The sequence below is a fragment of the Kitasatospora sp. Ki12 genome (assembly GCF_054601375.1).
This window is the reverse complement of the sequence record NZ_BAAIHT010000001.1, coordinates 862,582-977,308: the sequence shown is the minus strand read 5'-3', so window position 1 is coordinate 977,308 and position 114,727 is coordinate 862,582. Positions and strand designations below refer to the sequence as shown.

The 114,727-nt window shown below is 72.6% G+C and carries 97 protein-coding genes, 1 tRNA gene and 1 riboswitch (1 of these 99 cut by a window edge); of the genes, 61 read left to right on the top strand and 37 right to left on the bottom strand.

Going from position 1 to position 114,727, the window contains the following annotated elements:
• Positions 1-37: 37 nt before the first annotated feature.
• Positions 38-176: riboswitch (cobalamin riboswitch) on the bottom strand.
• A gap of 88 nt (positions 177-264) precedes the next feature.
• Positions 265-660: a superoxide dismutase, Ni gene (gene sodN / locus ACYP53_RS04115; RefSeq protein WP_189915683.1), complete on the bottom strand. Its 396-nt coding sequence runs from the start codon at positions 658-660 to the stop codon at positions 265-267.
• Between the two features lie 259 nt (positions 661-919).
• Between sodN and sodX the strand changes: the two genes are divergently transcribed.
• Positions 920-1,282, top strand: coding sequence for a nickel-type superoxide dismutase maturation protease (gene sodX, locus ACYP53_RS04110; protein WP_189915851.1), 363 nt, complete (start codon positions 920-922; stop codon positions 1,280-1,282).
• A gap of 60 nt (positions 1,283-1,342) precedes the next feature.
• Here sodX and ACYP53_RS04105 read toward each other — a convergent pair whose 3' ends face one another.
• The 5 genes from ACYP53_RS04105 to ACYP53_RS04085 all read right to left on the bottom strand — a co-directional run bounded on the left by ACYP53_RS04105 (position 1,343) and on the right by ACYP53_RS04085 (position 6,117).
• Positions 1,343-1,930 carry a CGNR zinc finger domain-containing protein gene (locus tag ACYP53_RS04105; RefSeq protein WP_189915684.1) on the bottom strand — a complete coding sequence of 196 codons (588 nt, stop codon included), beginning with the start codon at positions 1,928-1,930 and terminating at the stop codon, positions 1,343-1,345.
• A 112-nt stretch (positions 1,931-2,042) separates the two neighbouring features.
• Positions 2,043-2,846: an amino acid ABC transporter ATP-binding protein gene (locus tag ACYP53_RS04100; protein WP_308437555.1), complete on the bottom strand. Its 804-nt coding sequence runs from the start codon at positions 2,844-2,846 to the stop codon at positions 2,043-2,045.
• The gene (locus ACYP53_RS04095) at positions 2,843-3,817 is read right to left on the bottom strand and encodes an amino acid ABC transporter permease (protein ID WP_229928519.1); all 975 of its coding nucleotides are present in this window, start codon (positions 3,815-3,817) and stop codon (positions 2,843-2,845) included. Before ACYP53_RS04095 ends, ACYP53_RS04100 begins: the two co-directional genes overlap by 4 nt.
• 37 nt (positions 3,818-3,854) lie before the next feature.
• The gene (locus tag ACYP53_RS04090; RefSeq protein WP_459646658.1) at positions 3,855-4,781 is read right to left on the bottom strand and encodes an ABC transporter substrate-binding protein; all 927 of its coding nucleotides are present in this window, start codon (positions 4,779-4,781) and stop codon (positions 3,855-3,857) included.
• Between the two features lie 409 nt (positions 4,782-5,190).
• Positions 5,191-6,117, bottom strand: coding sequence for an ABC transporter substrate-binding protein (locus ACYP53_RS04085; RefSeq protein ID WP_459646657.1), 927 nt, complete (start codon positions 6,115-6,117; stop codon positions 5,191-5,193).
• Between the two features lie 586 nt (positions 6,118-6,703).
• Here ACYP53_RS04085 and ACYP53_RS04080 point away from each other — a divergent pair.
• Positions 6,704-7,897: an NAD(P)-dependent malic enzyme gene (locus ACYP53_RS04080; protein ID WP_459646656.1), complete on the top strand. Its 1,194-nt coding sequence runs from the start codon at positions 6,704-6,706 to the stop codon at positions 7,895-7,897.
• Positions 7,898-8,026: 129 nt separating this feature from the next.
• Entirely contained in the window at positions 8,027-8,989 is a 963-nt protein-coding gene (locus ACYP53_RS04075) for a zinc-binding dehydrogenase (protein WP_459646655.1), read from the top strand.
• Between the two features lie 124 nt (positions 8,990-9,113).
• On the opposite strand, the gene ACYP53_RS04070 is transcribed toward ACYP53_RS04075, so the two are convergent.
• The 7 genes from ACYP53_RS04070 to ACYP53_RS04040 form a co-directional block, all read right to left on the bottom strand.
• On the bottom strand, positions 9,114-10,169 hold the full coding sequence (locus ACYP53_RS04070; RefSeq protein WP_189915689.1) for a PadR family transcriptional regulator: 1,056 nt from the start codon (positions 10,167-10,169) through the stop codon (positions 9,114-9,116).
• A gap of 1 nt (position 10,170) precedes the next feature.
• Complete coding sequence (locus tag ACYP53_RS04065; RefSeq protein ID WP_459646654.1) at positions 10,171-11,070, bottom strand: DUF4097 family beta strand repeat-containing protein; 900 nt, start codon at positions 11,068-11,070, stop codon at positions 10,171-10,173.
• A 225-nt stretch (positions 11,071-11,295) separates the two neighbouring features.
• Entirely contained in the window at positions 11,296-11,475 is a 180-nt protein-coding gene (locus ACYP53_RS04060) for a DUF6104 family protein (protein ID WP_189915691.1), read from the bottom strand.
• Between the two features lie 46 nt (positions 11,476-11,521).
• A complete protein-coding gene (locus tag ACYP53_RS04055) occupies positions 11,522-13,498 on the bottom strand; it encodes a protein kinase domain-containing protein (protein WP_459646653.1) in 1,977 nt (658 codons plus the stop codon).
• Between the two features lie 264 nt (positions 13,499-13,762).
• A complete protein-coding gene (locus ACYP53_RS04050) occupies positions 13,763-17,512 on the bottom strand; it encodes a multifunctional oxoglutarate decarboxylase/oxoglutarate dehydrogenase thiamine pyrophosphate-binding subunit/dihydrolipoyllysine-residue succinyltransferase subunit (protein WP_459646652.1) in 3,750 nt (1,249 codons plus the stop codon).
• Between the two features lie 233 nt (positions 17,513-17,745).
• Entirely contained in the window at positions 17,746-18,933 is a 1,188-nt protein-coding gene (locus ACYP53_RS04045) for a sensor histidine kinase (RefSeq protein ID WP_189915694.1), read from the bottom strand.
• 95 nt (positions 18,934-19,028) lie between these two features.
• Positions 19,029-19,766: a response regulator transcription factor gene (locus tag ACYP53_RS04040; RefSeq protein WP_189915695.1), complete on the bottom strand. Its 738-nt coding sequence runs from the start codon at positions 19,764-19,766 to the stop codon at positions 19,029-19,031.
• 561 nt (positions 19,767-20,327) lie between these two features.
• On the opposite strand from ACYP53_RS04040, the gene ACYP53_RS04035 reads away from it, so the two are divergent.
• The 4 genes from ACYP53_RS04035 to ACYP53_RS04020 all read left to right on the top strand — a co-directional run bounded on the left by ACYP53_RS04035 (position 20,328) and on the right by ACYP53_RS04020 (position 25,606).
• The gene (locus tag ACYP53_RS04035) at positions 20,328-21,107 is read left to right on the top strand and encodes a rhomboid-like protein (RefSeq protein WP_189915696.1); all 780 of its coding nucleotides are present in this window, start codon (positions 20,328-20,330) and stop codon (positions 21,105-21,107) included.
• Between the two features lie 200 nt (positions 21,108-21,307).
• A complete protein-coding gene (gene lon, locus ACYP53_RS04030) occupies positions 21,308-23,716 on the top strand; it encodes an endopeptidase La (RefSeq protein ID WP_459646651.1) in 2,409 nt (802 codons plus the stop codon).
• 78 nt (positions 23,717-23,794) lie between these two features.
• Positions 23,795-24,361 carry a GtrA family protein gene (locus ACYP53_RS04025; RefSeq protein ID WP_189915698.1) on the top strand — a complete coding sequence of 189 codons (567 nt, stop codon included), beginning with the start codon at positions 23,795-23,797 and terminating at the stop codon, positions 24,359-24,361.
• Positions 24,362-24,391: 30 nt separating this feature from the next.
• Positions 24,392-25,606, top strand: a complete 1,215-nt coding sequence (locus ACYP53_RS04020; protein WP_189915699.1) for an ROK family protein — start codon at positions 24,392-24,394, stop codon at positions 25,604-25,606.
• Between the two features lie 99 nt (positions 25,607-25,705).
• Here ACYP53_RS04020 and ACYP53_RS04015 read toward each other — a convergent pair whose 3' ends face one another.
• Complete coding sequence (locus ACYP53_RS04015; protein WP_459646650.1) at positions 25,706-26,746, bottom strand: ABC transporter permease; 1,041 nt, start codon at positions 26,744-26,746, stop codon at positions 25,706-25,708.
• Between the two features lie 126 nt (positions 26,747-26,872).
• On the opposite strand from ACYP53_RS04015, the gene ACYP53_RS04010 reads away from it, so the two are divergent.
• Positions 26,873-27,322, top strand: a complete 450-nt coding sequence (locus tag ACYP53_RS04010; RefSeq protein WP_459646649.1) for a MarR family winged helix-turn-helix transcriptional regulator — start codon at positions 26,873-26,875, stop codon at positions 27,320-27,322.
• Between the two features lie 209 nt (positions 27,323-27,531).
• The gene (locus ACYP53_RS04005) at positions 27,532-29,028 is read left to right on the top strand and encodes an MDR family MFS transporter (RefSeq protein ID WP_189915855.1); all 1,497 of its coding nucleotides are present in this window, start codon (positions 27,532-27,534) and stop codon (positions 29,026-29,028) included.
• Between the two features lie 101 nt (positions 29,029-29,129).
• On the opposite strand, the gene ACYP53_RS04000 is transcribed toward ACYP53_RS04005, so the two are convergent.
• Entirely contained in the window at positions 29,130-29,381 is a 252-nt protein-coding gene (locus tag ACYP53_RS04000) for a hypothetical protein (protein WP_189915701.1), read from the bottom strand.
• Positions 29,382-29,407: 26 nt separating this feature from the next.
• Entirely contained in the window at positions 29,408-30,580 is a 1,173-nt protein-coding gene (locus ACYP53_RS03995) for an inorganic phosphate transporter (RefSeq protein WP_459646648.1), read from the bottom strand.
• A 333-nt stretch (positions 30,581-30,913) separates the two neighbouring features.
• On the opposite strand from ACYP53_RS03995, the gene ACYP53_RS03990 reads away from it, so the two are divergent.
• On the top strand, positions 30,914-32,467 hold the full coding sequence (locus tag ACYP53_RS03990; protein WP_229928523.1) for a C40 family peptidase: 1,554 nt from the start codon (positions 30,914-30,916) through the stop codon (positions 32,465-32,467).
• A gap of 64 nt (positions 32,468-32,531) precedes the next feature.
• Here ACYP53_RS03990 and ACYP53_RS03985 read toward each other — a convergent pair whose 3' ends face one another.
• On the bottom strand, positions 32,532-34,811 hold the full coding sequence (locus ACYP53_RS03985) for an FdhF/YdeP family oxidoreductase (protein WP_459646647.1): 2,280 nt from the start codon (positions 34,809-34,811) through the stop codon (positions 32,532-32,534).
• A 178-nt stretch (positions 34,812-34,989) separates the two neighbouring features.
• Here ACYP53_RS03985 and ACYP53_RS03980 point away from each other — a divergent pair, with 178 nt between their 5' ends.
• On the top strand, positions 34,990-36,882 hold the full coding sequence (locus ACYP53_RS03980; RefSeq protein ID WP_459646646.1) for a serine/threonine-protein kinase: 1,893 nt from the start codon (positions 34,990-34,992) through the stop codon (positions 36,880-36,882).
• 27 nt (positions 36,883-36,909) lie between these two features.
• Here the strand turns inward: ACYP53_RS03980 and ACYP53_RS03975 are convergent, their stop codons facing one another.
• Together ACYP53_RS03975 and ACYP53_RS03970 are read right to left on the bottom strand one after the other, a co-directional pair.
• Positions 36,910-38,838, bottom strand: coding sequence for an FAD/NAD(P)-binding protein (locus ACYP53_RS03975; RefSeq protein WP_189915704.1), 1,929 nt, complete (start codon positions 38,836-38,838; stop codon positions 36,910-36,912).
• On the bottom strand, positions 38,835-39,788 hold the full coding sequence (locus ACYP53_RS03970) for an amino acid ABC transporter permease (protein ID WP_459646645.1): 954 nt from the start codon (positions 39,786-39,788) through the stop codon (positions 38,835-38,837). The genes ACYP53_RS03975 and ACYP53_RS03970 overlap by 4 nt, the downstream gene beginning before the upstream one ends.
• A 651-nt stretch (positions 39,789-40,439) precedes the next feature.
• On the opposite strand from ACYP53_RS03970, the gene ACYP53_RS03965 reads away from it, so the two are divergent.
• The 8 genes from ACYP53_RS03965 (at position 40,440) to ACYP53_RS03930 (ending at position 48,513) form a co-directional block, all read left to right on the top strand.
• Complete coding sequence (locus ACYP53_RS03965) at positions 40,440-41,591, top strand: LLM class flavin-dependent oxidoreductase (protein ID WP_459646644.1); 1,152 nt, start codon at positions 40,440-40,442, stop codon at positions 41,589-41,591.
• Positions 41,588-42,085, top strand: coding sequence for a GNAT family N-acetyltransferase (locus tag ACYP53_RS03960; RefSeq protein WP_189915707.1), 498 nt, complete (start codon positions 41,588-41,590; stop codon positions 42,083-42,085). Before ACYP53_RS03965 ends, ACYP53_RS03960 begins: the two co-directional genes overlap by 4 nt.
• Positions 42,086-42,160: 75 nt before the next feature.
• The gene (locus tag ACYP53_RS03955) at positions 42,161-43,108 is read left to right on the top strand and encodes an ABC transporter substrate-binding protein (RefSeq protein WP_189915708.1); all 948 of its coding nucleotides are present in this window, start codon (positions 42,161-42,163) and stop codon (positions 43,106-43,108) included.
• A 40-nt stretch (positions 43,109-43,148) separates the two neighbouring features.
• Positions 43,149-44,168, top strand: coding sequence for an amino acid ABC transporter permease (locus tag ACYP53_RS03950; RefSeq protein WP_459646643.1), 1,020 nt, complete (start codon positions 43,149-43,151; stop codon positions 44,166-44,168).
• A 38-nt stretch (positions 44,169-44,206) separates the two neighbouring features.
• Positions 44,207-44,959: an amino acid ABC transporter ATP-binding protein gene (locus tag ACYP53_RS03945; RefSeq protein ID WP_189915856.1), complete on the top strand. Its 753-nt coding sequence runs from the start codon at positions 44,207-44,209 to the stop codon at positions 44,957-44,959.
• 80 nt (positions 44,960-45,039) lie between these two features.
• On the top strand, positions 45,040-46,029 hold the full coding sequence (locus ACYP53_RS03940; protein ID WP_189915710.1) for an ABC transporter substrate-binding protein: 990 nt from the start codon (positions 45,040-45,042) through the stop codon (positions 46,027-46,029).
• Between the two features lie 192 nt (positions 46,030-46,221).
• Entirely contained in the window at positions 46,222-47,418 is a 1,197-nt protein-coding gene (locus ACYP53_RS03935; protein WP_459646642.1) for a serine/threonine-protein kinase, read from the top strand.
• A gap of 243 nt (positions 47,419-47,661) precedes the next feature.
• Positions 47,662-48,513 (top strand): fumarylacetoacetate hydrolase family protein, encoded by an 852-nt coding sequence (locus tag ACYP53_RS03930; RefSeq protein WP_189915712.1) that lies wholly within the window; start codon positions 47,662-47,664, stop codon positions 48,511-48,513.
• A gap of 70 nt (positions 48,514-48,583) precedes the next feature.
• On the opposite strand, the gene ACYP53_RS03925 is transcribed toward ACYP53_RS03930, so the two are convergent.
• Positions 48,584-49,369, bottom strand: a complete 786-nt coding sequence (locus tag ACYP53_RS03925) for a TetR/AcrR family transcriptional regulator (RefSeq protein WP_189915713.1) — start codon at positions 49,367-49,369, stop codon at positions 48,584-48,586.
• A gap of 140 nt (positions 49,370-49,509) precedes the next feature.
• On the opposite strand from ACYP53_RS03925, the gene ACYP53_RS03920 reads away from it, so the two are divergent.
• From ACYP53_RS03920 to ACYP53_RS03905, 4 genes are all read left to right on the top strand, one after another.
• Positions 49,510-51,216: a DUF885 domain-containing protein gene (locus ACYP53_RS03920; RefSeq protein WP_459646641.1), complete on the top strand. Its 1,707-nt coding sequence runs from the start codon at positions 49,510-49,512 to the stop codon at positions 51,214-51,216.
• A gap of 184 nt (positions 51,217-51,400) precedes the next feature.
• Positions 51,401-53,059 (top strand): MFS transporter, encoded by a 1,659-nt coding sequence (locus tag ACYP53_RS03915; RefSeq protein WP_268256558.1) that lies wholly within the window; start codon positions 51,401-51,403, stop codon positions 53,057-53,059.
• An 82-nt stretch (positions 53,060-53,141) separates the two neighbouring features.
• Entirely contained in the window at positions 53,142-54,101 is a 960-nt protein-coding gene (locus ACYP53_RS03910) for a carbohydrate kinase family protein (RefSeq protein WP_229928524.1), read from the top strand.
• Positions 54,102-54,208: 107 nt separating this feature from the next.
• The gene (locus ACYP53_RS03905) at positions 54,209-55,165 is read left to right on the top strand and encodes a trypsin-like serine peptidase (RefSeq protein WP_459646640.1); all 957 of its coding nucleotides are present in this window, start codon (positions 54,209-54,211) and stop codon (positions 55,163-55,165) included.
• Positions 55,166-55,277: 112 nt separating this feature from the next.
• Here the strand turns inward: ACYP53_RS03905 and ACYP53_RS03900 are convergent.
• Positions 55,278-55,349: transfer RNA gene (locus tag ACYP53_RS03900), tRNA-Arg, on the bottom strand.
• A 205-nt stretch (positions 55,350-55,554) separates the two neighbouring features.
• On the opposite strand from ACYP53_RS03900, the gene ACYP53_RS03895 reads away from it, so the two are divergent.
• The 26 genes from ACYP53_RS03895 (at position 55,555) to ACYP53_RS03770 (ending at position 83,816) form a co-directional block, all read left to right on the top strand.
• Entirely contained in the window at positions 55,555-56,079 is a 525-nt protein-coding gene (locus ACYP53_RS03895; protein ID WP_459646639.1) for a response regulator, read from the top strand.
• Between the two features lie 94 nt (positions 56,080-56,173).
• Positions 56,174-57,835 carry an arginine--tRNA ligase gene (gene argS, locus ACYP53_RS03890; RefSeq protein WP_459646638.1) on the top strand — a complete coding sequence of 554 codons (1,662 nt, stop codon included), beginning with the start codon at positions 56,174-56,176 and terminating at the stop codon, positions 57,833-57,835.
• A 163-nt stretch (positions 57,836-57,998) separates the two neighbouring features.
• Positions 57,999-59,390 carry a diaminopimelate decarboxylase gene (lysA, locus tag ACYP53_RS03885; protein WP_459646637.1) on the top strand — a complete coding sequence of 464 codons (1,392 nt, stop codon included), beginning with the start codon at positions 57,999-58,001 and terminating at the stop codon, positions 59,388-59,390.
• Positions 59,391-59,527: 137 nt separating this feature from the next.
• Positions 59,528-60,820 (top strand): homoserine dehydrogenase, encoded by a 1,293-nt coding sequence (locus ACYP53_RS03880; protein WP_189915719.1) that lies wholly within the window; start codon positions 59,528-59,530, stop codon positions 60,818-60,820.
• Between the two features lie 9 nt (positions 60,821-60,829).
• Positions 60,830-61,930, top strand: a complete 1,101-nt coding sequence (gene thrC, locus ACYP53_RS03875) for a threonine synthase (protein WP_189915720.1) — start codon at positions 60,830-60,832, stop codon at positions 61,928-61,930.
• 364 nt (positions 61,931-62,294) lie between these two features.
• Complete coding sequence (thrB, locus tag ACYP53_RS03870) at positions 62,295-63,233, top strand: homoserine kinase (protein WP_189915721.1); 939 nt, start codon at positions 62,295-62,297, stop codon at positions 63,231-63,233.
• A 602-nt stretch (positions 63,234-63,835) separates the two neighbouring features.
• On the top strand, positions 63,836-65,941 hold the full coding sequence (rho, locus tag ACYP53_RS03865; protein ID WP_189915722.1) for a transcription termination factor Rho: 2,106 nt from the start codon (positions 63,836-63,838) through the stop codon (positions 65,939-65,941).
• 140 nt (positions 65,942-66,081) lie between these two features.
• Positions 66,082-67,206, top strand: coding sequence for an LCP family protein (locus ACYP53_RS03860; RefSeq protein WP_459646636.1), 1,125 nt, complete (start codon positions 66,082-66,084; stop codon positions 67,204-67,206).
• A gap of 136 nt (positions 67,207-67,342) precedes the next feature.
• Positions 67,343-67,564: a 50S ribosomal protein L31 gene (gene rpmE / locus ACYP53_RS03855; RefSeq protein WP_030057539.1), complete on the top strand. Its 222-nt coding sequence runs from the start codon at positions 67,343-67,345 to the stop codon at positions 67,562-67,564.
• Positions 67,565-67,725: 161 nt separating this feature from the next.
• On the top strand, positions 67,726-68,802 hold the full coding sequence (gene prfA, locus ACYP53_RS03850; RefSeq protein WP_189915724.1) for a peptide chain release factor 1: 1,077 nt from the start codon (positions 67,726-67,728) through the stop codon (positions 68,800-68,802).
• Between the two features lie 63 nt (positions 68,803-68,865).
• Positions 68,866-69,732 carry a peptide chain release factor N(5)-glutamine methyltransferase gene (gene prmC / locus ACYP53_RS03845; protein WP_189915725.1) on the top strand — a complete coding sequence of 289 codons (867 nt, stop codon included), beginning with the start codon at positions 68,866-68,868 and terminating at the stop codon, positions 69,730-69,732.
• Between the two features lie 97 nt (positions 69,733-69,829).
• Positions 69,830-70,477 carry an L-threonylcarbamoyladenylate synthase gene (locus tag ACYP53_RS03840; protein WP_189915726.1) on the top strand — a complete coding sequence of 216 codons (648 nt, stop codon included), beginning with the start codon at positions 69,830-69,832 and terminating at the stop codon, positions 70,475-70,477.
• Positions 70,474-71,151, top strand: a complete 678-nt coding sequence (locus ACYP53_RS03835; protein WP_373313702.1) for an arsenate reductase/protein-tyrosine-phosphatase family protein — start codon at positions 70,474-70,476, stop codon at positions 71,149-71,151. The genes ACYP53_RS03840 and ACYP53_RS03835 overlap by 4 nt, the downstream gene beginning before the upstream one ends.
• Before the next feature lie 304 nt (positions 71,152-71,455).
• Complete coding sequence (locus ACYP53_RS03830; protein ID WP_459646635.1) at positions 71,456-72,736, top strand: serine hydroxymethyltransferase; 1,281 nt, start codon at positions 71,456-71,458, stop codon at positions 72,734-72,736.
• Between the two features lie 173 nt (positions 72,737-72,909).
• The gene (locus ACYP53_RS03825; protein WP_189915728.1) at positions 72,910-74,187 is read left to right on the top strand and encodes an MraY family glycosyltransferase; all 1,278 of its coding nucleotides are present in this window, start codon (positions 72,910-72,912) and stop codon (positions 74,185-74,187) included.
• 312 nt (positions 74,188-74,499) lie between these two features.
• Positions 74,500-74,943: a hypothetical protein gene (locus ACYP53_RS03820; protein ID WP_189915729.1), complete on the top strand. Its 444-nt coding sequence runs from the start codon at positions 74,500-74,502 to the stop codon at positions 74,941-74,943.
• A 285-nt stretch (positions 74,944-75,228) separates the two neighbouring features.
• The gene (gene atpB, locus ACYP53_RS03815) at positions 75,229-76,044 is read left to right on the top strand and encodes a F0F1 ATP synthase subunit A (RefSeq protein ID WP_229928525.1); all 816 of its coding nucleotides are present in this window, start codon (positions 75,229-75,231) and stop codon (positions 76,042-76,044) included.
• Between the two features lie 91 nt (positions 76,045-76,135).
• Positions 76,136-76,372 (top strand): ATP synthase F0 subunit C, encoded by a 237-nt coding sequence (gene atpE / locus ACYP53_RS03810; protein ID WP_030235786.1) that lies wholly within the window; start codon positions 76,136-76,138, stop codon positions 76,370-76,372.
• A gap of 41 nt (positions 76,373-76,413) precedes the next feature.
• Positions 76,414-76,971: a F0F1 ATP synthase subunit B gene (locus tag ACYP53_RS03805; protein WP_189915731.1), complete on the top strand. Its 558-nt coding sequence runs from the start codon at positions 76,414-76,416 to the stop codon at positions 76,969-76,971.
• On the top strand, positions 76,968-77,783 hold the full coding sequence (locus tag ACYP53_RS03800) for a F0F1 ATP synthase subunit delta (RefSeq protein ID WP_459646634.1): 816 nt from the start codon (positions 76,968-76,970) through the stop codon (positions 77,781-77,783). The genes ACYP53_RS03805 and ACYP53_RS03800 overlap by 4 nt, the downstream gene beginning before the upstream one ends.
• 160 nt (positions 77,784-77,943) lie before the next feature.
• Entirely contained in the window at positions 77,944-79,518 is a 1,575-nt protein-coding gene (gene atpA, locus ACYP53_RS03795) for a F0F1 ATP synthase subunit alpha (RefSeq protein WP_189915733.1), read from the top strand.
• 32 nt (positions 79,519-79,550) lie between these two features.
• On the top strand, positions 79,551-80,465 hold the full coding sequence (locus ACYP53_RS03790; RefSeq protein WP_459646633.1) for a F0F1 ATP synthase subunit gamma: 915 nt from the start codon (positions 79,551-79,553) through the stop codon (positions 80,463-80,465).
• 2 nt (positions 80,466-80,467) lie between these two features.
• A complete protein-coding gene (gene atpD, locus ACYP53_RS03785) occupies positions 80,468-81,913 on the top strand; it encodes a F0F1 ATP synthase subunit beta (RefSeq protein ID WP_189915735.1) in 1,446 nt (481 codons plus the stop codon).
• Positions 81,914-82,096: 183 nt separating this feature from the next.
• Positions 82,097-82,480, top strand: a complete 384-nt coding sequence (locus tag ACYP53_RS03780; protein ID WP_030282045.1) for a F0F1 ATP synthase subunit epsilon — start codon at positions 82,097-82,099, stop codon at positions 82,478-82,480.
• A gap of 148 nt (positions 82,481-82,628) precedes the next feature.
• Entirely contained in the window at positions 82,629-83,129 is a 501-nt protein-coding gene (locus tag ACYP53_RS03775) for a DUF2550 domain-containing protein (protein WP_030057523.1), read from the top strand.
• A gap of 114 nt (positions 83,130-83,243) precedes the next feature.
• On the top strand, positions 83,244-83,816 hold the full coding sequence (locus ACYP53_RS03770) for a cob(I)yrinic acid a,c-diamide adenosyltransferase (protein WP_189915736.1): 573 nt from the start codon (positions 83,244-83,246) through the stop codon (positions 83,814-83,816).
• Between the two features lie 20 nt (positions 83,817-83,836).
• On the opposite strand, the gene ACYP53_RS03765 is transcribed toward ACYP53_RS03770, so the two are convergent.
• Positions 83,837-84,733 (bottom strand): IS982 family transposase, encoded by an 897-nt coding sequence (locus ACYP53_RS03765; protein WP_459646632.1) that lies wholly within the window; start codon positions 84,731-84,733, stop codon positions 83,837-83,839.
• Positions 84,734-84,843: 110 nt separating this feature from the next.
• Positions 84,844-85,440 (bottom strand): hypothetical protein, encoded by a 597-nt coding sequence (locus ACYP53_RS03760; RefSeq protein ID WP_459646631.1) that lies wholly within the window; start codon positions 85,438-85,440, stop codon positions 84,844-84,846.
• Positions 85,441-85,596: 156 nt separating this feature from the next.
• Here ACYP53_RS03760 and ACYP53_RS03755 point away from each other — a divergent pair, with 156 nt between their 5' ends.
• The 5 genes from ACYP53_RS03755 (at position 85,597) to ACYP53_RS03735 (ending at position 91,725) form a co-directional block, all read left to right on the top strand.
• On the top strand, positions 85,597-86,799 hold the full coding sequence (locus ACYP53_RS03755; protein ID WP_459646630.1) for a sensor histidine kinase: 1,203 nt from the start codon (positions 85,597-85,599) through the stop codon (positions 86,797-86,799).
• Positions 86,796-87,446, top strand: coding sequence for a response regulator (locus tag ACYP53_RS03750; protein WP_459646629.1), 651 nt, complete (start codon positions 86,796-86,798; stop codon positions 87,444-87,446). Before ACYP53_RS03755 ends, ACYP53_RS03750 begins: the two co-directional genes overlap by 4 nt.
• 247 nt (positions 87,447-87,693) lie before the next feature.
• Complete coding sequence (locus ACYP53_RS03745; protein ID WP_189915740.1) at positions 87,694-88,563, top strand: 3-hydroxyacyl-CoA dehydrogenase family protein; 870 nt, start codon at positions 87,694-87,696, stop codon at positions 88,561-88,563.
• Positions 88,564-88,918: 355 nt separating this feature from the next.
• Positions 88,919-89,236: an STAS domain-containing protein gene (locus ACYP53_RS03740; protein WP_189915741.1), complete on the top strand. Its 318-nt coding sequence runs from the start codon at positions 88,919-88,921 to the stop codon at positions 89,234-89,236.
• Positions 89,237-89,454: 218 nt separating this feature from the next.
• Positions 89,455-91,725 (top strand): ATP-binding protein, encoded by a 2,271-nt coding sequence (locus ACYP53_RS03735; RefSeq protein ID WP_189915742.1) that lies wholly within the window; start codon positions 89,455-89,457, stop codon positions 91,723-91,725.
• A gap of 1 nt (position 91,726) precedes the next feature.
• On the opposite strand, the gene nucS is transcribed toward ACYP53_RS03735, so the two are convergent.
• Positions 91,727-92,386: an endonuclease NucS gene (gene nucS / locus ACYP53_RS03730; protein ID WP_189915743.1), complete on the bottom strand. Its 660-nt coding sequence runs from the start codon at positions 92,384-92,386 to the stop codon at positions 91,727-91,729.
• A gap of 482 nt (positions 92,387-92,868) precedes the next feature.
• Here nucS and ACYP53_RS03725 point away from each other — a divergent pair, with 482 nt between their 5' ends.
• Entirely contained in the window at positions 92,869-93,261 is a 393-nt protein-coding gene (locus tag ACYP53_RS03725) for an SCO5389 family protein (protein ID WP_189915744.1), read from the top strand.
• A 105-nt stretch (positions 93,262-93,366) separates the two neighbouring features.
• Here the strand turns inward: ACYP53_RS03725 and ACYP53_RS03720 are convergent, their stop codons facing one another.
• Entirely contained in the window at positions 93,367-94,515 is a 1,149-nt protein-coding gene (locus tag ACYP53_RS03720; protein ID WP_189915860.1) for an LLM class flavin-dependent oxidoreductase, read from the bottom strand.
• Positions 94,516-94,906: 391 nt separating this feature from the next.
• Here ACYP53_RS03720 and ACYP53_RS03715 point away from each other — a divergent pair, with 391 nt between their 5' ends.
• Positions 94,907-95,233, top strand: a complete 327-nt coding sequence (locus ACYP53_RS03715) for an ATP/GTP-binding protein (protein WP_189915745.1) — start codon at positions 94,907-94,909, stop codon at positions 95,231-95,233.
• A gap of 44 nt (positions 95,234-95,277) precedes the next feature.
• Here ACYP53_RS03715 and ACYP53_RS03710 read toward each other — a convergent pair whose 3' ends face one another.
• The gene (locus ACYP53_RS03710) at positions 95,278-96,045 is read right to left on the bottom strand and encodes an ABC transporter permease subunit (RefSeq protein ID WP_459646628.1); all 768 of its coding nucleotides are present in this window, start codon (positions 96,043-96,045) and stop codon (positions 95,278-95,280) included.
• Between the two features lies 1 nt (position 96,046).
• On the bottom strand, positions 96,047-97,051 hold the full coding sequence (locus ACYP53_RS03705) for an ABC transporter ATP-binding protein (RefSeq protein WP_189915747.1): 1,005 nt from the start codon (positions 97,049-97,051) through the stop codon (positions 96,047-96,049).
• A gap of 92 nt (positions 97,052-97,143) precedes the next feature.
• On the opposite strand from ACYP53_RS03705, the gene ACYP53_RS03700 reads away from it, so the two are divergent.
• Positions 97,144-97,941 carry an alpha/beta fold hydrolase gene (locus tag ACYP53_RS03700; protein ID WP_189915748.1) on the top strand — a complete coding sequence of 266 codons (798 nt, stop codon included), beginning with the start codon at positions 97,144-97,146 and terminating at the stop codon, positions 97,939-97,941.
• Positions 97,938-98,249 carry a hypothetical protein gene (locus tag ACYP53_RS03695; protein WP_189915749.1) on the top strand — a complete coding sequence of 104 codons (312 nt, stop codon included), beginning with the start codon at positions 97,938-97,940 and terminating at the stop codon, positions 98,247-98,249. The genes ACYP53_RS03700 and ACYP53_RS03695 overlap by 4 nt, the downstream gene beginning before the upstream one ends.
• 101 nt (positions 98,250-98,350) lie before the next feature.
• Here the strand turns inward: ACYP53_RS03695 and ACYP53_RS03690 are convergent, their stop codons facing one another.
• The 3 genes from ACYP53_RS03690 to mce form a co-directional block, all read right to left on the bottom strand.
• The gene (locus tag ACYP53_RS03690; RefSeq protein WP_189915750.1) at positions 98,351-99,280 is read right to left on the bottom strand and encodes a coiled-coil domain-containing protein; all 930 of its coding nucleotides are present in this window, start codon (positions 99,278-99,280) and stop codon (positions 98,351-98,353) included.
• 107 nt (positions 99,281-99,387) lie between these two features.
• Positions 99,388-104,214: a hypothetical protein gene (locus ACYP53_RS03685; protein ID WP_459646627.1), complete on the bottom strand. Its 4,827-nt coding sequence runs from the start codon at positions 104,212-104,214 to the stop codon at positions 99,388-99,390.
• A gap of 510 nt (positions 104,215-104,724) precedes the next feature.
• Complete coding sequence (gene mce, locus ACYP53_RS03680; RefSeq protein WP_189915752.1) at positions 104,725-105,165, bottom strand: methylmalonyl-CoA epimerase; 441 nt, start codon at positions 105,163-105,165, stop codon at positions 104,725-104,727.
• A gap of 245 nt (positions 105,166-105,410) precedes the next feature.
• Between mce and ACYP53_RS03675 the strand changes: the two genes are divergently transcribed.
• Together ACYP53_RS03675 and meaB are read left to right on the top strand one after the other, a co-directional pair.
• A complete protein-coding gene (locus ACYP53_RS03675; protein WP_459646626.1) occupies positions 105,411-106,604 on the top strand; it encodes an acetyl-CoA C-acetyltransferase in 1,194 nt (397 codons plus the stop codon).
• Between the two features lie 81 nt (positions 106,605-106,685).
• Positions 106,686-107,642: a methylmalonyl Co-A mutase-associated GTPase MeaB gene (meaB, locus tag ACYP53_RS03670; RefSeq protein ID WP_189915754.1), complete on the top strand. Its 957-nt coding sequence runs from the start codon at positions 106,686-106,688 to the stop codon at positions 107,640-107,642.
• 112 nt (positions 107,643-107,754) lie between these two features.
• Here meaB and ACYP53_RS03665 read toward each other — a convergent pair whose 3' ends face one another.
• The 5 genes from ACYP53_RS03665 to ACYP53_RS03645 form a co-directional block, all read right to left on the bottom strand.
• On the bottom strand, positions 107,755-108,270 hold the full coding sequence (locus ACYP53_RS03665; RefSeq protein WP_189915755.1) for a MarR family winged helix-turn-helix transcriptional regulator: 516 nt from the start codon (positions 108,268-108,270) through the stop codon (positions 107,755-107,757).
• A gap of 40 nt (positions 108,271-108,310) precedes the next feature.
• Complete coding sequence (locus ACYP53_RS03660) at positions 108,311-109,120, bottom strand: AIM24 family protein (RefSeq protein ID WP_459647948.1); 810 nt, start codon at positions 109,118-109,120, stop codon at positions 108,311-108,313.
• 251 nt (positions 109,121-109,371) lie between these two features.
• Positions 109,372-110,022, bottom strand: a complete 651-nt coding sequence (locus ACYP53_RS03655; protein ID WP_189915757.1) for an AIM24 family protein — start codon at positions 110,020-110,022, stop codon at positions 109,372-109,374.
• Positions 110,022-110,660: an AIM24 family protein gene (locus tag ACYP53_RS03650; protein ID WP_189915758.1), complete on the bottom strand. Its 639-nt coding sequence runs from the start codon at positions 110,658-110,660 to the stop codon at positions 110,022-110,024. The genes ACYP53_RS03655 and ACYP53_RS03650 overlap by 1 nt, the downstream gene beginning before the upstream one ends.
• Positions 110,661-110,763: 103 nt before the next feature.
• Positions 110,764-111,561 (bottom strand): DUF2127 domain-containing protein, encoded by a 798-nt coding sequence (locus ACYP53_RS03645; protein ID WP_459646625.1) that lies wholly within the window; start codon positions 111,559-111,561, stop codon positions 110,764-110,766.
• A gap of 305 nt (positions 111,562-111,866) precedes the next feature.
• On the opposite strand from ACYP53_RS03645, the gene ACYP53_RS03640 reads away from it, so the two are divergent.
• Positions 111,867-112,178, top strand: coding sequence for a DUF3817 domain-containing protein (locus tag ACYP53_RS03640; RefSeq protein ID WP_229928526.1), 312 nt, complete (start codon positions 111,867-111,869; stop codon positions 112,176-112,178).
• A gap of 145 nt (positions 112,179-112,323) precedes the next feature.
• Here ACYP53_RS03640 and ACYP53_RS03635 read toward each other — a convergent pair whose 3' ends face one another.
• Both ACYP53_RS03635 and ACYP53_RS03630 read right to left on the bottom strand, forming a co-directional pair.
• Positions 112,324-113,949 (bottom strand): M4 family metallopeptidase, encoded by a 1,626-nt coding sequence (locus ACYP53_RS03635; protein ID WP_189915760.1) that lies wholly within the window; start codon positions 113,947-113,949, stop codon positions 112,324-112,326.
• Between the two features lie 439 nt (positions 113,950-114,388).
• On the bottom strand, positions 114,389-114,727 hold the final stretch of the coding sequence (locus ACYP53_RS03630) for a M4 family metallopeptidase (protein WP_229928527.1). It continues 1,281 nt past the right edge of the window; 339 of the gene's 1,620 nt are visible here — the last part of the coding sequence; its start codon lies beyond the right edge, outside the window; it ends in the stop codon at positions 114,389-114,391.

Genomic DNA, 114,727 nt, shown 5'->3' with positions numbered 1-114,727 from the left:
GCCGGGGCGCCGTTCCCCTCGCAGTCCGCGGCGAGTTGTCGGGAGGTCAGCGGCCGGGGGCGATCGGGCTGGCACGGTCTCTGGGACCGCGCTCACCGTTGCGGGTCAGCGCCGGATTCGCACCGGACTTCCCCCTCGGACGCCCTGGCAGCATAACAGCCGCTCAGCACCTGTGACCCTTACCAGCTTCGGGCCGGACGGGAACGCACGACCGCCCCCGTCCGGCGGTGCGGACGGGGGCGGTCGGGTGGCGACGCGTCAGGCTCAGGCCTGCTTGGTCTCCCAGAAGATCTTGTCGACCTCGGCGATCAGGTCCAGCAGGGCCTGGCCGGTGGCCGGGTCGGTCGACGCCTTGGCGGCCGAGGCGGCCTTCAGAGTGTCGTTGATCAGCTGGTGCAGCTGCGGGTACTTCTCGAAGTGCGGGGCCTTGAAGTAGTCGCTCCACAGCACCGAGATGTGGTGCTTGACGGCCTCGGCGCGCTGCTCCTTGATGATGACGGCGCGGGCGCGGAAGTGCGCGTCCTCGTTGGCCTGGTACTTCTCCTGGGTGGCCTTGACCGACTCGGCCTCGATCCGGGCCTGCGCCGGGTCGTACACGCCGCAGGGCAGGTCACAGTGGGCGTGGGCGGTGGCACGCGGTGCAAACAGACGAGAGAACATGGGAGTCCTTCCTTAGATCGTCTTCCCGCGCCCGAGATTACCCTTCCGCCCTCGTGGTTTCGCGATCGGGCGGTGGGCCTAGGGCAAAAGACGGACCCGGAACCAGGCCAATCCGGACATCGAACAGGTGACGGTCCGTACGGCAGACTGGGGCCGGACGGGGGCGGGAGGAGGAGTCGTGGCACGGAGCACGGAACCGGTGGGCCGGGAGCGGGGCGGTGCCCTGCCGTTCGGGCTGGTCGACGTGGCGGGCCCGTCGATGGTCCCGACCCTGCGCGAGGGCGACCAGCTGCTGGTCCGCTACGGCGCGCCGATCCGGCCGGGGGCCGTGGTGCTCTTCCGGCACCCCTTCCAGCAGGACCTGCTGGTGGTGAAGCGGGCCGCCGGGCGCCGGGCCGGGGGCTGGTGGCTGCTCTCCGACAACCGTCCGGTGGACAGCGACAGCCGCAGCTACGGTGCCGTCCCGGACGAGCTGGTGCTCGGCCGGGTGCTGCTGCGGCTGCGCCCCCACCCGGCCTGGCTGGCGCCGGGCCGCCGGCTGGAGCGGCTGCTGCTCGCCCCGCCGCTGGCCCGGGTGCCGGGCCTGGCCCGCCGCCTGGGCGTCTGGGCGGAAGACGTCTGAGGACGCCCGAGGAGGACGTCTGAGGACGGCGGAGGACGCCTGGGGACGGCGGAGGAAGCCCTACGGCTTGCCGCCCAGCGCGGCCTCCGCCTCCTGGCGCTTGCGGGCCCGGTAGGCGGCCACGTTGGCCCGGGTCGCGCAGCGGTCCGAGCAGTAGCGGCGGGACCGGTTGGTCGAGGTGTCCAGGTAGGCGTTGCGGCAGGGCGCGGCCTGGCAGATGCCCAGCCGGTCGGCGCCCAGCTCGGTCAGGTGGACGGCCAGGCCCATGCAGGCGACCGCGCTGAAGTGCGCGGTGGCGGTCGGCGAGTTGTCGGCCAGGTGCAGGTGCCAGCGCGGCCGTCCGGCGTCGTCCAGGTAGTCGTGCCCGGAGACCAGCGGGCTGACGGGGTACTCCATCAGCAGGCTGTTCAGCAGGTCGACGCCCCGGATCTCGTCCCCGTCGGCGGCGGCCTCGAAGACGCCGCGCAGCCGGGTCCGTACGGCCCGGAGCCGGGGCAGGTCGGACTCGTCGGCGAGCGCGGCGGCCCGCGAGGAGTCGGAGAAGAGGGCGCGGACCGCGTCCACGGAGGTCAGCGCGTCGGTGCCGCGCTCGGGCTCCTCGGTGTTCACCAGCCGAACGGCGAGATCGGCGTACGAGGCGAGCTCCACGGAGGTCCTTCCAGAAGATCGGTAACGGGCTGACTGCTTCCAGCCTATTACCAGGGCGAGGAAAACGTCGGCGCCCGGCAGGAGCTGCCTGCCGGGCGCCGACGGTACGGGCTCAGAGCACCTTGGAGAGGAAGGCCCTGGTGCGCTCGTGCTGCGGGTTGGTGAGGACCTCGCGGGGGTTGCCGGCCTCGACGACCACGCCGCCGTCCATGAACACCAGCGCGTCACCGACCTCGCGGGCGAAGCCCATCTCGTGGGTGACGACCACCATCGTCATGCCCTCCTCGGCGAGGCCGCGCATGACGTCGAGGACGTCGCCGACCAGCTCCGGGTCGAGCGCCGAGGTGGGCTCGTCGAAGAGCATCAGCTTGGGCTTCATGGCCAGCGCGCGGGCGATCGCGACGCGCTGCTGCTGGCCGCCGGAGAGCTGGGAGGGGTAGTTCTTCGCCTTGTCGGCGAGGCCGACCCGCTCCAGCAGGGCCATCCCGCGCTCGCGGGCGGCGGCCTTGTTCTCGCCCTTGACCTGGACCGGCGCCTCGATGACGTTCTCTATGGCCGTCATGTGCGGGAACAGGTTGAAGCGCTGGAAGACCATGCCGATGTCGCGCCGCTTGACGGCGACCTCGCGGTCCCTGAGCTCGTGGAGCTTGTCGCCCCGCTGCTGGTAGCCGACCAGCTCGCCGTCCACCCAGAGGCGGCCGCCGTTGATCTTCTCCAGGTGGTTGATGCACCGCAGGAAGGTCGACTTGCCGGAGCCGGACGGGCCGATCAGGCAGAACACCTCGCCCTGCTTGACCTCCAGGTCGATGCCCTTGAGCACCTCGACCGGGCCGTAGGACTTGTGCACGTTCTCGGCGCGGACCATGGGCTCGGCGGCCGCGACGGCGTCGGCGGGGGTCTTGGTCAGATCGGTCATACGTGACCACCTCCCTCGAGCCCCGGGACGACGTCGGCCGTCGTCTTCGGGGCGGGCTTCCCGGCGAACAGGCCCCGCAGCCGTTGCAGCGGGGTGGGCGGGAGGGTGCGGTTGGAGCCCCGGGCGTAGTGGCGCTCGATGTAGTACTGCCCGATGGTCAGCACGGAGGTGAAGAAGAGGTACCAGAGGCTGACGACGATCAGCAGCGGGATGTTCTGGTAGTTCCGAGAGTAGATCACCTGGCCGGCCCGGAAGATCTCCTCCAGGGAGATCACCGAGACCAGCGAGGTGGTCTTGAGCATCGAGATGGTCTCGTTGCCGGTCGGCGGGATGATCACCCGCATGGCCTGCGGCAGGATGATCCGCCGCATGGTCTGGAACTGGCTCATGCCGAGCGCGTGCGCGGCCTCGGTCTGCCCCTCGTCCACCGACTGGATGCCGCCGCGGACGATCTCCGCCATGTAGGCGGCCTCGTTCAGGCCGAGGCCCAGCAGGGCGGCGACGAAGGTCGGGATCAGGACGTTGGTCGACTCGGACCAGAACTCCGGTCCCCACGGCACGCCGATCGACAGCTTGGCCCAGATCAGGCCGAGGAAGTTCCACATCACCAGCTGCACCAGCACCGGGGTGCCGCGGAAGACCCAGATGTAGACCCAGGCGGTGCCGGAGAGCAGCGGGTTCGGGGACAGCCGCATCACCGCGAGGACGATGCCGCCGACCACCCCCATGAGCATGGAGAGCGCGGTCAGTTCCAGCGTCACGACCATGCCGTGCACGATGCTGTCGTGGAACAGGTACTTGCCGACGATGTCCCACTTGAAAGCGGGGTTGGTGAAGAGGGCGCTCAGCAGCATCGCCGCGAGCAGGGCGATGACGACGGCGCCCGCCCAGCGTCCGGGGTGGCGGACCGGGACGGCCTTGATGGTCTCAGGCCGTCCCTGTCCCGCCGTCCCCTTGTCCAAAGAGTTCACGGTGTGGCCTCGGGGGAGAGATGAAGCGTACGAGGGGTCAGCTGACGGCGCCGTTGACGGTCGACTTGTCGATGGCACCGGCCTCGACGCCCCACTTGGTGAGGATCTGCTTGTAGGTGCCGTCGTCGATCAGCGACTGGATGGCACCCTGGATGGCCGGGGTGAGCTTGGAGCCCTTGGCCAGGGCGACACCGTAGGGGGCCACGCCGTAGGTCTCGCCGACCTTCTCCAGCTGGCCGCCGGACTGCTTGATCGCGTAGTCGACGACCTGGGAGTCGGCCATCATCGCCTGGTCGCGGCCGGAGACCACGGCGTTGGTGACGTCCGTCTGGAGGTCGAACTTGTCGCCGTCGTTCTGGACGCCCGGCTTGCCCGCCTTGGCGCAGTCCGGGTTGCGGGTGTCCTTGATCTCGTCGGCCTGGGTGGTGCCGGTCTGGACGGCGACCTTCTTGCCGCAGAGGTCCTTGGGGTCGATCTTCTCCGGGTTGCCCTTCTTCACGGCGATGGCGCTGCCGGAGTTGAAGTAGGTGACCATGTCGACGATCTGCTCGCGCTCCTTGTTGTCCGTGAAGGACGACATGCCGAGCTGGAACTTGTTCGACTGGATGCCGGGGATGATCGCGGTGAAGCCGGAGTCCTGGACCTCGGCCTTCAGACCGAGCTTGGTGGCGATGGCGGTGGCCAGGTCGACGTCCATGCCGATGACCTTGCCGCTGTCGTCCTTGAACTCGTCCGGGGCGTACGAGGCGTCCGCGCCCACGACGAGCTTGCCGGCGGACTTGACGTCGTCCGGGACGAGCGCGGCCAGCTTGGGGTCGGCCTTGACCTCGTTGACGGTCGCGGAGGCGTTGGGAGCGCCGCTGCCCTCGCTCTTGCTGCTGCTGCAGCCGGTCAGTACGAGGGAGACGGAGGCGGCGACCACACCGGCCGCGTAGAGGCGGGTGCGCTTGGTACGGGCGGTCATGAGGGGGATCTCCTCCTGGGAGAGAAGGTCGGGCGGAGCGCGCCGCGGGAGCGGCGCACCGGGGGTGCGAGCCGTACGGCGTCGTACGGTGTGCGTCGTACGTCGTCGTACGTGCAAGGCCGGGTTCTGCAGTGCCTGGACGCTGGGACCGCCCAGGGTTCTACGAGTACTGCTTCCGCCACCCTCCGCCGAGGTGGACGTTGACCGAACCGCCTCGACCAGTGGCCGTCGATCCGAGATGGGGGGAATCCTGCCATCTGATGACGGTCAGGTGGCCCTGATCCAGATCAAAATCGGATAACGAGGGGTCACACCGTCCGCTATTCGGACCTATCCCGGGCCCCTGTCACCCTGCGCATAAGTATGCAGATCCCTCTGTGCTCAGCCCGGAGGCCCGCCGCCCGCCCGCTCAGATGCCCCCGTTGACCACGGCGTTCTGCGCCGCGCCGGCGCTGACGTTCCACTTGGCGAGGATCTTGTCGTACTCGCCGCCGCGGATCAGCTGGTCGACCGCCTTGGCCAGCGCGTCGCGCAGCTCGGTGTCGCTCTTGCGCACCGCGATCCCGTACGGGTTGGAGGTGGACTGCGCGCCGGTCACCTCGAAGCGGTTGCCGCTGTCGGTGGTCTTCGCCGCGTAGGCGGCCACCGGGAAGTCGTTCACCCCGGCCGCGGCCGCGCCGGAGGCGACCTCGGCCAGCGCCTTGGCGTCGCTGTCCAGCTTGTGCGTGGTCAGCTGGCGGCCGGTCCGGGCGCAGACCCCCACCTGGCGGGTGATGATCTCGTCCTGGGTGGTGCCCTGCTGGAGCGCGACGGTCTTGCCGCACAGGTCGTCCAGGGTCTTGATCCCCTTGGGGTTGCCCTTCGGGACGACGATCGAGGTGCCGGCGATGAAGTAGTCCACGAAGTCCACGGCGGCGGCGGTCGGCTTGCCGTTCTCGTCCAGGCCCTCGCGGCGCTGGCGGATGTCGCTGAGCGCGGACATCGCCACGTCGTACTGCTTGCCCTGGAGGTTCGGTATCAGCTTGTCGAACGTGGTGTCGACGAACTCGATCCGCACGTCGAGGATCTTGCCGAGGGCGGCGGCGAGCTCCGGGTCGAGGCCGGTCGGCTTGCCGTCCGGGCCGCGGAACTCCACCGGGGCGTAGTTGACGTCCATGCCGATGCGGAGCACCCCGGCCGAGCGCTGCGCCTTCGGCAGCTTGCTGCGGACATCCTTGACCGGGTCGTCCGCGGCGGCCTGCCCGCCGCCTCCGCAACCGGTCAGCAGGAGGGCACCGGCGGTGGCCAGGACGGCGCCGGCCAGGGCCGGACGGCGGAAGGGGAGGGGGTGAGGCATGAGGGAGGCTCCTGTGGGAGGGACGTGCGGTCGCCACGGTGTCGCGGTGGTGTACGCGAAATGGCGGACAAGCGATCCTGCCATCCCGCCCTGCCGGGCCCGGCGGCGGGTGTGTCAGAATGCCGTACCGGGTGACCCCCGGACGCTCGAACCAGACCGCCGAGTCCTGACAGGCCCGGGGTGCCCGGGAACGGAAGTCCTCACGTGACTCCGTATCCGGGGCACCGAATCCCCTCGCGTCTGCGTTCACTCCTGCGGGTGCGCGTGTGCTCACTGCCGTTGCCGCCGCCGGAGCCCGGCGCTTCCGACGCCGGGCCCCTGGGACGCGACAGCGCGGCGATGAACCGCACGTGACGAGGACGAAAAGGCATAGGTGCGATGCCTTCGTCCGACCTAGGCTCGGCCCCGGTAGCACTAACGCGGACAAACACAAGACCCCATAAAACCCTCACCCGAGGGCGCCTCCCGACACAGCGCCCCGACCCCGACCCCGGGTCCGCTTCGGCGTACCCGGTTTCCGGTTTCCGGACGGGTCGTCCCGCCGTCGGCCGTGTGCCCTCGCCAGATCAATGACGAAGAGGTCATCGTGGCAGCGGAGATCATCAGCAGCACCCAGGACACCGACGATCCGGTCGACGCGGTTTTCGCGCTGCACCGCGGCGGCAAGATGGAGATCCGGGCGACCGTCCCGGTGCGTGACGCGGACGACCTGTCCCTCGCCTACACCCCCGGTGTCGCCCGGGTCTGCACGGCCATCGCCGAGCAGCCCGAGCTGGTCAACGACTACACCTGGAAGTCCAACACCGTCGCCGTGGTCACCGACGGCACCGCCGTGCTGGGCCTCGGCGACATCGGCCCGGAGGCCTCGCTGCCCGTGATGGAGGGCAAGGCCATCCTGTTCAAGCAGTTCGGCGGCGTGGACGCGGTGCCGATCGCGCTCGCCTGCACCGGCGTCGACGAGATCGTCGAGACCGTGGTCCGGCTGGCGCCCTCCTTCGGCGGGGTCAACCTGGAGGACATCTCCGCCCCCCGCTGCTTCGAGATCGAGCGCCGCCTCCAGGACGCCCTGGACATCCCGGTCTTCCACGACGACCAGCACGGCACCGCGATCGTCACCACCGCCGCCCTCTGGAACGCGGCCGCGGTCACCGGCCGCGAGATCGGCTCGCTGCGGGCCGTCATCTCCGGCGCCGGCGCGGCCGGCATCGCCATCGCCAAGATGCTGGTGGCCGCCGGCATCGGCGACGTGGCCGTCTGCGACCGCAAGGGCGTGGTGTACGAGGGCCGCGGCGACCTCACCGACGTCAAGGCCGAGATCGCCGCGCGGACCAACCGCTCCGGCCTCAAGGGCTCGCTGGCCGACGCGATGGCCGGCGCCGACGTGTTCATCGGCGTCTCCGGCGGCACCGTGCCGGAGGAGGTCGTCGCGACGATGGCCGAGGGCGCGTTCGTCTTCGCGATGGCCAACCCCAACCCGGAGATCCACCCCGAGGTCGCGCACAAGTACGCGGCGGTCGTGGCCACCGGCCGCAGCGACTTCCCGAACCAGATCAACAACGTGCTGGCCTTCCCCGGCATCTTCGCCGGCGCCCTGCAGGTGCGGGCCAGCCGGATCACCGAAGGCATGAAGCTGGCCGCCGCCAAGGCGCTGGCCGGTGTCGTCGCCGACGAGCTCACGCCGCAGAAGGTCATCCCCTCGCCGTTCGACGAGCGGGTCGCCCCGGCGGTCACCAAGGCCGTCGCCGAGGCCGCCCGGGCCGAGGGCGTGGCCCGGATCTGAACCGGGACACGAACCGGGCCGACGGCCTGAGGAACGGCTGACGGACGGACCGCGGACGGCCGGGGCAGGGACACGCGTCACACTCACGCGTGGTTCCCGGCCCCGGCCGTCGCCGCTATCGTCCGGTTCATGTTTGCTGCCTACGCCGCACGTATCGATGCCGACGACCCGCTCAGCGGACTGGAGTTGGGCGAGCTCCCCGAGCCGCAGGCCCGGCCCGGGTGGAGCGTGGTCACGGTCAAGGCCGCCAGCCTCAACCACCACGACCTGTGGTCGCTGCGGGGCGTGGGCCTGCCCGCCGAGAAGCTGCCGATGATCCTCGGCTGCGACGCCGCCGGTGTCGACGAGGACGGCAACGAGGTGGTCATCCACTCGGTGATCGGGCAGAGCGGCCACGGGGTGGGCCCGGACGAACCGCGGTCCATCCTGACCGAGCGCTACCAGGGCACCTTCGCCCAGCGGGTCGCGGTGCCCACCTGGAACCTGCTGCCCAAGCCCGCGGAGCTCAGCTTCGAGGAGGCCGCCTGTCTGCCCACCGCGTGGCTGACGGCCTACCGGATGCTGTTCACCAACGCCGGGGTCAAGCCCGGTGACACCGTCCTGGTGCAGGGCGCCGGCGGCGGCGTGGCGACCGCGCTGGTCGTCCTCGGCAAGGCGGCCGGCCTGCGGGTCTGGGTCACCGGCCGGGACGAGGCCAAGCGCCGCCGGGCGGTGGAGCTGGGCGCCGACGCGGCCTTCGAGAGCGGCGCCCGGCTGCCCGCGCGGGTCGACGCGGTGATGGAGACGGTCGGCGCCGCGACCTGGTCGCACTCGGTGAAGTCGCTGCGTCCGGGCGGCACCATCGTCATCTCGGGTGCCACCTCTGGACCCAGCCCGCGCGCCGCCGAGCTGAACCGGATCTTCTTCCTGGAGCTCAAGGTGGTCGGCTCGACCATGGGCACCAAGGAGGAGCTGGCCGGGCTGCTCGCGCTGTGCGCCAACACCGGCGTCCGCCCGGTGATCGACTCGGTGCTGCCGCTGAGCGAGGCCCGGGAGGGCTTCGCCCGGCTGGCCAAGGGCGAGGTCTTCGGCAAGATCGTCCTCAACCCCTGACGCCAGGGCCCGTCGGGGCCCGGTGCTCCTCGGGGGAGCACCGGGCCCGGGGTCCTTCGGCCGGGCCGGCGGTCGGCCGGTCGCTCGGCAGTCGGCCGCTCAGCCGAGCAGCCGCCTCAGCCGCTCAGCCGAGCAGCCGCCTCAGCCGCTCGCCCGCGGCGCCCAGCACCGCGCGGGCCTCGGCCAGCTTGTCCGCGCTCACCCCGCCGTCCCGGGCCGCGTCGCGGACCTGGTCGCGGAAGCGGTCGAGCAGCCGCTCCAGCTCGCGGGACGGGTCCCCGGCCGGGTCGGTGTGCGTCCATCCGGGCAGGTCGGCGGGGGTGGCGGTCCCGTCCTTGTCCGGGCCGTCCTTGTCCAGGTCGATCCGGGTCACGTCGATCCGCTCGCCCTGCCCGGCGGGCTCGTCCACCGGGTTGCCCCAGCGGGCCGCGTCGGCCAGGCCGGACAGGCCCTTGGTCAGCTCGGCCAGGCCCTCGGCCAGCCCGGTCGGCCAGTCGCCCTTGGCCGCGTGCTCGCGCACCTGCTGCTCGACCCGGCGCTTGATCCGCAGGGCCTCCTGCTGCGCGGCGTTGCGCGAGGCCTTGGCCTGGGCGCGCAGCCGCCGGGCCTCGTCCTCGGCGGCCTTCGCCTTGGCCTTGGCGGCCTTCTCCTGCTCCCGGGCCCGCTTGGCCTGCTCCTTGGCCTGCCGCTTGAACTGCGCGAACTCCTCCTTGGTGCGCTGCCAGGCGTCGTTGTCGCCCCACGGGCCCGACCAGGCGTCGCCGGCGCCGTCGCCCGGGGCGCGGTCGGGTCGGGGGGTCTGCTTGGCGGCCTTCCACAGCTCCTCGCGCAGGTCCTTGGCGCTGTCCCGGACGTCCTCCCGGATCGCCCCGGCGAGCTGCGCCACGGAGTCCAGGATCTCCAGCTCCAGCTCGTCCAACTCGCCCTGCCGGGCTTCGAGTTCGGCGCGACCGGCGTCGGTCAGCCGGTAGACCTTGCGGCCGCCCTCGGTGCTGTGGGCGACCAGGCCCTCCTGCTCCAGCTTGGCCAGCCGCGGGTAGACCGTCCCGGCCGAGGGGGCGTACAGGCCCTGGAACCGCTCCTCCAGCAGGCGGATCACCTCGTAGCCGTGCCGCGGTGCCTCGTCGAGCAGCTTCAGCAGGTAGAGGCGGAGCCGGCCGTGGCCGAAGACGGGGGTCATCTCAGGCCTCCTTGGTGAAGTCGGGCTTGCCGGCGGCGGGGAGCTCCTTGGCCGGGCCCTCGTCCTCGGGCTCGGGACGGCTCAGCACGGTCACCGAGCCGGAGACGGTGGTGACGCCGAGGCTGCCGCGGCCCTCGCCGAGCTGGCCGGAGAGCTTCTTGGCGCCCCAGGTGCTGCTCAGCTTGAGCTGCTCGAAGCTGCTGGAGATGTCGCCGCTGGTGGAGCCGGCCTCGACCTTGGCGTCGGTGCGGGAGGGGATCCGGACCACGACCGGGCCGCTGACGGTGCTGACCTTGACGTCGGCCGCGCCGTCGACGTCGAGGTCCAGGGTGACGGCGCCGGTGACGGCGTTCGCCTGGACCCGGTCGGCGGTGCCGGCGACCACCGTGAGCTGCCCGGAGACGGTGTTGACCCGGAGCTGGCCGCCGATCGACTGGGCGTCCACGTCGCCGGTGACGGTGTTGGCGTCGGTGCGCCCGGTCAGTCCGACCAGGGTGGCGTCGCCGTTGGCGCTCTGCACCGAGACGTGCCCGGCCACGCCGGAGACGGTGGCGTCGGCGGAGACGGTGCCGACCTTGACCTCGGCGTCGGCCGGGACGGTGAGGGTGATGCCGACGACCCGCTTGCGCTTGAGGGAGCCGAAGAAGCTCTTGACCGAGCCGACCGACTTGAGCCAGTCGCCGAACTCGCCCCAGCTGTTGAGGTCCTTGTAGGTGACCGTCAGCACGCCGTCCACCAGCGTCACGTGCAGCGGGTCGCCCTGGAGCTCGGTGACCTCCAGGCGGGCCGGGCCCTCGGCGGCCACCACGTTCACGGTGCCCTCGATGACCCGCACGTGCAGGGCGCGGACCGGCTCGTCCACGGTGGTCCTGCCGGGCTCCTCGATCGTCCACTGGCTCATCTCTGCCGCCTCCCGTCGCGGATCGCGATGTATCGCGTTCTCTTTTAAAGACGATATATCGCGTGACGGGAAAATCAAGCGTGCCCGACCCCGGACCCGACCCCGATCCGCCCCCGAGCCTTCCCCTACGGGACACCCGGGCGAGACCGGGCGGAGAGGGCACCGGGACATGCGAGAGGCCCGGGAGGCAACCGCCTCCCGGGCCTCTCGACGGCCGTCACCGGGTCACTCGTCGTCCTCGTCGTCGAGCCGGGCCAGCCAGGTGGCCAGCCGCTCGACCGGGATCTCGAAGTCCGGGTTGAGGTCGACGAACTCGCGCAGGCGCTCGGCCAGCCAGTCGAAGCTGACCTCCTCCTCGCCGCGGCGGTTCGCCAGCTCCTCGATGCCTCGGTCGGTGAAGTACACGGTTCGCTCCGGTCCGATGGGGATTGACCTGGTCAGGATAGACCGGTCAGCTGGCCCGCCAGGTGCTGACGGTGAGCGAGGCGGCGCCGGTGGTCGCGTCCGCCGTGCTGATCGCGGCGATGGCGATGTTCCGGGAGACCCGGTCGCGGATGCAGAGCAGGCGCCCGGGCGCGACCCGGTTGTAGGACAGGTCGGTGTCCGGACGGGAGTCGATCGCGGCGGCGCACTGCTCGGCCGTCACCGTGGAGTCCGTGATCACGGCGAAGTCCGACCGCTCGTCCCCGGAGCTCTCGAACGCGTTGGCCTTCAAGCCGGCGCCGTTGTTGGTGACGCCGAGGCCCCACTTCAGGCCGCTGCTGCTGCGCGGCACCACGGTGCCGTTGACCAGGTCGATCCGGTACGCGTCGGAGGAGTAGTCGGCGGCCGGGATCGAGAGCGCCTTCTTGTCCAGCAGCAGGGTGTAACCGGTCGGCCGGGCCGGGGCCGAGACGGCGCCCGAGGCGGACTGTGAAGGGCCGGCCGTCACCGGCGAGTTGGTGACCGTACTGCTCGGGCTGGGGGAGGAAGTCTCGGTCGGGGCCGCCGCCGGCTTGGAGGCGGCCGGCCCGCCGGTGGCGGGGGCGGCGTTGGAGGAGTCCTTCTTCTTGTCGCCGTCGTTCAGCTTCTTCATCAGGACCACGCCGCCCGCGGTGCCGCCGACGGCCATCACCAGGGCGACGGTGAGCAGCACCTTCCAGGACACCCCGCCCTTGCGCTTGGGCTCCGGCTCGGGCGCCGGGTCGGAGGTCACCACCGGGCCGGGCGGCGGGGTGTCGAAGGTCGGCGGCTCCTGCCGGAGCTGGACGGTCGGCGGCGAGGGCAGCACCGGGGCGGTCGGCGACTCGGTGGGCGGCTGCGGGGCGCCGTACGAGCCGAGCGGCGGCGGCGTGAAGCCCGGCGGGGGTGCCACGGGCTGCTGCGGCTGCACGGCGGTGGCCGGGTGGGTCGGCGCGACGGCCGGCGGCGGGGGAGTGGCCGGGGCGGCGGGCATCGCGGGCACCGGCGTGGGCGGGGTGGCCGGCGCGGCCGGCAGCGGGGTGGGCGGGGTCTTGGGGAGGTCGGAGCGGCGGGTGATCTCGGTGTTGACCTGGCGCGGCAGCCAGTCGTCGGCGAACCGCAGCTGGCCGCCGACCTCGGGGTGGTTGCGGGCGACCTGGATGATCTCGGCGGGCTTCGGCCGGTCCTCCGGGTTCTTCGCCAGGCAGCGCTGGATCAGCTCGCGCAGGTCCGCCGGGACGGCCGACAGGTCGGCGTCCTCGTGCACCACCCGGTAGAGCACCGCGGTGTCCGGGCCGTCGCCGAAGGGCGCGGTGCCGCCGGCCACGTACGCGGCCAGGGCGCCGAGCGCGAAGACGTCGGTGGCCGGGGTGACCGGGCGGCCCTGGGCCTGCTCGGGGGACATGAAGGCGGGGGAGCCGATCCGGTAGCCGGTGCCGGTCAGCGCGGTGGCGTCGGCGGCCCGGGCGATGCCGAAGTCGATCACCCGCGGGCCGTCCCCGGCGACCAGCACGTTGGCGGGCTTGAGGTCGCGGTGGACCACCTCGACGCTGTGGATCGCCTGCAGGGCCTCGGCGATGCCGCCCATCAGGAGCAGGACGGTGCGCACCGGCAGCGCGCCGTGCTCGCGGACCACCTGCTGCAGGGACGGGCCCGGGACGTAGGCGGTGACCAGCCAGGGGGCGTCGCTGTCCAGGCCGCCGGAGTCGATCACCTGCGCGGTGTAGAGCCCGTGGATCCGCTGGGCGTTGCTGACCTCCTGGGCGAAGCGGCGCCGGAACTCGCCGTCCTCGGCGAACTCGGGGCGCACCACCTTGAGCGCGACCGGGCGCCCGCCCGGGGTGTAGGAGAGGTAGACCCGGCCCATGCCGCCGGCGCCGAGGCGGGCGAACAGCCGGTAGCCGCCCACCTCCTTGGGATCCTCCGGGAGGAGGGGCTGGAAGACCGGCGGGAGCTTCGCGGCGTCCCGAGGCGTGTCGGCGGTCATGTGGTGATCCCCCTGGGAGAGCGGTGAGGTCGTACGGCCGGGGCGGTGGCGGGGCGCGATGACGGGCGCCCGGTGTCCGACCGGCAGGCATAACCTATCGACCCGTCAGGAGCTCGTGCACGGCGGTTCCGGTTTGGTTGCAGAGCTGGGACCTTGACATGGCGTGACGGTGAAACGGTTCTGCCGGGAAACGACGCGGCCCCCGTCCTCCCGGGTGGGAGGGCGGGGGCCGGTGAGCCCTCGGAGCTTCAGCGCGTCAGAGCGTCAGAGCGAGAAGACCTCTTCGATCAGCGCGCGCTGCTCGGCGGCGTGCCGCTTGGCCGAGCCGACCGCGGGCGACGAAGCCGTCGTGCGGGCGACGCGGCGCAGGCGGGAGCCGCCGGCGCTGCGGCCGATGACGACCTGCAGGTGGTCGACCAGGTTCATCGCGATGAACGGCCAGGCACCCTGGTTGTCCGGCTCCTCCTGCGCCCAGACGAACTGGACGTTCTCACCGTAGCGGGCCAGCTCCTCCTGGAGCTCGGCCACCGGCAGCGGGTAGAGCCGCTCGACCCGGACGATCGCGGTGTCGGTGACGCCGCGCTCGGTGCGGGCCGCCTCCAGGTCGTAGTAGAACTTGCCGGCGGTGATGACCACCTTGCGGACCTGCGCCGGGTCGACGGTGGTGTCGCCGATGACCGGGCGGAACGAGCCGGACAGGAACTCCTCGGTCGCACTTGCCGCGGCCTTCAGACGCAGCATCGACTTCGGGGTGAAGACGACCAGCGGCTTGTGGTGCGGGTTGTGCGCCTGCCAGCGCAGCAGGTGGAAGTAGTTCGACGGCAGGGTCGGCATGGCGACCGTCATGTTGTTCTGCGCGCACAGCTGGAGGAAGCGCTCCGGGCGGGCGGACGAGTGGTCCGGGCCCTGGCCCTCGTAGCCGTGCGGCAGCAGCAGGGTGACGCCGGAGTGCTGGCCCCACTTCTGCTCGGCGGAGGCGATGTACTCGTCCACCACGGTCTGCGCGCCGTTGACGAAGTCGCCGAACTGCGCCTCCCACATGACCAGCGCGTTCGGGCGGGTCAGCGAGTAGCCGTACTCGAAGCCCATGGCCGCGTACTCCGACAGCAGGCTGTCGTAGACGGTGTAGCGGGCCTGGTCCTCGGTGAGGTACTGCAGCGGGGTGTAGTCCTCGCCGGTCTTGCGGTCGATCAGGACGGCGTGCCGCTGGCCGAAGGTGCCGCGGCGGCTGTCCTGGCCGGCCAGGCGGACCGGGTGGCCCTCCATGAGCAGCGAGCCGATGGCGAGGGTCTCGCCCATCGCCCAGTCGATGGTGTTGTCCTCGACCGAGGCGGCGCGGCGCTGCAGCTGCGGCAGCAGGCGCGGGTGGACGGTCAGCCAGTCCGGCAGGTTGACCTGCGAGGCGGCGATCCGCTTGACCATCTCCTGGGAGATGCCGGTCTGGATGGAGACCGGGAAGTCGGCGACCGGCTTGCCGGCGGTGGCGTCGGCTGGCGTCTGGGCCGCGTCGCGGACCTCGGCGAAGACCTTCTCCAGCTGGCCCTGGAAGTCCTGGAGCGCCTGCTCCGCCTCTTCCATGGTGATGTCGCCGCGACCGATCAGGCCCTCGGTGTACAGCTTGCGCACCGAGCGCTTCTTGTCGATCAGGTCGTACATCAGCGGCTGGGTGAACGACGGGTTGTCGGCCTCGTTGTGACCGCGGCGGCGGTAGCAGATGAGGTCGATCACCACGTCCTTGTGGAACTCCTGGCGGAACTCGAAGGCGAGCCGCGCGACGCGGACCACGGCCTCCGGGTCGTCGCCGTTCACGTGGAAGATCGGGGCCTCGATCATCCGGGCCACGTCGGTGCAGTACATCGAGGAGCGCGAGGACGCCGGGGCGGCGGTGAAGCCGACCTGGTTGTTGACCACCAGGTGGATCGTGCCGCCGGTGCGGTAGCCGCGCAGCTGCGACATGTTCAGGGTCTCCGCGACCACGCCCTGGCCGGCGAAGGCCGCGTCGCCGTGGACCTGGATCGGCAGCACCGGGAAGGTGGTGCCGCCCTGGTCCAGGATGTCCTGCTTGGCGCGGACGATGCCCTCGACGACCGGGTCGACCGTCTCCAGGTGGGACGGGTTGGCGGCCAGCGAGACCTTGATGGTCTCGCCGTCCAGGCCGGTGAAGGTGCCCTCGGCGCCCAGGTGGTACTTGACGTCGCCCGAGCCGTGCATCGACTTCGGGTCGAGGTTGCCCTCGAACTCGCCGAAGATCCGGGCGTACGGCTTGCCGACGATGTTGGCCAGCACGTTCAGGCGGCCGCGGTGGGCCATGCCGATGACGGCCTCGTCGAGGCGGTGCTCGGCGGCGGCGTCGATGGTGGCGTCCAGCAGCGGGATGAGCGACTCGCCGCCCTCCAGCGAGAACCGCTTCTGCCCGACGTACTTGGTCTGCAGGAAGGTCTCGAAGGCCTCGGCCGAGTTCAGGCGGCGGAGGATCCGCAGCTGCTCCTCGCGCTCCGGCTTGGTGTACGGCTTCTCCAGGCGCTCCTGCAGCCACTTGCGCTGCTTCGGGTCCTGGATGTGCATGTACTCGATGCCGACGGTGCGGCAGTACGTGTTGCGCAGCAGGCCGAGGATGTCGCGGAGCTTCATCATCTTCTGGCTGCCGAAGCCGCCGACCGCGAACTCGCGCTCCAGGTCCCACAGGGTGAGGCCGTGCTGGACGACGTCCAGGTCGGGGTGCTTGCGCTGCTTGTACTCCAGCGGGTCGGTGTCGGCCATCAGGTGGCCGCGCACGCGGTACGCGTGGATGAGCTCCATGACGCGGGCGGTCTTGTTGACCTCGTCGTCGTGGGTGGTGGCGACGTCGGTGGCCCAGCGGACCGGCTCGTACGGGATCCGCAGCGACTCGAAGATCTCGTCGTAGAAGCCGTTCTGCCCGAGCAGCAGCTGGTGGATCGTGCGCAGGAACTCGCCCGACGCCGCGCCCTGGATGACGCGGTGGTCGTAGGTCGAGGTCAGCGTCATGATCTTGGAGACGCCCAGGCGGGCCAGGGTCTCCGGGGCGGAGCCCTGGAACTCGGCCGGGTACTCCATGGCGCCGACGCCGACGATGGTGCCCTGGTTCTGCATCAGGCGCGGCACGGAGTGCACGGTGCCGATGCCGCCGGGGTTGGTCAGCGAGACCGTGACGCCGGTGAAGTCGTCCATGGTCAGCTTGTTGGCGCGGGCCCGGCGGACGATGTCCTCGTAGGCCTGCCAGAAGCCGAAGAAGTCGAGCGTCTCGGCCTTCTTGATCGCCGCGACGACCAGCTGGCGGTCGCCGTTCGGCTTGACCAGGTCGATCGCCAGGCCGAGGTTGACGTGCTCCGGCTTGACCAGGAAGGCCTTGCCGTCCTCCACCTTGTAGCTGTAGTTCATCCCCGGGGAGGCCTTGATGGCCTGGACCAGGGCGTAGCCGATCAGGTGGGTGAAGGAGACCTTGCCGCCACGGGCGCGCTGCAGGTGGTTGTTGATGACGATGCGGTTGTCGATCAACAGCTTCGCCGGCACGGCGCGGACCGAGGTCGCGGTCGGCACCTCCAGCGAGGCGTCCATGTTGGTGGCGACGGCCTTGGCCGGGCCGCGCAGCTGGATCAGCTCGGGGCCGGCGGCCGGGGCCGGCGCGGCCACGGCCGGGGCGGCGGCCTTCGGGGCCGGGGGCGCGGCGGGCGCGGCGGCGAGCGGGGCGGCAGCCGGAGCCGGAGCGGCCGGAGCGGCCGGTGCGGCGGGGGCGGTCGCGGCCGGAGCAGCAGCGGCGGCGGGCGCGGGGGCAGCGGCAGGGGTCGGCGTGGGGCCGGCCTGGGTCGCGGCCTGGGTCACTGGGGTCACCTCGGTACCGGGCTTGTAGTCGGCGAAAAAGTCCCACCAGGCTCGGTCGACCGAGTTCGGGTCCTGGAGGTACTGCTGGTAGATCTCGTCGACGAGCCACTCATTGGGGCCGAAGCCAGTGGAGCTTGCCGAGCTGTTGGGGGTTTCAGGGGACTGTGGCGACACGGCGGCAACCGCCCTCTTCCGCTTCCTTTTGGGATGTTTGGACAGCGGGGATTAAGGCTACGCCCCTGACCAGTGATCGCGCAGTCCCCGGGGGCCAGGCGTCACCCAGATCACAGTCCTGACCTGCACTTTGGCCGAAAAAGTACGTTAGAAAGCCGCATCTGAGGGGAACCGATCGACCTCGGCGAGGGGCTATATCCGCAGGAAAACGGACAAACCCCCACGGAAATCCTCTAACGATCTTCGTATGCGTCTGTGTCGGATCTGTGACAAATGTCCTGGCCCTCGACCTGGCGCCGCCCGGGCAGCCGGACCTCGATCCGGCAGCCGCTCGGCGACTCGGCCACCGCGATCCGTCCGCCGTGCAGGTCCACGGCCCAGCGGGCGATGGCCAGGCCGAGGCCGGTGCCGCCGTCCGAGCCCGGGCCGGAGGCCGTCGCGGTGCCGCTGCGGCTGAACCGCTCGAAGACCCGGGTGCGGTCGGCCGGCGGGATGCCGGGGCCCTCGTCCTGGACCTCCAGCACCAGTGCGCCGTCCTCGCAGTCGGGCCTGGCGCGCACCGTCACGGTGCCGCCGGGCGGGGAGTGCTTGCAGGCGTTGTCGACCAGGTTGGCGACCACCTGGTGGAGCCGCTCCGGGTCCGCCACGCCGGTCAGGCCGGCCGGGCTGACCTCCAGGGCCAGCCGGACGTCCCCGCGCCGGGAGAAGGCCCCGCCGGCCGTCGCGCCGTCCACGGTGACCCCGCGCAGCACGCCGTCCAGGAACTCGCGCACCTCGAAGGGGCGGGCGTCCAGGTCGACCACGCCGTCGTCGATCTTGGAGAGGTCGAGCAGGTGGGTGACCAGGCGGCCGAGCCGCTCGGTCTGCTCCAGCGCCGCCCCGAGCGTCGCCGGATTGGGCTGGACGACGCCGTCGACCACGTTCTCCAGGACGGCGCGCAGCGCGGCGATCGGCGTGCGCAGCTCGTGCGAGACGTTGGCGACCAGCTCGCGCCGGTGCTGGTCGGCGGCCTCCAGGTCGGCGGCCATCGCGTTGAAGGCGGCCGCCAGTTCGCCGATCTCGTCGCGCGAACTCACCTCGACCCGGCGGCTGTAGTCGCCGGAGGCCATGGTGCGGGCGGCCTCCGTCATCTCGCGCAGCGGGGCGGTCAGCCCGTGCGCGAGGAACTGCATGAACAGCAGTGAGGCGATCATGGAGAAGACCATGATGATCCGGATCTGGGTCTCGGACCGGATCGCCACGACCACCATTCCGGTGGCCAGGAACACGGAGACGATCACGAGCAGGGCGAGTTTGCCCTTGATCGAGCGGACCGGGTCGAGCGGCCGGATGTCGGCCCAGACCCGGCTGGCGGCACGGGCGGCGAGGGTCCGCGGCCGCGTGCCGGCGGAATCCCCGTTGCGTTGCTGTGGAAAGGTCATTGGTCTCTGTGTCCCCGCGTGTCTTCCCCCGCGTGGTGGCACGGCGTCGTCCGGACACGGGCCCCCCGGTGGCCCGTCGCCCGGTGCTCGCCGTCCTAGGAGAGCGGGGCCTCCAGTGCGTACCCGACGCCGTGCACGGTGCGGATCCAGCTGGCGCCGATCTTCCGGCGCAGCGCCTTGACGTGGCTGTCCACGGTGCGGGTGCCGGACGCGTCGGTCCAGTCCCAGACCTCGGCCAGCAGCTGCTCGCGGGTGAGCACCGCGCGCGGCTGGGCGGCCAGGCAGGCGAGCAGGTCGAACTCGGTCGGCGTCAGGTGGACGTCGCCCGAGGCCAGCCGGACCCGGCGCTGCACGTGGTCGATCTCCAGCTCGCCGAAGCGCAGGCTGCCGAGCGCGGGCGTGCGGGCCGCCTGCTGGGCGCGCTCGACGCGGCGCAGCAGCACGTTGACCCGGGCGGCCAGTTCGCGCATCGAGAACGGCTTGGTCATGTAGTCGTCGGCACCGACGCCGAGACCGACCAGCAGGTCCGTCTCGTCGTCGCGCGCGGTCAGCATCAGCACCGGCACCGGGCGCTGGGCCTGGATCCGGCGGCACACCTCCAGGCCGTCGAAGCCGGGCAGCATGATGTCGAGGACGACGAGGTCCGGCTGCCAGGTGTGGAAGCCGTCGACCGCGCCGGGGCCGTCGTGGGCCACGGCGACCTTGAACCCCTCCGCGCCCAGTCGGGCCGCGATCGACTCGGCGATCGTGGGTTCGTCCTCAACCACCAGCACTCTGCGCTGGCTGCTCACCGCGCCGCCGGCGTTGTGGTTGTCCTGCTGAATTTCTGTCACGGTCACGCCACCGCCCCCAGGGCTGCGGGCCGGCCACCTGTGGGGATGGCGGGGCTCCGCTCGTAGTCTTGTTCCGTCGTGGACTGTGCCGGGTCCGCCGTCCCGTCGCGCGATCGGGAGGCGAGGACGGACTGGTCGGCCGCCCACTTCTCCCGCGCACTTCGCAGCGTACGGACAGCGGATGCTTTCCGGCAGGTGGACCGGACGTTTCCGGCCCGTGGGCCGGCTGTTCGAGCCGCCCGCGGACCCACTGCACGAGTGGGCACGGGCCGATACCTTACCCGGCGAATTTTCACCGCGTAACGGTACGTATGCAGTCCAGTTGACGCCAAGTCGCCGGTCAGAGGCCCTACTGACGCGTTAATGGGAACAAGGTCTGGACCAATTTCAGGAATCCGGCGGTCCGCTACGTCGACGGTCTTCACGGGCTTTTCCCAGGTGCCTCTCAGAACCTCGACGTACCGTGGCCACGACAACATCCGACCGGGCGCGATCCGCGGCGCGCGCCGGTGCCCCGGGCGCCGGGCGGGCCGGTTGGCCGCGGCGTCGAGCGGAGGCGGCATGGCGGGACTGCGGCAGGACGCCGGGGGCCGCGTGCCCGCGGGAGCGCCGTACGGAATGCTCCGGCTCGGGCTGCGCACCGGCGCCGTGCGGTGGCTGCTGGACCGGGTGCCGACGCCCCGGCGCAACCCCTTCACCCTCGGGTACCTCGCCGTCGTGGGCGCCACCACGACCTTCGCCCGGCTCGCCGACCCGGAACTCGTGCAGCGGTTGCAGGAGGCCTCCAGCTCCGACGGGCACAACCTGCTGCAGCACCCCGTGCGGGCCCTGGTCCTGAGTGGTTTCTGGGTGGCCGGTGAAGTCTGGATGCCCTACCTGTGGGGATTCGCCTTCACCCTCGCACCGCTGGAGCGCAGGGTCGGGCCGGCCCGGGCGGCGGCGGTCTTCGCGATCGGCCACGTCACGGCCACCCTGCTCTCCCAGGGCGTGGTGGTCGTCGCGGTGGAGACCGGGCGGATGGCGCCCGAGGTCATGGACCACCTGGACATCGGGGTCAGCTACGGCGTGCTCGCCTGTCTGGGCGCGGTGGCCGGGCTGCTCTCCTGGCGCGGGCGGCTGGTCGCCCTGGGCGGCGCCGGGCTGATGATCGCCGAGCAGATCGCCTCCGACCGGGACGTGGTCACCGCCGTGGGGCACCCGGCGGCGGTGCTCACCGGGGTGGCGCTGTGGCGCTGGCTGCGCCGGGCCGAGCGGCGCCCGCCCCGGCCGCGTCCGGCCGCGGCGCCGGCCGGCGGTGCCGCGCCCGCGCGCGGCGGGGCGCACGTGCGGACCGCGCGCTGAGGAATTCCGGGGGTGCGCCGGGTGCTGTCCCGGTGCCGTCCGGTCTGTTCTCCGTGCCCTTTTGACGGCCGCCCCGCGGCCCGCCCGCGGGGCCTTCCCGGCCGGATCGTGTTCGCTCACGGCGAACCAGGTGCCGGGAACAACCGGCGCCCGCCGAGCCTTAGTCAGGTCGACTCAACTTCACTGACTGGGGAGAGATCATGGCATCGACGTCCACACCGCTCACCCTGCCCGTGCTGCCGCTCGACGACGAGGTCGTCCTGCCGGGCATGGTCGTCCCGCTGGACCTGAAGGACACCGAGGTACGCGCCGCCGTCGAGGCCGCCCGGGCCGCGGACACCGGCGGCAAGCCGCAGGTCCTGCTGGTCCCGCGGGTGGACGGCTCGTACGCGGCGGCCGGCACGCTGGCCGTCGTGGAGCAGGTCGGCCGGCTGGCCGACGGCCCGAACGCCGACGGGCAGCCGGTCGCGCTGGTGCGCGCCGTCCGCCGGCTCCGGATCGGCGTCGGCACCACCGGCCCCGGCGCCGCCCTCTGGGTGGAGACCACGCCCTTCCGGGAGTCCTCGGTGGGCACCCCGGTGGCCGGCCGGGCCGCCGAGCTGGTCAAGGAGTACAAGGCGCTCTCCACCCAGTGGCTGCGCCGGCGCGGCGCCTGGCAGATCGTCGACCGGGTCGCGCAGATCGAGGGCGTCGGCGAGCTCGCCGACAACATCGGCTACGCGCCCTTCGTCACCGCCGAGCAGAAGCTCAAGGTGCTGCTGGAGGCCGACCAGGTCGCCCGGCTGGAGTACGCGCTGACCCTGCTGCGCGACCACCTCGCCGAGGAGGAGGTCAACGACACCATCCGCAAGGACGTCGAGGAGGGCGTGGCCAAGCAGCAGAAGGAGTTCCTGCTCCGCCGCCAGCTGGAGGCCGTCCGCAAGGAGCTGGCCGAGCTGAACGGCGAGGCGGCCGACGAGGAGGGCGACTACCGCGCCCGGGTCGAGGCCGCCGACCTCCCCGAGAAGGTCCGCGAGGCGGCGCTCAAGGAGGTCGACAAGCTGGAGCGCTCCTCCGACCAGTCGCCCGAGGGCTCCTGGATCCGCACCTGGCTGGACACCGTCCTGGAGCTGCCCTGGAACGAGCGCACCGAGGACGCGTACGACATCGCCGGTGCCCGCGCGGTGCTGGACGCCGACCACGCCGGCCTGACCGACGTGAAGGAGCGCATCGTCGAGTACCTGGCCGTCCGCAAGCGGCGGTCCGACCAGGGGCTCGGCCTGATCGGCGGGCGCCGAGGGGGCGCGGTGCTGGCCCTGGTCGGGCCGCCCGGGGTCGGCAAGACCTCGCTCGGTGAGAGCGTGGCCCACGCCATGGGCCGCAAGTTCGTCCGGGTCGCGCTCGGCGGCGTCCGGGACGAGGCCGAGATCCGCGGCCACCGGCGCACCTACGTCGGCGCCCTGCCCGGCCGTCTGGTGCGGGCGATCAAGGAGGCCGGCTCGATGAACCCGGTCGTCCTGCTCGACGAGATCGACAAGGTCGGCTCCGACTACCGGGGGGACCCGGCCGCCGCCCTGCTGGAGGTACTGGACCCGGCGCAGAACCACACCTTCCGGGACCACTACCTGGAGGTCGAGCTCGACCTCTCCGACGTCGTCTTCCTCGCCACCGCCAACGTGCTGGAGTCCATCCCCGAGCCGCTGCTCGACCGGATGGAGCTGGTCCGGCTGGACGGCTACACCGAGGACGAGAAGGTCGTCATCGCCCGCGACCACCTGCTCCCGCGCCAGCTGGAGAAGGCCGGCCTCGGCGGTGAGCAGGTCAGCGTGGACGAGTCGGCGCTGCGCCGGCTCGCCGGGGAGTACACCCGGGAGGCGGGCGTCCGGAACCTGGAGCGCTCGATCGCCCGGGTGCTGCGCAAGATCGCCGCGCAGGCCGAGCTGGGCGAGCGCGAGCTGCCCGCCGCGGTCGGCGCCCAGGACCTGCGCGCGCTGATCGGCCGGCCGCACCACGTGCCGGAGGCCGCCCAGGAGCCGGCCGAGCGCCGCACCGCCGTCCCCGGCGTGGCCACCGGCCTCGCGGTGACCGGCGCCGGCGGCGACGTCCTCTACATCGAGGCCTCGCTCGCCGACGCCGAGACCGGCGGCACCGGGCTGACCCTCACCGGGCAGCTGGGCGACGTGATGAAGGAGTCCGCGCACATCGCGCTCTCCTACCTGCGCTCGCGCGGCGCCGAGCTGGAGCTGCCGGTCACCTCGCTGCGCGACCGCGGCGTGCACCTGCACGTCCCGGCCGGGGCCGTCCCCAAGGACGGGCCGAGCGCCGGCATCACCATGACCACCGCGCTGGCCTCGCTGCTCTCCGGCCGCAAGGTGCGCACCGACGTGGCGATGACCGGCGAGGTGTCGCTCACCGGGCGGGTGCTGCCGATCGGCGGGGTGAAGCAGAAGCTGCTCGCCGCCGACCGGGCCGGGGTCACCACGGTGATCATCCCCAAGCGCAACGAGGCCGACCTGGACGACGTCCCGGCCGAGGTGCTGGAGCGGCTCACCGTCCACCCGGTCGCGGACGTCCGCGAGGTGCTGGAGCTGGCGCTGGAGCCGGCCGAGGTGCTGGCCGTCGCGGCCTGACCGGCGCCGCCCGGCCGTCGGCCCCCCGGATCTCAGATCCGGGGGGCCGACGGCATCCCCGCGTGCGAGACTGCGGAGATGCCGTCCCCCACGCAGCGCGCGCTGGCCCGGGTGCCGGACCGGCTGCGCCCCTTCCTGGTGCGGCACCGCCGGCTGGTGAAGTTCCTGCTGGTCGGGAGCGGCTGCTTCGTGCTCACCACGGTGATCAACCTCGAACTCAAGTTCACCGTGCTGCAGCACAAGCCGGTGGTCGCCCTCACCGTCGCGACCGTGATCGCCACCGTCGTCTCGTACGTGCTGAACCGCCGCTGGGCCTTCCGGTCCGGCGGCCGGCAGCGTGAGGTCCTGCTGTTCTTCCTGGTCAGCGCGGTGGCGATCGGCGTCAACGACGTACCGCTGGTGATCTCCCGGTACGTCCTGGACCTGCGCGAGCCGTTCGTCAGCCCCTTCGCCCAGGAGGCCGCGGACTTCCTCAGCGGCATGGTCGTCGGCACCTTCGTCGCGATGCTGTTCCGCTTCTGGGCGATGCAGCGGTGGGTCTTCACCCGGCTCGCCGACCGCCCCGGCGCCGAGCCCGCCCTGGTCCGCACGACGGCCCCGGAACCCGGTTACGCTGCACCCGAAATGCGGCGGGATGTCCCGTAGCAGCCGTAGCAAAGGGGCGAGGTGAGCCTGATGCGCGAGCCGGACGGCGTCCGGACCGGGCCCGCCAGCCAGCAGGGCATGCGCCGGGCCAACCTGGCCCTGGTGCTCGGGGTGATCGCGAGCGGACCGCGCTCGCGCGCCGAGGTGGCCGCCGAGACCGGACTGACCAGGGCCGCGGTCTCCTCCCTCACCGAACAGCTGATCGCCGGCGGCCTGGTGGTCGAGGCGGGCCCCGCCACGCCCAGCGGCAAGGTCGGCCGCCCCGGCACCGCGCTCGGACTCAACCCGCTCGGCCCCGGCGGCCTCGGCGCCGAGATCGGCGTCCGGCACCTGGGCGCCTGCGTGGTCGACCTGCGCGGGGAGGTTCGGGCGGTACGGCGCCGCGAGGTCGCCAACCACGGCCGGGAGCCCGCCGCCGTCATGGCCGACCTCGCCGCGCTGCTGCGCGCGGCCGTCGCCGAGGCCGGCCTGCGCCCGGCCGGGCTCACCCTGGCCGTGCCCGGGCTGGTCGACACCTCCGGCGCCCTGCTGCGGCGGGCCGCCAACCTGGACTGGCAGGACGTCCCGCTGGCCGCCGAACTGCGCGCCGCGCTGCGCCCGGCCGCGGACGGCCTGGCCGAACTGCCCGTCGAGGCCGACAACGAGGCCAACCTCGGCGGACTGGCCGAGCGCTGGCTGGGCGACGGGCCGGAGGACTTCCTCTACGTCTCGGCCGAGGCCGGGGTCGGCGCGGCGATCGTGGTCGGCGGACGCCTGCTGCGCGGCGCGCGCGGCTACGCGGGCGAGTTCGGCCACGTGCCGGTCCACCCGGGCGGACCCCGCTGCGCCTGCGGCGCCCACGGCTGCCTGGAGCGGTACGCGGGCGACGCGGCGGTGCTGCGGGCGGCCGGGCTGGCCGGCGCCCGGGGCGACTGGGTGCCGCTGCTCGCCGAGCGCGCCGCGGCCGGCCAGGAGTCGGCCCGCGCCGCCCTGGCCGGGGCCGGCTCGGCGCTCGGCATCGCGGCCGCCGGAGCCGTCAACCTGCTGGACCCGGCCGAGGTGGTCCTGGGTGGCGGCTACGCCCGGCTGGCGCCCTGGCTGCTCCCCGCGATGCGCGCCGAACTGACCGCCCGGGTGACCGTCCGGCCGTGGTCGGAGGACCGGCTGACCGTCTCCCGGCTGGGCCGTCGCGGCCCGCTGCTGGGAGCCGCGGTGAGCGTGGTGCGGGCCATCGTCGCCGACCCGGCCCCGCTCGCGGGCGGCTGACCGGCCCGTGCGCGCCGCCCCGCCCGTGCGTGCCGCCCCGGGACGCGCCGAGCCCCCGGCCGGTGGGGCCGGGGGCTCGGGGGCAGAGGGGGAGCGGGATCAGGCCGCGACGGCCACGGGCTCGCGCTCCTCGGCGCGGGTCCCGCGGACGACGCCCAGGAAGGCGACGCCGATGCCGATCAGCGCCCAGACGACCAGCACCAGGATCGGCATCCCCAGGTTGGTGGAGCCGAAGTAGGCGATCGACTTGGTGGCGGCGGTGCCGGCGCCGTTCGGGATCACCGAGCCGATGGCCCGCCAGAACGGCGGCATCATCGGCGCCGGGTAGACCCCGCCCGCGCTCGGGTTGCCCAGGACGACGAAGACCAGCACCGCGAGGCCGATGCCGATGATCCCGAACAGGCACTGCAGCGCCATGGTGAACGCGCCGACCGAGAAGACCACCAGGGCCCCGATGGCGGTGAGCGAGAGGATCGAGCCCGGCAGGGCGTCCAGCACCGGCCCGGCGATGATCGTGCCGCCGAGGCCGGCCGCGACCGAGTAGAGCGCCAGGACACCCAGCCGGATCAGCAGGCGGTGGGCGTTGGCCGGCTTGGAGCCGGCGCTGATGCCGAGGATCGAGGCGACCAGGTAGCCGCCGACGCACCAGCCGATGACCAGGTAGAAGGAGGAGAGGCCGTTGGTGTCGCCCTTGGCGAGCGGCAGGACGTCCTCGACCTTGACCGTACGGCCCTGGCTCCTGTCGATCGCGGTGGTGATGGTCTCGGCGGCCTTGGCGGCGGACGGGCCGCGGGCGCCGCCGACCAGCAGGGTGTCCTCGGTGCCGGTCGGGTTCACGACCCAGGCGGCGTAGATCTTCTGGTCCTTGATCTGCGCGGTCGCGGTCTCGGCGTCCGGCGCGGTGACGGCCTTGACGGCGTCGTTCGGGACCGCCTCCAGCGCCCCGACCAGCTTGGGGGCGACCTGCGGCGGGGCGACCACCGCGATGGAGAGGTTCTGCGGGGCCGGCTTGTGCAGTGCCCCGATGTAGGAGGTGATGAACCCGAGCTGGAGCAGCAGCACCCCGATCACGAGCAGTGCCGCGCGCGGGGTGACCGCGCTCTTCAGTTCGGCGACGAAACCCTGCCCCGGGGCTGCCATCCACATCTCCTTGCGTATCGGGGAAAAACGGATCTTCCAGAACCGATACTTCATACCATGAAGTAGTTGGCTTGTCGCACCTCCCGCGCCGCGGGCGGCCCGGGGGCACTGGGCGATACTGGCGCGGTGAGCGACGAGGAAGCCCTGGTGGCGGTGGAGCGCGAGGTCGCGCTGATGTTCCGGCGGGGCCGGGCCAGAGTGGCGGAACTCTCACGCCGGGTGCACCCCGGGCTGGAGGGGATGGCGTACAGCCTGCTCGGTTACGTCGAGCAGGCCGGGAGGGTCCGGGTGACCGACGTCGGCGCCCACTTCACGGTGGGCAAGGCGACGGTGAGCCGGCAGATCCGCGCGCTGGAGGAGCTCGGGCTGGTGGCCCGGGAGGCCGACCCGCTGGACCGCCGGGCCGCGCTGGTGTCGCTGACCGAGGACGGGCGGCGGCGCTACCTGGCCGCCCGGGACGCCCGGATGCGGCGGGTGCGCGAGGTGATGGGCGGCTGGTCGCAGGAGGACACGGTGCGCTTCGCTGAGCTGCTGCACCGGTTCAACGACGTGCTGGCGGAGCCGCCGGTCGACTGACCGGGGTCCGCGGCGGTGCGCCCCGGTCGGCGGCGCCGGTCTCTTTACCTGGCCTTGAAGAAAGTTGCCTAATTCAACCATCTCATCTTATGGTTGCTTAAGGCAACGAACTTTCATGATGCGCGTATCCCGCACGCCTGCGCCGAAGGACCCAGATGACCGTGACCACCGAGGCCGCGAGCGGCACCGCCGCCGTCGACGACCGACAGATGACCCACCGACAGGTGATGGAGGCGCTCTCCGGCCTGCTGCTCGGCCTCTTCGTGGCCGTGCTCTCCTCGACCGTCGTCTCCAACGCCCTGCCGCACATCCTGGCCGACCTGCACGGCGGCCAGTCCGCGTACACCTGGGTGATCACCGCGGCGCTGCTCACCCTCACCGCCTCCACCCCGATCTGGGGCAAGCTCTCCGACCTCGCCAGCAAGAAGCTGCTGCTGCAGATCGCCCTGCTGATCTACATCGCGACCTCCGCGCTGGCCGGCCTGTCGCAGAACACGGCCGAGCTGATCGCCTGCCGCGCGCTGCAGGGCGTCGGCGCCGGCGGTGTCGTCGCGCTGGGCCAGATCTGCCTGGCCGCGATGGTCCCGCCGCGCGAGCGCGGCCGGTACAGCGGCTACTTCGGCGCCGTCTTCGCCCTCGCCACCATCGGCGGCCCGCTGATCGGCGGCGTCATCGTGGACACCTCCTGGCTGGGCTGGCGCTGGTGCTTCTACGTCGGCATCCCGTTCGCGGTGGCCGCGATCCTGGTGGTGCAGCGGACCCTCAAGCTGCCGGTGGTCAAGCGCAAGGCGAAGATCGACTACCTGGGCGCGCTGGTCATCACCGCCTCGGTCAGCCTGCTGATGATCTGGATCACGCTGGCCGGCAAGAACTACGCCTGGCTGTCCTGGCAGACCGCGGCCATGGTCGGCGGCGGCCTGGTGCTGGGCGCGCTCGCCGTCGTGGTCGAGCGCCGCGCCGCCGAGCCGATCATCCCGCCGGACCTCTTCAAGTACCGGACCGTCACCCTGTCCGCCCTCGCCAGCGTGCTGGTCGGCGTCGGGATGTACGGCGCGACCACCTTCCTCAGCCAGTACTTCCAGCTGGCCCGCGCCAAGTCCCCGACGATGGCCGGTCTGATGACCCTGCCGATGATCCTCGGCCTGGCGGTCTCCTCCGCCGTGGCCGGGCGGCTGATCACCAAGTACGGCCGGTGGAAGGCCTACCTGGTCGCCGGCACCGCGCTGCTCGCGGTCGGCTTCGGCCTGCTGGGCACCGCCCGGGCCGACACGGACTACGTGCTGCTCTCCGTCTACATGGCGATCACCGGCGTCGGCCTCGGCCTGACCAGCCAGAACCTGGTGCTCGCGGTGCAGAACACGGTGCCCCGGCACGAGCTCGGCGCGGCCAGCTCGGTGGTCACCTTCTTCCGCACCATGGGCGGCGCGATGGGCGTCTCCGCGCTCGGCGCGCTGATGACGAACAAGGTCGGCCACTACCTGACGGAGAACCTGGCCGCCGCGCACATCCCGGCCGGGCACGCGGCGACCGGCGGCGGCATCCCGGACCTGCACAAGCTGCCCGCCCCGATCCTCCCGCTGGTGACCGACGCCTTCGGCCACGGGGTCGGCACCGTCTTCCTGTGGGCCGCCCCGTTCGCCGCGCTGGCCTTCGTCACCGTGCTGTTCATCCGGGAGACGGTGCTGAAGACCACCCAGGAGAACTGACCACCCGGGAGAACCGACCGCCGGGGAGCGGGCCGAGGGGATACGCAAACGGGCCGGGGAGTGTCGAGACACTCCCCGGCCCGTTGCTCGTGCCGCGGCGGCTACTTGCCGGCGATCAGCATCAGTCCGTAGCCGACCGTCGCGGCGCAGGCCGCGAAGCAGACGTACGCGCCGGCCAGGGCCAGCTTGGCCCCGCCCGCGGCCGGGGCGCCCGAGCCCTCGCGGGCGGCGCTCAGCGAGGCCTCGCGGCGGGACAGGGCCAGGATGCCGAGGGCGAAGACGGCGACGACGGCGACGGTGATGCCGAAGCTGAAGCCGGCGGTCTGCGCCAGGGCGTTCCACTTGATGTGCATGGTGAGTGCTCCTCAGCCTGCGGCGCTCAGGCCGCGACCGTGGTCGAGGCGGGGGTGGGGACGTTCGCGGTGACGGTGGGCGCCACCTCGACCGGGGTGACGTCGTTGACGTTGTCCGCGCCGACCGGCTGGCGGCGGGAGATCAGCCACATCGCGCCCGAGCCGGACACCAGCGCGACGCCGACCAGGACGATGCCCCAGGTGCCCTGCTCGGCCAGCAGGGCCGCGCCGCCGGAGACCAGCGCGGCGGCCGGCAGGGTCAGGCCCCAGGTGTAGACCATGCGGCGGACCAGGCTCCAGCGCAGCTCGCCCTTCGGGCCGCCGAGGCCGGCGCCCATGATGCCGCCGGAGCAGACCTGGGTGGTGGAGAGGCCGAAGCCCATGTGCGAGGAGGTCAGGATGACGGTCGCGGCGGCCGACTCGGAGGCGAAGCCCTGCGGCGGACGGATGTCGGCCAGGCCCTTGCCCATCGAGCGGATGATCCGCCAGCCGCCCATGTAGGTGCCGAGCGCGATCGCGGCACCCGCGGAGACGATCACCCAGGTGGGCGGCAGCGCGCCGTGCGGCAGGGCGCCGACCGAGACCAGGGTCAGGGTGATGATGCCCATCGTCTTCTGGGCGTCGTTGGTGCCGTGCGCCAGCGAGATCAGCGAGGACGAGAAGATCTGGCCGGTCTTGAAGCCCTTCTCGGTGGCCGCGGCGTCGCCCTTGCGGGTGATCGCGTAGGCCAGCTTGGTCGCGCCCCAGGAGGCGAGTCCGGCGACGAACGGGGAGGCGACCGCGGGGATGATGATCTTGGTGACCACGGTGTCGAAGTTGACGCCGTTCATGCCGACGCCGACGATCGTGGCGCCGATCAGGCCGCCGTACAGCGCGTGCGAGGAACTGGACGGCAGGCCGCGCAGCCAGGTCAGCAGGTTCCAGAGGATCGCTCCGGCCAGTGCGGCGAAGATGATCTCGGGATGGACCCCGGCCTTCTCGTTGACGATGCCGCCGGAGATGGTGGTGGCGACCTTCACGGAGAGGAACGCGCCCGCGAAGTTGAGGACGGCCGCGATGGTGACCGCGACCTTCGGACGAAGAGCTCCGGTCGCGATCGCGGTGGCGGCCGCGTTGGCGGTGTCGTGGAACCCGTTGGTGAAGTCGAAGGCGAGCGCCGTGATGATCACAACGGCCACCAGGAACGAGATGTGTTCCATACCCAAACAATCGTCTTAGTTGTCGCACGGACGTTGATGACTGTCGCGACCGTAGGTCGGCTGGGTAAACGGAAGGTGAACTGAGCCGGGAATCGTGGTTCCGATGGTGGACCCAGGGTGTCCGTAAGCTTTCGTTCGGGTGGCCGAGGCCCCGCTGAACTGGACATTAGCGAAGAACGCCCTGGTTCGTTCGGGTTTGCTGAGACCTGTCTCACAGATCAATCGAGAATTAACCTCCCGGTCCGCGTGCGCCCTGTTTCCGGCGAGTAACACGTGGGAGGATCTGCGGGATCCGGGAGACCGGGACAGGGCACGGGCGGGGAGGACCAACCCATGGGCGGGGCTGCACAGCGTACGGAGACGGCAGGCGTACGCCCCTGGGTACGGGCGGCCCTGCGCTGCGGAGCCGTTCTCGCGGCCGCCGCGCTCGCCCTGCCGGCCGCCGCCGGAGCCGCCTGGGCCGCGCCCGACCCGGGCACCGGGACGGTCGTCGCCGGCTCCGATCCGCTCGCCGCCGCCAAGGCCACCCTCGGCCCGCTGCTCGACCAGTTGCACGCCCTCTACCAGAGCGCCGAGGCCGCCACCGAGCAGTACAACGGCGCGGTCGCCAAGGTGACCGAGCAGCAGGCCTCGCTCACCGACCTCCAGGGCCGGCTGGAGCGCCAGCAGAAGCAGGTCGACGCCGGCACCGACATCGCCTCGCAGCTCGCCGCCGCCCAGTACCGCAACGGCGCCGCCTCCGCCTACGCCGAACTGCTGCTCTCCAAGGACCCGTACGAGGCGGTCACCATCGCCGAACTGCTCGCCACGGCCAGCCGCTCCCAGTCGGAGTTCCTGAACCGGCTGAAGAGCGACCGGGACGAGCTGGACGGGCTGAAGAAGCAGACCGAGGAGGCCCTGAAGACCTCCCAGAGCCTGGTCGCCCAGCAGGACGCCGCCAAGGCCAAGGCGGCCGCCGACCTCACCGCCGTCGAGCAGGCCGTCGCCTCGCTGACCGGTGCGCAGCGCACCGAGCTGGAGCAGCTGGAGAAGGCCAAGGCCGACGAGGCCCAGCTCGCCTTCCTCGCCTCCGGGGCGCTCGGCAAGGGCGAGCGCACCCCCTCCCTGCAGGGGCGCGGGGCGATCGCCTTCGCGCTGGCCCAGGTGGGCAAGCCGTATCTGTGGGGCGGCACCGGACCGGACGCCTACGACTGCTCCGGCCTCACCTCGCAGGCCTGGCTGCACGCCGGCAAGGCGATCCCGCGCACCAGCCAGGAGCAGTGGGCGCAGCTGCCGCACGTCGCGCTGAACCAGCTGCGGCCCGGCGACCTGGTGGTCTACTTCCAGGACGCCTCGCACATCGGGATGTACATCGGCGGCGGGCTGATCGTGCAGGCGCCCCGCCCGGGCGCGTTCATCAAGGTGTCGCCGATCGGCTCGATGCCGATCCTCGGCGCCGTCCGGCCGGACCCGTCCGGCGCGGCCGACGACGCGGGCGGCACCTGGAAGGTCCCGGACCTGCCGGCCGGCTGGGACGCCGTCACCCCGATCGCGCCCAGCCCGGCCAAGCCGACCCCGCCGGCCACCCAGCCCACCACGCCGCCGGCCACCCCGGGCCAGCCCACCGGCACCCCGACCACCCCCGGCGGCACCCCGACCGACCCGGGCACGCCCTCGGGCACCGGCACGCCGGCCCCGACGCAGACGCCGACCGGCACCCCGACCGGCACCCCGACCCCGACCGGGACCCCGGGCACCCCGACTCCGACCGGCACCCCGGGCACGCCCACCCCGACCGGGACCGGGACCGGCACCCCGGCGGGCACCCCGAGCGGGACCGGCTCGGCCACCGCCTCCCTCCCCGGCACCGCCACGGCCACCCTGCCGCTGGGGACGCCGACCCACTGACGGGTCCACCCACGCGGAGGCCGCCCCACGTCCGAGGACGGGGGCGGCCTCCGCGCGTCCGGGGCTATTCGCCGCTGTCGGGCTCGAAGCGGATGACGACCGACTTGGAGGTGGGGGTGTTGCTGATGTCCGCGGTGGAGTCCAGCGGCACCAGGACGTTGGTCTCCGGGTAGTAGGCCGCCGCCCCGCCGCGGGCGACGGGGTAGTGGACGACACGGAAGTGCGGGGCGCGCCGCTCGACGCCGTCCTTCCACTCGCCGACCAGGTCGACGTACTCGCCCTCGGTGAGGCCCAGGTCGGCGGCGTCGTCGGGGTTCACCAGCACGACGCGGCGGCCGCCCTTGATGCCGCGGTAGCGGTCGTCGAGGCCGTAGATCGTGGTGTTGTACTGGTCGTGCGAGCGCAGGGTCTGCAGCAGCAGGCGGCCCGGCGGGACCTCGGGGGCGGTCAGCGGGTTGACGGTGAAGTTGGCCCGGCCCGTCGCGGTCGGGAAGGTACGGGAGTCGCGCGGGCCGTGCGGCAGGGTGAAGCCGCCGGGGCGGCGGACCTTCTCGTTGTAGTCCGCGAAGCCCGGGACGACGCGGGCGATCCGCTCGCGCAGGGTGTCGTAGTCGTTCGCGAAGTCCTCCCACGGCAGGGTGTCCCGCGGGCCGAGGACGGCGCGGGCGAGGCGGCAGACGATCGCGGTCTCGGAGAGCAGGCCCGGCGCGGGCGGACGCAGTCCGCCGCGGGAGGCGTGCACCTGGCCCATCGAGTCCTCGACGCTGACGAACTGGGCGCCGGCACCGGTGACGTCCCGGTCGGTGCGGCCCAGGGTGGGCAGGATCAGGGCGCGGGCGCCGGTGACCACGTGCGAGCGGTTGAGCTTGGTGGAGACGTGGACGGTGAGCCGGCAGCGGCGCATCGCCGCCTCGGTGACCTCGGTGTCCGGGGTGGCCGCGACGAAGTTGCCGCCCATCGCGAAGAAGACCTTGACCTTGCCGTCGCGCATCGCGCGGATGGTGTCGACCGAGTCGAGGCCGTGCTCGCGCGGCGGCTCGAAGCCGAACTCGTTCTCCAGCGCGTCGAGGAAGGCCTTGGCGGGGCGCTCGAAGATGCCCATCGTCCGGTCGCCCTGGACGTTGCTGTGCCCGCGCACCGGGCAGACGCCGGCGCCGGGACGGCCGACGTTGCCGCGCAGCAGCAGGAAGTTGACCACCTCGCGGATGGTCGGGACGGCGTGCTTGTGCTGGGTGAGGCCCATCGCCCAGCAGACGATGATCTTCTTCGAGCCCAGCACCAGCCGGCCGAGCTCCTCGATCTGCTCCCAGGGCAGGCCGGTCGCGGCGAGCACCTCCGCCCGGTCCGTCGTCCGGGCCTGGGCCTCGAACTCCTCGAAGCCGTGGCAGTGTTCGGTGACGAAGGCGTGGTCCACGCCGTCCTGCTCCAGGACGATCCGGTTGAGCGCGCGGAACAGCGCGAGGTCCCCGCCGAGGCGGATCTGCAGGAAGAGGTCGGTCAGCTTGGTGCCGTGGCCGACCAGGCCGCGGGCGTTCTGCGGGTTCTTGAACCGCTCCAGCCCGGCCTCCGGCAGCGGGTTGACGCTGACGATCGTGGCGCCGGCCCGCTTGGCCCGCTCCAGCGCGGAGAGCATCCGGGGGTGGTTGGTGCCCGGGTTCTGACCGGCCACGATGATCAGGTCGGCCTGGTAGAGGTCCTTGAGGCTGACGCTGCCCTTGCCGACGCCGAGCGTCTCGGTGAGCGCCGAGCCGGAGGACTCGTGGCACATGTTGGAGCAGTCCGGCAGGTTGTTGGTGCCGAGCCGGCGGGCGAACAGCTGGTACGCGAAGGCGGCCTCGTTGCTGGTGCGGCCGGAGGTGTAGAAGGCGGCGCCGTCCGGGGTGTCCAGGGCGCGCAGCTCCTCGGCGATCAGCGCGAAGGCGTCGTCCCAGGAGACCGGCGTGTAGTGGGTGGCGCCCTCGTCGAGCAGCATCGGCTGGGTGAGCCGGCCCTGCTGGCCCAGCCAGTAGCCGGACCGTTCGGCCAGCTCGGCGACCGGGTGGGCGGCGAAGAACTCGGCGCGGATCCGGCGCTCGGTGGCCTCCTCGGCCACGGCCTTGGCGCCGTTCTCGCAGAACTCGGCGGTGTGCGTCTTGTCCGGCTCGGGCCAGGCGCAGCCCGGGCAGTCGAAACCGTCGGGCTGGTTGACCTTGAGCAGGGTGGCGAGGGTGCGGCGGGCGCCCATCTGCTCCGCGGCCATCCGCAGGCTGTGGCCGACGGCGGGCAGCCCGGCGGCCGCGTGCTGGGGCGCCGACACCTCGGGGGCGTCCTGCGCCGGGTCGCTCTGCGGGGCCTGCTTGGCCATGACCGCTCTCCTCGGCTCTGCTGGATCCGGCCGTACCGCCGGGGCCGCCGCTCCGTCGCGGGGCTCGGTGTCCATCCTTCCACCTGGGCCCAGGGCTCGGGGAGGGGCGGTGGACGGCGTCGGTAGAGTCCTCTCCGTCATGGCGGATGGGTCCGTCAGGGCGGATGGGGAGGGGCGCGTGCGAGTCGGTGACGTCCTGGACGGCCGGTACGAACTGGTGGAGAAGCTCGGCCAGGGCGGTTTCGGGGTGGTGTGGCGGGCCCGGGACACCCGGATGCGGCGGCCGGTGGCGGTCAAGGTCATCGGGCACCACGACGGCGACCAGGCGAAGGCGGCCCTGCGGTTCGTCCGGGAGGCCTGCGCGGCCGGCAACCTCTCGCACCCGCACATCGTGACCGTGCACGACCTCGGCCAGTGCGAGGTCGGCGACCGGGAGGTCACCTTCCTGGTGATGGAGCTGCTCACCGGCCGCACCCTGACCGAGGTGCTGCGCGGCGGACTGCCCGGGCCTGAGCTCAGCCTGCGCTGGGGACGGCAGATCAGCGACGCGCTGGCGACCGCGCACGACGCGGGCATGGTGCACCGGGACATCAAGCCGGACAACGTGATGATCACCGACGCCGGCCACCTCAAGGTCCTGGACTTCGGCATCGCCCAGCTGGACACCGGCGCGGGCGGGCTGACCACCACCGGGACGATCGTCGGCAGCCCGGCGTACATGGCGCCCGAGCGGTGGACCGGCGGCCGGGTGGACGGCCGCGCCGACCTGTACGCGCTCGGCTGCGTCCTGGTCGAACTCTTCACCGGGGCACGGCCGTTCGGCGGCGACTCGACGCCGGTGCTGATGTACCAGCACCTCAACGAGCCGCCCCCGGCACTGGACCCGGCCCAGTTCGGACTGCCGCCGCAGGTGGCCGGGCTGGTCGCGGAGCTGCTGGCGAAGGACCCGGCGGACCGGCCTGCCGACGCCCGGGCGGTCGAACGCAGGCTGGCGGAGCTGGCCGCGGCGCCGGGCGGCGGGGCGGGCGCGCCGGCGGCGGTGCCGACGGTGGTGGACCGGGGCGCGCCCGTGGCGGCCGCGCCCGCGGCCGGGCCGGTGGTGCCGCCCGCGCCGCCCGTCCTGCCCCCGGCCGCTCCGCCGACGGCGCCGCCCGCCGCTCCGCCCGCCGTTCCGCCTGCCGTGCCCGCACCCGCGCCGCCGGTCGCGCCGCCCGTCGCTCCGTCGGTGCTGTCGCCGCTGACGACGCCGCCGGTGCTCGCCGCGCCGCCCTCCGAGGCCGTACGGGCCGCGCTGCGCGAGCGGCGCTCGGCCGCCTACCGGGCGGCGACGGCCGGGGAGTCGGCGATCCTGCTGCAGGCCGTCGCCCAGGAGTGCGTGACCGCGCTCGGCGCGGGCGACCGGGACACCCTGTGCACCTGGCGGGACTTCACCTGGTACCTCAGCCGGGCCGGGGACCTGGACGGCGCGATCCGGCTGCTGACGAGCGTGGTGGACGACATGCGCTCGGTACTCGGCCCGCTCGACCCGGACACCCTCGGCGCCCGCTACCACCTGGTGTGGTGCATCGGCGAGAGCGGCGCGGTGGTCACCGCGATCCGGCTGCTGAACGAGCTGCTGCCCGATCTGCACGCCACCTGGGGCCCGCAGGACACCCGGCTGCTGAAGGCCCGGCACGACCTCGCGGTGCACCACGCCAACCGCAACGACCTGCAGAGCGCGGTGATCCAGCTGCACGCGCTGCTGCCGGACCTCGCCCGGGTGCTGGGCGAGCACCACCCGAGCACCGCGCAGGCCTGGCAGGACCTGGCCGGCTACCAGCAGCGGCTCGCCCGGGCGGGCCGCAGGGGCGCGGGCGGTCCGCAGCGGCGGCGGCCGAGGATGAGCCCGATGGAGGCGCTGGTGCTGGTGCGGCGGCTGCGGGTGTGGGACTTCGCCGGTGACGAGGAGGCGCGGGCCTGCATGGACGCGCTGGACCGCGGGCTCGGCCTGAAGGGCGTCGCGGACGTGGTGTTCGACGCCCCGGACCACGTCTCGGACGAGGACCTGGTGGAGGAGATGTTCGGCCCCTGACGCCCCCGCCCCCCGGCGCGCCCACGCTCACGCCGCCAGCGCCGCCGCCGGCAGCGCGGCCAGTGCCCGCAGCAGGGCCCGGGCGGCCGCGTCGTTCTGCCGGAAGGCGGGGGCGTCGGTGCGCGGCCGGGCGAAGGCGGCGGCCGTGCGCAGGCTGGTGTGCGGGCCGAGCGCGGTGCGGCGCGGGTGCGGGGCGCCGCCCAGGGCCGGGTCGAGCAGCCTGCTGTCGGCGGGGTCGATGGTGACCAGGCCGGAGCGGTGGGTGTGGTCCGGGTCGCTCACCACCTCTTCCACGATCCGCCCGGCGCGGTGCAGTTCGCGCAGGACGGGGTCGAGGGTGCGGGCCAGCGCGTGCTTGGGCAGGTACGCCTCGACGAGCGCCGTCGCGTGGACGGTGTGGCCGGGCACGGTGCCGCCGCCGGCCCGCCAGGTGCCGGTGGCCTCGTCCCGTTCGATCCGGACGTCCGCGCCGAGGAAGCGCACCACCCCGGCCTCGGAGAGCGCGAGCAGCTGGCGCAGCCGGAAGCCGGGCGGCCCGGAGGCGAGGAAGCTGAAGTAGCCGAAGAACCACTCGTCGACGTCCTCGGCGACCGAGCGGGCGGTGAGCCGGCCGCTGGTGAGCACCCGCTGGAGCTGGCCGAAGAGCGAGAGCAGGGCGTAGAAGGCGCCGAGGTCGGCGCTGTGCGCGGGGTCGGCGCGGCGGTCGGCGTCGGCGGCGACGTACGCGCGGAGGTGGGCCTGGAGCTCCTCGGCGGTGCCGAGTTCGAGGCCGGCCAGCGGGTGGTCGAGCCGTTCGAAGTCGATCCGGTCGGCGGGGTCGGGGACGGCCTCGGCGATCAGGGCGGTGAGTTCGGGGGTGTACCAGCCGTGCCGGTCGTACCGGGCGAGGAACTCCGGCCAGGGCAGGGCGGTGCGCCCGGGGTGGGCGTGGAACAGCTCGTGGTAGTGCCCGAAGGCGACCTCCTTGGCCATCAGCGGCCAGAAGTCGCGCCGCAGTCGCAGCGGCCCGTCGGTGGCGAGCACGGCGTCGACGGCGGCGGCGTCGAAGTACCGGGGCAGTGGGGCGCGCGGCCCCTGGAGGCGGTAGTCGGTCTTGGAGTGGTAGGGGACGCCGCGCCGGGAGCCGAGGTGGAGCACCGGTTCGCGGCCGGACGGGCGGTAGCGCAGCGCGTCCCCGTGGCCGGCGGGTTCGAAGCGGCCGCCGCGGCCCTCGGTGAGCAGCGCGATCAGGTCGACGGAGGCCAGGCCGAGGCCGCGCAGCACCACCTGTTCGCCGGGCGCGACGGCCGCCAACTCGGCTTCCACGTCGGCGGAGTAGGCGGGCGGGAGGTGGAAGCGGCCGTGCCGGGCGGCGAACTCGGCGTCGGCGGCGTGCCGCGGATGCGGGGCCGAGTCGAGGTGGCCGAGGGTGAGGGCGACGTGGTCGGCGGTGATCGTCCGGTCGCCGAGGTGGACGGTCTGCGGGCCGTCGGCGGGGCCGTCGATCCGCCGGACGGTGTCCCGGTGGACGGTGACGGTGATGTGCGGCGGCAGGTCGGCGACGGCGCGGCGGAACGCCCAGTCCAGGTAGGCGCTCTGGGCCCGGCGGGTGGGGAAGTCGGTGGGCGCGAGGGTGTCCAGTTCGGCCCGGACGGCCGGGTCGGCCACCTCCCGGTAGGGCGCGAACTCCCGTCGCCGCCCGGCCCATTCGGCGAGCGAGGGGCCGGTGCGGACCGGTCCGTCGAGGGTGGAGCGCTCGTCGGTGAACATGGTGACGTCCTCGGCCATCGAGTTCATCCGCAGCAGCGGGGACTGGTCCTGGCGCCAGATCCGGCCCGCGCCGGGCGGGTGCGGGTCGACCAGGTGGATCGCCAACGGACTGTCGGCGGGCAGGAGTTCGGCGGCGTTGGCGGCGATCCGCTCCAGCAGGCCGGTGCCGCGCGGGCCGGCGCCGACGACGACGAGGGTCGCGGTCATGCCCGCACCACCCGTCGGAAGGCCGCGCGGGCGCGTTGCAGCGGGGTGGGCGGCAGGCCGTCGCGGTCGGCGCCCCTGGCGAAGTGCCGTTCCACGTAGTACTGGCCGATGGAGAGCAGGGTGGTGATCACCAGGTACCAGATGGTGGCGACCATCAGCATCGGGATGACCTGGTACGACTGCAGGTAGACCAGCTGCACGGAGTAGAGCAGGTCGGAGACGGCCAGCACGCTGACGATGCTGGTGCCCTTGAGCGCGCCGATCAGCATGTTCCCGGCGGTCGGCACGATCGCGCGCATCGCCTGCGGTACGACGATCCGGCGCAGCACCCGCCACCGGCCGAGCCCGAGGGCGGCCGCGGCCTCCAGCTGGCCGCGGTCGACGGAGAGGATGCCGCCGCGGATCACCTCGGCGGCGTACGCGCTCTCCAGCAGGGTGAGGCCGATGACGGCGGTCAGGGTGGGGCCGATCAGGTTGACCGTCTTGACGGTGACGAACTCGGGGCCGAAGGGGATGCCCAGGCCGAGCGTCGGGTACAGCGCGCCGATGTTGAAGAAGAACAGCAGCTGCACCAGCGGCGGGGTGGAGCGGAAGATCCAGATGTAGCCCCAACTGAGCGTGCGCAGCACCGGGTTGGTGGAGAGCCGCATGGTGGCGAGGACGGTGCCCAGCACGAAGCCGAGGGCGAGGGTGGCGGCGGTCAGCCAGAGGGTCAGGGCGAGGCCGTTGAGGACGGACCGGGCGGTGAACCAGTCCGCGACCACGCTCCACTGGAAGGCCTTGTTGTCGACCACCGAGGTGACGGCCATCGCGGCCAGCAGCAGCGCGACGGCCGCGGCGGCCCACTGGCCGGGTTTGCGGCGGGCGACGATCCGGGCCTCGGGGGCGGGTGGCGGTTCGGGGCGGTCGAGGGCGGAGGGGAGGGGTAGGACGTCCTGCGGGGTGGCCATGGCGGAGGCTCCTGGCGGGAGTGCGGGCGGGCGGGTACGGCTGCGGTCACGTACGGACGGCCTGGCGGCCGGCCCGCGTCCCTCAACGCGTCCGGCACGGTTGCACTGCACTCCTCCGTGATCGTACGCATGCCCGAACGAGGGCTGTCAAGGACGGTCCGAGGGGTGGAAGCGGGCCGCCGGCGGCTGTCGGAGAAGTGACAGGAGATCGCAACAGTGCGGAAATGATGGGTGGTTGACGCAGGCGCCGGACGGCTGCTCAACTTGAGGACATGTACGCCGAGCAGCCCCTGGTCACCCGCGACCACATCGACTTCGGTCGGGTGTGGTCCGCGGCGTGTCGCGGCTGACCCGACAGCGGCCCTCCGTCCGGCCCTGATCCCGCTCGGCCCGCTCCCTCGGGGAGTCCTCCCTCGGTACGCCCCGCCCCGGGCCGGGACCGCCGTCCGTATCTGACGGCACATCAGGCAAACGCTGTCTAAGCCGACTTCGCACTGCTCTCCGGCACTCTCCCCGCCCCCGCGCCCGGTTCACGCCCCACGCACCCGTGTCCGCGCCACCGTCACGTGCTCGACGGCCGCCCCGCCGCGGCCGCCTCCGGTATGCCCACCCGCAGCCCACCGGATCCCCGCTCACCCGAAAGGTTCCGCCATGCCCGTCGAATTCCTCGGCATCGCCGCCACCGGCGACGGTTCGGAGACCACTCCGCGCACCACCGCCTCCTTCGACCGCGACTACACCCTGCGGCTGGCCCGGGCGCACGAGGACCACGGCTGGGACCGGGTGCTCTTCGCCTACGCGGCCGGCGCCCCGGAGCCGGCTGCCGCGGCGGCCTTCCTCGCCTCCCACCTCGACCGGCTGCAGATCCTGCTGGCGCACCGCCCGAACGTCTCCTACCCGACCTTCGCCGCCAAGACCTTCGCCACCCTGGACCGGATCAGCGACGGCCGGCTGACCGTGCACTTCATCACCGGCGGCAACGACCACGAGCAGCAGCGCGAGGGCGACTACCTCACCAAGGACCAGCGCTACGAGCGCACCCGCGAGTACATCGGCATCGTGAAGAAGGCCTGGACCAGCCGGGAGCCCTTCGACCACGAGGGCCCGCACTACCGCTTCGCCGACTTCGTCTCGGACGTCTTCCCGGTGCAGCAGCCGCGTCCGGCGGTCTCCTTCGGCGGCTCCTCGGACGCGGCCTACGCGGCCGGCGGCGCCGAGGCGGACATCTACTGCCTCTGGGGCGAGCCGCTGGCCCGCACCGCCGAGCAGATCGAGCGGGTGAAGGAGGCGGCCCGGGCCGCCGGACGGACCGACGTGCCGCGGATCCAGGTGGCGTTCCGGCCGATCATCGCGCCGACCGAGGAGCTGGCCTGGGAGAAGGCGCACCGGACGGTCGCCGCGATCCGGGAGCGCCGGGCCTCGGCACCCGGGGCAGCCGCATCTGGGGCCGTGACACCCGAAAACACCGGCTCCCGGCGGCTGATCGAGATCGCCGAGGCCGGCGAGCGGTACGACCGGGCGCTCTGGACCCCGACCGCCGCGGCCACCGGCGGCGCGGGCAACTCCAACGCGCTGGTCGGCACCCCCGAGACGGTCGCCCAGGCGCTGCTGGACTACTACGACCTCGGCGTGGACATCCTCTCGGCCCGCGGCTACCACCTGCTGGACGACGCGATCGACTTCGGCCGCTACGTCATCCCGATCGTCCGCGAGGAGGTCGCCAAGCGGGACGCCGCGAAGGCCGCCGAGCGGGCGGCCCGGGCCGAGCGCGACCGCCACCAGCTGATCGCGGTGCAGGCGTGAGCACGGCACCCGCGGTCGAGTTCCGCCGGGTCACGGTCGACGACCCGCTGGTCGAGCCGCTGCTGCGCGAACTCACCCACGAGTACGTCACCCGGTACGGCCCGGAGGCGCACCGGGAGATGAGCCGCTACCCGGGCGAGGCCTTCGCCGAGCCGCACGGCGTGCTGCTGCTCCTGCTGGAGGACGGCGAGCCGGTGGCCGGCGGCGCGTACAAGCGCTACGACGGGCGCACCGCCGAGGTGAAGCGGATGTGGACGCACTCCGCGCACCGCCGCCGCGGCCTGGCCCGCCGGGTGCTGGCCGAACTGGAGCGGACGGCGGCCGCGGCCGGCTACGCCCGGCTCTACCTCACCACCGGCCCGCGCCAGCCCGAGGCCAGGGGCCTCTACCTGGCCGCCGGGTACACCCCGCTGTTCGACGTCACCGCCGATCCGCTGACGATCGGCCCGCTGCCGTTCGAGAAGGACCTCCCGGTCCTCGCCCGGACCCCCTGAAGCCCTGGGTCCTGGAGCCCAGCCCGCCCTGAAGACCCGCTGACCCCCGCGAACCCCCGTTCCGAAAGGCCCCCCGTGAGAACCACCACCGTCCGCCGCCGCCTGCTCGCGGCCACCGCCCTGCTGCCGGTCCTGGCGCTGGCCGCCTGCGGTTCGGACCCGAAGATCGCGGGCGCGGCGGGGGCGGGCGGTCCGGCCGCCTCCGCCACAGAGGACGTCGTCGCCGCGGTGGCCAGGTCGGAGGCGGCGGCCGCGCTGCTGCCCGAGGAGGTCCGCAGGGCCGGCACGGTGAAGTTCGGCTCCTCCTTCGGCGCGGCGCCCACCGCGTTCTACGTCGACCAGGTCAGCAAGAAGCCCGCCGGGATCGACGTGGACTTCACCGACGCGGTGGCCAAGGTGCTCGGCCTGACCGTGGAGCGGCAGGAGGCCGCGTTCGAGACCATCCTGCCCGCCCTGGACAGCGGGAAGTTCGACGTCGGCACCGGCAACTTCGGGGTCACCGCGGCCCGGCTGAAGACCATCGACTTCGTCACCTACATCGACGACGGCCAGGGCTTCGCGGTGAAGAAGGACAACACCGCGCTGCAGCCGGTCACCGACCTGGTCCAGCTGTGCGGGCTGACCGTCGGCACCGGCGCCGGCACCACCTTCGAGACCACCCTCAACAGCCGGAAGAACGTCTGCACCGACGCCGGGAAGAAGCCGTACGAGGTCAAGGCGTTCAGCGAGAGCGGCGCCCTGCTGACCAGCCTCCAGCAGGGCCGGGTGGACATCGAGATGTCCACCATCAACGGCCTGCGCCACCAGGCCGCGCAGGAGGCCTCCGGGACCCGCTTCCTGGGCGAGTTCCACCGCCTCGACGTGGGCTTCGCCTTCAAGAAGGGCTCGAAGCTCACCCCGGCCTTCCAAGCGGCGGTCAACCAGCTGATCAAGGACGGGACGTACGAGCGGATCCTGCGCAAGTGGGGGGTCGCCGACTCGGCGATCAAGGAGTCGCAGATCAGCCCGCCCGAGCACGCGTGAACGCCGGCCCCGGTCCGACGCCAGGCCCAAGGAGCCTCCGATGACCCTCACCACCGACACCGCCGCGGCCCGCCCCAGACCCGCGGCCGCCGCCGACCACGACCACGGCCACGGCCACGACCTCGACCTCGACGAGCTGGCCGGTCTGCGGACCGTCCCCGCCCGGCACCCGTGGCGCTGGGCGGCCGGGATCGCCGCGCTGGTCGTCCTCGCCCAGTTCGCCCACGGCCTGGCCACCAACCCCGGCTGGGACTGGGCCACCTTCCGGGTCTACTTCACCGCCGACACGATCCTCCAGGCGATCGGCCGGACCCTCGAACTCACCGCCTACGGAACGGTGCTGGGCTTCCTGCTGGGCGCCGGGGTGGCCGCGATGCGGCTGTCCCGCAGCGCGGTGCTGCGGTCGATCGCCTGGGCGTACGTCTGGGTGTTCCGCTCGATCCCGCTGATCGTCCAGCTGGTCTTCTGGTTCAACCTCTCGTACCTGTACAAGCGGTTCGGGTTCGGCATCCCCTTCGGCCCGACCTTCGGCGACTTCGAGACGGTCGGCGTGCTCGGCGCCCTCGGGGCCGCGGTGCTCGGCCTCGGGCTGCACCAGGCCGCGTTCGCCGCCGAGATCATCCGCGGCGGCATCATCGCGGTGGACGCCGGCCAGCGGGAGGCCGCCGCCGCGCTCGGCATCCCGCGGTGGCGGCAGGCCCGGCGGATCGTGCTGCCGCAGGCCATGCGGGGCATCCTGCCGGCCGCCGCCAACGAGGTGATCTCGCTGCTCAAGGGCACCTCGGTGGTCTATGTGATGGCCATCGGCGAGCTCTTCTACCAGACCCAGGTGATCTACGGCCGGACCGGCCGGGTTGTGCCGCTGCTGATGGTCGCCACCGTCTGGTACGTGGTGCTGACCACGGTGCTCTCGATCGGCCAGTACTACGTGGAACGCCACTTCGCCCGGGGCGCGCAGCGCACCCCGCCGCCCACCCCGCTGCAGCGGGCCCGGGCCTTCGTCCACAGCCTGCCGGACCGCACCCGGCCCGCCGCCCGCACCTCCGGAGGACAGTCGTGACCACCCTGACGAAGACCGGGCCGGCCGGGGCCGCCCCGATGGTGCGGGTCCGCGGCCTGCACAAGAGTTTCGGCCGGCTGGAGGTGCTGCGCGGGGTCGACCTGGACGTTCCGGCGGGCTCGGTGACCGTGGTCCTCGGCCCGTCCGGCTCCGGCAAGTCCACCCTGCTGCGGGCGATCAACCACCTGGAGAAGCTGGACCGCGGCCACGTCGCGATCGACGGCGAGCTGATCGGCTACCGGCGCGCCGGGGACCGGCTGTACGAGCTCAAGGAGCGCGAGGTGCTGCGCCAGCGCACCGGCATCGGCTTCGTGTTCCAGAACTTCAACCTGTTCCCGCACCTCACCGTGCTGGAGAACCTGGTCGAGGCGCCGGTCGCCGCGCTGCGCCGGCCCCGGGCCGAGGCGAGGGCGACGGCCCTGGCGCTGCTGGAGCGGGTCGGGCTGGCCGACAAGGCGGCCGCCTACCCCCGGCAGCTGTCCGGCGGGCAGCAGCAGCGGGTGGCGATCGCCCGGGCGCTGGCGCTGGAGCCGAAGGTGCTGCTGTTCGACGAGCCGACCTCGGCGCTCGACCCGGAGCTGGTCGGCGAGGTGCTGGACGTCATCAAGGACCTGGCCCGCAGCGGCACCACGATGATCGTGGTCACCCACGAGATCGGATTCGCCCGCGAGGTCGCCGACACCGTGGTCTTCATGGACGGCGGCGTGGTGGTCGAGCAGGGCCCGCCGGCCGAGGTGCTGGACCGGCCGCGGCAGGAACGCACCCGGGCCTTCCTCGCCAAGGTCCTCTGAGCCCTTCCCCTCCCTTCCCCTTTCCTTTCCTCTCCCCGTTTCCTCTCCCCGTTCCACCTTCACCGAGCAGGAGTTCCGCCATGTCCCTACCCCGTCGCGCCCTCGTGGGCCCGGCCGCCGCGCTCGCCGCCACCCTCGTCCTGGCCGGCTGCGGCAGCGGTGCCACGGGCGCCGCGGCGGAACTCGCCCCGGCCAAGGGCAGCACCGCGCCGGACGGCACCGTGGTCAACCTCTCGCCGAACCAGAACCGGGTCACCACGCCCAAAGTCGACGCGATCGCCGCGCTGGTCCCGGAGGAGATCAGAAAGAAGGGGACGCTGACCGTCGTCGACTCGATCGGCTCCACCCCGCCGCTGGACTTCTACGCCAACGACGACAAGACCATCATCGGCGTCGAGCCCGACATCGCCACCCTGATCGGCGGGGTGCTCGGCCTCAAGGTCGAGTTCAACCCGGTCTCCTGGGAGAACATCTTCGTCGGCCTGGACAGCGGCAAGTACGACGTGGGCCTGTCCAACATCACCGTCACCGAGGCGCGCAAGGAGAAGTACGACTTCGCCACCTACCGGCTGGACGTCCTGGGCTTCGAGACGAAGAAGGGCAGCGGCCTCAAGGTCGCCGGCCCCAAGGACCTCGCGGGCAAGTCGGTCGGCGTCGCCACCGGCACCAACCAGGAGAAGCTGCTGGTCGCCTGGAGCGAGGAGGACGTGCGCAACGGCCTCAAGCCGATCGACATCAAGTACTTCCAGGGCACCGACTACTTCCTGGCGCTCTCCTCCGGCCGGATCGAGGTCTACACCGGCCCCAACCCCAGCCTGTCCTTCCACGCCGTGCAGACCGGCGAGACCGAGGTCGTCGGCACCTACTCGGGCGGCGGGGCCGACGTCCTGGGCAAGATCGCGGCGACCACCAGGAAGGACAACGGCCTGGTCAAGGCCCTCAACGCGGCGATCGACGAGGTGATCAGGAACGGCACGTACGGGCAGGTGCTCAAGCGCTGGGGCCTGGACAACGAGGCGGTGAAGGCCTCCGAGGTCAACCCGCCCGGCCTGCCCAAGCCCAAGCCGTAGTCCGGTCCGGGCCGGCACCGCGCGCCGGCCCGGACCGGCACTCCGGTCCGGGCCGCGCGCAGGACCGGTGCCGGCCGTGACGACATCCGGAAGGGCCGGCCCGCGCTCGTTCACCCGTTCGTCCCCGCCCGCCGCTATGGTGACCCCTCCGACGGCGAACGCCGGGCGGGCGCGGTCGAGTTGGGGGAGGGCATGGAGAAGGGCGAGGTGCTCGGCGGTCGGTTCCGGCTGGAGGAGCGGCTGGGCAGGGGCGGCTTCGGCGTGGTCTGGCGGGCGACCGACACGACCTTCGACCGGCAGGTCGCGGTGAAGGTGCTGCTCGCCGAGCACGCCACCGACCGGGAGGCGGTCAGCCGCTTCGTCCGCGAGGCCAAGGCGGCCGGCGGCCTCAACAACCCGCACATCGTGACCGTGTACGACTACGGGTGGACCGAGGCCGGCTCCGGGAAGACCCCGTACCTGGTGATGGAGCTGGTCCGCGGCCGGGCGCTGTCCGACGTGCTCAAGGGCGGCCTGCCGGACCACGCCAAGGGGCTGCGCTGGATGCGGCACGTCTGCAAGGCGCTGGAGGCGGCGCACAGTTCGGGCATCGTCCACCGGGACATCAAGCCCGAGAACGTGATGATCGCCGGGGAGGGGGAGCGGGGCAAGGTCCTGGACTTCGGCATCGCGCGGCTGGTCACCCAGACCGTCCGGCTCACCTCCACCGGCAACGTGGTCGGCACCGTCCCGTACCTCGCCCCCGAGTGCTGGTCCGGCGGCGTGGTGGACGGCCGGGCCGACCTCTACGCGCTCGGCGTCATGCTGTACGAGGTCTGCACCGGCGGGCGGCCGTTCCGCGCCGCCTCGGCCGCCGAGTACATGTACAAGCACCTGGAGGAGGTCCCGCCCCGGGTGCGCAGCAAGGACCCGGCGCTGGCCGAGCTGGTCGCCCGGCTGCTCGCCAAGCGGCCCCAGGACCGCCCGGCCGACGCCGCCGAGGTGCTGGAGCTGCTGCGGACGGTCCGGCCGGGGATGCTGCGCCCGGACGACCCCAGCCCCGAGCAGCTGCGCCGGCGGGCCGACCGGGCCTGGCAGCACGGTGTGGCGGGGGAGCCGGCCGAGGCGGTGGAGATCCTCACCGGCCTCGTCCCCGACTTCGCCCGGATCTGCGGCCCGGCCGACCCGAGGACCCTGCGCACCTGCCACGACCTGGCCCTCTGGCTGGCCCGGGACGGCAGCCCGGGGGCCGCGGTCGACCTGCTGGACGAGCTGACCCAGGTGCCGGGCGCCACCCCGGAGGCCCGGGCGGACGCGCGGCGCGACCTCGCGCACTGGCAGCGGCAGGTCGCCCGGCTCGGCCGGGGCCGGGCGCGGGCGCTGAGCCTGGGGGTGCTGCTGGGCGGCTGAACCGTCCCGGGGTGCGGGGCGGGCGGCTGAACCGCCCGGGCGCGGGGCCCGGTGCCGGACCGCCGGTTGTCAACCGTGCGGCCGCCCGATCCGGGCCCCGGTCCGGGCCGGGAATCGGGAGGATTTCGCCGATCGGAACGGTCTGGTCCGCCGCCCCGCGGCGTTGGTATACCTCGTTGCCAGACTCGGGAGCGGTGTCCGTGCCGCCCCGGTGAGCTGCGACGAAAGGCTGGTGACGGATCGATGAAGCTCCTTCGCGTCGGACCCCTTGGCGCCGAGCGCCCGGTCGTGCTGGGTGAGGACGGCACCGCGTACGACCTCTCCGGGCGGGCCCGCGACCTCGACGGGTCCTTCCTGGCCGGGCTGGACCCGGCCGCGCTGGCCGGGGACGTCGCCGCCGGCGTCCTGCCGGTGGTGGACCTGGCCGGGCAGCGCGTGGGCGCGCCGGTGGCCCGGCCGGGCAAGGTGGTCGGCATCGGGCTCAACTACCGCGACCACGCGGCCGAGGCCGGGGCCGCGATCCCGGCCGAGCCGGTGATCTTCCTCAAGCCGAGCTCCACGGTGGTCGGCCCGTACGACGAGGTGCTGGTGCCGCGCGGCGGCGAGAAGACCGACTACGAGGCCGAGCTGGCCGTGGTGATCGGCCGGACCGCCCGCTACCTGGAGTCGCACGCCGAGGCCGCCGGGGTGATCGCCGGCTACACGATCGCCAACGACGTCACCGAGCGGGCCTTCCAGTTCGAGCGCGGCGGCCAGTGGGACAAGGGCAAGTCGGCGGAGACCTTCACCCCGCTCGGGCCCTGGCTGGTCACCGCCGACGAGGTGGCGGACCCGCAGGCCCTCGGGCTGCGGCTCTGGGTCAACGGCGAGCGGCGGCAGCACGGCAGCACCGCGGAGATGATCTTCCCGGTGCTCGAACTGGTCCGCTACGCCAGTCAGTTCATGGTGCTGGAGCCCGGCGACGTGATCGTCACCGGCACCCCGGCCGGTGTCACCCTGGGCCGTCCCGGCACGCCGTTCCTCGCCCCCGGCGACGTCGTCGAGATCGAGATCGACGGCCTCGGCCGCCAGCGCCAGGTGCTCGGCAAGGCCTGACCCGCAGGGCCCCGACCCTTGGCACGGGGGTCGGGTCCACGTCGGGTCCACTTCGGTTCCACGGCCTGTCCTAGTGAGGCTCCAGGACCTCCCGCAGCCGCGCGGCCCGCGGCGCCCCCGGGCCCTCCAGCGCGAGCACTCCCGCCAGCACCTGCGCCGTCTGCGGGTCGTGCAGTGCCGTCGCCGCCGCCATCGCGGTGAACTGGTCCACCAGCCAGTCGCGCAGCTCGGCCACCGGCAGCGCGCGCCCCTCGTCCAGCCAGCTCAGCGACGCCCCCTCGACCACCGCGATCCAGGAGCGCACCAGCAGCGTCAGGCGCGGCCCGGCCTCCCGCACGCCCAGGTGGCGCAGCGTGCGCCGGAGCGCGGCCCGGCGGACGTCGTCCACGATCGCCGAGGTGCGGGCCGTCTCCACCACCGAACCGCCGCGCAGCAGCGCCGAGTAGCCGGCGTCGTGCTCGGCCACGAAGGCGAAGTAGGCGTCCAGCACGGCGGACAGCTGCTCGGACGGTGTCCCGGCCGGCGGGACGGCGAAGCGGCCGGTCAGCTCGTCGGCCGCGGTGCGCAGCGCGGCCTCGTACAACTGCTGCTTGCCGCCCGCGAAGTAACGGTAGACCAGCGGGCGGGAGGCCCCGGCGGCCTCGGCGACGTCGTCCAGGCTCACCTCCTCGGGCGGCCGGGAGGCGAACAGCTCCAGGGCGACCGCGATCAGCTGCTCGCGCCGCTGCTGGACCGGCAGCCGCCGGTAGCCGGTGCGGCGCGGGCGCGGCCCGGGCAGGGCCGGGGCGGGCGGGGCCGTGGCGGCCGGGGCCGGGGCGGGCACCTGGTCGGATGCCGGTGTGGGGCGGGCTTCCATGGCCGTCAGCGTAATGGGCGCCGGACCGATCGGATCCTGTCGCGGCCGAACGGATTTTCCCGCTCCGGCCTCCCGTACGCGCCGGTGGATGCCGGTGGCAAAGGGGTTGCAAACGGGCCGCGCCACGAAATGATGTCCGGATGGTTGAAGAACTGATCACCGCGGACGGCGGCACCCCGCGCCGCATCGCGGACGACTACGTCCGCGCCCTGGCCGAGCTCGACCCGCTGACCGCGGTCTACCTCGGCCTCAACCCGGAGGACGACCGGCTGCCCGACCTCTCCCCGGCCGGTCGCGCCGCGATCGCCGGCCTCGGCCGCCGCACCCTGGCGCGGCTCGACGAGGCCGAGCGCGCCGGTCTCGCCGAGGACGAGTCCGAGCGCCGCTGCGCCCGGCTGCTGCGCGAGCGGCTGACCGCCGAACTGGCCGTCCACGACGCGGGGGAGGACTTCCGCGCGGTCCGCAACCTGGCCTCCCCGGTGCACGACCTGCGGGAGTCCTTCACCCTGATGGCCACCGGCACCGAGGCCGAGTGGGAGGTGGTCGGCCGCCGGCTGGCGAAGGTCCCGGTCGCGCTGGAGCAGTACCGGCAGACCCTGGCCGAGGGCATCGAGCGCGGCCTGCTGTCCGGCCCGCGCCAGGTGACCACGGTGGTCGGGCAGATCGCCGAGTGGCTGGAGGGTGAGGTGCCGGGCGGATGGTTCGGCCAGTTCGTCCAGGACGCCCCGGAGTCCCTGCGCGCCGAGCTGTCCGGGCATGCGGTGGCCGCCTCCGAGGGGCTGGCCGCGCTGCGCGACTGGCTGCGCGATGTGTACGGCCCGGCCGCCGCCGGCACCCCGGACGCGGTGGGCCGCGAGCGCTACCGCCGGTGGGTCCGCTACTGGGCCGGCGCCGACCTGGACCTGGACGAGGCCTACGCCTGGGCCTGGACGGAGTTCCACGACCTGCTCGCCCAGATGCGCGTCGAGGCCGAGAAGGTCCTCCCGGGCGCCGACCCGATGGCGGCGATGGCCTGGCTGGGCACCGAGGGCCCGGCCGTCGAGGGCGCCGAGGGCATCCGGGAGCACTTGCAGGGCCTGATGGACCAGGCGGTCCGGGACCTCCAGGGCGTCCACTTCGACCTGGCCGAGCCGATCACCCGGGTCGAGTCGAAGATCGCCCCGGCCGGCAGCGCCGCCGCGCCGTACTACACCCCGCCGTCGCTGGACTTCACCCGCCCCGGGCGGACCTGGCTGCCGCTGCTGGGCCGGGAGCGCTTCCCGCTCTGGGACCTGGTGTCGATCTGGTACCACGAGGGCGTGCCGGGCCACCACCTGCAGCTCGCGCAGTGGAACCACGTCGCGGACCGGCTCTCCACCTACCAGGTGAGCCTCGGTGGGGTCAGCGCCAACCTGGAGGGCTGGGCGCTGTACGCCGAGCGCCTGATGGACGAGCTCGGCTACCTCACCGACCCGGGCCACCGCCTCGGTTACCTCAACGCGCAGATGATGCGGGCGCTGCGGGTCATCGTCGACATCGGCATGCACGCGGGCCTGGACTTCCCGGCGGACTCCCCGTACGAGCCGGGCGCGCCGGTCAGCCCGGAGCACGCCCGCGAGTTCTTCGGCCGCTACTGCGGCCTGACCGACGACTTCCTGGACAGCGAGCTGGTCCGCTACCTGGGCATGCCCGGCCAGGCGATCGGCTACAAGCTCGGCGAGCGCGCCTGGCTGCGCGGCCGGGCGGCGGCGAAGGCGGCGCACGAGGCGCGCGGCGAGGAGTTCGACCTCAAGGCCTGGCACATGGCGGCGCTCTCGCAGGGCTCGCTGGGGCTGGACGACCTGGTCGAGGAGCTCTCGGCGCTGTAGGAGGCACGGAGGACCGGGCGCGGAGAACCAGGTCCCGGGGGCTCGTCCCGGAGTCCCGGGGGCCTGGTTCTTTTGTCCCAAAAGTCCGATTTGGCAATATTTTTCCTTGCCATCGCGTCGGGCCCGGGTATTGGCTGGAAGGCGACTGCGTGACCTCTCCGCCACACTCCGGAAGGTTCGATCAGTGACTGCCCAAGCTGCCACCGGTCATGAGGGCACGGACAGCCGACGCTGGTGGGCGTTGGCCGTCATCGCCGTCGCCCAACTCATGATCGTCCTCGACATCACCATCGTGAACATCGCGCTGCCGTCGGCCCAGAAGGACCTGGGGATCTCCGACGCCGACCGGCAGTGGATGATCACCGCCTACACGCTCGCCTTCGGTGGCCTGCTCCTGCTCGGCGGCCGACTGGGCGACCTCTTCGGACGCAAACGCGTCTTCACCGTCGGCCTGCTGGGCTTCGCCCTCGCCTCGGCCATCGGCGGTGCGGCCGTCACCCCGGCCATGCTGTTCGGCGCCCGGGCCCTGCAGGGCGCGTTCGGCGCGCTGCTCGCCCCCTCCGCGCTGGGGCTGCTCTCGACGACCTTCTCCGACCCCAGGGAGCGCAGTACGGCCTTCGGCATCTTCGGCGCGATCGCCGGCAGCGGCGCCGCGATCGGTTTCATCACCGGCGGCGTGCTGACCGAGTACCTGGACTGGCGCTGGTGCCTGTTCGTCAACACCCCGATCGCGATCGCCACCGCCTTCGCCGCCCGCTGGGTGCTCGCCCGCGACCACGTCGCCAAGGGGCGGCGGATCAAGCTGGACCTGCCGGGGGCGCTGCTCGGGTGCACCGGCCTGCTCGCCATCGTCTTCGGCACCTCCGAGGCCGTGACCCGGGGCTGGGTCGACTGGCTGGTGCTGGGCGCACTGGGGCTCGGCGTCGTGCTGCTCGCGGCCTTCGTCCTGGTCGAGAAGCGCACCGACCACGCGCTGCTGCCGCTGCACATCGTCGGTGAACGCAACCGCGGCGGCGCCGCGCTCTCGGTCGGCCTGGCCATGGTCGGCATGTTCGGCCTGTTCCTGTTCCTGACCTACTACCTCCAGGTGATCAAGCACTTCTCGCCGGTGATGTCCGGGGTCTCGTTCCTGCCGATGACCGCCGCGATCATCATCAGTTCGACGGGCTTCGCGGCCCGGCTGATGACCAGGGTGCCGTCCCGGAACCTGATCGCCCCCGGTCTGCTGCTCGCCGCGGGCGGCATGGCCTGGCTGACCCAGATGAAGGTGGACAGCCCGTGGGCCGCCATGGTGCTGCCGGCCCAGCTGTTGCTCGGCTTCGGCATGGGCCTGGTGTTCATGCCGTCGATGAGCCTGGCCACCCTGGGGGTCGCCCCGAACGAGGCGGGCGCCGCGTCGGCCACCATCAACTCGGCCCAGCAGGTGGGCGGTTCCTTCGGTACGGCGCTGCTGAACACCATCGCGGCCAGTGCCACCGCGACCTATCTGTCCAGCCGGATCGCCTCCGATCCGGCGGTGCAGGCCCACGGCGCGGTGCACGGCTACGCGGTCGCCACCTGGGTGGCGATGGGGGTGCTGATCCTCGCCGCGCTGGTCGCGTTCCTGATGATCAACCACCGTCCGGCGCCCGGTGAGGCGACCGGCGTCCAGGGCGGCGCGGAACTTGTCACGGAACCCGTCGCGCAACCGGTCGCGGAAACCGCCGGGGGAGCCACCGCCGTACGGGCCGTGGACGGGCGGCCGAGCCCGCGCGAGGCCGCCATGGCCGACGTCAAGGCCAACGTCCGGGCCGGCGGCGAGGTGCGGACGGAGGCGGGGGCGGAGCGGCCACCGACCGATTGAAAAGTTGCAGCAAGGTCTTGCAGTCAACCTCCGGCGCCTGCTTGACTCCTGGCCACCGTCCAGGGATCAAGGAGGCGCCGCCGTGCTGCCCGAGACCACGCCGTCCACGGCCACGCCGCCCGGGTCCGCCGCGCCCGAGTTCGACCTGCTGGTCGTCGGCGGCGCCGGGGTGGACAGCATCGTCCGGGTCGAGCGGCTGGAGATCCCGCCCGGCGACTCGCGGTCCGTCGGCCCGGTGCGCGACTACGTCGGCCACACCGGCAACGGCGTCGCCCTCGGCGCCCACCACCTCGGCCTGCGCACCGCCTTCCTCGACTTCCTCGGCGAGGACCCGCAGGGCGACCTGGTCCGCGCCGCCTACCGGCGCCACGGCCTGCACTTCGCCCACCTGGTGAGCCCGCACGGCACCCCGCGCGGGATCAACCTGGTGGACGCGGCCGGCCGCCGGTTCTCCTTCTACGACGGCCGCCACCCCGCCGACCTGCGGCTGCCGCGCGACTTCTACCTGCCGTACGCCGAGCGCAGCCGGCACGTCCACCTGTCCATCACCGGCGTCAACCGGGACATGTACGCGGACCTGCACCGGCTCGGCCGCACCACCTCCACCGACCTGCACGACTGGGACGGCGCCGACCCGCACCACCGCGACTACGCGCTCGGCTCCGACCTGGTCTTCCTCTCGGTGGCCGGCTGCCGCGGCCGGCACGAGGAGGTGATGCGCGCGATCCTCGCCGAGGGCCGGGCGCGGCTGGTCGTCGCCACCGCGGGCGCCGAGGGCTGCCACCTGCTCACCCGGGACGACCGGACGCCGCACCACCTGCCCGCCGTCGACCCGGGCCGCCCGGTGGTGGACACCAACGGCGCCGGGGACGCCTTCGTCTCCGGCTTCCTGCACGCCTGGTTCCGCGGCCGCCCGCCGCTGGACTGCGCCCGGGCCGGCTCGGTGGCCGGAGCCTTCGCCTGCACCGCCGCCGGGACGCACACGGCCTTCCTCGGGGCGGCGGAACTGGAGGCCGCGCTCGCGCGGTTCCGGCCGGAGTGACGGATTTCTCATCGAGCTCCAAGCCGCCGGTAACGACCTTTGCAGGCAACTCCGTCATAGTCGTTGACCGAGCACCGCCACCGACCGACGGCAGGAGTAGCAGGAACATGGGTCAGCACCGCCGTCCGAAGCCGAGCCGTCGTCGACTTCTGGCCCCGACCCTGTTCACCGGGCTCTCGGCCGTGGTGGTGGCCGCGGTGGTCGCCGGGACGCACGGGCTGGACCTGTCCGACGCGACGGCCGCCGGGAAGGCCGCCCGCTCCACCCGGGCCGCCGTCGCGCCCGCGCCGGTCCCCACCACGGCGGCCGCCCCGGTCGCCGCCCCCACGCCGACCGACGGCCCGACCCCGGTGCCGAGCCCCACCGACCTGCCCGCGCCCACCGACACCCCGGCGGCCGCCACCCCGACGGCCGGTGCGACCACCGCCCCCGCCCCCGCCGACGCGCGCGAAACCGCCACCGTCGGCGCCCTGTTCAGCGGTTCGGTGGCGGCCGGCAACCACTTCTGCACCGCCAGCGTGCTGCACAGCGCCACCGGCAACCTGCTGCTGACCGCCGCGCACTGCCTCAGCAGCACCGACGGCGTCACCTTCGCCCCGGGCTACCGCGACGGCTCCGCCCCGTACGGCACCTGGCAGGTGACCGCGATCCACACCACGAGCAACTGGGCCCAGAAGGGCGACGTGGACGAGGACTTCGCGATCCTGGAGACCGCCCCCAGCAACGGCCGCAAGGTCGAGGACGTGGTCGGCGGCAACCACCTGGGCACCGACGAGCCGTTCGACGCCACCGTCCGCCTCTACGGCTACCCCGCCGACGCCGAGGAGCCGAACCTCTGCACCAACACCACCGCCCGGCAGAGCGCCTACCAGCGGGCCGTCCAGTGCCCGTCCTACCCGGCCGGCACCAGCGGCGGCCCCTGGATCAGCGCGGCCACCGGCGACGTGGTCGGCGCCATCGGCGGCTACCAGCAGGGCGGCGACACCGACGACGTGTCCTACAGCGCCTACTTCGACCACACCATCGCGGCCCTCTACACCCAGGCCGAGACCGCCGCGTCCTGACCCCGGGGGCGCCCTGCCCGGGGGTGCGGGCGGGCCGCCCCCGGACATGACGAAGGCCCAGATCCGTGGATCAACTCCACTGATCTGGGCCCTGATTGCACTTGCTGCGAAGTGCCCCCGGTAGGATTCGAACCTACGCACCCGCCTCCGGAGGGCGGTGCTCTATCCCCTGAGCTACGGGGGCCTGTCGGCCTGTCGGTGGCTCGCGCTTCCGACGTGGAGAACACTACCAGGCCCGGGCCGTGGTCCGCGCACAGGTTTCCGGGAAGATCGTCGGGGCCCGGAAGATCGTTGGGGTGGAAGGCCGTCGGGGCGGCGGCGGGCCCGCGGCGGAGCGGAAGTGTCCAAAGGCCGGACGGGGCGGTGGGGCCGCGGATAACCTCGGTGAGGTGTCGGGAGTGTCCGGGCGGGTCCTCGTGGTGGACGACAACGAGGTGATCCGCCAGCTGATCAGGGTCAACCTGGAGCTCGAGGGCTTCGAGGTGGTGACCGCCGCCGACGGCGCCGAGTGCCTGGAGATCATCCGCCGGGTGAAGCCCGACGTGGTGACGCTGGACGTGATGATGCCGCGGCTGGACGGCCTGCGGACGGCGGCCCGGCTGCGGGCGACGCCGGACACCCGCCGGCTGCCGATCGCGATCGTGAGCGCCTGCACCCCGGCGGACCTGGACCTGGGGGAGACCGTCGGGGTGGACGGCTACCTCGGCAAGCCCTTCGACCCGGCCGACCTGGTGGCCCTGGTCCGCCGCCTGATGCGCCTCGGCGGCGGCGACGACGGCGGACTCGGCGGCGAACCGGCCGGTGAACGCGGCGGCGGGTTCGACGGCGGGGTCGGCGGGCAGCGCGGCGGGCAGCGCGGCGGGCGCACCGGGGGGTTTCGCCCTGAGCGAACAGAGCGGACGGATCGCGGCTGAGACCCCGGGCCGGACGGCGCGTCGGCGCCCCCGGGCGTCTCAACCGGTAAACCGAGTGGCGGGCGGGTACCCCGTCTCGCCTACGCTTGGCGTCGTGACCCCCGCAGACCTTTCCCAGGCAATCCAGGCCGCAGTGAGCTCCGCCGTCGAGGCGGGCGAGCTGGCCGTCGCCGTGCCCGAGCACGTGACGGTCGAACGGCCCAAGAACAGGGACCACGGCGACTACGCGACCAACGTGGCCCTCCAGCTCGCCAAGGCGGCCGGCAAGCCGCCGCGAGCCGTTGCCGAACTGCTGGCCGAGCGCCTGCGAGGGATCACCGGCGTCGCCAAGGTCGACATCGCCGGTCCGGGCTTCCTGAACATCACCCTGGACACCGCCACCGCCGGTGCGCTCGCCCGCACCGTCGTCGAGGCGGGCGAGGCCTACGGCCGCAACGACGCCCTCAAGGGCCTGAAGATCAACCTGGAGTTCGTCTCCGCCAACCCGACCGGCCCGATCCACATCGGCGGCGTCCGCTGGGCCGCCGTCGGCGACTCGATGGCGCGCGTGCTGCGGGCCTCCGGTGCCGACGTCACCACCGAGTACTACCTCAACGACGCCGGCGTGCAGATCAGCAAGTTCGCCGCCTCGCTCCAGGCCGCCGCGAACGGCCGCGAGGTGCCCGAGGGCGGCTACGTCGGCGAGTACATCGTCGACATCGCCAAGGCGCTCACCGACGCGATCCCGGGCGTGCTCGACCTGCCCGAGGCCGAGCAGCTGGAGGTCTTCCGCACCGAGGGCCTCAAGCTCATGGTGGCCGAGATCAAGCGCTCGATGGACGAGTTCGGCACCCACTTCGACGTGTGGTTCTCGGAGAAGACGCTGCACGACTCGGGCGCCGTCGAGAAGGCCATCGACCGGCTGCGCGAGCAGGGCCACGTCTTCGAGCAGGACGGTGCCGTCTTCCTGCGCACCACCGACTTCGGCGACGACAAGGACCGCGTCCTGATCAAGGCCGACGGCGACAAGACCTACTTCGCCGCCGACGCCGCGTACTACCTGTCCAAGCGGGACCGCGGCGCCGAGGTCGCGCTCTACATGCTGGGCGCCGACCACCACGGGTACGTCAACCGCCTCAAGGCCATCTCGGCCTGCGCGGGCGACGACATGGACCGCAACATCGAGGTGAAGATCGGCCAGTTCGTGAAGATGCTTCGCGACGGCGAAGAGGTCCGCATGTCCAAGCGGGCCGGCAACATCATCACGATCGACGACGTGGTCGACTGGATCGGCGTCGACGCCGCCCGCTACACCCTGGCGCGCTCCTCCACGGACTCGACGATCACGCTGGACATCAACATCCTGACCAGCCAGTCCAACGAGAACCCGGTCTACTACGTCCAGTACGCCCACACCCGGATGTGCGGTGTCGCCCGCAAGGCGGCCGAGCTGGGCGTGGACAAGGGCACGGCCGAGCAGTTCAAACCCGAGCTGCTCGCCACCGAGTGGGAGTCCGACGTGCTCGGCCACCTCGCCGAGTTCCCGCGCGTGCTGGCCACGGCCGGCGAGCTGCGCGAGCCGCACCGGGTCGCCGTCTACCTGGAGAAGCTCGCGGGCAAGTACCACCGCCTGTACGAGAACTGCATGTTCCTGCCCAAGGGCGACGAGGAGCTCACGGACACGCACCGGGCCCGCCTCTGGCTGGTCGAGGCGACGCGCACCGTGCTCGCCAACGGCCTCACGCTCCTGGGCGTGACGGCGCCCGAGCGGATGTAAGCACCACCCCCAAGCGCACAGCGGGGGCGGCTGACGGTCAACGAGGACCGTCGCCGCCCCTCGCCATAGGTCTCGAAGGAAATTCGAACATGAGCGAGCGAAGCGAGCGAATCATGGGTACCGCGCGTGGCGAATGCCCCGCCGAGCGCAGCGAGGTGGGCGCATGAGTCGCTCCGCACACCCCGCAGGCCCCCGCCACGGTGACGTCCTGCCCGAGGGCCACTACCAGGCCCCGCCGACCGACCTGAACGCGCTCGACCCCAAGGTCTGGTCGTGCACCGTCACCCGCGACGCCGAGGGCGTGGCCACGGTCGGCGGGATCGACGTCAAGCGGCTGGCCGCCGAGTTCGGCACCCCGGCCTACGTGCTGGACGAGGACGACTTCCGCGGCCGGGCGCGCGCCTGGCGGGACGCCTTCGGCGCCGACGCGGACGTCTACTACGCCGGAAAGGCGTTCCTCTCCAAGGCGGTCGTGCGCTGGCTGCACGAGGAGGGCCTCAACCTCGACGTGTGCAGCCCGGGCGAGCTGGCGGTGGCGCTGGCCGCCGGGATGCCGCCGGAGCGGATCGCGCTGCACGGCAACAACAAGTCGGTGGACGAGCTCGAGCACGCGGTGAAGACCGGCGTCGGGCACATCGTGGTCGACTCGTTCGAGGAGATCGAGCGGCTCGCCGGGATCGCCGCCCGCCAGGGCGTGCGCCAGCAGGTGCTGATCCGGGTCACCGTCGGCGTCGAGGCGCACACCCACGAGTTCATCGCCACCGCGCACGAGGACCAGAAGTTCGGCCTCTCGCTCACCGGGGGTACGGCCGCCGAGGCGGTGCGCCGGGTGCTCGCGCAGGACAGCCTGGAACTGCGCGGCATCCACTCGCACATCGGCTCGCAGATCTTCGACACGGCGGGCTTCGAGGTGGCCGCCCGCCGGGTGGTCGGCCTGCTGGCGCTGATCCGTGACGAGCACGGCGTCCAGCTGCCCGAGATCGACCTCGGCGGCGGCCTCGGCATCGCGTACACCAGCGAGGACGACCCGCGCGAGCCGGCCGAGATCGCGGCCGCGCTGGCCGACATCGTCCGCCGCGAGTGCGCCGCCGCGAACCTGGACGCGCCCCGGCTGAGCGTGGAGCCGGGCCGCGCGATCGTCGGCCCGACGGCGTTCACGCTGTACGAGGTCGGCACCGTCAAGCCGCTGGAGGGCCTGCGCACCTACGTCAGCGTGGACGGCGGCATGTCCGACAACATCCGCACCGCGCTGTACGACGCCGAGTACTCGGTGGCCCTGGTGTCGCGCACCAGCGACGCCGAGCCGATGCTGGTCAGGGTGGTCGGCAAGCACTGCGAGTCCGGCGACATCGTCGTCCGGGACGCCTTCCTGCCGGCCGACCTGGCCCCCGGCGACCTGGTCGCGGTGCCCGCCACCGGCGCCTACTGCCGCTCGATGGCGAGCAACTACAACCACGCCCTCAGGCCCCCCGTGGTCGCCGTCAAGGACGGTGCGGCGCGGGTGATCGTCCGGCGCGAGACGGAGGAGGATCTCCTGCGTCTGGATATCGGATGACGAAATCCTTGTCTCAGATCATGGAACGACCGTAGATCCGTGCGGAAAGTCCCGGAGACTGGTACGGACCGAAGTTCCCGGCGGTGCAGGAAAACCGCCGGAAATACCGAAGCACGATGAATGCAGAGCGGAGTCGGATGATGCGTACGCGCCCGCTGAAGGTGGCGTTGCTGGGTTGTGGTGTGGTGGGCTCCGAGGTGGCGCGCATCATGACGACGACGGCCGACGACCTCGCCGCTCGCATCGGTGCCCCGGTGGAGCTGGCCGGGATCGCGGTCCGGCGGGCCGGGCGGGTGCGCCCGGGCGTACCCGAGCACCTGATCACCACCGATGCCGAGGCCCTGGTCACCCGGGGCGACATCGACGTGGTGGTCGAGGTCGTGGGCGGCATCGAGCCGTCCAAATCCCTGCTCCTGGCCGCCTTCGAGAAGGGCGCCTCGGTGGTCAGCGCCAACAAGGCGCTGCTCGCCCAGGACGGCACCGAGCTGCACGCGGCGGCCGCCCGGGCCGGGGTGGACCTGTACTACGAGGCCGCGGTGGCGGGCGCGATCCCGCTGCTGCGCCCGCTGCGCGAGTCCCTCGCGGGCGACAAGGTCAACCGGGTGCTGGGCATCGTCAACGGCACCACCAACTTCATCCTCGACAAGATGGACACCACCGGCGCCGGCTACTCGGAGGCGCTGGAGGAGGCCACCGCGCTGGGCTACGCCGAGGCGGACCCGACCGCCGACGTCGAGGGCTTCGACGCCGCCGCCAAGGCCGCGATCCTGGCCGGCATCGCCTTCCACACCGAGGTCACCGCGGCGGACGTCTACCGCGAGGGCATCACCGAGGTGACGGCGGCCGACATCGCCTCCGCCAAGGAGATGGGCTGCGTGGTCAAGCTGCTCGCGATCTGCGAGCGGGCGGCCGACGGCGAGTCCGTCACCGCCCGGGTCCACCCGGCGATGATCCCGCTCTCGCACCCGCTGGCCTCGGTCAGGGAGGCGTACAACGCGGTGTTCGTCGAGGCCGAGGCGGCCGGCCGGCTGATGTTCTACGGCCCCGGCGCGGGCGGCTCGCCGACCGCCTCCGCGGTCCTCGGCGACCTGGTCGCGGTCTGCCGCAACAAGCTGGCCGGCGCCACCGGTCCCGGTGACTCGGTGTACACCCAGCTGCCCGCCAAGCCGATGGACGAGGTGGTCACCCGCTACCACGTCAGCCTGGACGTGGACGACCGCGCGGGTGTGCTCGCCCAGGTGGCGTCCGTCTTCGCCGAGCACGGCGTCTCCATCGACACCGTGCGCCAGCAGGGCCGCGACGGCGACGCCTCGCTCGTCGTGGTCACCCACCGTGCCACCGACGCCGCGCTGTCGGCGACGGTCGACAAGCTCCGCGCGCTGGACAGCGTGCGGGACGTGGCCAGCATCATGCGGGTCGAAGGGGAATAAGGAACAGCCATGAACGCCGTTGCCGAGAACGTCGTCCGAGGCGCGCACACCCACCAGTGGCGCGGCCTGATCGAGGAGTACCGGGACCGCCTGCCGGTCACCGCGGCCACCCCGGTGGTCACCCTGCTGGAGGGCGGCACGCCCCTGGTCCCCGCCCAGGTGCTCTCCGAGCGCACGGGCTGCGAGGTCTACCTCAAGGTCGAGGGCGCCAACCCGACCGGCTCCTTCAAGGACCGCGGGATGACGATGGCCATCTCCAAGGCCAAGGAGGAGGGCGCGCAGGCGGTCATCTGCGCGTCCACCGGCAACACCTCGGCCTCCGCCGCCGCGTACGCGGTGCGGGCCGGGATGGTCTCCGCGGTGCTCGTCCCGCAGGGCAAGATCGCCCTCGGCAAGATGGGCCAGGCGCTGGTGCACGGCGCGAAGATCCTGCAGGTCGACGGGAACTTCGACGACTGCCTCACCCTTGCGCGTGAACTGTCCGAGAAGTATCCGGTGGCCCTGGTCAACTCCGTGAACCCGGTGCGGATCGAGGGCCAGAAGACCGCGGCCTTCGAGATCGTCGACATGCTCGGCGACGCCCCGGACATCCACGTCCTGCCGGTCGGCAACGCGGGCAACATCACCGCGTACTGGAAGGGCTACCGCGAGTATGCCGCGGACGGCCTGGCGTCCCGCACGCCGCGGATGTGGGGCTTCCAGGCCGCCGGCTCGGCCCCGATCGTGGACGGCGCCCCGGTGCTCAAGCCGCAGACCATCGCCACCGCGATCCGGATCGGCAACCCGGCCTCCTGGGACTTCGCGCTCGCCGCGCGGGACGAGTCCGGCGGCCTCATCGACAAGGTGACGGACCGTCAGATCCTGTCCGCCTACCGGCTGTTGGCCGCGCAGGAGGGCGTCTTCGTGGAGCCCGCCTCGGCGGCCTCGGTGGCCGGTCTGCTGGCCAAGGCGGAGGCCGGTCTGGTCGACCCGGGCCAGCGGATCGTCTGCACCGTGACCGGCAACGGCCTCAAGGACCCGGACTGGGCGGTGGCCGGCGCGCCGCAGCCGCAGATCGTCCCGGTCGACCCGGAGACCGCGGCCCGCAGCCTCGGCCTGCTCGACCGGTAACGGGGTCTGACACTTCGACGGGTCGACCCTTTCGGGGGTCGACCCGTCAAAGTTCTCCGCTGACACTTTTGTGTCAATTCCGCTGCGCATTCCGATCCGATTTCGCCCCTCTCTTTGACTGAGAGTGGTGTGTATTCCGGCCAGAACCGGCAACACACCAGACCGGGGACCCACGGGGTGTACCGCTTGGGAACCTCTCTTCGATACTCTGGGTTCGGCCGTGTGGCACATGCCCCGGGCCCGGTACCGTCCGGGCCGCGCCGACGACTGTGACCGCCCGCCCCCGTGGGGCCGCGGCCCTTTCCCCACCCTCGCACCGACGACGCGCTCCGCGCCGCCCGATTTCCCCAGGAGAGTCCACCGCATGGCCGGTCCCGCGTTCCGTGCCGCCGCCGTCCGGGTCCGGGTTCCCGCGACCAGTGCCAACCTCGGCCCGGGCTTCGACGCCTTCGGGCTCGCGCTGGGCCTGTACGACGACGTCGTCGTCCGGGTCGCCGACTCCGGCCTCTCCGTCGACATCGCGGGCGAGGGCGCCGAGACGCTGCCGCGCGACGAGCGCCACCTGCTGATCCGCTCGATGCGCGCCGCCTTCGACCGGCTCGGCGGCCAGCCGCGCGGCCTCGAAGTGGTCTGCGCCAACCGGATACCGCACGGCCGGGGCCTCGGTTCCTCCTCCGCCGCCATCTGCGCCGGCATCGTGGCCGCCCGCGCCGTCACCATCGGCGGTCCGTCCGCGCTGGACGACGACGCGCTGCTGGCCCTCGCCTCCGAGCTGGAGGGCCACCCGGACAACGTCGCGGCCTGCCTGCGCGGCAACTTCACCATCGCCTGGACCGACGAGGAGTCGGCCAAGGCGATCGCCCTGGAGCCCTCTGAGCAGGTCGTCCCGGTGGTGTTCGTCCCGGCCGGCGCGGTGCTCACGGAGACCGCCCGCGGCCTGCTGCCGAAGACCGTCCCGCTGGCCGACGCCGCCGTCAACGCCGGCCGTTCCGCGCTGCTGGTGGAGGCCCTGACCAGGCGTCCCGAGCTGCTCCTCGCCGCCACCGAGGACCGCCTGCACCAGGACTACCGCTCCTCCGCCATGCCGGACAGCGCCGCCCTGGTCGGCGCGCTGCGCGCGGAGGGCGTCCCCGCGGTCATCTCCGGGGCCGGCCCGACCGTCCTGGCCCTCACCGACGAGGCGGGCGCGGACAAGGTGCTCTCCTTCGCCGGGCACCACGGCCACGGCGGCGACCCGGCGTTCGCCGCGCACCGGCTGGACGTCGACCGCGCCGGGGCCGTCGTGCTCCCGCTGGACGTCTGACCAGGCCGTACGGGCCGCCCGTCCGGCGCCCGGCACCGGCTCCGCGCCGAGCCGGGCCCGCCGGACACGATTGGCAAGCGCAAGGCTGGGGAATGTCTGAGGGGGTCGGTAGTGTTAATCTCATTGCTGCACCAGGTGCCCTCCGGGGCTCGGTGCGCCGCGTCCCGATCCCAGCGCTCCACTGCCGTGGAGCCCCGGCGATGCACGGGGCGACGATTCTCCGGGAGCCCACCGCAGCGCGTACGCAGCCTGCCTGCGCGACATGCGGCCGCATCCCGAAGCCGTGACGGCACCTGACTCCCACCCGCGGCCTCCTACCTGAGGCCAGGACGGGCTGAGCGCGGGCCACCGTCACGCGACGGGGGCCCGGGATTCGCAGGGAGCGTGGGGGTTACGCCCTCAGGGGAGGTCGACACACGACCGGCCCACGCGCCACTCAGCACCACCGTGCTTCACGCACCGCACCTCGCAGCTCTCCCTCGACAGGCTCCCGCCATTCGAGGGATCACCGCCTCGGACCGACGCAGTCGAGCGTTGGTCAGGACAGCACAACCGGTCGCCGAGCCAGACAGGCCGACGTCCGCTCCAGGGAAGGACCCTTAGTGAGCGACTCCACCGATCTGATGGGCGCGCGCCCGGACGCCGACGCGTCGGACGCAGCCGCCGCCCCCGCTGCCCCGCGGCGCCGCCGCAGTGCCGCCGCGGGCCTGGACGGCATGGTCCTGGCCGAGCTGCAGAAGCTCGCCGCGGATCTTGGCATCACCGGTACCGGACGCATGCGCAAGAGCCAGCTGATCGAGACCATCAAGGAGAAGAGCGGCGGGGACCCGCTGCTCGCCGCCGGCGGCTCCGCCCCGGCCGCCAAGCGCACCGCCGCCAAGGCGGACGCCGAGGCCCCGGCCGAGAAGCCGGCCCGCCGTACCAAGGCCGCCGCCGCCAAGGCCGAGGCCGCCGCCGAGGCCCCGGCCGCCGCCGAGCCGCAGGCCCAGATCGAGATCCCGGTCCAGGCCGCCGCCGAGACCGCCGCGCCGGCCCGCGCCGAGCGCACCCGCCGCCGTGCCACCTCGGCCGCCGGCGCCCCCACCGCCCCGGTCGCCGAGGCCGCCGCCGAGGCCGCCACCGTCACGGTCGCCGAGCCGAAGCAGGCCGAGGCCCGCCCGGCCGAGACCCGTGGCTTCGAGGGCCGCGAGGACGGCCGCGAGAGCCGCCGCGACCGCCGTGAGCGCCGCGAGCGCCGGGACACCGGCGAGCGCACCGAGCGTCCGGAGGCCGGCGAGGCCCAGGACGCCGAGTCCCGCGAGTCGCGTCGCGACCGCCGCAACCGCCGCGAGCGCACCGAGCGGCCCGAGCGCCAGGGCCAGCAGGGCGGCCAGCAGCAGAGCGGCGGCCAGGGCGAGCAGCAGGGCCGCCAGGCCCCGCAGACCCAGCAGCCGCAGGTCCAGCAGGGCGGCTACGACGACGACGAGTTCGGCGAGGGCCGTCGGGGCCGTCGCGGCCGCTACCGCGACCGCCGTGGCCGTCGCGGCCGTGACGGCTTCGAGGCCGGCCCCGTCGAGACGCCGATCGGCGAGGACGACGTCCTGATCCCGGTCGCGGGCATCCTCGACATCCTCGACAACTACGCGTTCGTGCGCACCTCCGGCTACCTGCCGGGCCAGAACGACGTCTACGTCTCGCTCGCCCAGGTCCGCAAGAACGGCCTGCGCAAGGGTGACGCCATCACCGGTGCGGTGCGCCAGCCGCGCGACGGCGAGCGCCGCGAGAAGTTCAACGCCATGGTGCGGCTGGACTCCGTCAACGGCATGGACCCGGACAGCGGCCGCGGCCGCCCCGAGTTCAACAAGCTCACCCCGCTGTACCCGCAGGAGCGGCTGCGCCTGGAGACCGACCCGGGCGTGCTGACCACCCGGATCATCGACCTCGTGTCGCCGATCGGCAAGGGCCAGCGCGGTCTGATCGTCGCGCCGCCGAAGACCGGCAAGACGATGGTGCTGCAGGCGGTCGCCAACGCGATCACCCACAACAACCCCGAGTGCCACCTGATGGTCGTCCTGGTCGACGAGCGTCCGGAAGAGGTCACCGACATGCAGCGGTCGGTGAAGGGCGAGGTCATCTCCTCGACCTTCGACCGCCCGGCCGAGGACCACACCACCGTCGCCGAGCTGGCCATCGAGCGCGCCAAGCGCCTGGTCGAGCTGGGCCACGACGTGGTCATCCTGCTGGACTCGATCACCCGCCTGGGCCGTGCCTACAACCTGGCGGCGCCGGCCTCCGGCCGCATCCTGTCCGGTGGTGTCGACTCGACCGCGCTCTACCCGCCGAAGAAGTTCTTCGGTGCCGCGCGCAACATCGAGAACGGCGGCTCGCTGACCATCCTGGCCACCGCGCTGGTCGAGACCGGCTCGCGCATGGACGAGGTGATCTTCGAGGAGTTCAAGGGCACCGGCAACATGGAGCTCAAGCTCGACCGGAAGCTCTCGGACAAGCGCATCTTCCCGGCCGTCGACGTGGACGCCTCCAGCACCCGCAAGGAGGAGATCCTGCTCGGCAGCGAGGAGTTGGCCATCGTCTGGAAGCTCCGCCGGGTGCTGCACGCGCTCGACTCGCAGCAGGCGATCGAGCTGCTCCTGGACAAGATGAAGCAGACCAAGAGCAACGCCGAGTTCCTGATGCAGATCGCCAAGACCACCCCCGGCTCCGGCGACTGACCGTAGCCGGACGGCTGTCGAAGCACGGAACCCCGGATCGCGCGAGCGGTCCGGGGTTCCGTGCGTCCGTGCCCGGGTTGTTCCAGAGTTGGGACAACTTGGGGGCTTTGGATCATGTTGTCCGATTTACTCTGGACCGTATGGCCGAGCACAAGAGGGTCCCGAGTCGCCGCCGCAAAGTCCTGCGGACGGCCGCCTGCGCGTTCGTCGCGCTCGTCGTCCTCGGCGCCGGCGCGGCCGTCTACGCGTACGTGCGGCTCAACGGCAACATCAAGAGCGTCGACATCGATGGCCGCCTCGGCGACGCCAGGCCGCCCGCCGCCACCGACGGCTCCTTCAACGTCCTGGTGCTGGGCTCCGACTCGCGCAACGGCGAGAACGGCGACCTGGCCGGCGGGAACACCGGCGACACCGCCCGCTCGGACACCGCGATGGTGCTGCACGTCAACCAGGACCACTCGCGCGCCCAGATCGTCTCGATACCGCGCGACACCCTGGTCGCCCGCCCCGACTGCACCGACGCGAGCGGCAGGACCGTGCCCGGCGCCAAGCGCGCGATGTACAACAGCGCCTTCGAGAGCGGCGGCGCGGCCTGCGCGGTCAAGACCACCGAGCAGCTCACCGGGCTGCGGATGGACCACTACCTGCAGATCGACTTCGCCGGCTTCGCCCGGGTCGTGGACGCGATAGGCGGGGCCACCGTGACCACCACGGTGGCCATCCACGACAAGGACAGCGGGCTCGACCTGGCGGCCGGGGAGCACCACCTGGACGGGAAGCAGGCGCTGGCCTTCGTCCGCACCCGGCACGGCGTCGGCGACGGCAGCGACCTCGGCCGGATCGAGCTGCAGAAGCAGATGGTGAAGTCGCTGCTGCGGCAGGCCGGCGGGGCCGGGCTGTTCACCGACCCGGTCAAGCTGTGGTCGATCGGTGACACCGTGACCAAGAGCATCACCACCGACTCCGCGCTCGGCTCGGTGAACTCCCTGGTGGGGCTGGTGCAGGAGCTCAAGGGGATCGGGCCGGACCAACTGGACATGGTCACCCTGCCGGTGGAGGCCGCCCCCGGCGACCCGAACCGGGTGGTCGAGCAGCAGCCGCAGGCCGACCAGCTCTGGGCGGCGCTCAAGGCCGACCAGGAGGTCCCGCGGGCCGTCGTCTCCGCGCAGCCCGAGAACCCCGCCCAGGCGGCCCCCACGGCCTCCCCGACGGCCCCCGCACGGTCCGCCGGGAAGCCGAGCGCCAAGGCCACCGTCGCGCGCTGAGCGTCCCGGAATATCCCGGAACGCGCCCCGGTTTGGGAAGATGCGGCCGGTCCTGGCAGACTGGTACGTCGGTCCCGGTTCACGTGCGGCGCCCCAGCCGCCGACCCGGTGCCCTCCCGAAACCTAGGAGAACCCCTTGAAGCCCAACGTTCACCCCGAGTACGTGGTCACCCGCGTGACCTGCACCTGCGGTGCCGAGTTCACCACCCGCTCGACCGAGACCAGTGGCGAGATCCGCGCCGAGGTCTGCTCGCAGTGCCACCCGTTCTACACCGGCAAGCAGAAGATCCTCGACACCGGTGGCCGCGTGGCCCGCTTCGAGGCCCGCTTCGGCAAGCAGCACAGCGCGAAGGCCTAGCGCTCCCTCGGCGCCGGCTCCCGGTGCCCCCGTACTCGTTGTCGGGGGCGCCGGGGACCGGCGCCGTTCGCGTCCCCCCGCGCGATCCGAGCTCCACGCGTTCCGCACCTCCGCGTTCCGCGCCCCGCACGATCCGAACCCCCCGGGAAGAAGGCCACCCCATGTTCGAGGCAGTCGAAGAGCTCCTCGTCGAGCACGCCGACCTCGAGACGAGGCTGGCCGACCCGTCCGTCCACGCCGACCAGAACAACGCCCGCAAGCTGGCCAAGCGGTACGCCGAGCTGACCCCGATCACCCGGGTCTACCGGCAGTGGCGGCAGGCTGGCGAGGACATCGAGGCCGCGCGCGAACTCGCCGCGGAGGACCCGGAGTTCCTCGCCGAGGTGAAGGACTCCGAGGCGCGCCGGGACGAGCTCACCGAGGAGCTGCGGCTGCTGCTGGTGCCGCGCGACCCGAGCGACGACAAGGACGTCATCCTGGAGATCAAGGCGGGCGAGGGCGGCGAGGAGTCCGCGCTGTTCGCCGGCGACCTGCTCCGGATGTACCTGCGCTTCGCGGAGCGGATCGGCTGGAAGACCGAGCTCATCGACTCCAACGAGTCCGATCTCGGCGGCTACAAGGACGTCTCGGTGGCCGTGAAGACCAAGGGCAACGCCGAGCCCGGCCAGGGCGTCTGGGCCCGGCTGAAGTACGAGGGCGGCGTGCACCGCGTGCAGCGCGTCCCCGCCACCGAGTCCCAGGGCCGCATCCACACCTCCGCGGCGGGCGTGCTGGTCACCCCCGAGGCGGAGGAGGTCGAGGTCGAGATCCTCGCCAACGACCTGCGGATCGACGTCTACCGCTCCTCCGGCCCCGGCGGCCAGTCGGTCAACACCACCGACTCCGCGGTCCGGATCACCCACCTGCCGACCGGTATCGTGGCGTCCTGCCAGAACGAGAAGAGCCAGCTGCAGAACAAGGAGCAGGCGATGCGCATCCTGCGTTCGCGGCTGCTGGCCGCCGCGCAGGAGGAGGCCGAGCGCGAGGCCTCGGACGCGCGCCGCAGCCAGGTCCGCACGGTGGACCGCTCCGAGCGGATCCGGACGTACAACTACCCCGAGAACCGCATCTCGGACCACCGCACGGGGTTCAAGTCGTACAACCTGGACCAGGTCCTGGACGGCGACCTGAACGCGGTGATCCAGTCCTGCGTCGACAAGGACGCGGCGGCCAAGCTCGCCGCGGCCCAAGAGAACTGAGACCGGCGCGCCCCAGCCCACGCGCGGTCCGAAGCCGGAGCGCAGAAACATGAGGTCGTACGGATGAACCTGCTGCTCGCCGAGGTGGCCCAGGCCACCCAGCGGTTGGCCGCGGCCGGCGTGCCGTCGCCGCGCTTCGACGCCGAGGAGCTCGCCGCCTACGTCCACCACGTCAAGCGCAGCCAGCTGCACACCGTGAAGGACGCCGACTTCGACGCCCGCTACTGGGAGGCGGTCTCGCGCCGGGAGGCGCGCGAGCCGCTCCAGCACATCACCGGGCGCGCGTTCTTCCGCTACCTCGAACTGGAGGTCGGCCCCGGGGTGTTCGTGCCCCGGCCGGAGACCGAGACGGTCGTCGAGTGGGCCATAGACGCGGTGCGCGACATGGACGTGGCCGAGCCGCTGGTGGTGGACCTGTGCTCCGGCTCCGGCGCGATCGCCCTCGCCCTCGCCCAGGAGCTGCCGCGCTCGACCGTGCACGCCTTCGAGCTGGACGAGGGCGCGCTCGAGTACACCCGGCGCAACATCGAGGCCAGCCCGGACCGCGCCAGGGTCACCCTGCACGCCGGGGACGCCACCAAGGCCTTCGAGGACGACCGCTCCTGGGACGGCCGCTTCGACCTGGTCATCTCCAACCCGCCGTACATCCCGCTCACCGAGTGGGAGTACGTCGCGCCGGAGGCCCGCGACCACGACCCGCAGATGTCGCTGTTCTCCGGCGAGGACGGCCTGGACACCATCCGCGGCATCGAGCGGGTGGCCGCGCGGCTGCTGCGCCCGGGCGGCGCGGTGGTGATCGAGCACGCCGACCAGCAGGGCGGCCAGGTGCCGTGGATCTTCAACGAGGAACGCGGCTGGACGGACACCGCCGACCACCGCGACCTGAACAACCGGCCGCGCTTCACAACCGCCCGCAGGGTGTCGTTGTGAACCGTCGAGCACAGTACAACAGCCCGCAGGGTGTCGTTGTGACCGCTGTGACGGCCGTAGTGACCGCCGAGAGCCACTCCGGAAGGGGACCGCACCGATGAGCCGCCGCTACGACTGTGCCGATGCCGGGGACCGCGCCACCGGTCTGCGCGAGGCCGCCTCGGCCGTCCGCCGCGGCGAACTCGTCGTGCTGCCCACCGACACCCTGTACGGGGTCGGCGCGGACGCCTTCTCCCCGGAGGGCGTCGGCGAGCTGATGACCGCCCGCGGCCGCGGCCGCAACACGCCCTCCCCGGTGCTGGTCGGCTCGCCGACCACGCTGCACGGCCTGGTCACCGACTTCTCCGAGCAGGCCTGGGAGCTGGTCGACGCCTTCTGGCCCGGCGGGCTGACCCTGGTCGCCCGGCACCAGCCCTCGCTGCGCTGGGACCTCGGCGAGACCCGCGGCACCGTCGCGGTCCGGATGCCGCTGCACCCGGTCGCCATCGAGCTGCTGAACGCCACCGGTCCGATGGCCGTCTCCAGCGCCAACCGGATCGGCGGAGCCTCGCCGCTGACCTGCGACGAGGCGCAGGGGCAGCTCGGCGACGCGGTCTCGGTCTACCTGGACGGCGGGTCGGCCGACCACTCCGCCGCCTCGTCCATCGTCGACGTGACCGGCAAGGTCCCGGTCCTGCTGCGGGCCGGCGCGATCAGCGTCGAGCAGCTGAGGGAGGTCGTCCCCGACCTGGAGGCCGGCAGTTGACGCCCATCGCCTCGCTCCATGCCGGGCCCGGCATAGCGCCGTACCTGAGCGTGGGCCCCAGGCCGCTGGACCACTTCCGGATCCTGTTCGTCTGCACCGGGAACATCTGCCGCTCGCCGATCGCCGAGCGGCTCACCCGGCGTGAGCTGGACACCCGGCTGAGCCCCCGGGTGGCCGGGCGGATCCTGGTCGAGAGCGCCGGCACCTGGGGCCACGTGGGCGCGCCGATGGAGGACCACGCCGCGACCGTGCTCGACGAGTACGGCGCCGACAGCGGCGGCTTCACCGGCCGGGAACTGCTGGACGAGCACGTGGTCGAGGCGGACCTGGTGCTCACCGCGACCCTGGACCACCGCGCCCAGGTGATCTCGATGGGGCACGAGGCGGGGCTGCGCACCTTCACGCTGAAGGAGTTCACCCGCCTGGTGCGGACGATCGACCCGGGCACGCTGCCGGACCCGCGGCGCGGTGCCGACGTCACCGAGCGGGCCCGCGCACTGGTCCGGGCCGCCGCCGCGCTGCGCGGCTGGCTGCTGGCCGCCACCCCGGAGTCGGACGAGCTGGACGACCCGTACGGGGCCCCGATCGGCATGTTCCGCAACTGCGGCGAGGAGATATTCCACGCGGTCGACCCGGTGGTCACCGCGCTCACCGGCGTCTCCGCACCCCGCTGACCCCGCGAGCGACACCCGGCGAGCGGCACCGCTCGCGAGCGAGCCGAAGGGCCGCGCCGGTGCCGAAAGGGAGAAGCGAGGAGGCCCGAGGGACGAGGGCATTGGAGCGCCGACCGTCGGCGCCGGGCCGGAGCGGCCCGGAGGCGAGCCGAGCGCAATAAGAGGCGAGCCGAGCGCAATAAAAGGGGGCCCGAACGGCCCCGTTCCGGCGGGCCGGGCGCCGGTGGCGGTCCTACGCTGGACTGACCGGCCCCCAGCCTCCGGCTGGGAGGTGCCCCCACCCGCAGCGCCCGGGAGCCCCGCCATGACCGTCACCGAAGCCGCGACCGGCTCGACCACGACGAAGGGGCGCCCCTGGGCGTCCGAGGCCCTGTTCCGGGCGGATCCGCAGCTGGCCGACCTGCTGGCCGCGGAGGCCGAGCGGCGGGCCGAGACGATCCAGCTGCTGGCGGGGGAGAACCTCACCACCCCCGCCGTGCTGGCGGCCCTGACCGGCCCCCTGATCGACAAGTACGCCGAGGGCTACCCGGGCCGCCGGCACCACACCGGCTGCGCGCTGGCGGACGCCGCGGAGCTGCTGGCGGTCGACCGGGCCCGCGGGCTGTTCGCCGCCCCGCACGCCAACGTCCAGCCCCGCTCGGTGACTTCGGCGATGCTGGCGGCGTACGCGGCGCTGCTGAAGCCCGGCGACGGGGTGCTGGCGATGTCGCTGGAGCACGGCGGCCACCTCAGCTGCGGCTCGCGCGCCAACTTCTCCGGCCGCTGGTTCACCTTCACCGGTTACGGCGTCCGGGAGGGCGACGGGCTGATCGACCTCGACCAGGTGCGGGAGCTGGCCCGGCAGCACCGCCCCAAGGCCATCGTGGCGGGCTCGATCTCCTACCCCCGGCATCCGGACTGGGCGGCCTTCCGGGCGATCGCCGACGAGGTGGACGCCTATCTGATCGCCGCCGTCGCGCAGACCACCGGCCTGGTCGCGGCCGGGGTGGCGCCCTCGCCGGTGCCGTACGCGGACGTCACGGTGGCGGCCACCCACAAGCTGCTGCGCGGTCCGCGCGGCGGTCTGCTGCTGTGCACGGCGGAGCTGGCGGAGCGGATCGACCGGGCGGTGTTCCCGTTCACCCAGGGCGGCGCGGCGATGAACGAGGTGGCGGGCAAGGCGGTGGCCCTCATGGAGGCCTCGACGCCCGCGTACCGGGCGTACGCGGAGCAGACGGTGTCCGGGGCGCGGGCACTGTCCGAGGGGCTCGCAGAGGCCGGAATGCGCCCCCTGACGGGTGGTACCGACACCCATCTGGTGACGGCCGACCTGAGCCCGCTGGGGGTGACCGGCGCGGAGGCCGAACGGCGCTGCGCGGCGGCCGGGCTGCTGCTCGGCAAGTGCGCGCTGCCCTTCGACCCGGCGCCGCCCGCCGAGGCCTCCGGGATCCGGCTCGGCACGGGCACCGTGACCAGCCAGGGGATGGGCGGGGCGGAGCTGTCCGAGATCGCCGGGCTGGTCGCGCGGGTGGCCGCCGGCGGCGCCGTGGCCCCGGCCGCGGCCCGGGTCAGGGAGCTCGCGGGGGCCTTCGCGGACCGGACCTGAGACCCGTCCGTCCACGGGCATCCGGATCTCCTACCCGGGAGGGCGAACCGCGATGCACGTCCCGGGCGTCCGACTCAATAAGGTGTGTGCCGTGGCGACGCACCTCGAACCCCGGGAAGGCAGGGGAGTACCTTCGGTACTTCCCCGTTCGACAGTGATGCAGGAGGCCAGTGGTGCGTGAGTATCTGCTGGTGCTGTTCTGCACCGCCGCCGTCACCTACCTGCTGACCGGCCCGGTCCGGAAGTTCGCCATCGCGGCCGGCGCCATGCCGCCGGTGCGCGCCCGCGACGTGCACCGCGAGCCCACTCCGCGGCTCGGCGGCATCGCGATGTTCGGCGGGCTCTGCGCGGGCATCCTGGTCGCCTCGCAACTCACCAACCTGAGCAAGGTGTTCAGCCAGGGCACCGACATCCGCGCGCTGCTGTCCGGCGCCGGGATCATGTGGCTGCTCGGTGTGCTCGACGACAAGTGGGGCGTGGACGCGCTGGTGAAGCTCGGCGGCCAGATGATCGCCGCCGGTGTGATGGTCTGGCAGGGCGTCACGGTGATCACCCTCCCGGTGCCCGGTGTCGGCGCGGTCGCGGTGAGCCCGACCCAGGGCATGGTCATCTCGGTCACCCTGGTCGTCGTCATGGTCAACGCGGTGAACTTCATCGACGGCCTGGACGGTCTGGCGGGCGGCATGGTCTGCATCGCCGCGATCGCCTTCTTCCTGTACAGCTACCGGCTCTGGTACGGCTACGCGATCACCGACGCGGCCCCCGCCGTGCTGTTCAGCGTGCTGCTGATCGGGATGTGCCTGGGCTTCCTGGCGCACAACATGCACCCCGCGCGGATCTTCATGGGCGACTCCGGCTCGATGATGCTGGGCCTGATGCTGGCCGTCGCCGCGATCTCCATCACCGGCCGGGTCGACCCCGACCTGATCAGCAACGAGACCGGTTCGCAGACCGCCACCGTGCACACCCTGGTGCCCATCTACATCCCGCTGCTGCTGCCGCTGACGGTCATCGCGCTGCCGCTGGCCGACCTGCTGCTGGCCGTGGTGCGCCGCACCTGGGCCGGCCAGTCGCCGTTCGCCGCGGACAAGCGCCATCTGCACCACCGGCTGCTGCAGGTCGGGCACTCGCACAGCCGGGCCGTGCTGATCATGTACTTCTGGGCCGCGCTGATCGCCTTCGGCTCGGTGGCCTTCTCGGTGACCAACACCGGTCGTGCCGTGGTCCTGACGCTCGCCGGGCTCTGCCTGCTCGGCCTGGTGGTGCTGCTCATCCCGCGGTTCCGGCCGCGCGCCCCGCGGGCGGTGCAGTCCTTCGTCCCGCCGCGGTACCGCCGTCAGTCCTCAGGTCCGATGGCCGAACTGTCGGCGAAGGACAAGCAACTCCTGGGTGAAGCCGGGCGGAACCCGTCCGAGCCCGCCGACCACGGCCCGGCCGGCCGCCGTCGCTGACGGGCGGCGCCGACAAGGTGGTTGACGACCCATCAGGCGCCCTCACCCGTACGGCGGAATCGTTGAGACGATGGTGTGACAGGTGCCACACATTCATGGTAAAGCTCTCATCAAATAGTTTGTGATACCGTTCACGAGTACCGAGAACACGCCGAAAGACCTGACAGGTGGATGACTTCCGTCCCTGTCGGTCTCCCTCGACGGGCCCGCCGTCCCCGCGGGCGGCCCGGCGGCGATGCCTCGGTCCGGTGTCAACCCGCCACCGCTGTGCCCGTCCCCCCGCCACATCGACATGCCGCCGGAGCTGCCGACATGCCGTCCACCGACGCCCGGATCCTCCGAGGCGCCGCGATTCCCACTGCGGTCGCCGGGATCATCGCCATGGCGATCTCCTTCGCAGTCGCCGGTGGGAAGGGGCTGCTCGGCGCCCTCTTCGGCGCACTGCTCGTCATGGCCTTCTTCAGCTTCGGCCAGATCGCGCTCGACCGGCTGACCAGGTCGAACCCGCACATCCTGATGGCCGCCGGGCTGCTGGTGTACACCACGCAGATCCTGCTGGTCGGCATCGTGCTCGCGATCTTCAAGAACACCGAGCTCTTCAACCGGCAGGCGTTCGCCTTCACCCTGCTGGGCTGCGCCCTGATCTGGACGGGCTTCCAGGTGCGCGGCGCACTCAAGGCCAAGACTTTCTACGTCGACACCGACGCCTCGGAAAAGAAGGGCGACAAGCCCTCCGACTCGGGACGTCAACAGTGACGAGGCCCGGCTGTCCCCCCTTCGAGGGGGGCGGTGTTTATGCCGCACTGACGGCCTGCTATCGTCCGTCGCAACAACGGAGTACGGGAAGAGGCCTGGTCTGTCCGCACAGCGGACCGATCGCCCCCCGGACCCGCGCAGTCTTCGATGATCCCGCAGTCGCGCAGCGCGCCGTCGCGCGGGGTCGGCGAGAAACCCATCAAGTTCCAGTGCCGCTCCGTGGCCCGAGGCCACGCCGACACACCGAGGGTGCCGTATCCATGCGTCACGACGAAGGAGTCCGTGGTGAGTGCTGAACTCACGTCGTACCTCGCCTCAGGCAGTTGCCACTTCGGGGACGCTGGTTGTGGCTTCCCGGCTCCGGGTCTGAACGAGTTCCAGTTCAAGCCGATCTTCTCGATCGGCAGCGTCGAGTTCAACAAGCCGATGCTGCTGTCGATCGTGGTCGCGCTGCTGGTGGTCGTCTTCTTCTGGGCCGCCTTCGCGAAGCCGCGCCTGGTGCCCGGCAAGCTGCAGCTGGTCGGTGAGATCGGCTACGACTTCGTCAAGCGCTCCATCGTGCTGGAGACGATCGGCAAAAAGGGCGAGAAGTACGTCCCGATGCTGGTCTCGATGTTCTTCTTCGTGTGGCTGCTGAACATCATGTCGGTCATCCCGTTCGCCCAGTTCCCCGTGACGGCGGCGATCGCGTTCCCGGCCGGCCTCGCGGCGGTCGTGTGGATCACCTACATGACGCTGACCTTCAAGAAGCACGGCTTCGTCGGCGGTCTGAAGAACCTCTGCTGGCCGTCGGGCATCCCCGGCTGGGTCATGTTCATCCTGGTGCCGATCGAGTTCTTCTCGAACATCTTCGTGCGCCCCTTCACGCTCGCGGTCCGAGCCTTCGCGAACATGTTCGCCGGCCACCTGCTGATCGTGATGTTCTCCATCGCCTCCTGGTACCTGCTCAGCCCGACCCTGGGCGCGCTCTACGGCTCGGCCTCGTTCATCGTCGCCGTCGGCCTGACCGCCTTCGAGCTGCTGGTCCAGTTCCTGCAGGCCTACATCTTCGTGATGCTGGCCAGCAGCTACATCGCCGGTGCCCTGGAAGAGGCGCACTGAGCCTGAGGCCCTGGCCTCCCATGAACCACCCCCTGTGATCGCCCGGTGGCCAATCACCACCGGTTCACCACCCCTGCAAAGGACAATCGCAATGAGCATGCTCGCTGAGGGCGTCGTCGGTTCCATCGCTTCCGTCGGTTACGGCCTCGCCGCCATCGGCCCCGGCATCGGCGTCGGTCTCATCTTCGGCAACGGCGTTCAGGCCATGGCCCGTCAGCCCGAGGCTGCCGGCCTGATCCGCTCGAACATGTTCATCGGCTTCGCGCTGACCGAGGCGCTCGCGCTCATCGGCATCGTCATGCCGTTCGTGTTCGGCACCGGCAAGTAATTCCGGCACACCGGTAGTCCCACCAGACGAAAGGTTCAGATATGAACCCCGTGGTCTTCCTCGCGGAAGAGGAGAAGATGAACCCTCTTCTCCCCGCTTGGCCCGAGGTCATCATCGGCCTGCTCTGCTTCTTCATCGTCTTCGGTCTGCTCGGCAAGAAGCTCCTCCCCAGCATCGAGAAGGTGCTGTCGGAGCGCCGGGATGCCATCGAGGGCGGCATGGAGCGCGCCGAGGCCGCTCAGGCCGAGGCCCAGGCCGTGCTTGAGCAGTACCGCGCCGAGCTTGCCGAGGCGCGTCACGAGGCCGCCCGCATTGTCGAGCAGGCTCGCGAGCAGGGCGCCGCCCAGCTCGCCGAGATGCGCGAGGAGGGCCAGCGTCAGCGCGAGGCCATCGTCGCGGCCGGTCACGCCCAGATCGAGGCCGACAAGAAGCAGGCGACTGCCGCCCTGCGCCAGGACGTGGGCTCGCTGGCCACCCAGCTGGCGTCCCGCATCGTGGGTGAGTCCCTCGAGGACCACACCCGGCAGAGCGGTGTCATCGACCGCTTCCTGGACGAGCTGGAGGCCAAGGCCGCCGTTGCTCAGGGCGCGGCCAAGTGATCGGCGCCAGCCGTGAGGCCCTCGCCGCCGGTCGGCAGAACCTCGAGAGCCTGACCGACTCCACCACGGTGGACGCGGCCAAGCTCGCCGACGAGCTCACCGCCGTCACCGCCGTGCTGGACCGCGAGGTCTCGCTGCGCCGCGTCCTGACCGACCCGTCCCGGTCGGGCCAGGACAAGGCCCAGCTGGTCACCTCGCTGCTGACCGGCCAGGTCTCCGGCGAGGCCGTCGACCTGGTCTCCGGTCTGGTCCGCTCCCGCTGGTCGGGCTCGCGTGACCTGGTGGACGCGACCGAGGAGCTCGCCGCTTACGCCGAGATCATCGCCGCGGACAAGGCCGGTGCGCTGGACGACGTCGAGGACGAGGTCTTCCGCTTCGGCCGGGTGGTGAGCGGCTCCCACGAGCTGCGCGCCGCGCTGACCGAGCCGAAGGCCGGTGCCGTCGCGAAGGCCGAGCTGATCAAGAAGCTGCTCGGCGGCCGCGCCAACGCCGGCACCGTCCGGCTGGTCACCGCCCTCGTCAACGCGCCGCGTGGCCGTAGCCTGGAGCAGGGCCTCGCGTCCTACTCGAAGCTCGCCGCCGCTCGCCGTGGCCGCGTGGTGGCCCTGGTCACCACCGCCGTGCCGCTGTCGGACACCCAGAAGGAGCGCCTGTCCGGCGCTCTGCACCGGATGTACGGCCGCCAGGTCCACCTGAACATCGACGTCGACCCCGAGGTCGTCGGCGGTGTCCGGGTGCAGATCGGTGACGAGATCATCAACGGCACCGTGTCGAGCCGCCTCGAGGGCGCTCGCCAGTCGCTCGAAGGCTGAGCAAGCACCGAAGCAGCACATCCGACCCTCGGTCGGGAAACCGGTTCCCCAAGGAGCCGGTACAACGTACGGCCGGTTCGGAAGACCCGGCCGAGAGTCGAATACTTGCGGCCCTCAATGGCGGGCCGAGGATCGCAAACTAGGAGAGCAGGGAAGCCTGATGGCGGAGCTTACGATCCGTCCGGAGGAGATCCGGGACGCGCTGGCCGACTTTGTCCAGTCGTACCAGCCGGACGCCGCTTCTGTGGAAGAGGTCGGCACGGTCACTGACGCGGCGGACGGCATCGCGCATGTCGAGGGCCTGCCCTCGGTCATGGCGAACGAGCTGCTGAAGTTCGAGGACGGCACGCTCGGCCTCGCGCTGAACCTCGACACCCGCGAGATCGGTGTCGTCATCCTCGGTGAGTTCGGCGGCATCGAAGAGGGCCAGACCGTGCGCCGCACCGGCGAGGTCCTCTCGGTTCCGGTCGGCGACGGCTACCTCGGCCGCGTCGTGGACCCGCTGGGCAACCCGATCGACGGCCTGGGCGAGATCACCGCCGAGTCCCGTCGTGCCCTGGAGCTGCAGGCCCCCGGCGTCATGGCCCGCAAGTCGGTCAAGCAGCCGCTGCAGACCGGCATCAAGGCGATCGACGCCATGACCCCGATCGGCCGTGGCCAGCGTCAGCTGATCATCGGTGACCGCCAGACCGGCAAGACCGCGGTGGCCGTCGACACGATCATCAACCAGCGCGACAACTGGCGCTCGGGCGACCCGGAGAAGCAGGTCCGCTGCATCTACGTCGCCGTGGGCCAGAAGGGCTCCACCATCGCGTCCGTCCGCGGCGCCCTGGAGGAGGCCGGCGCGCTGGAGTACACCACCATCGTGGCTGCTCCCGCCTCGGACCCGGCCGGCTTCAAGTACCTCGCCCCGTACACCGGTTCGGCCATCGGCCAGCACTGGATGTACGCCGGCAAGCACGTCCTGATCATCTTCGACGACCTGTCGAAGCAGGCCGAGGCCTACCGCTCCGTCTCCCTGCTGCTGCGCCGCCCGCCGGGCCGCGAGGCCTACCCGGGTGACGTCTTCTACCTGCACTCCCGCCTGCTGGAGCGCTGCGCCAAGCTGAACGACGAGCTCGGCGGCGGCTCGATGACCGGTCTGCCGATCATCGAGACCAAGGCCAACGACGTCTCGGCGTACATCCCGACCAACGTCATCTCCATCACCGACGGCCAGTGCTTCCTGGAGTCCGACCTGTTCAACGCCGGCATCCGCCCGGCCGTGAACGTCGGTATCTCGGTCTCCCGCGTCGGTGGCTCCGCCCAGATCAAGGCCATGCGCTCGGTCGCCGGCCGTCTGCGCCTGGACCTCGCCCAGTACCGTGAGCTGGAGGCCTTCGCCGGCTTCGGCTCCGACCTGGACGCGGCCTCCAAGGCCCAGCTGGAGCGCGGTGCGCGCATGGTCGAGCTGCTGAAGCAGGGCCAGTACCAGCCGTTCCCGGTCGAGGAGCAGGTCGTCTCCATCTGGGCCGGCACCACCGGCAAGCTGGACGACGTCCCGGTCGCCGAGATCCGCCGCTTCGAGCGCGAGTTCCTCGACTACGTCCGCCTGCAGCACAAGGACCTGCTCGCCGGCATCGTCGAGACCGGTCTGCTGGCCGACGGCACCGTCGACGCGCTGACCAGCGCGATCGAGGCCTTCAAGCAGGGGTACCAGACCGCCGACGGCAAGCTGCTCTCCGAGCAGGCCTGAGTCCGGTAGCGAGGGAAAGGACGTAACGACCCATGGGAGCACAGCTTCGGGTCTACAAGCGCCGGATCCGCTCTGTCACCGCGACGAAGAAGATCACCAAGGCGATGGAGATGATCTCCGCGGCGCGCATCGGCAAGGCGCAGCGCGCGGTGGCGGCCTCCGCTCCGTACGCCGATGAGCTCACCCGGGCGGTGACGGCGGTGGCCACCCGGTCCAACGCCAAGCACCCGCTCACCACCGAGAACCCGAACGCCAAGCGCGCGGCCGTCCTGCTGATCACGGCGGACCGCGGCCTGGCCGGCGGTTACTCGTCCAACGCCATCAAGGCCTCGCTGACGCTCACCGAGCGGCTGCGCGAGGAGGGCAAGGACGTGGTGACCTACATCGTCGGTCGGAAGGGTCTGTCGTACTACACCTTCCGCAACCTGACGGTGGGGAACTCGTGGACGGGCTTCTCGGACAAGCCGACCTACGGTGACGCGAAGATGGTCGGGGCCGAGCTGATCGAGGCCTTCACGGCCGAGACCGGCGGCGTGGACGAACTCCACGTGGTCTCGACCGAGTTCGTGTCGATGCTGACGCAGGACGCGGTGGCGGCCCGGCTGCTGCCGCTGAAGCTGGACGAGGTCCAGCTCAGCGACCAGACGCCGGCCAAGTCGGAGATCTTCCCGCTGTACGACTTCGAGCCGTCGGCGGAGGGCGTCCTGGACGCGCTGCTGCCGCGGTACGTCGAGAGCAGGATCTACAACGCGCTGCTGCAGTCGGCCGCTTCCGAGCACGCCGCCCGCCGCCGCGCGATGAAGAGCGCGACGGACAACGCCGGCGAGCTCATCAAGTCGCTCACGCGGCTTGCCAACTCGGCCCGTCAGGCCGAGATCACCCAGGAAATCAGCGAGATCGTCGGTGGCGCCAACGCGCTCGCTGACGCGAGCCGCGGGAGCGAATGAGAATGACCACCACTGTTGAGCCGACCACGGCGACGGGCCGCGTCGCGCGGGTCATCGGCCCGGTCGTCGACGTGGAGTTCCCCGTCGACGCGATCCCCAACATGTTCAACGCCCTGCACGTCGAGGTGGACAACCCCGACGGCACGGGTACGAAGGTGCTGACCCTCGAGGTCGCCCAGCACCTCGGCGACGGCCTGATCCGCGGCATCTCGATGCAGCCGACCGACGGTCTGGTCCGTGGCGCCCAGGTGACCGACACCGGTGCGGCCATCTCCGTGCCGGTCGGCCAGATCACCAAGGGCAAGGTCTTCAACGCCCTCGGTGAGGTGCTGAACGTCGACAAGGCCGAGTTCGAGGCCCAGGTCGAGGTCAAGTGGCCGATCCACCGCAAGGCCCCGAACTTCTCCGAGCTCGAGTCGAAGACCGAGATGTTCGAGACCGGCATCAAGGTCATCGACCTGCTCACCCCGTACGTCCAGGGTGGCAAGATCGGTCTGTTCGGTGGTGCCGGTGTCGGCAAGACCGTTCTGATCCAGGAGATGATCTACCGCGTCGCCGAGAACTTCGGTGGTGTGTCGGTGTTCGCCGGTGTCGGTGAGCGCACCCGTGAGGGCAACGACCTCATCGACGAGATGGTCGACTCGGGCGTTCTGGACAAGACCGCGCTGGTCTTCGGCCAGATGGACGAGCCGCCGGGCACCCGTCTGCGCGTCGCGCTCTCCGCGCTGACCATGGCGGAGTACTTCCGTGACGTCGAGAAGCAGGACGTGCTCCTCTTCATCGACAACATCTTCCGGTTCACCCAGGCCGGTTCCGAGGTGTCGACCCTGCTCGGCCGCATGCCCTCCGCGGTGGGCTACCAGCCGAACCTGGCCGACGAGATGGGCCTCCTGCAGGAGCGCATCACCTCGACCCGCGGTCACTCGATCACCTCGATGCAGGCGATCTACGTCCCCGCGGACGACCTGACCGACCCGGCGCCGGCCACCACCTTCGCCCACCTGGACGCGACGACCGTTCTGTCGCGCCCGATCTCGGAGAAGGGCATCTACCCGGCCGTCGACCCGCTGGACTCCACGTCCCGCATCCTCGACCCGCGGTACATCGCGCAGACCCACTACGACACGGCCGTCCGTATCAAGGGGATCCTGCAGAAGTACAAGGACCTCCAGGACATCATCGCCATCCTCGGTATGGACGAGCTGTCCGAAGAGGACAAGATCACGGTCCACCGTGCCCGTCGCATCGAGCGCTTCCTCTCGCAGAACACCTACGTGGCGAAGCAGTTCACCGGTGTCGAGGGCTCGACCGTGCCGCTGTCGGAGACCATCGAGGCCTTCAACTCGATCGCGGACGGCAAGTACGACTCCGTCCCGGAGCAGGCCTTCTTCATGTGCGGTGGCATCGAGGACCTCGAGAAGAACGCCGCCGAGCTGGCGAAGAAGTAATCGCGGCCGGTAGCAGCTGATGACCGTGAGGGGTGGCCCCCGAGCCTGGGGACCACCCCTCGCGTCGCATCGGCTGTGATTCCGGTCAAATCCGTGCCGCCGGTTTCATGCCGGGGGCGCGGGGCCGTTATTCTTACCGAAACTCCCGAGTAATCGGGGGTTGCATGAGCCTAGGAGCCCACGTTGGCTGAGCTGCACGTCGAGCTGGTCGCAGCCGACCGCAAGGTGTGGTCCGGTGCGGCCACCATCGTCGTCGCCCGTACGGCCTCCGGTGACACCGGCATCATGCCGGGCCACACCCCGGTGCTGAGCGTGCTGGAGACCGGTCCGGTCACCATCCGCACGGTGGACGGCGGGACTGTCATCGCCGCGGTGCACGGCGGCTTCATCTCCTTCGCCGACAACAAGCTGTCTCTGCTCGCGGAGATCGCCGAGCTGGCGGACGAGATCGACGTCGCGCGTGCCGAGCGCGCACTGGAGCAGGCCAAGTCGGACCTGGACGCGCACGCCGAGCGTCGCGCCGAGGTCCGTCTGTTCGCGGCGCGCGGCCTCAAGGCCCACGCCTGAGTGTGCCGGACCCCGGCTTAGCGGGGTCGACCGACGGTCCCGGGGACGCGCGAGCGTGACCCCGGGACTGTCGTCGTAGTTGGTAGGTCAGCGCGGTCGCTTGATACGACCGCTACGGGGAACGCGGGTAGCGAGGAGGTAGGTGAGCATGGTCCTCGCGCTTGTGGTGTGTGCGGCGGTCGTGGCGCTGGGTGTGATCGGCCTGATGGCCTTCGCCGTCCGGCGCCGCTTGATCCAGCGGGTCGGCGGCACGTTCGACTGCAGTTACCGGCTCAAAATGCCCGCCGACGCCTCGACGCAGCCCGACCTCGACGAGAACGGCAAACCCACCTCCGCCCCGGTCCCCCCGACCGACGGCAAGGGGTGGGTTTTTGGTATCGGCCGGTACAGCGGCGACTCCATCGAGTGGTTCCGGGTCTTCTCGTACGCCCCGCGCCCGCGCAAGGTGCTGCCGCGGCGGGAGATCGAGGTGCTCGGCCGGCGCTACCCGGAGGGCCAGGAGGAGCTGGCGCTGCTCTCCGGCTCGGTGGTGCTGCGCTGCCTGCACAACGGGGCGCCGCTGGAGCTGGCGATGAGCGAGGACGCGCTGACCGGCTTCCTCGCCTGGCTGGAGGCGGCCCCGCCCGGGCAGAGAGTCAATGTCGCGTAGCGACGGGACTCTCGGATGGGGGTACCCCCGGCCGGAGGCTGGGGGAGGGTCAATGTCGCGTAGGAGCGGCTTGCGGGGTTAACGCGGCTTAACCTGCCGGGCTAGGGTGGCCGCATGGTCAATCTGACGCGCATCTACACCCGTACCGGCGACGACGGCACCACCGCGCTCGGCGACATGAGCCGGACCACCAAGACCGACCCGCGGCTGATCGCGTACGCCGACGCCAACGAGGCGAACGCGGCGATCGGGGTGGCGCTCGCGGTCGGGCAGCTGCCCGAGGACGTGGCGGCGGTGCTGGTCCGGGTCCAGAACGACCTGTTCGACGTCGGCGCCGACCTGTCCACCCCGGTGGTCGAGGACCCGAAGTACCCGCCGCTGCGGGTGCTGCAGTCCTACGTCGACCGGCTGGAGGGGGACTGCGACCACTACCTGGAGCAGGTGGAGAAGCTGCGCAGCTTCATCCTGCCCGGCGGCACGGCCGGCGCCGCCCACCTGCACCTGGCCTGCACCGTGGTGCGGCGGGCCGAGCGCTCCACCTGGGCGGCGATCGCGGAGCACGGCGACACGGTCAACCCGCTGACCGCGAAGTACCTCAACCGGCTCTCCGACCTGCTGTTCATCCTGGCCCGGGTGGCCAACAAGGAGCGCGGTGACGTGCTCTGGGTGCCGGGCGAGAACCGCTAGACGAGTAGTTCCGAAGTCGGTCAGTGGTCGTAGGCGATCAGTGAGCGGGTGACGGGTCGGCCGGTGGTGCGGTTGTGCCAGATCGCGCAGGTCAGCGCCAGCAGCCGCTGGCCGACTCGTGTGCCGACGCCTTCGATGGTGCGGCCGCCGTGCTGTTCGAGGCCGAGCTGGCCCTTGAGGGTGTCGTTGACGGACTCGATCAGCTGGCGGACGGACTTCAGCAGGCCCTCACCCGGGCGTGGGGCCCGGTTGCGGTAGGAGGGCCGCAGCAGCCCGATGCCGTACTGGTCGAGACAGCGGTCGAGTTCGGCGGAGACGTAGCCCTTGTCGGCGAGGATCAGCAGGCCGGGCCGCTCGCGTGCGAGATGGGGTTCGGTCTCGACGAGCGCGGCCAGGACCTCGCGCTCGTCGACCTTGGGACTGGCCAGGGCCCAGGTGACGGGCAGCCCGACCGGGGTGCAGACCAGGTGCAGCTTCAGGCCCCAGAACCAGCGCGAGTGGGAGCGGCTGTAGCCGTAGCCGGCCCAGCCCGCGAGTTCCGAGCGGCGGACGGTGTCGCGGGAACGGCCGCACTCGACCGGCGTCGAGTCCGTGATCCAGACCGGGTCGGCCCACAGGTCGGTCGCCTTCGCCAGGTCGCGGATGGCCTGCTGGAGCAGTGGCCGGGCGGCCCTCAGACGCTTGTTGTAGGCCGGGCGTTGGGGCAGGCCCGGGAACATGTCGCGCAGGTGAGCGTGGGCGAAGCGGATCCAGCGGGCCTCGGAGTGGAAGCCGAGCAGGACCTGGGCCACGGCCAGGCAGACCAGCTCGGAGTCCGTCAGCCGCGGCGGGCGGCCCAACCACCGTGTTCGGGGCAGGTGATCATCGATCTGCACGTAGAGTGCCGTCAGGAGGGTGTCCAGCTCTTCGGTCGTCACAACCCGATGCTGGACACCCTCCCTGCATGTCCGGAGCAGATCCGGCAAATCCAGCCGACTTCGGAACTACTCGTCTAGGGCCCGTCTTCGGGCGCCTGCGGGGACTGGCGCTAGGCCTGCCGGGCCGGGGTCTTCTCCTCCTCCACCACGCGGCCGTCCACCACCACCACGCCCGCCGGGGCCTCCCTGGGCCACCGCGAGTAGCAGGCGGCCACGACCACGTTGACCACGGCGGCGATGCCCAGCCGCCAGTACCACTGCGCGAAGGTGCCGTAGTGGGCGGAGCCCGCGGAGAGCGGGACGAGCAGGGTGATCAGGGTGAGCGTGATCGCCGCCGAGACGACGGTCCGGCCGGCGACCTGCCACTCGTACCTGGTCCGCTCCGGGCCGTACTTCGGCGAGGGCAGCGGCTTGGGGCCGCCGGCGAAGCGGTGCAGGAAGTGCCGGTCGGCCCAGCGGACCAGCGAGGGCCCGTACCCGACCGAGAAGCCGGCGTAGCTCGCGGCCAGCGCGTGCGTCCAGCTCGCCTCGGCGCCGCCGCGCAGGTCGAGCACGGTGAGCGCGTACAGGGCGAGGTCGACGGCCGGGAGGCCGAGCAGCAGCACGGTGCTGGTGCGGCGCCACCGCAGCAGGTAGCGGGCGGAGAGGGCCAGGCCGAGCACGATCCACCAGGAGATCTCGGCCGCGACGATGAGGGTGACGATCACGTTCTGCTCCAGGGCGTTCGGCGGTGCCTCCAGCCTCGTGCGCGGGCGCGCCGCTGTCGTCGTCGCGGGGTGCCGTCCGGGCCTGCACCTTTCGATGTAGCGGGCTCCTCCGCGGACCGGAGCCGGGCGGCCCGCCGGGGATGGTGAGATGGGGGTGTGCTCGTTCCGTCCCTCCCCCCGCGCCGGCTCGACCAGCTGATCGCCCTCTGCGGGCTGCTCGGCGGGACGGTGCTGATCGTCTTCCGGGTGTACGACAACGCCGACCGCCTCCCGCTGTGGGCCGTCGTCCTGCCGATGCTGGTGATGGCCGCGCTGGAGCTGTGCCGGCGGACCAGACCGGTGCTCGCGGTCTCGGTGGGCGGTCTGGCCTTCGCGGCCAGCCTGTTCACCGGCAGCCTGCTGGCGACGCTGATCATGTACACCGATCTGCTGTACGCGGCGGTGATCTACGGCAGCCGCCGGATGTCGCGGGTGCTGCACCTGACCGGCGGGTCGACCGTGCTGGTGCTCTCCAGCCTGGCCTGGTACGCCGGCGGCACCCCGGCCGGGCTGCTGATCGCGGTGATCAGCGCGCTGGTCTTCCTGGCGCCGGTGTGGACCGGCGACGTGGTGCGCAAGCACCGGCAGGAGGCGGAGACCGAGCGGCTGCGGGCCGAGCAGACCGCGCTGCTCTCGGAGATGGACCGGCGCGAGGCGGTCGGCGCCGAACGGGCCCGGATGGCACGGGAGTTGCACGACGTGGTGGCCAACCACCTGTCGGCGATCGCGATCCACGCCACCGGCGCCCAGTCGGTGGCCAAGCGCCGGAGCATGCCGGCGGACGACCCGCTGGTCGAGGTGCTGGCGGTGATCCGGGAGAACAGCGTCCAGGGATTGGCCGAAATGCGTCGCATGATCGGACTGCTGCGCGACAGCGGTGGGGGAGAGGTCGACGAGTCGTACGCCGCGCCCGACCTGGCCGCGGTGGACGCCCTGCTGGCCAAGGCCCGGGCGGCCGGCCAGGACGTCGGGCTGGACTTCGAACTGGCCGAGCACGGCGAGCGCGGGGAGGTACCGGTGCCGGTCGGGCTGGCCGCGTACCGGATCGTCCAGGAGTCGCTGACCAACGCGCTCAAGCACTCCGGGCCCGGACTGGTCCGGCTGCGGCTGGAGTTCGGGCCGCAGGACGTGCGGATCGCGGTCGACAGTCCGTACCGCGGCGAGCCGGGCCGCGGACTGCCCGGCGCCCGGGCCGGACTGGTGGGCATGGCGGAACGGGCCGGACTGCTCGGCGGCAGCTTCGAGGCCGGGCCGAACGACGGGTACTGGAGCGTGCGCGCGGTGCTGCCGCGCGCGCAGGGGAGCGAGGGACGGGCATGACGATCCGGGTGCTGGTGGCGGAGGACCAGGCGGCGGTACGGGCGGCGCTGGTGATGATCCTGCGCGCCGAACCGGAGTTCGAGGTGGTCGGGCAGGCCGCCGACGGCGAGGAGGCGGTCCGGCTGGCGCTGGAGCTGCGGCCGGACGTGGTGCTGATGGACGTGCAGATGCCCCGGCTGGACGGCGTCTCGGCGACCCGCGAGGTGGTCGCGGCCGGGGCCGCCCAGGTGCTCGTGCTGACCACCTTCGACCTGGACGAGTACGTCTACGGCGCGCTGCGGGCCGGCGCGGCCGGGTTCCTCCTCAAGGACCTGGAGGCGGACACCCTGGTCGAGGGCATCCGGACGGTGGCGCGCGGGGACGGCATGCTGGCGCCCTCGGTGACCAGGCGGCTGATCGGCAGCTTCGCCCGTCCGGGGCGGCCGGTCGGGTCGGAGGCCAGGGAGGCGGTGGCCGGGCTGACCGTCCGGGAACGGGAGGTGCTGGCCTGCGTCGGGGCGGGGCTGTCCAACGGGGAGATCGCGGCCCGGCTGGAGATGGCCGAGGCCACCACCAAGACGCACGTCAGCCGGATCCTGGCGAAGCTGCGGATGCGCAGCCGGGTGCAGGCGGCGATCCTCGCGCAGGACCTCGGTCTGACCATCTGACCGTCCGACCATGTGAACCGGCGGACCATGTGAACCGGCGGACCATGTGAACCCGCTGACCGTCTGACCGGCTGTTCGAGCGGTTGACCAGGTCGGTTGCAGATCACACTCCCGATTGCTACTGCACGGAGCATTCGGGCATTAGAGTCCCCGAATTGAGCGATGCGGCTCGGAGGGCGGCGATCCCTGCCCTGAGCCGCCTTCAGGGCCCGCCCGCGAGGCGGCGACGGCATCGGGAGACCCAGCCATGAGCAATGCGTCCAGCAAGCAGATCGCCGTGATCGGTGCCGGCCTGATGGGCGCCGGCATCGCCCAGGTGTCCGCGCAGGCCGGTCACCCGGTGGTGCTGCGGGACGTCACCGAGGAAGCGCTGCAGCGCGGCCTCGCCGGCATCCGCGCCTCGTACGAGAAGTTCGTCTCCAAGGGCAAGCTGAGCGCCGAGGACGCCGAGGCCGCCCTGGGCCGGATCACCACCACCACCGACCTGGGCGCCGTCGCCGAGGCCGACATCGTGGTCGAGGCCGTCTTCGAGCAGCTGGAGGTCAAGGAGGCCGTCTTCCGCGAGCTGGACAAGCTCGCCAAGGACGGTGCCGTGCTGGCCTCCAACACCTCCGCCATCCCGATCACCCGGATCGCCGCCGCCACCCAGCGCCCGGAGTCGGTCGTCGGCGTCCACTTCTTCTCGCCCGTCCCGATGATGAAGCTGGTCGAGCTGGTCCGCGGCTACAAGACCAGCGACGAGGCACTGGCCACCGCCCGCGCCTACGCCGAGGGCGTCGGCAAGGAGGTCGTGGTCGTCAACCGCGACGTGGCCGGCTTCATCACCACCCGCCTGATCACCGCGCTGGTCGTCGAGGCCGCCAAGCTGTACGAGTCGGGCGTCGCCACCGCCGAGGACATCGACACCGCCTGCCGCCTGGGCTTCGGCCACGCGATGGGCCCGCTGCAGACCGCCGACCTGACCGGCGTGGACATCCTGCTGCACGCCGCCCGGAACATCTACACCGAGACCCAGGACGAGAAGTTCGCCGCCCCCGAGATCATGGCCCGCATGGTCACCGCCGGAGACCTGGGCCGCAAGAGCGGCCGCGGCTTCTACCCGTACGAAGGCAAGTGATCCGACAGGGCTGAACGGCCCGGCGGGCCGTGCGATCGGAGCATCGTACGGCCCGCTCCACCGGGTCGGGTGAGTTTCCTCACGCCGGATGCCGCAGACGGGTGATTTGGGCGGTAATCGAGCGTAGGTGTGGAAGCTTCCTGCGTATATTCCCTCGGACGAGTGAAGTTGCTTCAGATCCGGCGGGAACCAGCAACCTGCGGAGCGGGTTCACCGTCAGATGAGGGAACCCGGCATTCCGACCGGGTCCGGGCGTGGGGCCGCGGCCCGCCCGGACACCCACCCCCGCTCCCGCACCCGGTACGGCCGGGTCGGCCCCACCCCGCACCAGGCCGTCCAGGCGAAGGAGGAGAGCATGCGCATCACCGGCGACCACACGGCGCTGGCCATCGAAGGCCGCCTCGACGTGCGCACCGCCGCCGACGCGCGGGCCCGGCTGCACCAGGCCGTGGACGGCGGCCTCGGCGACCTCGTGCTCGACCTCACCCGGCTGGAGTTCTGGGACGCCACCGGCCTCGGCGTCATCATGGGCACCCACCGCCGGGCCGGCCGGATCGGCCGCCGCCTGGTGCTGCGCTCCGTCCCGGCCCAGCTCCAGCGACTGCTGGTGGCCACCAAGTTGCACCGCATCCTCGCCGTCGACGGCGCCGAAGCGCACGGACTCGCCCTCTAGTCCGCTTCCGCAGCCCGCCCGCTGTCACCCGCCTTCCGCATCACGCCTGGTCAGCGCCTCACGACGACCCCCGGCCCCGGACCGCCCTGCACGGGCGGGCCCGGATGTGCGAGAGTCTGCCCGTCAGAAGACCGGCCCTGGGACCGCCCACGGCCGCGGCCGGGACGTCAGCCGGTCGGCGCGTGGCGCCGGCGGCCGAGCACGATGCGGAGCAGAACGTGGCACAGCCATCCGGGGAGTTCAGGCAGGAGGCCGTCCGCACCCGCGGCGGCGAACTGGTCTCCGGCGGCCTGCTGGTGGGCGTCGGCGCCCCCGACGGTTCCGAGGCCCGGCCCTGCCCCCCGGAGTGGCGGCCCCGCCCGCGCCGGATCGAACGCAGTGAGCCCGCCCGCGGCCCGGTCGGCGGCGTCGGGCGCGCGGTCGGCCCGCTCGCCATGGGCGCCGGGCCCGCCGACCTGCCGCTGCTCGACCGCGAGGCCGACATCGCCGAACTGCTCGGCCTGCTCGCCGAGGGCCGCTCGATACGCCTGGTCGGCCAGGCCGGCTCCGGCCGCAGCGCGCTGCTGTCGGCCGTCGCCGAAGCTGCCGCCGACCTCGCCCCCGGCGGCGTCGTCCAGCTCTGCGGCCACCGCCGTACCGCCGCCGACCTGCTCCAGGACCTCTTCGCGGCCACCCACCACGCCCCCGGCTACCGGCCCGACCCCGGACAGCTGGCCGCCCACCTCGCCGAGGTCGGCGCGGTCGTGGTGATCGACGCCGCCGAGCTCTCCGGCGCCGAACTGGACCGGCTGCTCGCCCTCGCCCCCGGCTGCTCCTTCCTGGTCTCGGTCGCCCCGGACAGCCCGCCGCTCGCGGCCGACTCCCGGATGCGGGACCACCTCGTCGCCGGGCTCTCCCGCGCCGCCTGCCTCGCCCTCACCGCCCGGCTGGCCGGACGGGCCCTGGACGTCGCCGAGAAGGCCTGGGCGGTGGACCTCTGGTTCGAGTCCGAGGGCCTGCCGCTGCGCTTCGTCCAGGCCGCCGCCCTGCTGCGCCAGCGGGACGTCGCGGTGGACGCGCTGGTCGCCGCCGAGGACGACCGGATGGACGTCTTCGGCGCGGTCGACGGTCCCGTCCACGACCCCGACCCGGCGATCCGCGAGGACGCGCTGCGCCGCACCGTCCCGCTGCCCTCGGTCGCCGAGACCGCCTCGCCCGCGGTGCGGCTCGCCGAGGGGCTGAGCGAGCCCGCGCAGGCCGTCCTGCGGCTCACCGTCGCCCTCGGCGGGGAGTGCCCCACCGCGCCGCACCTGCCCGCGCTGATCGACGTCGGCCAGGGCGAGGCCGCCCTCGCCGAACTCGCCGACGCCGGGCTGACGGTGTCCATCGGCGGGCACCACCGGCTGACCGCCGGCGCGTTCGACCTGCTCGCCCCGCACTGGCCGGCCCGGGGCTGCGTGGACGGCGCCGCCCAGCACTTCGCCTGGTGGGTCGGGCACAGCTCGGTGACGCTGGAACAGATCGCCGCCGAGGCCGAGGTGGTGATCGGCGTCCTGCTCGCCGACCGGGCTGCCGGACGCCACGACGCCGTCATCCGGCTCGCCCGGGCGGCGGCGCCCGCCCTGGCGCTCGCGCTGCGCTGGGGAGCCTGGGAGCGGGTGCTGCAGCTCGGCCAGGAGGCGGCCCGCCGGGCCGGCTCGGCGAGCGACCAGGCCTGGTTCCACCACGAGGCCGGCGTGCACGCGATCTGCGAGCAGCAGCCGTCCCGGGCCGTCGCCGAACTGGAGACCGCGCTCACCCTGCGGGCGACCGCCGGGGAGCCGCGCGGCGTGGCCTCGGCCCGCCGGATGCTCGACCTGCTGCGCGCCGACGGGCGGCAGCTGCCGGCCGCCGGCCCCGTGGCGCCGAGCCGCGCGCCGGTCATCCGGAAGATCGCGGCCCGGGTGCCGGCCCGGCTCAAGTCCAGCCGGCGGCGCCGGGTGGCCGTGGTCACCACGGCCGTCCTGACCATCGGGGCGCTCGGTACGGCGGTGGCGATGAGCCTCACCGGGCCGGACGGGCACCCCGCCAAGGACTCGCACAGCGGGCGGCTGGACGAGGGCGGCGGCGCCCAGGACCCGCCGTTCCCGCAGCCCTCCGGCAGCCCGGCCCCCGGCCCGGCCGGGACGGCCTCGGCCAGCCCCTCGGGGACGAGCGGCAGCCCGGAGCCCTCGGCGAGCGGCAGCGCGTCGCACTCGCCGAGCGCCTCGCCGTCGAAGAAGCCGAGCTCCTCGCCGGGGGCGACGGAGTCGCAGGCCCCGCCGCAACCGCAGCCGACCGCACCGGGTCAGCCGCAGCCGCCGGTGCCGCCGCCGGGGCAGCCGTCGCAGACCCATCAGCCGTCGAAGCCGCCGACGAGCCAGCCCACGACGCCCCCGGTGACGCCTCCGACCAGCTCACCGACCTCGCCGTCGCCGACGGCGACCGCCACCACCGGTGGGCCCAGCCAGTCGGCGTCGCCGACGCCCTGAGTCAGAACAGCTTGAGCTTGTCGTCGTCGATGCCGCGCAGCTCGTCGTAGTCCAGCACCACGCAGCCGATGCCGCGGTCGGTGGCCAGCACACGGGCCTGGGGCTTGATCTCCTGCGCGGCGAAGACGCCCTTCACCGGGGCCAACAGCGGGTCCCGGTTGAGGAGTTCGAGGTAGCGGGTGAGCTGCTCGACACCGTCGATCTCGCCGCGGCGTTTGATCTCGACGGCCACCGTGGCGCCGTCGGCGTCGCGGCAGAGGATGTCGACCGGGCCGATCGCGGTCGGGTACTCGCGGCGGATCAGCGACCAGCCGCTGCCGAGCACCTCCATCCGGTCCGCGAGCAGCTCCTGGAGGTGTGCCTCGACGCCGTCCTTGATCAGGCCCGGGTCCACCCCGAGTTCGTGGGACGAGTCGTGCAGCACCTCCTCCAGCGTGATGATGAGCTTCTCGCCGGCCTTGTTCTCCACCGTCCAGACCCCGTCGGCCTCCTTGAGGACGCACGGCGGGGACATCCAGTTGAGCGGCTTGTAGGCGCGGTCGTCGGCGTGGATGCTGACGCTGCCGTCGGCCTTGACCAGGATGAGCCTGGTGGCGGAGGGCAGATGGGCGGAGAGCCGACCGGCATAGTCGACTGAGCAGCGGGCAATTACGAGACGCACGGTCGACCACGCTAGCCCACCGGGGCCAGTTGATGCGATTCCGCGACGACGGGGTGAAGAAAGCGCGAACCCCGCGAACATGGAGGTTCCGCGCTTCCGCTCCCGTTCCGTCGAGGTCTGGCGCCCATCCCATCGGGTCGCTACGGTGTGTGACGGCATGCTTGCGGGATCGCTGTCAACGGGGATGGAGACTTCAGATGAACGATCCGACAGGATCCGGCCAATCTGGTGTACCACGGCGTATTTCCGAAGCAATCCGCAGGAATGACCGGCCTGCTCCGCCGTTGACTGCCACGCTGTTCTGAGCGCTGTCGGTGTTCGGGACGTCACGTCCCGTGCCCGCCGTCGCTGATTGCGAGGTGCCGGCAACCCCCGTCCCACGGTGTTCCGGACACCACACGCGATTTCGCCCACCCTCACCTGAGCTTGGACTACGCATGACCACCCGGGCGCCGCGCGGGTGGACCGCGAGAGGAGAATCCATGTCGCTCGACGTCTCACCGGCCCTGCTGGAAAAGGCCGAGCGGGGCGAGGTCGACGAGCGGGAATTCGTCGACTGCGTCCGCGTCTCCCTGCCGTACGCCTGGGACCTGATCAGCTCGCTGGTCGCCCAGGCGAAGGTCGACGGCACCGACTTCGCCGACAACCAGGTACCGCCGCCCAGCGAGCAGGCCCGTGGCCAGCTGCTGCGGGCGCTCGCCAGCGATGCCATCCGGGGCGCCCTGCAGCGTCACTTCGGCGTGCGGCTGGCTTTCCAGAACTGTCACCGGGTGGCGGTGTTCCTGCCGTCGGAGGCCAACGACGCGCGGTTCACGCGCTTCACCTCCGTCCGGGAGCAGCTGCTCAACCAGTCCGAGGAACTGCGGGACTGCTGAGCGCCCGGCGCTCGACCAGTACGGTGCGGCCGCCGCGCCGGCCGCCCCCGTCCCCCGGTGCGGGGGGAGGGGCGGCGGCCCGGTCCGGTCGGCGGCGGGCCCCGGTCAGCCCAGCTGCGGCAGGACCTCGGAGCCGAGCCGGGCGATGTTGTGCAGGGTCGCCTCGTGGTCGCCGCTGCCCTCGGCGAGCAGGGCGAACCGGCGGATGCCGGTCCGTTCGGCGGTGGCCAGCAGCCGGTCGGCGCACTGTCGCGGGGTGCCCACCGCGTGCAGGTCGCAGAGGAGTTCGGTGTACTCGCGCGGGTCGCGCATCTTGCGCTCGCGGCCGTCCACGGTGCGGTGGGCGCCGAGCCCGTACTCGAACCAGCCGGGCATCGCGTTCAGCAGGGTGGACCGGGCCGCCGCGGCGCGGTCGTCGACCTGGGCCACCCCGGCCGCCACGTGTTGGCGGGTCACCCGGCGCAGCTGCTCCTCGCCGCGCCCGGCGGCCAGCCAGGCGGTGCGGTAGAGCTCCAGCATCCGCAGCTTGTCCTCGTCGCCGGAGTGCATGCCGAGCAGCATCGGCAGCCCGCGCTCGGCGGCCAGCTTCACCCCGCCCGGCGAGGTGCAGGCGACCACCACCGGCGGACCGGCCACCGGCCGTCCGGCGGCGGTGAGTTCCTCGCCGAGGCCCTCCTCGTCCTGCCGCTGGCGCGGGAAGCGCACCGGGCCGGACTGCTCGCCGAAGCCGAGCCAGTTGCTCAGCGCGGGCCGCCGGACGGGCTCGGTGGCCCGCGGCACCACCGCCACCTCGGGGAAGGCGAACTGCGGGCCGTCCGCGCCGACCCGGGAGCCGCGCAGCCAGCGCAGCAGCAGGTCCAGCCGCTCCGGGAAGCCGTGCTCGAAGGCGCCCGGCCCGTCGCCGAACACGTCCAGGTCGATCCAGGGCCCGCCGCGGCCGACCCCGAGCGTGAAGCGTCCGCCGGAGGTGAGGTGCAGCAGCGCGGCCTGCTCGCCGAGCGCCACCGGGTGCCGGGTGGAGAGCACGCTGACCGCGGTGCCGACGCCGATCCGGCGGGTGCGGCCGAGCAGCAGCCCGGCGAGCGTCGCGGCGTCCGGGCAGACCCCGTACGGGACGAAGTGGTGCTCGGCGAGCCAGACGCTGTCCAGGCCCGCGCGTTCCGCCTCGACGGTGGACCGGACGGTGCGCTCCAGCGCCTCGCCGTGGGTCTGGCCGGGGAACTGCGCGGACAGCAGGAACAGGCCGACCCGCACCGGCGCGGTGTCCGCCGGGAGCGCCCCCGCGCGCTGCGCCGTCGGCAGCGGATCGCCCGGGACGGCCGTCACCTGCGGGACGGTGGTCAGCATCGGGCCGGGGGCGGGCGGCCGGACCCCGACGGGTCGGCGGGTCTCGGCACGGGCGCTGGTCTTGGTCATCCTTGGGGCCTCCTCGGGTGCGCGCAGGGTCTGCGAGCCCCGCCTCTTCCCCTTGTGGGTATCGGATGTCATGTGCCAACGGCACGTCGAACCCCGAATTTCCCCGATGATCGGGTGGATCTCGGCAAAAACCGCGGAGTGCCGGCCGGAGCCGTGATAGTGGCCGTCGCGGGGGTCCGCCGGCCGTAGGCTGGAACGGCCCAGAGCCCCGGAAGAGAGGCAGTCCGCCGTGTCGCCGCGCCGCAACCGGATCAAGAGCGCCGCCCCCCGTGAGAGCGCCGAGCCGGCCGCCGCCCCGCTCGGTGGGGCGCTGCGCCGCACCGAGAACTACCAGGGCGAGGACTGGGTGGTCCAGACCGTCGCCGGGACGGCCGGCCGGTTCTACCGCTGCCCGGGCTGCGACCAGGAGATCCCGCCGGGAGTGGGCCACGTGGTGGCCTGGCCGATGCACGGCGCGGGCGTGGACGACCGGCGGCACTGGCACCGCGCGTGCTGGGGAGCGCGGGAGCGCCGGGCCTCCAACATCCTGCGGGGGCGCGGCGCTCCGCGGTACTGAACCCGGCCCGGTCCCCGGGCGCGCGTTCGGGCACGGGGGCTTCCTCAGGCGTCGCGCCTCTTGAGCACCAGCGCCCCGCCGGCCAGGGCGGCGGCCGTCCAGGCCAGGCAGATGAGGAAGCCGGCCCACGGCCCGTACGGCTGGCCGTGCTGCTCGTACACCAGCAGCATCCGCGAGCCCGCGTAGTCGGGGAAGTAGTGGGCCAGGGTCTTGACCTTCGGCACCGCCGAGAGGATCGGCGAGAGCAGGAAGAAGAACGGCACCAGCACGCCGAGCGCGAGCGTCTGGTTGTGCAGCATCGTGGTGACGCCTGCCGAGAACAGGCAGAGCATCGTCAGGTAGAGCGCGGCGCCGAACACCGCGCGCAGCACGTGCGGTTCGCCGAGCGAGGTGGAGTGCGAGCCGAGCAGCGCCTGGCCGACGAAGAAGGTGACGAAAGCCGTCACCAGCGAGACGGCCAGGGCGAGCCCGCCGAGCACCGTCGCCTTGCCGCCGAGCAGGGTGGTGCGCTGCGGGACGGCGGCCAGGGTGACCCGGATCATGCCGCTGCTGTACTCGTTGCCGATCGCCAGCACGCCGAAGACGATGATGGCCAGTTCGCCGAGCATGATGCCGGCGAAGGCCGTGCCGGTGGCGTCGAACGGGGACTGCTCGTTGCGGCGGAACTCGGTGAAGTTGTTGTTGGTGAGCAGGGACAGCAGCGCGCCGATGCCGACGGTGACGACGAAGGCCAGCGCCAGCGTCCAGACCGTCGAGCGGACGCTGCGGATCTTCGTCCACTCGGAGCGCAGGACCGCCGGGAAGGACGCCATCTCAGTTCTCCTCCTGTCGGGCCGCGGCGGTGTGCCGGGCGCCGTCCGCCTGCCAGCCGGCCCCCCAGGTGCCGGGCGCTCCGGCCGCGTCCCGGCCCGGTCCGTCGCCCGCGTGGTACTCCACCGAGTCGGCCGTCATCTGCATGAACGCCTCCTCCAACGAGGCCTGCTGCGGGCTGAGTTCGTGCAGCACCAGGCCGTTGGCCGCGGCCAGTTCACCGAGCCGGGCGAGGTCGCCGTCGACCACCTCGTAGGAGCCGTCCGGGCCCGCCTCGTGCCGCAGTCCGGCGCCGGCCAGCACGTCCAGCAGCCGCTCGGGCTCGGGGGTGCGCAGCCGTACCGCGGAGCGGGAGTTGCGCCGGATGAACTCCGGCATCGGCATGTCGGCGAGCAGCCGGCCCCGGCCGATGACCACCAGGTGGTCGGCGGTGACGGCCATCTCGCTCATCAGGTGGGAGGAGACGAAGACGGTCCGGCCCTCGCCGGCGAGCCGCTTCATCAGGTTGCGGATCCAGAGGATGCCCTCCGGGTCGAGGCCGTTGACCGGCTCGTCGAACATGACGATCTCCGGGTCGCCGAGCAGGGCGGAGGCGATGCCCAGGCGCTGGCCCATGCCGAGCGAGAAGCCGCGGGCCCGCTTGCGGCCCACCGGGGTGAGGCCGACCAGGGCGAGCACCTCGTCCACCCGGCGCTCCGGGATCCGGTTGCTCTGGGCGAGCCAGAGCAGGTGGTCGCGGGCGGTGCGGCCGGGGTGGACGGCCTTGGCCTCCAGCAGGGCGCCGATGTACTTGAGCGGCTCGCTGAGCTGCTCGTAGCGCTTGCCGTCGATGGTGACCCGGCCGCCGGTGGGGCGGTCGAGGTCGAGGATCATGCGCATGGTGGTGGACTTGCCGGCGCCGTTCGGGCCGAGGAAGCCGGTCACCACCCCGCGGGGGACGGTGAAGCTGAGCCGGTCCACCGCGAGCGTCTTGCCGTAACGTTTTGTCAGCTCGTGCAACTCGATCATTCGCGCTCCCTTACTCCTTGTCAGGCTAGGACAAAGGGGATATCGCGGCCCGCTGAGTGGGCTCGGTGGGCGTGCCGGAATACGGTGGGCGCATGAGCGAGCTCCCATCCGCGGTGGCGGTCCGCGAGAGCGGTACCGGAACACCCCTCGTGCTGCTGCACGCCTTTCCGATGAACGCCTCGATGTGGTCATCCCAGCTGGACACGCTGCCCGGACTCACCGGGGACGGGGCCCGGGTGCTCGCCCCCGACCAGAGAGGGTTCGGCGGGACCGAGCTGGGTACTGACGAGCCCTCGCTGGACGCGGTCGCGGACGACCTCGCTCTGCTGCTGGACGCGGCCGGGATCGAGCGCGCGGTGGTCTGCGGGATCTCCATGGGCGGCTACGTGGCGCTGGCCCTCGCCCGCCGCCACCCCGGACGGCTGTCCGGCCTGCTGCTGGCCAACACCCGCGCCACCGCCGACACCGACGCCGTACGGGCCAACCGGGAGCGGATCGCCGCCGCCGTCACCGCGCGGGACAGCGTGCAGCTGCTGCTGGACGAGCGGGTGGCGGCCGGGCAGCTCGGGCCGGACTCCCAGCACCTCGTGGAGCGGGTGCAGGCGATGGTCGCCGCCGCGCCGCCGGCCTCCGTCGCCTGGGCCCAGCGGGCCATGGCGGCCCGCCCGGACACGCTGGACGTACTGGCCGGCCTGCGGGTGCCGGTCGCGCTCGTGGCGGGCGCCCAGGACGCCCTGGTGGCCCCGGAGGAGGCCGAACGGATGCTGCGGGCCCGCCCGGACGCCGAGCTGACCGTCCTCCCCGGCGTGGGCCACCTGAGCCCCCTGGAGGCGCCCGGGGCCTTCGACGCCGCCGTCCGCTCCCTGCTGCGCCGGGTGGCCGCCGGATGAGCGATGACGCGGCCTCCTGGGACTTCTCGGCGCTGGAGGTGACCGGCCGGATGCCCGTGACCAACCGCAGCGAGGTGCTGGTCGAACTCACCCTGGAACCGCTCGGCGAGGACTACTGGCTGCGCCCGGGGGAGACCTTCATCGTCACCTCCTACGGCGACCACGGGTCCGGCCACCCCTTCGAGGTGCAGTACTGGCCCGACTCGGTGTCGGTCTGGTGCACCTCCTGGTTCGGCACGGTCTCCGACGACGACGGCAACCAGCTCAGCAGCGGGCACCAGCGGCCGGACGGCGCCTACCCCCGGTAGGTCCGGTCCGGCGGCAGAAGTGCCCGAGGTGATGACGGCGGGACAACCGACAGGCCCTCACCCGTGGGGGTGAGGGCCTGGGGTACGACAGGGGTGCGGCGTCAGCGCGACTGCTGGGCGGGCACGCCCATGGTGTCGTCGTTCGGCAGCGAGGCGGCGGCCACGGCCGCGCCGGTCAGCGTCGCCAGCATCTCGCGGACGTTGGTCAGCTGGGCGTTGATGCTGTCGCGGCGGTTGGTGAGCGCCGCCAGCTCGCGCTCGGATTCGCTGCGGATGCGGTCGGCCTTGGCGTTGGCGTCCGCCACGATGTCCTCGGACTGGCGCTGGGCCGTCTCGACGGTCTGGCGGGCGCGGCGCTCGGCGTCGGTGCGCAGCTTCTCGGCCTCCAGGCGCAGCTGCTCCGCCCGGTGCTCGATCTCGGCCAGACGCTTCTCGGCCTTGGCCTGACGGGCGGCCAGGTCGCGCTCGGACTGCTCCCGGCGCTTGGCCAGGTTGGTCTCGAACTCCAGCGCGGCCTGGGCGGCCTTGGTGCGGGTCTCCTCGAAGAGGGCGTCCGCCTCCTCGCGCTTGTTCTGGGCGTCCTTGTTGGCCTCGGCGCGCAGCTGGGCGGAGTCGCTCTTCGCCTTGTCGACGATCCGCAGACCCTCGTCCTCCGCCTTGGCCTTGCGGTCCTTGGCGTAGTTCTCGGCCTCGGTGCGGACCTGCTGGGCGGCGGCCTCGGCGAGCTCGCGGTGCTGCTCGGCGGCGCGGTGCGCCTCGTCGCGCAGGTCCTTGGCCTCCTCCTCGGCGAGTCGCAGGATCTTCTCGACGCGGGCTCCGAGACCGGCGTACGAGGGCTCCTGCTCGACGACCGCCGCCTGGGCGGTCTGCGTCTCCAGGTGGAGCTCCTCGATGCGCTTCTCCAGCGCGCTGATCCGGGTCAAGGCACTGTCACGGTCGGCCACCAGCTTGGTGATCCGCTCGTCGACCTGGGCGCGCTCGTACCCACGGCGCACCAGGTCGAAGCCGTGAGGGGAGTGACTGTCGCTCATGGGGTTCTGGGCTTCCTGTCGTCAAACCGCTGAGGTGGTTGAGGGAATCCTGACACGGTACCGGAGTGTCGACGGCGAAATGCCGTTGTCCCGCGGACAATGTCCGCTCAATCGGGTGGTGCGTTCTTGGAACGATTGCCACCCGACCGGGGGGAGCCAACTCCGGCACCGGCCTTGGCGCCCCCGTCCTTCTTGGTACTGCTTCCCCCGTTGGCCTGTGCGACCGGTGATGGTGCCTCGAACGCCTCCAGCGCGGACAGCACGTCCTGGACCCTGGAGATCTCGGTGTTGATGTCCTTGCGGCGGCGCACCAGCTCGTCCAGCTCGCGCCGGCCCTCGTCGGTGACCCGCTCGGCCTCGGCCTTCGCCTCGGCGAGCAGCCGCTCCGCCTCCGCCTTCGCCAGCTCGACCTGCTCGTCCGCGGCCCGGTCGGCGTCCCGCAGCCGCTTCTCCGCCTCGGTCGCCGCCTCGTCCAGCCGCTCCTCGGCCTCGGCCTCGGCCGACGCCAGCTTCGCCTCCGCCTTCTCGATGAGCGCCTCGGCGCGGTCGGTGGAGGTGGAGAGCTTGGTCTCCGCCTCCTTGAGCAGGCCCTCGGCCTTGCGGACCGCGGACAGGCGGACCTTGCTGGCCTCCGCGGAGGCTTCCGAGGTGAGCTCGGACGCGCGGTCCTCGGCGGCCGCGACCAGGGCGGCGGCGCGGTCCTCGGCCTCGGCGACGGTCGCCACCGCCTGCTCCTCGGCCTCGGTCAGCTGCTCCTGGGCGGCCGTCACCAGCGCGTCCACCCGCTCGCCGGCCGACTTCATGGCCGCCGCGTTCTCCTTGCGGGCCCGCTCGTGCAGCGCCTCCACCTCGGCGTCGGTGCGCTCGCGCAGCTCCTCGGCGCGCTCGCGGATCGCGGTCGCGTCCCGGCGGGCCTCGGCGAGCAGCGCGTCGGCGTCGGAGCGGCCCTTCTCGACCTCGCCCTGGCCGGCCGCCTCGCCGGCGGCGACCAGCCGGTCGGCCTCCTTGCGGGCGGCGGCGACCATCGCGTCCGCCTGCTCCTCGGCGGCGGCGGTGGTGGCCAGCGCGGTGGTCTGGGCGTCCTCGCCGAGCGCCTCGGCGTCCGCGAAGGCCTTCTCCAGCACGGACTTGGCGTGCTCGCGGGTGGCCTTGTCGAACTGCTCGGCGGCCTCCCTGGTCTCCGCGTCGTACGCGTCGGCGCGGGCGTGGGTGTCGCTGTCGTAGTCGTCGGCCAGGGTGCGGGTGGCGAGGGCGTACTCCTCGGCCTCGGCGCGCAGCCCGGCGGCCAGCTCCTCGGCGTCGGCGACCGTGCGGGCGGCCTGGGCCTCGGCCTCGGCCACCGTACGGGCGGCCTGCGCCCCGGCGTCGGCGCGCAGCTGCTCGGCGGCCTCCTGGGCGGCGCGCAGCTCGGCCTCGGCGTCGGCGCGCAGCTGCTCGTCGTAGGCCTGGGCCTCGGCGCGCTGCCGGCCCAGCTCGGCCTCGGCGGCCTCCCGCTCGGCGGCCAGCTCCAGCTCGGTCTGCTCGCGCAGGGCCGCGGTCTCCGCGTCGGTACGGGCCCGCAGGTCGGCGGTCTCGCGCTCGGCGAGCTCGCGCTGCTCGGCGGTCTCGCGCTCGGCGAGCTCGCGGACCTCGGCGTCGTACGCGTCGGCCGCGGCCCGCAGGTCGGCGGTCTCCCGGTCGGCGAGTTCGCGCTGCTCGGCGGTCTCGCGCTCGGCGAGTACGCGAAGCTCGGTGGCGGCCTGCTCGGCGGCCTCCCGGACCTCGTCGGCCTCCTGCTCGGCGGTGGCCTTGAGCGCGGCGATCTGCTCGGCGGCGGCCTCGTACATGCCGGCCACCGACTGGCGGACGTCGGCGGCCTCCTCCTCGGCGACGGCTACCAGTTCGGCGCCCTCGGCCTTGGCGGCGGCGATCAGCTCCGCACGGTCGGCCCGGGCCTGCTCCAGCTCGGCCGCGGCCTCGGCCCGGATGTCGTCGGCGGTGGCGCGGGCCTCGGACAGCTCGCGGCCGGCCTCGGCCCGGACGGTCGAGGCCTGCTCGTCGGCCAGGGCCAGCTCGGCGGCGGCCTTCTCGCGGGTGGCCTTGGCGTCCTTGGCGGCGTCCGCCCGGCGCTGCTCGGCCGTGGCCTCGGCCCGCTCCAGCAGCTCGTCGGCGGCCGCGCGGCGCTCGGCGGTGTAGCCGTCGGCCACCTCGCGGGCGTCGGCGGCGTAGGTCTCGGCGGCGGTGCGGACCTCGGTGGCGTACCGGTCGGCGGCCTCGCGCTGCTCGGTCGTCTCGGTGGCGGTGCGCTCGGTGAGCTCGGCGGCGTGCTGTTCGGCCTCGGCGCGGACGCGGTCGGCGTAGGCCTCGGCGCTCTCGCGCTGCTGGGTGGTCTCGCGCTGGGCGAGGGCGCGCAGTTCGCCGGCGGCCTGCTCGGCCTCGGCCCGCACCTCGGCGGCGTAGGCGTCGGCGTTCCCGCGGGTGTCGCCGGCGTAGGTCTCGGCGGCGGTGCGGACCTCGGTGACGTACTGGTCGGCGGCCTCGCGCTGCTGGGTGGTCTCGCGCTGGGCGAGGGCGCGCAGCTCGCCGGCGGCCTGCTCGGCCTCGGCCCGCACCTCCGCGGCGTGGGCGTCGGCGGCCTCGCGGACCTCGGCGGCGGTGTGCTCGGCCTGCTGGCGCGCCGTCCTGGCGGCGGCCAGCTGGTCGGAGGTCTCCTCGCGCTCGCGGCGCAGCCCGTCCGAGGCCTCCTCGCGCTCGCGGCGGCTCTCCTCGCGCAGCGCGTTCGCGGCGGCCTCGGCCTCGGCCCGGGTCCGGGCGGCCTCGGTGTCGGCCTCGGTGCGCACCCGCTCGGCGTCGGCCGCCGCGGCGTCGCGCACCGCGCTCGCCCCGGCCTGCGCCTCGGCGCTGACGGTCTCCGCGGCGGCGGCCGCCTCGGCCCGCACCCGCTGGTCGAACTCGGTTGCCTCGCGCCGGAGTTCGGCGGTCTCGCGCTCGGCGGCGGCGCGGTTCTCGGCGGCCGCGGCCTTGGCGGCGGCGAGCGCGTCCTGGCTCTGCTGCTCGGCGGCGGCGGTGATCTTCCCGGCCTCGGCCCGCGCCCTGGTCAGGGTCTGCTCGGCCCGGCCCTGGGTCTCGGCGGCCTGCTCCTGCGCCTGCTCGCGCAGCCGCTCGATCTCGCCCGCGGCACCCGCGCGCAGCTCGTCCGCGTCGGCCTTCGCCTTGGTGAGCAGCTCCTCGGCGTTCTTCGCCGACTCCTCGATCTGCAGCACCGCCTGCCGGCGGGCCTCGCCGCGGACCCGCTCGGCCTCGGCGGCGGCCTGGGCGCGCAGCTCCTCGGCCTCGGCGCGCAGCCGGGCCGCCTCGTCCTGCATCTGCTCGATCCGCTCGCGGATCGCGGCGGCGTCGTCCAGGGCGGCGTTCTGGGCCTGCTCGACGGCGGCCTGGGCCTGCTCGCGCAGGCGCTGGGCCTCGGCGGCGGCCTCGGTGCGGATCCGCTCGGCCTCGGCGGAGGCCTCGCTCCGGGCGGTCTCGGCGTCCTGGTTGGCCCGGCCGAGCACCTCCTCGGCGGTCTTGGCGGCCTTGGCGAGCTGGACGGTGGCGTCCTTGGCGGCGGCCGCCCGGCCCTCCTCCTCGGCCTCGCCGCGCAGGCGCCGGGCGTCGGCGTCGGCCTGCGCCCGCAGTTCGGCGACGTCCCGCTCGGCCCGGGCGCGCAGCTCGGCGATCGCGGCCTCGGCGTCGGCGCGCAGCTCGGCGGCGACCGACTCGGCGGTGGCCCGCAGCCGCTCGCTCTCCTCGGCGGCGGCGGCCTTGGCGGCGTCGGCCTCGGCCTGCCGGGTGGCGGCGGTGGTCCGTACGGCCTCGGCCTCGGCGCGGATCGCGTCGGCCTCCTTGGTGGCCTGGGCCACCATCCGGGCGACCTCGGCCCGGGCGGTCTGCGAGCGCTGCTCGTTGGCGGCCTCGCCGTCGGCGACCTTGCGGACGGCGGCGGCCTCGGCGTCGGCCTGCAGCTGTTCGGCGGCCTGCTCGGCCTGGGCGCGCAGCGCGGCGGCCTCGACGCGGGTGCGCTCCGCCTCGGCGATGACCTCGGCGCGCAGCCGCTCTATCTCGGCCTTGGCGGCGGTGAGCTGCTGCTCGGCCCGGGCCTGCTCGTCGGCGGCCCGCGCCTTGAGCTGGTCGATCTCGGCCCGGGCGGCGAGGAGCTGGCGCTCGGCGGCGGCGTGGGCGGCGGCCAGCTGCTGCTGGGCCTCGCCGCGGGCGGCGTCGACGTCGGCGGCGAGCTGGGCGCCGGCCTGCTGGGCCTGCTCGGAGGCGGCGCGCAGCAGCCGCTCGGCGTCGGTCTGGGCGCGCTGGAGGGCGGCCTCGGCGGCGGCGTGGGCCTCGCCGCGGGCGGCGTCCACGTCGGCGGCGGTCTGGGCGCGGGCCTGGTCGGCGAGGGCGACGGCCTCCGCGCGGGCGGCGGCGACCATCCGCTCGGACTCGGCGCGGGCCTCCTGGAGGAGGCGCTGGGCCTCCTGCTCGGAGCCGGCCCTGGTCTGCTCGGCCCAGCCGTTGACGTGCTGCTCGGCGCTGCGGCGCAGCTCGGCGAGCTCGTCCTCCAGCTGGCGGCGGCGCGCGGCGAGCTCGGCCTCCAGCCGGGCGGTGCGCTCGGCGGCCTCGGCCATGATCCGCTGGGTCGCGGCCTGGGAGTCGCGCAGCTGGCGCTCGGCGTCGGCGCGCAGCTGCTGGGCCTGCATCTCGGCGGTGCGGAGCATCTGCTCCGCCTGGCCGGACACGGCGTCGAAGGCGCGCGGCTGGGCGAGCATGCGACGGGACTCGTGCAGTTTCGCCCGGAGAACCTCGACCTGGTAGGCGAGGTCCTCGGCATGCTCGACTGCCTTGTCCCGCTCCTTCCGAGTCCGACCCATCTCGGCCTCGAACTGGGAGAGGTGATCGTCAGCCTCGTAGCGGTCGTTGCCCCGCACTCCGCGGTCCCATCCATCTCCTGGTCGCGTCCTCGACCCGGCCGGTTCCGGGCTCCGGTGTCCCGGGCGTCGGCTCCGACTGGTCCTTGCATCCGCAGCAGGTGGACGGCCCCTTTCCAAGCCGGGGCCGCACTCCGCGGTCGTCGGAATCCGGGGCGTGGGAGCGCGGGGTACCGCGTTCCCCCGTCCGGGTGGACTCCTGGGCGAACTCTTGCCTTGTGGAGAATGGTGACAGATCCGTCTAGCGACTGTTCAGCCGTGCCCGCGTAATGGACTCCCCTTGCGACGGGCCGACCGCCGCAGGGCGGACGGGCCAGTCTTCGGCCGTGCCCGTCGCCTCCGTCCCCCGGAGTCTTCGCGCACCTGGGCATTGTAGTGGGCCCGCACCGCGGGGGAATGGCCGCATGGGGGTTTTCCGGCTCTTCCGGCCAGGTTACTGACGGGTCATGACCGACGGGCCGTCGGGTGCCGCCGGAGCGTGCGGCACCCGGGGGGCGATCCGGTGGACGATCAGTGCTCCTCGTGGGCGTTCTGTGCGGAGGTGACCAGCTCGGTCAGCACCCCGCCGCAGTCCTTCGGGTGCAGGAAGGTGATCCGCGATCCCATCGAGCCGATCCGCGGCTCGTCGTAGAGGACCCGGACGCCCTTGCCGCGGATCGCCTCGGCGTCGCCGTCCACGTCGGCGGTCCCGAAGGCGATGTGGTGCACGCCCTCGCCGTTCTTCTCCAGCCACTTCGCGACGGTGGAGTCGGGCCGGGTGGGCTCCAGCAGCTGGAGGTACGAGGCGCCGCCGTCGTCCGTCCCGTTGATCCTGAGCATGGCCTCGCGGACGCCCTGCTCCTCGTTGACCTCGGAGTGGAAGACCTCGAAGCCGTAGGTGGCGCGGTAGAACTCGACCGTCTTGTCGAGGTCTCGGCAGGCGATGCCGATGTGGTCGATCCGGGTCAGCACGGGGACCTCCGGTGGGTAGGGGACAAGGGTGGCACCCAGTGCAGCGCATGGCCCGCGGCGGACGCCAGTGCCGGACGTGCGAGCCTGCTCACACGCTGCGGGGTTCACCCGGACCGCGTCGGCACGGTGTTGACTGGAGGGTGCCAGTGCGCTCGATCACACCGTCGCTCCGGTGACGGGCGGGTAACAGGTCAGTACATTGAGCGCATCCTCACCTGGCCACGACGTGCGAAGGGGCCCGTCCCATGACCAACACCACCTCTGTGATCGTTGCCGGTGCACGGACCCCGATGGGTCGCCTGCTCGGATCCCTCAAGGGCTTCTCCGGTGCCGAGCTCGGCGGCGTCGCCATCAAGGCCGCCCTGGAGCGGGCCGGCATCACGGGGGACCAGGTCCAGTACGTGATCATGGGCCAGGTGCTGCAGGCCGGCGCCGGCCAGATCCCGGCCCGCCAGGCCGCCGTCAAGGCCGGCATCCCGATGAACGTGCCGGCGCTGACCATCAACAAGGTCTGCCTCTCCGGCCTGGACGCCATCGCGTTGGCCGACCAGCTGATCCGCGCCGGCGAGTTCGACGTCGTCGTGGCCGGCGGCCAGGAGTCGATGACCAACGCCCCGCACCTGCTGCCGAAGTCCCGCGCGGGCTTCAAGTACGGCGCGATCGAGATGCTCGACGCCATGGCGCACGACGGCCTGACCGACGCCTACGAGAACATCCCGATGGGCGAGTCCACCGAGAAGCACAACGCCCGCCTCGGCATCCCGCGCGAGATCCAGGACGAGATCGCCGCCGCCTCGCACCAGCGGGCCGCCAAGGCGCAGGCCGACGGCGTCTTCGAGGCCGAGATCGTCCCGGTCGCCATCCCGCAGCGCAAGGGCGAGCCGGTGCTGTTCAGCCAGGACGAGGGCATCCGCGCGGACACCACCGTCGAGGGCCTGGCCAAGCTGCGCCCGGCCTTCACCAAGGACGGCACGATCACCGCCGGCACCGCCTCGCAGATCTCCGACGGCGCCGCCGCGGTGGTCGTGATGAGCAAGGCCAAGGCCGAGGAGCTGGGCCTGACCTGGATCGCCGAGATCGGCGCGCACGGCAACGTGGCCGGCCCGGACAACTCGCTGCAGTCGCAGCCGTCCAACGCGATCAAGCACGCGCTGGCCAAGGAGGGGCTGGAGGTCGCCGACCTCGACCTGATCGAGATCAACGAGGCGTTCGCGGCCGTCGCGTACCAGTCCTCCAAGGACCTGGGCGTCTCCGCGGACATCGTCAACGTCAACGGCGGGGCGATCGCGCTCGGCCACCCGATCGGCATGTCCGGTGCCCGGGTGGTGCTGACCCTGGCGCTGGAGCTGCAGCGCCGTGGCGGCGGGGTCGGCGCGGCCGCCCTGTGCGGCGGCGGTGGCCAGGGTGACGCGCTCATCGTGCGCGTCCCGAAGGCCTGATCAGCTGATCTGATCTTCGGGGCTGCGGACCGCCACAAGCGGTCCGCAGCCCCTTCGGCGTCCGCACCCTAGGAGCTCCTGATGATCGATGTCCCCACACTGGTCGAACAGGCCCGGGAGGGCAGGCCGCGGGCCGTCGCCCGGCTGATCACGCTGGTCGAGAACGCCGCCCCGCAGCTGCGGGAGGTCATGGCCGCGCTCGCGCCGCACACCGGCCGGGCCTACACCGTCGGCCTCACCGGCTCGCCCGGCGTCGGCAAGTCCACCTCCACCTCGGCGCTGGTCTCCGCCTACCGGCGGCTCGGCAAGCGGGTCGGGGTGCTCGCCGTCGACCCGTCCTCGCCGTTCTCCGGCGGCGCGCTGCTGGGCGACCGGGTCCGGATGCAGGACCACGCCACCGACCCCGAGGTGTTCATCCGCTCGATGGCCACCCGCGGCCACCTCGGCGGACTCTCCTGGGCGGCGCCGCAGGCCCTGCGGGTCCTGGACGCGGCCGGCTGCGACGTCATCCTGGTCGAGACCGTCGGCGTGGGGCAGTCCGAGGTCGAGGTCGCCGCCCAGGCCGACACCACCGTGGTGCTGCTGGCCCCCGGCATGGGCGACGGCATCCAGGCCGCCAAGGCCGGGATCCTGGAGATCGGCGACCTCTTCGTGGTCAACAAGGCTGACCGGGACGGCGCCGACGCCACCGCGCGGGAGCTCAACCACATGCTGGGCCTCGGCGAGGCCCGCGAGGCGGGGGACTGGCGCCCGCCGATCGTGAAGACCGTCGCCGCCCGCGGCGAAGGCGTCGACGAGGTGGTCGAGGCGCTGGAGAAGCACCGTGCCTGGCTGGAGGAGCACGGCGAACTCGCGATGCGGCGCCGCCGCCGGGCGGCCGAGGAGATCGAGGCCATCGCCCTCGCCGAACTGCGCGCCCGGATCGGCGACCTCCGCGGGGACCGCCACCTGGCCGCGCTCGCCGAACGCGTCGCCGCCGGCGATCTCGACCCCTACGGCGCCGCCGACGAACTCGTCGCCGGCCTCACCCAGACCTGAGCCACCCCGGCTCTGTCACGCCGTCGCCGCTTCGGGGCGGTGGGGCCGGTGCCGCGGAGGGCGGGGCCGTGGTGGTGTCCACGGCCCCGCCCTCCGGGGGAGCGGGTGGTGCCTACGGGCGGCCGCGGAGGCCGCGGAGGTGGTCGGCGATCGGGGCGAGGGCCTCGAACATGGCGTCGAGCTGTTCGGGGGTGAAGCGGTCGATGAAGTGGGCCCGGACGCTGCGCACGTGGTCCGGGGCGACCCGCTGCATGGTTTCCCAGCCCTGCTCGGTGAGGTGGGCGTAGAGGCCGCGCCGGTCGCCGGGGCACTCCTGGCGGAGGACGAGGCCGGCGTTCTCCATCCGGGTGATCTGGTGGGAGAGCCGGCTCTTCGACTGCAGCGTGGCGGTCGCGAGGTCGGTCATCCGCATCCGGCGGTCCGGGGCCTCGGAGAGCACGACGAGGATCTCGTAGTCGTTGATGGCCAGGCTGTGGGGCTGGAGTTCGCGGCTGAGCTGGTACTCCAGCAGCTTGGAGACCTCCAGATGGGCGCGCCACATCCGCTGCTCCCTGGCGGACAGCCAGGGAGTTTCCTCCTCGGGCTGCGACGGAGGGTTGTCCGCAGTGTCGATCGTGTGCGTATCCATGGGACCTAGCATAGCCGATTTAGTTCAATCTTGTACGACTTTACAGGCCGAAACGTCGGCCGAGGTCGCCCAGGTTACCCAGCCCCGGGATGTTGGGGTTGCCGCCGCCGTGGCCGCCCGTGCCCGGCTGGGACGGCACGCCGCCGACCGGGACGCCCGCCTCGGCCCCGACCTGGCCCACCGACCGCTCCGCCATCAGCTTCTCGCTGGACTGCAGCAGCACCTGCCCGGCGCCGATGAACTCGAACTGGTGCTCCTCGCCGGAGGCGCCGCCGATGCCGGTCAGCCGCCGGATGCCGCCGATCAGCCCGTGCATGTAGTCGTGGTCGTAGTGGTGGCACGGCGCCGGGCAGTCCGCCCAGCCGACCAGCGCCTGCGGGTCCACCCGGATCGGCGGCTCCACGAAGTGCACCGGCCCGTTGGAGGCGGCGACGAACCGGCCGGTGCCGATCAGGGTCAGGAAGCCCGGGATGATCGACTGCTTGAGCCGCAGCGTCGGGTCGAAGGCGAGCAGGTTGCCGGAGCGGACGGTCAGGTTTCCGTCCTCCAGGTCGTACGAATTGAGGTCGAACGCCCGGTCGGCCAGCAGCAGTTTGCCGCGGCCCTCGGCGACCACCCAGTCCGACGCGTGCATCGGCGAGTTGAAGTGCTGCCCGAGCATCCGGTCGACCATCCCGGCACCGACGCCCTTGAAGGTGATGTCGCCGTAGTAGGCGACCATCTTGCCCTTCTGCAGGAAGTAGGACCCGTTCAGCTCAACCGAGAAGGCGTACGGGTTGACGTTGTCGTTGACCGGCAGGCTGTACACGTCGTGCACCACCGGGCCCGCGCCGCCCTGGGTGGTCGGCAGCGGGGCGACCGGGCCGCCGAACTGCTCCTGGGCGTACGACTGCTGGGGCTGCTGGGGCGGGGGCGTCGGGTAGCCGCCCTGCTGGGGGTAGCCTCCCTGCTGCGGGTACCCGCCCTGCTGCGGGCCGCCCGGCGCCGGGTAGCCCGGCTGCGGGCCGTAGCCCGGCGGGGGCGGCTGCGGGACGGCGAAGCCCGGCTGGGTCTGCTGGTCGTGCGGCGACTGCCCGTACGGGGGCTGCGGCGGGTAGGACATCAGAGCTTCTCCTCGCTCGCCTGGACGTACACCGCGCCCTGCCCGGACAGCTCCAGCTGGAACGCCTCGCCCGAGCCGCGGCCGATCATGTCGCGCCAGCCGAGCGCGGTGGACAGCTTGTTGCGGACGTCGCCGCGGTGCGCCACGTACGCCTGCGGGTCGACGTGCACGTCCTGGCCGGGGACGATCGGCAGCTCGAAGACGCCGCCGTGCGCCATCACCGCGACCGAGCCGTTGCCCTCCAGCTTGGTGGTGAACAGGCCCTGCCCGGTGACCTGGCCGCGGACCATGCCCATCACCCCGCCCTGCGAGCCCATGAACATGGTGGACTGGCGCAGCGTGCCCTCGAAGGCGAGCAGCCGGTCCGCCTCGACGTACAGGGTGTCGCCGAAGAGGTCGATCACGTGGACGTGGTGGCCGCCGTGGCCGAACATCACCCGGCCCTGGCCCTCGACGGTCATCAGCGGGGTGTCCTCGTTGGCCACCCGGCGGCCGATCATCGACATCACGCCGCCCTGACCGCCGGTGATGTTCGGCGTGAAGCGGACGTCGCCGCTGTACGCGAGCATCGCGCCGCGCTGGCTGAACAGCCGCTGACCGGGCACCACCTGGGCCTCGACCATCTTGCCGTTGATCTTCGTGAAGCCCATCAGACGTCACCTCCGATGGTGATCTTCTCGGAGGGCTGCACGTACACCAGGCCCTCGCCGGTGAACTCGACCTGGACGGCCTCGCCGCCGCCCTCGCCGATCACCGTCGTCCAGCCGGCGCCCGACTTGAGGCTGCGGTGCAGGTTGCCGGTGTGGGCGACGTACGCGCCCGGGTCCACCCGCAGCGGCATGCTCTTGTCGACCCGCAGGATGATGGCGGGTCCGTTGGAGGTGAGGGCGGCCCAGCCGTGCCCCTCCACCTTGGTGGTGAACAGGCCGTTGCCGGAGGACATGCCGTTGAGGCCGGTGAAGCTGGTGCCGGTGTGCAGGGCGGACTCGGTGCAGAGCAGGTTGTCCGCCTCGACGTACAGCGCCTCGCCGTTCAGCCGGACGAGGTTGATCTCGGTGGCCTTGTCGGCGAAGTAGCAGGTGCCCTGGCCCTTCACCTCCATGACGGTCATCTTCTCGCCGGTGAGCCGGCGGGCGACCATGCCGCGCAGGCCGTCCCCGCCGCCGGTCAGCTTCTTGAAGGCCATCTGCCCGGTGTAGGCGACCATGGCGCCGTGTCTGGCCTTGACGGCGTCCCCGCCCAAGTCGACGGCGAGCACTCGCGATCCCTGGAGTCTGAACTGTGCCACGGCCGCAATCTAGCCGCTGCGGCCGTGGCCCGGGGAGAGCGCGGGGCCGGACTGGTACCGGGCTGGGACAAAACCGCCGGTCAGTGCCGGGACGAAAGGCCGGTCAGTGCCGGGCGTGCGCGCCGTGTCCGGGGTGCGGAACCGTGCCGGCCGCCTGCTCGACCTCCAGCAGCGAGGCCGAGTGGCGCTCCGCCTCGAAGGCCACCACGCCGCCGCGCAGCCCGAACAGGCGCTTGGAGAGCATGATCCACAGGACCGCGGCGATGTTCAGCACCAGGGTGCAGATCTTCACCGCGCTGACGTGGTGGCTCAGCTCGTAGCCCTCCAGCGGCAGGAAGGCCGCGGTGGCGACCACGGTCAGGTACTCGGCCCAGCGCTTGTTGAGCCAGAGGCCGACCGCCTCGACGATCTCGATCACGGCGTAGGCGAGCAGCGCGCCCGCGACGATCAGCAGGGTGCTCTTCTTGAAGTCGAAGGTCTTGCGGATCGTCTCGACGATCGGGGCGTGTTCGAGGTCCCAGTGGAAGTGGTCGGTGACCGGCCGGAAGACCGTCAGGTTCTCGTCGAAGACCCGGTGCACCGCGTCCTGGCTGTTGGAGAACTTCCACACGGCCCAGGCGACCACGATGATCAGCAGCCCGCGCAGCACCCGCTCGACGGCGAGGAAGCGCAGGATGAAGAGGTCCCGCAGCGCCTTGCCGCGCGGCACCAGCGGCGCGTCCCCGGCGGGGCCGGTGCCGTGCGGGGCGCCGAGCGCGAAGTCGCCGCAGCGCAGGCAGCGCCAGGCGTCGCCGACGGCGGTGGCGGCGTGCAGCCGGGACGCCAGCTCGGGCTCGGTCGGCGCGTAGGTGATGTGGCCGCGCTTGGCGCAGGTCCTGCGGTCCCAGTCGCGCTTGAACATGTGCTGACTACCCCCGTGGCGTGATGCTTCCGGCGCCCGGATCGGTGGGGCGCGCGGGCAGCAGGATAGGGGGTCCCGGTGACGGGCGGCCGTGCTCGGCCGTGTTCCGGCACACAGCTGTGACACGGAGGCCCCGGGCGGGGAGCGGGGCCGGCTGAGGAGGGAGGCGGGTGCTGTGAGATCGGGCACGGAGCCCACCCCCGGCCGGGGAGTCGGACGTGTGCTCGGTGATAATGGCCGGAAAGGCTTGTGAGTCGCTTCACAAGCGTGCCCGCGCCGCCGACCCCCGTATCGAGGTATCCCACGTGAACAGCAGCGCCGTCCACCGCCTGCGCCTGGTCTCCGGCCCCGAAGGGGTCTCGTTCGTCCTGCTGCTGATCTGCTCGGTGCTGAAGCGGACCACGTCCTTCGACGGCGTCCCGGTGATGGGCATGGTCCACGGGATCCTGTTCATCCTGTACGTGGTCTTCTGGATCCAGGCCTGGCAGTCGCAGAAGTGGGACGCCAAGCGCGGCGTCCTGCTGTTCGTGCTCTCGGTGCTGCCCGGCGGCGGCTTCGTCGCGGAGCGGATGCTCGGCCGCGAGGAGCGCGGCGAGCTGAAGGCCGCCACCGCCTGACCGCGGCTCGCGAAGCGGACGGTCGACAGGCTGCCGCGGCCTCCTCTCCCAAAGGGCCGCGGCAGCCTGTCGCCGTTTCTTACCGGGGATGGTCCGGGGTGCGCCCCGGGCGGCTCGCGTTCCCGCCCGGGGCGCCGGTGGGTCGCTAGTTGACGTTCACGGCGCTCCAGGCCGCCGCCACGGTCTTGTACTCGGTGCTGGTGGTGCCGTACAGGTCGCCGGCGGCCTTGAGGGTCGCGGTGCGGGCGGCCTTGTAGTTGGTGGTGGAGGTCATGTAGACGGTCAGCGCGCGGTACCAGATGGCCGCCGCCTTGGTCCGGCCGATGCCGGTCACCGTCGAGCCGTTGGAGGTCGGGCTGTTGTAGCTGACGCCGTTGATGACCTTGGCGCCGCTGCCCTCCGAGAGCAGGTAGAAGAAGTGGTTGGCGACGCCGGAGGAGTAGTGGACGTCCTTGTTGCCGACGGTGGAGGACCAGTAGTCGGCCGAGGCGCCGTCCTTGGAGGGCTTGTCCATGTAGCGCAGCGGGGTGCCGTTGCCGTTGATGTTGAGCTTCTCGCCGATCAGGTAGTCACCGGGGTCGGCGGCCAGGTTGGCCGACCACTCGACCATGGTGCCGAAGATGTCCGAGGTGGCCTCGTTGAGGCCGCCGGACTCGCCGGAGTAGATCAGGCCGGCGGTGGCGGAGGTGACGCCGTGGCTCATCTCGTGGCCGGAGACGTCGATGGCGGTCAGCGGGTGGGTGTTGCCGGAGCCGTCGCCGTACGTCATGCAGAAGCAGGAGTCGTCCCAGAACGCGTTCACGTAGTTGGTGCTGTAGTGGACCCGGCTGGCGGCGCCGACGCCGTTGTTCTTGATGCCGCTGCGGCCGAAGGTGTTCTTGTAGTAGTCCCAGGTGGCGGCGGCGCCGTACTGGGCGTCCACACCGGCGGACTCCCGGTTGGACGGCAGGCCGTTGCCCCAGGAGTTGGTGGTGTTGGTGAACAGCGTGCCGCTGCCCGAGGTGCCGCCCTTGAGGTCGGTGGTGGACTGGTTGCCCCGGGAGGCGTCCTTCAGCTGGTAGCTGGAACCGCTCTGGGTGGTGGTCAGCGTGACGGTGCCGACGTTGACGCCCTTGCCGGTGCCGGTCGCGGTCTGCACGTGCTCCTGGCTGGAGAGCACCTGGCCGGTGGCCGCGTCGGTGACGACGTCCTGGCGGCTCGGGGTGCCGTCCGCCCGCTCGCCGGTGACCACCGTGCGGTGGGCCAGCCGCGGGGCGCCGTCGGCCGCCCAGACGACCAGCTCGGCCGCACCGGCGCCGTCGACCCGGCTGAGCGCCGCCTCGTCCTCGTCGGCGGCGATGCCGACCGTCGCGCGCACCGCGGCGGTGGCCCGCTCGGCGGCCTGGCCCGCGGCGAGGCCCGGGGTGAGGGAGGGTACGGACAGCCGGCCGGCGAAGGCGCGGTCGACCGAGCCGACCGTGCCGTCGGCCTTCTGGTGGACGACCAGGTCGCCGCCGATCACCGGCAGGCCGGCGTAGGTCCGCTCGTACCGGAGGTGACGGGTGCCGTCCCGGTCCACCACGACGTCCTTGGCCACCAGCTGCTCCTGGCCGCCGAGGGCCAGGGCCTGCGCGACCGGGGTGCTCTGCCCGGCGGCGAACGCGAGCAGCGCGGACTGCTGCTGCCCGGGCGCGGGGGCGGCGGCCTGGGCGGGGGCGGCGGCGATCTGGACGACGCCGGCCAGCAGGGCGGTGGCGGAGAGTACGGCTCCGACAGTCAGCTTTCGTTTCATGGACAGGGGGTTCCTTCCACGAGACCCGCGGGTGCGTGCGGGTGCGCCGCGTACCGGGGCGTCGGGGTTGACGCCGTGGGGCGGTAGGGCGCGGACGTGCTGCTCCCGTGCGGTTCCTGACGCTCCGCCTGATGGGTGGGGGTGACGGAGGTCGGACGGGACCTGGTCAGAAGCATGACAATTGTTGGCAGTAATGGACAGGCCGCGTACGGGGATTGGCCAGGAATCGCCAGTCCCGGTACGGATGGTTCGGTTGCCGCCGGTTGCCCGGTATGGGCTGTTCGTCCCCCTGGCGGGACTCCGCCAGCCGGTCGGCCTTGACGGGCCGGAGGCAGGCGGACGCCCGGGCACCCTCGGGCGGCCGGACGCCCGGAGACAGGCGGACGCCCGGGGCCTGCCCTCCGCGGGCCCCGGGCGTCCGGTCAGGCTGCGCCGTACGTCAGTTGACGTTGACGGCGGCCCAGGTGGCGGCGACCGCGTTGTACTCGGCGCTGTTCGCGCCGTACAGGTCGGTGGCGGCCTTCAGGGTCGCCGTGCGGGCGGCGGCGTAGTTGGTGCTGGAGGTCATGTAGGTGGTCAGCGCCTTGTACCAGACCTGCGCGGCCTTGTCCCGGCCGATGCCGGCGAGGGTCGAGCCGTTGGAGGTCGGGCTGTTGTAGTTGACGCCGTTGATGGTCTTGGCGCCGCTGCCCTCGGCGAGCAGGTAGAAGAAGTGGTTGGCCACGCCGGAGGAGTAGTGCACGTCCAGGTTGCCGACCGAGGGGGACCAGTAGTCGGC

What these genes read in the sequence shown, in the direction of transcription:
- sodN (WP_189915683.1), bottom strand. Translation starts at nt 660, where the DNA reads ATGTTCTCTCGTCTGTTTGCACCGCGTGCCACCGCCCACGCCCACTGT.
- sodX (WP_189915851.1), top strand. Translation starts at nt 920, where the DNA reads ATGGTCCCGACCCTGCGCGAGGGCGACCAGCTGCTGGTCCGCTACGGC.
- ACYP53_RS04100 (WP_308437555.1), bottom strand. Translation starts at nt 2,846, where the DNA reads ATGACCGATCTGACCAAGACCCCCGCCGACGCCGTCGCGGCCGCCGAG.
- ACYP53_RS04090 (WP_459646658.1), bottom strand. Translation starts at nt 4,781, where the DNA reads ATGACCGCCCGTACCAAGCGCACCCGCCTCTACGCGGCCGGTGTGGTC.
- ACYP53_RS04085 (WP_459646657.1), bottom strand. Translation starts at nt 6,117, where the DNA reads ATGCCTCACCCCCTCCCCTTCCGCCGTCCGGCCCTGGCCGGCGCCGTC.
- ACYP53_RS04075 (WP_459646655.1), top strand. Translation starts at nt 8,027, where the DNA reads ATGTTTGCTGCCTACGCCGCACGTATCGATGCCGACGACCCGCTCAGC.
- ACYP53_RS04070 (WP_189915689.1), bottom strand. Translation starts at nt 10,169, where the DNA reads ATGACCCCCGTCTTCGGCCACGGCCGGCTCCGCCTCTACCTGCTGAAG.
- ACYP53_RS04065 (WP_459646654.1), bottom strand. Translation starts at nt 11,070, where the DNA reads ATGAGCCAGTGGACGATCGAGGAGCCCGGCAGGACCACCGTGGACGAG.
- ACYP53_RS04055 (WP_459646653.1), bottom strand. Translation starts at nt 13,498, where the DNA reads ATGACCGCCGACACGCCTCGGGACGCCGCGAAGCTCCCGCCGGTCTTC.
- ACYP53_RS04045 (WP_189915694.1), bottom strand. Translation starts at nt 18,933, where the DNA reads ATGACCTTTCCACAGCAACGCAACGGGGATTCCGCCGGCACGCGGCCG.
- ACYP53_RS04035 (WP_189915696.1), top strand. Translation starts at nt 20,328, where the DNA reads ATGGCGGGACTGCGGCAGGACGCCGGGGGCCGCGTGCCCGCGGGAGCG.
- lon (WP_459646651.1), top strand. Translation starts at nt 21,308, where the DNA reads ATGGCATCGACGTCCACACCGCTCACCCTGCCCGTGCTGCCGCTCGAC.
- ACYP53_RS04025 (WP_189915698.1), top strand. Translation starts at nt 23,795, where the DNA reads ATGCCGTCCCCCACGCAGCGCGCGCTGGCCCGGGTGCCGGACCGGCTG.
- ACYP53_RS04020 (WP_189915699.1), top strand. Translation starts at nt 24,392, where the DNA reads ATGCGCGAGCCGGACGGCGTCCGGACCGGGCCCGCCAGCCAGCAGGGC.
- ACYP53_RS04015 (WP_459646650.1), bottom strand. Translation starts at nt 26,746, where the DNA reads ATGGCAGCCCCGGGGCAGGGTTTCGTCGCCGAACTGAAGAGCGCGGTC.
- ACYP53_RS04005 (WP_189915855.1), top strand. Translation starts at nt 27,532, where the DNA reads ATGACCCACCGACAGGTGATGGAGGCGCTCTCCGGCCTGCTGCTCGGC.
- ACYP53_RS04000 (WP_189915701.1), bottom strand. Translation starts at nt 29,381, where the DNA reads ATGCACATCAAGTGGAACGCCCTGGCGCAGACCGCCGGCTTCAGCTTC.
- ACYP53_RS03995 (WP_459646648.1), bottom strand. Translation starts at nt 30,580, where the DNA reads ATGGAACACATCTCGTTCCTGGTGGCCGTTGTGATCATCACGGCGCTC.
- ACYP53_RS03990 (WP_229928523.1), top strand. Translation starts at nt 30,914, where the DNA reads ATGGGCGGGGCTGCACAGCGTACGGAGACGGCAGGCGTACGCCCCTGG.
- ACYP53_RS03985 (WP_459646647.1), bottom strand. Translation starts at nt 34,811, where the DNA reads ATGGCCAAGCAGGCCCCGCAGAGCGACCCGGCGCAGGACGCCCCCGAG.
- ACYP53_RS03975 (WP_189915704.1), bottom strand. Translation starts at nt 38,838, where the DNA reads ATGACCGCGACCCTCGTCGTCGTCGGCGCCGGCCCGCGCGGCACCGGC.
- ACYP53_RS03970 (WP_459646645.1), bottom strand. Translation starts at nt 39,788, where the DNA reads ATGGCCACCCCGCAGGACGTCCTACCCCTCCCCTCCGCCCTCGACCGC.
- ACYP53_RS03965 (WP_459646644.1), top strand. Translation starts at nt 40,440, where the DNA reads ATGCCCGTCGAATTCCTCGGCATCGCCGCCACCGGCGACGGTTCGGAG.
- ACYP53_RS03950 (WP_459646643.1), top strand. Translation starts at nt 43,149, where the DNA reads ATGACCCTCACCACCGACACCGCCGCGGCCCGCCCCAGACCCGCGGCC.
- ACYP53_RS03945 (WP_189915856.1), top strand. Translation starts at nt 44,207, where the DNA reads ATGGTGCGGGTCCGCGGCCTGCACAAGAGTTTCGGCCGGCTGGAGGTG.
- ACYP53_RS03940 (WP_189915710.1), top strand. Translation starts at nt 45,040, where the DNA reads ATGTCCCTACCCCGTCGCGCCCTCGTGGGCCCGGCCGCCGCGCTCGCC.
- ACYP53_RS03935 (WP_459646642.1), top strand. Translation starts at nt 46,222, where the DNA reads ATGGAGAAGGGCGAGGTGCTCGGCGGTCGGTTCCGGCTGGAGGAGCGG.
- ACYP53_RS03930 (WP_189915712.1), top strand. Translation starts at nt 47,662, where the DNA reads ATGAAGCTCCTTCGCGTCGGACCCCTTGGCGCCGAGCGCCCGGTCGTG.
- ACYP53_RS03925 (WP_189915713.1), bottom strand. Translation starts at nt 49,369, where the DNA reads ATGGAAGCCCGCCCCACACCGGCATCCGACCAGGTGCCCGCCCCGGCC.
- ACYP53_RS03920 (WP_459646641.1), top strand. Translation starts at nt 49,510, where the DNA reads ATGGTTGAAGAACTGATCACCGCGGACGGCGGCACCCCGCGCCGCATC.
- ACYP53_RS03905 (WP_459646640.1), top strand. Translation starts at nt 54,209, where the DNA reads ATGGGTCAGCACCGCCGTCCGAAGCCGAGCCGTCGTCGACTTCTGGCC.
- lysA (WP_459646637.1), top strand. Translation starts at nt 57,999, where the DNA reads ATGAGTCGCTCCGCACACCCCGCAGGCCCCCGCCACGGTGACGTCCTG.
- ACYP53_RS03880 (WP_189915719.1), top strand. Translation starts at nt 59,528, where the DNA reads ATGATGCGTACGCGCCCGCTGAAGGTGGCGTTGCTGGGTTGTGGTGTG.
- thrC (WP_189915720.1), top strand. Translation starts at nt 60,830, where the DNA reads ATGAACGCCGTTGCCGAGAACGTCGTCCGAGGCGCGCACACCCACCAG.
- thrB (WP_189915721.1), top strand. Translation starts at nt 62,295, where the DNA reads ATGGCCGGTCCCGCGTTCCGTGCCGCCGCCGTCCGGGTCCGGGTTCCC.
- ACYP53_RS03860 (WP_459646636.1), top strand. Translation starts at nt 66,082, where the DNA reads ATGGCCGAGCACAAGAGGGTCCCGAGTCGCCGCCGCAAAGTCCTGCGG.
- prfA (WP_189915724.1), top strand. Translation starts at nt 67,726, where the DNA reads ATGTTCGAGGCAGTCGAAGAGCTCCTCGTCGAGCACGCCGACCTCGAG.
- prmC (WP_189915725.1), top strand. Translation starts at nt 68,866, where the DNA reads ATGAACCTGCTGCTCGCCGAGGTGGCCCAGGCCACCCAGCGGTTGGCC.
- ACYP53_RS03840 (WP_189915726.1), top strand. Translation starts at nt 69,830, where the DNA reads ATGAGCCGCCGCTACGACTGTGCCGATGCCGGGGACCGCGCCACCGGT.
- ACYP53_RS03830 (WP_459646635.1), top strand. Translation starts at nt 71,456, where the DNA reads ATGACCGTCACCGAAGCCGCGACCGGCTCGACCACGACGAAGGGGCGC.
- ACYP53_RS03820 (WP_189915729.1), top strand. Translation starts at nt 74,500, where the DNA reads ATGCCGTCCACCGACGCCCGGATCCTCCGAGGCGCCGCGATTCCCACT.
- atpE (WP_030235786.1), top strand. Translation starts at nt 76,136, where the DNA reads ATGAGCATGCTCGCTGAGGGCGTCGTCGGTTCCATCGCTTCCGTCGGT.
- ACYP53_RS03805 (WP_189915731.1), top strand. Translation starts at nt 76,414, where the DNA reads ATGAACCCCGTGGTCTTCCTCGCGGAAGAGGAGAAGATGAACCCTCTT.
- atpA (WP_189915733.1), top strand. Translation starts at nt 77,944, where the DNA reads ATGGCGGAGCTTACGATCCGTCCGGAGGAGATCCGGGACGCGCTGGCC.
- ACYP53_RS03790 (WP_459646633.1), top strand. Translation starts at nt 79,551, where the DNA reads ATGGGAGCACAGCTTCGGGTCTACAAGCGCCGGATCCGCTCTGTCACC.
- atpD (WP_189915735.1), top strand. Translation starts at nt 80,468, where the DNA reads ATGACCACCACTGTTGAGCCGACCACGGCGACGGGCCGCGTCGCGCGG.
- ACYP53_RS03775 (WP_030057523.1), top strand. Translation starts at nt 82,629, where the DNA reads ATGGTCCTCGCGCTTGTGGTGTGTGCGGCGGTCGTGGCGCTGGGTGTG.
- ACYP53_RS03770 (WP_189915736.1), top strand. Translation starts at nt 83,244, where the DNA reads ATGGTCAATCTGACGCGCATCTACACCCGTACCGGCGACGACGGCACC.
- ACYP53_RS03750 (WP_459646629.1), top strand. Translation starts at nt 86,796, where the DNA reads ATGACGATCCGGGTGCTGGTGGCGGAGGACCAGGCGGCGGTACGGGCG.
- ACYP53_RS03745 (WP_189915740.1), top strand. Translation starts at nt 87,694, where the DNA reads ATGAGCAATGCGTCCAGCAAGCAGATCGCCGTGATCGGTGCCGGCCTG.
- ACYP53_RS03740 (WP_189915741.1), top strand. Translation starts at nt 88,919, where the DNA reads ATGCGCATCACCGGCGACCACACGGCGCTGGCCATCGAAGGCCGCCTC.
- ACYP53_RS03725 (WP_189915744.1), top strand. Translation starts at nt 92,869, where the DNA reads ATGTCGCTCGACGTCTCACCGGCCCTGCTGGAAAAGGCCGAGCGGGGC.
- ACYP53_RS03710 (WP_459646628.1), bottom strand. Translation starts at nt 96,045, where the DNA reads ATGGCGTCCTTCCCGGCGGTCCTGCGCTCCGAGTGGACGAAGATCCGC.
- ACYP53_RS03705 (WP_189915747.1), bottom strand. Translation starts at nt 97,051, where the DNA reads ATGATCGAGTTGCACGAGCTGACAAAACGTTACGGCAAGACGCTCGCG.
- ACYP53_RS03700 (WP_189915748.1), top strand. Translation starts at nt 97,144, where the DNA reads ATGAGCGAGCTCCCATCCGCGGTGGCGGTCCGCGAGAGCGGTACCGGA.
- ACYP53_RS03695 (WP_189915749.1), top strand. Translation starts at nt 97,938, where the DNA reads ATGAGCGATGACGCGGCCTCCTGGGACTTCTCGGCGCTGGAGGTGACC.
- ACYP53_RS03690 (WP_189915750.1), bottom strand. Translation starts at nt 99,280, where the DNA reads ATGAGCGACAGTCACTCCCCTCACGGCTTCGACCTGGTGCGCCGTGGG.
- ACYP53_RS03675 (WP_459646626.1), top strand. Translation starts at nt 105,411, where the DNA reads ATGACCAACACCACCTCTGTGATCGTTGCCGGTGCACGGACCCCGATG.
- meaB (WP_189915754.1), top strand. Translation starts at nt 106,686, where the DNA reads ATGATCGATGTCCCCACACTGGTCGAACAGGCCCGGGAGGGCAGGCCG.
- ACYP53_RS03665 (WP_189915755.1), bottom strand. Translation starts at nt 108,270, where the DNA reads ATGGATACGCACACGATCGACACTGCGGACAACCCTCCGTCGCAGCCC.
- ACYP53_RS03655 (WP_189915757.1), bottom strand. Translation starts at nt 110,022, where the DNA reads ATGGGCTTCACGAAGATCAACGGCAAGATGGTCGAGGCCCAGGTGGTG.
- ACYP53_RS03645 (WP_459646625.1), bottom strand. Translation starts at nt 111,561, where the DNA reads ATGTTCAAGCGCGACTGGGACCGCAGGACCTGCGCCAAGCGCGGCCAC.
- ACYP53_RS03635 (WP_189915760.1), bottom strand. Translation starts at nt 113,949, where the DNA reads ATGAAACGAAAGCTGACTGTCGGAGCCGTACTCTCCGCCACCGCCCTG.